Annotated in this window: 101 protein-coding genes and 1 riboswitch (1 of these 102 running past the window's edge); of the genes, 47 read left to right on the top strand and 54 right to left on the bottom strand. The window is 39.7% G+C overall.

Annotated features, from left to right (window positions below; translation table 11 throughout):
• The 3 genes in view from PSE83_RS12345 to mutM are tightly spaced (at most 21 nt apart) and all read left to right on the top strand, a layout consistent with a single transcriptional unit that may run on beyond the window.
• Nucleotides 1–625, top strand: partial view of a glycosyltransferase family 8 protein gene (locus PSE83_RS12345; protein ID WP_198634093.1) — the 3' portion only. Its footprint begins 392 nt before the window's first position; the window shows 625 of its 1017 coding nt (coding positions 393–1017); its start codon lies off the left edge, out of view; the stop codon is at nt 623–625.
• Between the two features lies 1 nt (nt 626).
• Complete coding sequence (locus PSE83_RS12340; RefSeq protein ID WP_239982630.1) at nt 627–1772, top strand: glycosyltransferase; 1146 nt, start codon at nt 627–629, stop codon at nt 1770–1772.
• A gap of 21 nt (nt 1773–1793) precedes the next feature.
• Entirely contained in the window at nt 1794–2603 is an 810-nt protein-coding gene (gene mutM / locus PSE83_RS12335; protein WP_004265140.1) for a bifunctional DNA-formamidopyrimidine glycosylase/DNA-(apurinic or apyrimidinic site) lyase, read from the top strand.
• Between the two features lie 10 nt (nt 2604–2613).
• Here mutM and coaD read toward each other — a convergent pair whose 3' ends face one another.
• Complete coding sequence (gene coaD / locus PSE83_RS12330; RefSeq protein WP_036959128.1) at nt 2614–3099, bottom strand: pantetheine-phosphate adenylyltransferase; 486 nt, start codon at nt 3097–3099, stop codon at nt 2614–2616.
• 191 nt (nt 3100–3290) lie between these two features.
• On the opposite strand from coaD, the gene waaA reads away from it, so the two are divergent.
• Together waaA and PSE83_RS12320 are read left to right on the top strand one after the other, a co-directional pair.
• Nucleotides 3291–4571, top strand: coding sequence for a lipid IV(A) 3-deoxy-D-manno-octulosonic acid transferase (waaA, locus tag PSE83_RS12325; protein WP_004265144.1), 1281 nt, complete (start codon nt 3291–3293; stop codon nt 4569–4571).
• Between the two features lie 199 nt (nt 4572–4770).
• The gene (locus PSE83_RS12320) at nt 4771–6237 is read left to right on the top strand and encodes a glycosyltransferase family 39 protein (protein ID WP_004265145.1); all 1467 of its coding nucleotides are present in this window, start codon (nt 4771–4773) and stop codon (nt 6235–6237) included.
• A gap of 54 nt (nt 6238–6291) precedes the next feature.
• Here the strand turns inward: PSE83_RS12320 and rfaC are convergent, their stop codons facing one another.
• Genes rfaC through rfaD form a run of 3 tightly spaced genes read right to left on the bottom strand, consistent with a single transcriptional unit; the run spans nt 6292 to nt 9265 of the window.
• Nucleotides 6292–7257, bottom strand: a complete 966-nt coding sequence (gene rfaC, locus PSE83_RS12315; protein ID WP_196724885.1) for a lipopolysaccharide heptosyltransferase RfaC — start codon at nt 7255–7257, stop codon at nt 6292–6294.
• Entirely contained in the window at nt 7257–8303 is a 1047-nt protein-coding gene (gene rfaF, locus PSE83_RS12310; RefSeq protein WP_272660890.1) for an ADP-heptose--LPS heptosyltransferase RfaF, read from the bottom strand. The genes rfaC and rfaF overlap by 1 nt, the downstream gene beginning before the upstream one ends.
• A gap of 23 nt (nt 8304–8326) precedes the next feature.
• The gene (gene rfaD, locus PSE83_RS12305; RefSeq protein WP_004265152.1) at nt 8327–9265 is read right to left on the bottom strand and encodes an ADP-glyceromanno-heptose 6-epimerase; all 939 of its coding nucleotides are present in this window, start codon (nt 9263–9265) and stop codon (nt 8327–8329) included.
• A gap of 229 nt (nt 9266–9494) precedes the next feature.
• Here rfaD and PSE83_RS12300 point away from each other — a divergent pair, with 229 nt between their 5' ends.
• A complete protein-coding gene (locus PSE83_RS12300) occupies nt 9495–10691 on the top strand; it encodes a glycine C-acetyltransferase (protein ID WP_110592790.1) in 1197 nt (398 codons plus the stop codon).
• A gap of 10 nt (nt 10692–10701) precedes the next feature.
• The gene (gene tdh / locus PSE83_RS12295; protein WP_004265155.1) at nt 10702–11727 is read left to right on the top strand and encodes an L-threonine 3-dehydrogenase; all 1026 of its coding nucleotides are present in this window, start codon (nt 10702–10704) and stop codon (nt 11725–11727) included.
• A gap of 61 nt (nt 11728–11788) precedes the next feature.
• Here the strand turns inward: tdh and PSE83_RS12290 are convergent, their stop codons facing one another.
• The gene (locus PSE83_RS12290) at nt 11789–12853 is read right to left on the bottom strand and encodes a divergent polysaccharide deacetylase family protein (protein WP_272660889.1); all 1065 of its coding nucleotides are present in this window, start codon (nt 12851–12853) and stop codon (nt 11789–11791) included.
• Nucleotides 12854–12901: 48 nt separating this feature from the next.
• A complete protein-coding gene (gene envC / locus PSE83_RS12285) occupies nt 12902–14191 on the bottom strand; it encodes a murein hydrolase activator EnvC (protein WP_196724852.1) in 1290 nt (429 codons plus the stop codon).
• A 433-nt stretch (nt 14192–14624) separates the two neighbouring features.
• Here envC and PSE83_RS12280 point away from each other — a divergent pair, with 433 nt between their 5' ends.
• The 6 genes from PSE83_RS12280 to PSE83_RS12255 all read left to right on the top strand — a co-directional run bounded on the left by PSE83_RS12280 (nt 14625) and on the right by PSE83_RS12255 (nt 18402).
• Complete coding sequence (locus PSE83_RS12280; protein WP_004265159.1) at nt 14625–15062, top strand: rhodanese-like domain-containing protein; 438 nt, start codon at nt 14625–14627, stop codon at nt 15060–15062.
• 240 nt (nt 15063–15302) lie between these two features.
• Entirely contained in the window at nt 15303–15779 is a 477-nt protein-coding gene (gene secB / locus PSE83_RS12275; protein WP_004906947.1) for a protein-export chaperone SecB, read from the top strand.
• Nucleotides 15779–16807 (top strand): NAD(P)H-dependent glycerol-3-phosphate dehydrogenase, encoded by a 1029-nt coding sequence (gpsA, locus tag PSE83_RS12270; RefSeq protein WP_004265161.1) that lies wholly within the window; start codon nt 15779–15781, stop codon nt 16805–16807. Before secB ends, gpsA begins: the two co-directional genes overlap by 1 nt.
• 23 nt (nt 16808–16830) lie before the next feature.
• A complete protein-coding gene (gene cysE / locus PSE83_RS12265; RefSeq protein WP_153674037.1) occupies nt 16831–17652 on the top strand; it encodes a serine O-acetyltransferase in 822 nt (273 codons plus the stop codon).
• 151 nt (nt 17653–17803) lie between these two features.
• Nucleotides 17804–18049, top strand: coding sequence for an AbrB/MazE/SpoVT family DNA-binding domain-containing protein (locus PSE83_RS12260; RefSeq protein ID WP_004906951.1), 246 nt, complete (start codon nt 17804–17806; stop codon nt 18047–18049).
• On the top strand, nt 18046–18402 hold the full coding sequence (locus PSE83_RS12255; RefSeq protein WP_047756788.1) for a type II toxin-antitoxin system PemK/MazF family toxin: 357 nt from the start codon (nt 18046–18048) through the stop codon (nt 18400–18402). The genes PSE83_RS12260 and PSE83_RS12255 overlap by 4 nt, the downstream gene beginning before the upstream one ends.
• 35 nt (nt 18403–18437) lie before the next feature.
• Here the strand turns inward: PSE83_RS12255 and trmL are convergent, their stop codons facing one another.
• The 17 genes from trmL to cpxR all read right to left on the bottom strand — a co-directional run bounded on the left by trmL (nt 18438) and on the right by cpxR (nt 38170).
• Nucleotides 18438–18941 (bottom strand): tRNA (uridine(34)/cytosine(34)/5-carboxymethylaminomethyluridine(34)-2'-O)-methyltransferase TrmL, encoded by a 504-nt coding sequence (gene trmL, locus PSE83_RS12250; protein ID WP_096863620.1) that lies wholly within the window; start codon nt 18939–18941, stop codon nt 18438–18440.
• Between the two features lie 159 nt (nt 18942–19100).
• Complete coding sequence (gene galE / locus PSE83_RS12245) at nt 19101–20126, bottom strand: UDP-glucose 4-epimerase GalE (protein ID WP_272660888.1); 1026 nt, start codon at nt 20124–20126, stop codon at nt 19101–19103.
• Nucleotides 20127–20143: 17 nt separating this feature from the next.
• Nucleotides 20144–22222: a polysaccharide biosynthesis tyrosine autokinase gene (locus tag PSE83_RS12240; protein WP_272660887.1), complete on the bottom strand. Its 2079-nt coding sequence runs from the start codon at nt 22220–22222 to the stop codon at nt 20144–20146.
• Between the two features lie 35 nt (nt 22223–22257).
• Nucleotides 22258–22686 (bottom strand): arsenate reductase/protein-tyrosine-phosphatase family protein, encoded by a 429-nt coding sequence (locus tag PSE83_RS12235; protein WP_187710694.1) that lies wholly within the window; start codon nt 22684–22686, stop codon nt 22258–22260.
• Between the two features lie 5 nt (nt 22687–22691).
• Nucleotides 22692–23837, bottom strand: a complete 1146-nt coding sequence (locus tag PSE83_RS12230; RefSeq protein WP_272660886.1) for a polysaccharide export protein — start codon at nt 23835–23837, stop codon at nt 22692–22694.
• Between the two features lie 48 nt (nt 23838–23885).
• The gene (locus tag PSE83_RS12225) at nt 23886–24833 is read right to left on the bottom strand and encodes an NAD-dependent epimerase/dehydratase family protein (RefSeq protein ID WP_109912514.1); all 948 of its coding nucleotides are present in this window, start codon (nt 24831–24833) and stop codon (nt 23886–23888) included.
• Nucleotide 24834: 1 nt separating this feature from the next.
• Nucleotides 24835–25866 carry a glycosyltransferase gene (locus PSE83_RS12220; RefSeq protein WP_272660885.1) on the bottom strand — a complete coding sequence of 344 codons (1032 nt, stop codon included), beginning with the start codon at nt 25864–25866 and terminating at the stop codon, nt 24835–24837.
• Between the two features lie 3 nt (nt 25867–25869).
• A complete protein-coding gene (locus tag PSE83_RS12215; RefSeq protein ID WP_272660884.1) occupies nt 25870–27003 on the bottom strand; it encodes a hypothetical protein in 1134 nt (377 codons plus the stop codon).
• The gene (locus tag PSE83_RS12210) at nt 26990–28093 is read right to left on the bottom strand and encodes a glycosyltransferase (RefSeq protein WP_272660883.1); all 1104 of its coding nucleotides are present in this window, start codon (nt 28091–28093) and stop codon (nt 26990–26992) included. The genes PSE83_RS12215 and PSE83_RS12210 overlap by 14 nt, the downstream gene beginning before the upstream one ends.
• Before the next feature lie 9 nt (nt 28094–28102).
• Entirely contained in the window at nt 28103–29185 is a 1083-nt protein-coding gene (locus PSE83_RS12205) for a glycosyltransferase family 4 protein (RefSeq protein ID WP_272660882.1), read from the bottom strand.
• 17 nt (nt 29186–29202) lie between these two features.
• Complete coding sequence (locus PSE83_RS12200; RefSeq protein ID WP_272660881.1) at nt 29203–30339, bottom strand: CDP-glycerol glycerophosphotransferase family protein; 1137 nt, start codon at nt 30337–30339, stop codon at nt 29203–29205.
• Complete coding sequence (locus PSE83_RS12195; RefSeq protein ID WP_272660880.1) at nt 30326–31573, bottom strand: oligosaccharide flippase family protein; 1248 nt, start codon at nt 31571–31573, stop codon at nt 30326–30328. The genes PSE83_RS12200 and PSE83_RS12195 overlap by 14 nt, the downstream gene beginning before the upstream one ends.
• A 35-nt stretch (nt 31574–31608) precedes the next feature.
• Nucleotides 31609–32034: an adenylyltransferase/cytidyltransferase family protein gene (locus tag PSE83_RS12190; RefSeq protein ID WP_272660879.1), complete on the bottom strand. Its 426-nt coding sequence runs from the start codon at nt 32032–32034 to the stop codon at nt 31609–31611.
• Nucleotides 32031–33554 carry an asparagine synthetase B family protein gene (locus PSE83_RS12185; RefSeq protein ID WP_272660878.1) on the bottom strand — a complete coding sequence of 508 codons (1524 nt, stop codon included), beginning with the start codon at nt 33552–33554 and terminating at the stop codon, nt 32031–32033. The genes PSE83_RS12190 and PSE83_RS12185 overlap by 4 nt, the downstream gene beginning before the upstream one ends.
• A 642-nt stretch (nt 33555–34196) precedes the next feature.
• Complete coding sequence (locus PSE83_RS12180; RefSeq protein WP_272659296.1) at nt 34197–35633, bottom strand: capsule assembly Wzi family protein; 1437 nt, start codon at nt 35631–35633, stop codon at nt 34197–34199.
• A 471-nt stretch (nt 35634–36104) separates the two neighbouring features.
• The gene (cpxA, locus tag PSE83_RS12175) at nt 36105–37475 is read right to left on the bottom strand and encodes an envelope stress sensor histidine kinase CpxA (RefSeq protein ID WP_004265222.1); all 1371 of its coding nucleotides are present in this window, start codon (nt 37473–37475) and stop codon (nt 36105–36107) included.
• Nucleotides 37472–38170: an envelope stress response regulator transcription factor CpxR gene (gene cpxR / locus PSE83_RS12170; protein ID WP_004265224.1), complete on the bottom strand. Its 699-nt coding sequence runs from the start codon at nt 38168–38170 to the stop codon at nt 37472–37474. Before cpxR ends, cpxA begins: the two co-directional genes overlap by 4 nt.
• Nucleotides 38171–38320: 150 nt before the next feature.
• Here cpxR and PSE83_RS12165 point away from each other — a divergent pair, with 150 nt between their 5' ends.
• The 8 genes from PSE83_RS12165 (at nt 38321) to pfkA (ending at nt 44573) form a co-directional block, all read left to right on the top strand.
• Nucleotides 38321–38893 (top strand): Spy/CpxP family protein refolding chaperone, encoded by a 573-nt coding sequence (locus tag PSE83_RS12165; protein WP_004265226.1) that lies wholly within the window; start codon nt 38321–38323, stop codon nt 38891–38893.
• Between the two features lie 256 nt (nt 38894–39149).
• The gene (locus PSE83_RS12160; protein WP_096863599.1) at nt 39150–39452 is read left to right on the top strand and encodes a type II toxin-antitoxin system RelE/ParE family toxin; all 303 of its coding nucleotides are present in this window, start codon (nt 39150–39152) and stop codon (nt 39450–39452) included.
• The gene (locus PSE83_RS12155; RefSeq protein ID WP_004265229.1) at nt 39449–39733 is read left to right on the top strand and encodes an addiction module antidote protein; all 285 of its coding nucleotides are present in this window, start codon (nt 39449–39451) and stop codon (nt 39731–39733) included. The genes PSE83_RS12160 and PSE83_RS12155 overlap by 4 nt, the downstream gene beginning before the upstream one ends.
• An 82-nt stretch (nt 39734–39815) precedes the next feature.
• Nucleotides 39816–40397, top strand: a complete 582-nt coding sequence (locus PSE83_RS12150) for a HutD/Ves family protein (RefSeq protein ID WP_272660877.1) — start codon at nt 39816–39818, stop codon at nt 40395–40397.
• 219 nt (nt 40398–40616) lie between these two features.
• Nucleotides 40617–41369 (top strand): M48 family metallopeptidase, encoded by a 753-nt coding sequence (locus PSE83_RS12145; protein ID WP_004265231.1) that lies wholly within the window; start codon nt 40617–40619, stop codon nt 41367–41369.
• A 237-nt stretch (nt 41370–41606) separates the two neighbouring features.
• Nucleotides 41607–42248, top strand: a complete 642-nt coding sequence (locus PSE83_RS12140; RefSeq protein WP_094961883.1) for a lysophospholipid acyltransferase family protein — start codon at nt 41607–41609, stop codon at nt 42246–42248.
• On the top strand, nt 42245–43189 hold the full coding sequence (locus tag PSE83_RS12135; RefSeq protein ID WP_004265235.1) for a phosphatidate cytidylyltransferase: 945 nt from the start codon (nt 42245–42247) through the stop codon (nt 43187–43189). The genes PSE83_RS12140 and PSE83_RS12135 overlap by 4 nt, the downstream gene beginning before the upstream one ends.
• A 406-nt stretch (nt 43190–43595) precedes the next feature.
• Nucleotides 43596–44573 carry a 6-phosphofructokinase gene (gene pfkA / locus PSE83_RS12130; protein ID WP_004265237.1) on the top strand — a complete coding sequence of 326 codons (978 nt, stop codon included), beginning with the start codon at nt 43596–43598 and terminating at the stop codon, nt 44571–44573.
• 530 nt (nt 44574–45103) lie between these two features.
• Here the strand turns inward: pfkA and PSE83_RS12125 are convergent.
• Entirely contained in the window at nt 45104–46003 is a 900-nt protein-coding gene (locus PSE83_RS12125; protein ID WP_004265240.1) for an AraC family transcriptional regulator, read from the bottom strand.
• A gap of 404 nt (nt 46004–46407) precedes the next feature.
• On the opposite strand from PSE83_RS12125, the gene PSE83_RS12120 reads away from it, so the two are divergent.
• Nucleotides 46408–46911, top strand: coding sequence for a DUF4334 domain-containing protein (locus PSE83_RS12120; RefSeq protein WP_004265242.1), 504 nt, complete (start codon nt 46408–46410; stop codon nt 46909–46911).
• 172 nt (nt 46912–47083) lie between these two features.
• Nucleotides 47084–48127, top strand: a complete 1044-nt coding sequence (locus PSE83_RS12115; protein ID WP_110592813.1) for an NAD(P)-dependent alcohol dehydrogenase — start codon at nt 47084–47086, stop codon at nt 48125–48127.
• A 355-nt stretch (nt 48128–48482) separates the two neighbouring features.
• On the opposite strand, the gene PSE83_RS12110 is transcribed toward PSE83_RS12115, so the two are convergent.
• The 5 genes from PSE83_RS12110 to PSE83_RS12090 form a co-directional block, all read right to left on the bottom strand.
• Nucleotides 48483–49427, bottom strand: a complete 945-nt coding sequence (locus PSE83_RS12110; RefSeq protein WP_110592814.1) for a nucleoside hydrolase — start codon at nt 49425–49427, stop codon at nt 48483–48485.
• A 36-nt stretch (nt 49428–49463) separates the two neighbouring features.
• Nucleotides 49464–50456, bottom strand: a complete 993-nt coding sequence (locus PSE83_RS12105; RefSeq protein WP_004265248.1) for an ABC transporter permease — start codon at nt 50454–50456, stop codon at nt 49464–49466.
• A gap of 13 nt (nt 50457–50469) precedes the next feature.
• Entirely contained in the window at nt 50470–51996 is a 1527-nt protein-coding gene (locus PSE83_RS12100; protein WP_110592816.1) for a sugar ABC transporter ATP-binding protein, read from the bottom strand.
• Between the two features lie 72 nt (nt 51997–52068).
• Entirely contained in the window at nt 52069–53031 is a 963-nt protein-coding gene (locus tag PSE83_RS12095) for a sugar ABC transporter substrate-binding protein (protein ID WP_004265250.1), read from the bottom strand.
• A 10-nt stretch (nt 53032–53041) separates the two neighbouring features.
• Nucleotides 53042–54286, bottom strand: a complete 1245-nt coding sequence (locus PSE83_RS12090) for a PfkB family carbohydrate kinase (protein ID WP_004265251.1) — start codon at nt 54284–54286, stop codon at nt 53042–53044.
• 691 nt (nt 54287–54977) lie between these two features.
• On the opposite strand from PSE83_RS12090, the gene ssuE reads away from it, so the two are divergent.
• The 7 genes from ssuE (at nt 54978) to PSE83_RS12055 (ending at nt 61372) form a co-directional block, all read left to right on the top strand.
• Nucleotides 54978–55499, top strand: a complete 522-nt coding sequence (gene ssuE / locus PSE83_RS12085; RefSeq protein ID WP_004265252.1) for an NADPH-dependent FMN reductase — start codon at nt 54978–54980, stop codon at nt 55497–55499.
• Between the two features lie 64 nt (nt 55500–55563).
• Nucleotides 55564–56343 carry an aliphatic sulfonate ABC transporter permease SsuC gene (ssuC, locus tag PSE83_RS12080; RefSeq protein ID WP_272660876.1) on the top strand — a complete coding sequence of 260 codons (780 nt, stop codon included), beginning with the start codon at nt 55564–55566 and terminating at the stop codon, nt 56341–56343.
• 2 nt (nt 56344–56345) lie between these two features.
• Nucleotides 56346–57080, top strand: a complete 735-nt coding sequence (locus tag PSE83_RS12075) for an ATP-binding cassette domain-containing protein (RefSeq protein WP_442960079.1) — start codon at nt 56346–56348, stop codon at nt 57078–57080.
• A 49-nt stretch (nt 57081–57129) separates the two neighbouring features.
• Nucleotides 57130–58281, top strand: a complete 1152-nt coding sequence (ssuD, locus tag PSE83_RS12070; RefSeq protein ID WP_004265268.1) for an FMNH2-dependent alkanesulfonate monooxygenase — start codon at nt 57130–57132, stop codon at nt 58279–58281.
• Between the two features lie 47 nt (nt 58282–58328).
• Entirely contained in the window at nt 58329–59267 is a 939-nt protein-coding gene (locus PSE83_RS12065; protein WP_110592819.1) for a sulfonate ABC transporter substrate-binding protein, read from the top strand.
• Between the two features lie 248 nt (nt 59268–59515).
• Nucleotides 59516–59956, top strand: a complete 441-nt coding sequence (locus PSE83_RS12060; RefSeq protein ID WP_004265273.1) for a PACE efflux transporter — start codon at nt 59516–59518, stop codon at nt 59954–59956.
• A gap of 402 nt (nt 59957–60358) precedes the next feature.
• Entirely contained in the window at nt 60359–61372 is a 1014-nt protein-coding gene (locus PSE83_RS12055; protein ID WP_272660874.1) for a sulfate ABC transporter substrate-binding protein, read from the top strand.
• 150 nt (nt 61373–61522) lie between these two features.
• Here the strand turns inward: PSE83_RS12055 and PSE83_RS12050 are convergent, their stop codons facing one another.
• The 5 genes from PSE83_RS12050 to PSE83_RS12030 form a co-directional block, all read right to left on the bottom strand.
• A complete protein-coding gene (locus PSE83_RS12050) occupies nt 61523–62479 on the bottom strand; it encodes an OmpG family monomeric porin (protein ID WP_004265276.1) in 957 nt (318 codons plus the stop codon).
• A 123-nt stretch (nt 62480–62602) separates the two neighbouring features.
• Nucleotides 62603–64483, bottom strand: coding sequence for a glycoside hydrolase family 3 protein (locus PSE83_RS12045; protein ID WP_172767496.1), 1881 nt, complete (start codon nt 64481–64483; stop codon nt 62603–62605).
• Between the two features lie 425 nt (nt 64484–64908).
• Entirely contained in the window at nt 64909–65853 is a 945-nt protein-coding gene (locus PSE83_RS12040) for an OmpG family monomeric porin (RefSeq protein ID WP_004265280.1), read from the bottom strand.
• Nucleotides 65854–66279: 426 nt separating this feature from the next.
• Nucleotides 66280–67050 carry a triose-phosphate isomerase gene (tpiA, locus tag PSE83_RS12035; protein WP_094961895.1) on the bottom strand — a complete coding sequence of 257 codons (771 nt, stop codon included), beginning with the start codon at nt 67048–67050 and terminating at the stop codon, nt 66280–66282.
• A gap of 178 nt (nt 67051–67228) precedes the next feature.
• Nucleotides 67229–67858 carry a DUF1454 family protein gene (locus PSE83_RS12030; protein WP_172412255.1) on the bottom strand — a complete coding sequence of 210 codons (630 nt, stop codon included), beginning with the start codon at nt 67856–67858 and terminating at the stop codon, nt 67229–67231.
• A 35-nt stretch (nt 67859–67893) separates the two neighbouring features.
• Between PSE83_RS12030 and PSE83_RS12025 the strand changes: the two genes are divergently transcribed.
• Nucleotides 67894–68313, top strand: a complete 420-nt coding sequence (locus tag PSE83_RS12025) for a DUF805 domain-containing protein (RefSeq protein WP_094961896.1) — start codon at nt 67894–67896, stop codon at nt 68311–68313.
• Between the two features lie 73 nt (nt 68314–68386).
• Here PSE83_RS12025 and fpr read toward each other — a convergent pair whose 3' ends face one another.
• The gene (fpr, locus tag PSE83_RS12020) at nt 68387–69133 is read right to left on the bottom strand and encodes a ferredoxin--NADP(+) reductase (protein WP_196724876.1); all 747 of its coding nucleotides are present in this window, start codon (nt 69131–69133) and stop codon (nt 68387–68389) included.
• A gap of 183 nt (nt 69134–69316) precedes the next feature.
• Between fpr and PSE83_RS12015 the strand changes: the two genes are divergently transcribed.
• The gene (locus PSE83_RS12015; protein ID WP_256372551.1) at nt 69317–69445 is read left to right on the top strand and encodes a hypothetical protein; all 129 of its coding nucleotides are present in this window, start codon (nt 69317–69319) and stop codon (nt 69443–69445) included.
• Nucleotides 69446–69589: 144 nt separating this feature from the next.
• Nucleotides 69590–70774: a multidrug efflux MFS transporter EmrD gene (gene emrD, locus PSE83_RS12010; RefSeq protein WP_094961898.1), complete on the top strand. Its 1185-nt coding sequence runs from the start codon at nt 69590–69592 to the stop codon at nt 70772–70774.
• A 41-nt stretch (nt 70775–70815) separates the two neighbouring features.
• On the opposite strand, the gene PSE83_RS12005 is transcribed toward emrD, so the two are convergent.
• From PSE83_RS12005 to PSE83_RS11995, 3 genes are all read right to left on the bottom strand, one after another.
• Complete coding sequence (locus PSE83_RS12005) at nt 70816–74589, bottom strand: hypothetical protein (RefSeq protein WP_272660873.1); 3774 nt, start codon at nt 74587–74589, stop codon at nt 70816–70818.
• Between the two features lie 224 nt (nt 74590–74813).
• Complete coding sequence (glpK, locus tag PSE83_RS12000) at nt 74814–76340, bottom strand: glycerol kinase GlpK (RefSeq protein WP_004265295.1); 1527 nt, start codon at nt 76338–76340, stop codon at nt 74814–74816.
• Between the two features lie 3 nt (nt 76341–76343).
• The gene (locus PSE83_RS11995; RefSeq protein ID WP_004265297.1) at nt 76344–77204 is read right to left on the bottom strand and encodes an MIP/aquaporin family protein; all 861 of its coding nucleotides are present in this window, start codon (nt 77202–77204) and stop codon (nt 76344–76346) included.
• A gap of 305 nt (nt 77205–77509) precedes the next feature.
• Between PSE83_RS11995 and zapB the strand changes: the two genes are divergently transcribed.
• Nucleotides 77510–77749 (top strand): cell division protein ZapB, encoded by a 240-nt coding sequence (gene zapB / locus PSE83_RS11990; protein ID WP_004265299.1) that lies wholly within the window; start codon nt 77510–77512, stop codon nt 77747–77749.
• 368 nt (nt 77750–78117) lie between these two features.
• Here zapB and rraA read toward each other — a convergent pair whose 3' ends face one another.
• The 7 genes from rraA to priA form a co-directional block, all read right to left on the bottom strand.
• Nucleotides 78118–78642 (bottom strand): ribonuclease E activity regulator RraA, encoded by a 525-nt coding sequence (gene rraA, locus PSE83_RS11985; RefSeq protein WP_004265300.1) that lies wholly within the window; start codon nt 78640–78642, stop codon nt 78118–78120.
• Between the two features lie 119 nt (nt 78643–78761).
• The gene (locus PSE83_RS11980; RefSeq protein WP_272660872.1) at nt 78762–79685 is read right to left on the bottom strand and encodes a 1,4-dihydroxy-2-naphthoate polyprenyltransferase; all 924 of its coding nucleotides are present in this window, start codon (nt 79683–79685) and stop codon (nt 78762–78764) included.
• Nucleotides 79686–79872: 187 nt separating this feature from the next.
• A complete protein-coding gene (gene hslU / locus PSE83_RS11975) occupies nt 79873–81207 on the bottom strand; it encodes an HslU--HslV peptidase ATPase subunit (RefSeq protein ID WP_004265302.1) in 1335 nt (444 codons plus the stop codon).
• A gap of 11 nt (nt 81208–81218) precedes the next feature.
• Complete coding sequence (hslV, locus tag PSE83_RS11970) at nt 81219–81749, bottom strand: ATP-dependent protease subunit HslV (RefSeq protein ID WP_004265304.1); 531 nt, start codon at nt 81747–81749, stop codon at nt 81219–81221.
• 169 nt (nt 81750–81918) lie between these two features.
• On the bottom strand, nt 81919–82725 hold the full coding sequence (ftsN, locus tag PSE83_RS11965; protein WP_004265307.1) for a cell division protein FtsN: 807 nt from the start codon (nt 82723–82725) through the stop codon (nt 81919–81921).
• A gap of 73 nt (nt 82726–82798) precedes the next feature.
• The gene (gene cytR / locus PSE83_RS11960) at nt 82799–83827 is read right to left on the bottom strand and encodes a DNA-binding transcriptional regulator CytR (protein WP_004265308.1); all 1029 of its coding nucleotides are present in this window, start codon (nt 83825–83827) and stop codon (nt 82799–82801) included.
• A 341-nt stretch (nt 83828–84168) separates the two neighbouring features.
• The gene (priA, locus tag PSE83_RS11955) at nt 84169–86367 is read right to left on the bottom strand and encodes a primosomal protein N' (RefSeq protein ID WP_004265310.1); all 2199 of its coding nucleotides are present in this window, start codon (nt 86365–86367) and stop codon (nt 84169–84171) included.
• A 218-nt stretch (nt 86368–86585) separates the two neighbouring features.
• Here priA and rpmE point away from each other — a divergent pair, with 218 nt between their 5' ends.
• Nucleotides 86586–86801 carry a 50S ribosomal protein L31 gene (rpmE, locus tag PSE83_RS11950; RefSeq protein ID WP_004265313.1) on the top strand — a complete coding sequence of 72 codons (216 nt, stop codon included), beginning with the start codon at nt 86586–86588 and terminating at the stop codon, nt 86799–86801.
• 278 nt (nt 86802–87079) lie between these two features.
• Here the strand turns inward: rpmE and metJ are convergent, their stop codons facing one another.
• Complete coding sequence (gene metJ, locus PSE83_RS11945) at nt 87080–87397, bottom strand: met regulon transcriptional regulator MetJ (protein WP_004265315.1); 318 nt, start codon at nt 87395–87397, stop codon at nt 87080–87082.
• A gap of 315 nt (nt 87398–87712) precedes the next feature.
• Between metJ and metB the strand changes: the two genes are divergently transcribed.
• From metB to ppc, 3 genes are all read left to right on the top strand, one after another.
• Entirely contained in the window at nt 87713–88873 is a 1161-nt protein-coding gene (metB, locus tag PSE83_RS11940) for a cystathionine gamma-synthase (protein WP_004265317.1), read from the top strand.
• A gap of 12 nt (nt 88874–88885) precedes the next feature.
• A complete protein-coding gene (locus tag PSE83_RS11935) occupies nt 88886–91327 on the top strand; it encodes a bifunctional aspartate kinase/homoserine dehydrogenase II (RefSeq protein WP_004265319.1) in 2442 nt (813 codons plus the stop codon).
• A 403-nt stretch (nt 91328–91730) separates the two neighbouring features.
• Nucleotides 91731–94370, top strand: coding sequence for a phosphoenolpyruvate carboxylase (gene ppc, locus PSE83_RS11930; protein ID WP_094961902.1), 2640 nt, complete (start codon nt 91731–91733; stop codon nt 94368–94370).
• A gap of 72 nt (nt 94371–94442) precedes the next feature.
• On the opposite strand, the gene gadC is transcribed toward ppc, so the two are convergent.
• The 4 genes from gadC to argE form a co-directional block, all read right to left on the bottom strand.
• A complete protein-coding gene (gene gadC / locus PSE83_RS11925; RefSeq protein ID WP_180312205.1) occupies nt 94443–95993 on the bottom strand; it encodes a glutamate:gamma-aminobutyrate antiporter in 1551 nt (516 codons plus the stop codon).
• A gap of 112 nt (nt 95994–96105) precedes the next feature.
• Nucleotides 96106–97506: a glutamate decarboxylase gene (locus tag PSE83_RS11920; protein ID WP_004265325.1), complete on the bottom strand. Its 1401-nt coding sequence runs from the start codon at nt 97504–97506 to the stop codon at nt 96106–96108.
• Between the two features lie 705 nt (nt 97507–98211).
• A complete protein-coding gene (gene metF / locus PSE83_RS11915; protein WP_004265327.1) occupies nt 98212–99096 on the bottom strand; it encodes a methylenetetrahydrofolate reductase in 885 nt (294 codons plus the stop codon).
• Between the two features lie 228 nt (nt 99097–99324).
• The gene (gene argE / locus PSE83_RS11910; protein WP_004265329.1) at nt 99325–100479 is read right to left on the bottom strand and encodes an acetylornithine deacetylase; all 1155 of its coding nucleotides are present in this window, start codon (nt 100477–100479) and stop codon (nt 99325–99327) included.
• A 102-nt stretch (nt 100480–100581) separates the two neighbouring features.
• On the opposite strand from argE, the gene argC reads away from it, so the two are divergent.
• From argC to argH, 4 genes are all read left to right on the top strand, one after another.
• Nucleotides 100582–101586, top strand: a complete 1005-nt coding sequence (gene argC / locus PSE83_RS11905) for an N-acetyl-gamma-glutamyl-phosphate reductase (protein WP_272660871.1) — start codon at nt 100582–100584, stop codon at nt 101584–101586.
• A 14-nt stretch (nt 101587–101600) separates the two neighbouring features.
• Nucleotides 101601–102377 (top strand): acetylglutamate kinase, encoded by a 777-nt coding sequence (gene argB / locus PSE83_RS11900; protein ID WP_272660870.1) that lies wholly within the window; start codon nt 101601–101603, stop codon nt 102375–102377.
• Between the two features lie 44 nt (nt 102378–102421).
• The gene (locus tag PSE83_RS11895; protein WP_272657801.1) at nt 102422–103642 is read left to right on the top strand and encodes an argininosuccinate synthase; all 1221 of its coding nucleotides are present in this window, start codon (nt 102422–102424) and stop codon (nt 103640–103642) included.
• 78 nt (nt 103643–103720) lie between these two features.
• On the top strand, nt 103721–105097 hold the full coding sequence (gene argH, locus PSE83_RS11890) for an argininosuccinate lyase (RefSeq protein WP_004265335.1): 1377 nt from the start codon (nt 103721–103723) through the stop codon (nt 105095–105097).
• Nucleotides 105098–105161: 64 nt separating this feature from the next.
• On the opposite strand, the gene PSE83_RS11885 is transcribed toward argH, so the two are convergent.
• Nucleotides 105162–105506, bottom strand: a complete 345-nt coding sequence (locus PSE83_RS11885) for a hypothetical protein (RefSeq protein WP_004265336.1) — start codon at nt 105504–105506, stop codon at nt 105162–105164.
• A 76-nt stretch (nt 105507–105582) separates the two neighbouring features.
• Entirely contained in the window at nt 105583–105921 is a 339-nt protein-coding gene (locus PSE83_RS11880) for a pilus assembly protein (RefSeq protein ID WP_094961910.1), read from the bottom strand.
• A gap of 1441 nt (nt 105922–107362) precedes the next feature.
• Here PSE83_RS11880 and oxyR point away from each other — a divergent pair.
• Entirely contained in the window at nt 107363–108268 is a 906-nt protein-coding gene (oxyR, locus tag PSE83_RS11875) for a DNA-binding transcriptional regulator OxyR (protein WP_004265340.1), read from the top strand.
• A gap of 73 nt (nt 108269–108341) precedes the next feature.
• Here oxyR and sthA read toward each other — a convergent pair whose 3' ends face one another.
• Nucleotides 108342–109739 (bottom strand): Si-specific NAD(P)(+) transhydrogenase, encoded by a 1398-nt coding sequence (gene sthA / locus PSE83_RS11870; protein WP_004265342.1) that lies wholly within the window; start codon nt 109737–109739, stop codon nt 108342–108344.
• A 350-nt stretch (nt 109740–110089) separates the two neighbouring features.
• Between sthA and fabR the strand changes: the two genes are divergently transcribed.
• The gene (gene fabR / locus PSE83_RS11865) at nt 110090–110746 is read left to right on the top strand and encodes an HTH-type transcriptional repressor FabR (protein ID WP_004265350.1); all 657 of its coding nucleotides are present in this window, start codon (nt 110090–110092) and stop codon (nt 110744–110746) included.
• A 12-nt stretch (nt 110747–110758) separates the two neighbouring features.
• On the top strand, nt 110759–111148 hold the full coding sequence (locus tag PSE83_RS11860) for a YijD family membrane protein (RefSeq protein WP_004265352.1): 390 nt from the start codon (nt 110759–110761) through the stop codon (nt 111146–111148).
• A gap of 70 nt (nt 111149–111218) precedes the next feature.
• Here PSE83_RS11860 and trmA read toward each other — a convergent pair whose 3' ends face one another.
• Nucleotides 111219–112316 (bottom strand): tRNA (uridine(54)-C5)-methyltransferase TrmA, encoded by a 1098-nt coding sequence (gene trmA / locus PSE83_RS11855; RefSeq protein WP_036959114.1) that lies wholly within the window; start codon nt 112314–112316, stop codon nt 111219–111221.
• 112 nt (nt 112317–112428) lie between these two features.
• Nucleotides 112429–112523: riboswitch (cobalamin riboswitch) on the top strand.
• Between the two features lie 74 nt (nt 112524–112597).
• Between trmA and btuB the strand changes: the two genes are divergently transcribed.
• Both btuB and murI read left to right on the top strand, forming a co-directional pair.
• Nucleotides 112598–114484, top strand: coding sequence for a TonB-dependent vitamin B12 receptor BtuB (gene btuB, locus PSE83_RS11850; RefSeq protein WP_004265355.1), 1887 nt, complete (start codon nt 112598–112600; stop codon nt 114482–114484).
• Nucleotides 114429–115292 carry a glutamate racemase gene (gene murI, locus PSE83_RS11845; RefSeq protein ID WP_004265357.1) on the top strand — a complete coding sequence of 288 codons (864 nt, stop codon included), beginning with the start codon at nt 114429–114431 and terminating at the stop codon, nt 115290–115292. The genes btuB and murI overlap by 56 nt, the downstream gene beginning before the upstream one ends.
• The last annotated feature ends 51 nt before the right edge of the window (nt 115293–115343 follow it).

Raw genomic sequence — 115343 nt, 5'->3', positions numbered from 1 at the left:
CTGTGATGGTCAATTAGATTTGGCAGCCAATTTAATTGAAGACAAAGTTTGTGGTGTTATTGCTGATGACATCGGTGTAAGAACAAAAAGTGAAACGCGACTACACACACCACAGTTAGCTGAGACCTATTTTAACTCGGGTGTTATGTTTGTGAATTTAAAGAAGTGGCATGAAAAACGAGTTACTCAGCAATGTTTTGAGTTATTGTCTGCAGAAAATGCGAAACAACGGTTTAAATACCCTGATCAAGATGTATTAAACCTTATTTTAAGAAATGACCTGATACTGCTTAATAAAAAATTTAATACAGTTTACACCCTAAAAAATGAGCTGTATGACCGAACACATCAAAAATACCAAACCATTATTGCACCCGAAACGGTTTTAATTCATTACACTGGTGTGAGTAAACCTTGGCACACATGGGCGAATTATCCTTCTTCTCAGTCTTTTTATAAAGCATTAGCACAATCACCTTGGACAAAGGATGATTTAAAACATGCCACTAAATTTGTTGAAAGGAAAAAGGAATATAAACACCTATTAAAGCGGGGTGCGTATTTATCAGGTATTTTGTCGGGCATTTGCTATTTGTTTGAAAAATACGCAAAAAAAAGAAAATAATATGATGATTAATAAAATTATCTTAACGGTTTCTCCTATATTTTCTATACCGCCTAAAAGTGCGGCAGCAATTGAATCGTGGATGTACAATGTCGCCAAACGATTAGACATTGAAAACCGAATCGTTTGTATACGAAATGATGGGTATAGTGCTCATTCTGTTGTTAATAAGTATTGTGAAATTGAGCGTATTAAGTTTGGAAAAGTGTATACAAGGCTATTCAAGAAATGGACAAGATTAGATCCATATTCTTATGCAGATAGAATTGTCAAAATTAAACATCAATTTTCGCCAAATCCGAATGAAAGCGTTATTTTTGTTCACAATCATATTAAATCCTTCAAAAAAATAATTAAGAAAGAAGGGCATAATAACGTTGTGTTACACATGCATAATTTGTATGAGCCTAAAGATGTCCCTGAAGACATAAAAATCATTGTGCCAAGTCATTTTATGAAAAACTGGTACAGAGAACGTTTACCAAATGCGCTTATTGAAGTGGTCCGTAATGGGTTTGATGGTGAAATTTATGCTCAGCCTCCTGAGGTCAAACGTGAGGATTTTGGGCTAACAGCAGAAGATAAAATAGTTTTATTCGCTGGCCGAATCGCTAGGGATAAAGGATTACTTGAATTAATGCAGGCGTGCGAAACTTTCTTTAAAAAAGGCCCTCGTTATAAGCTCGTCATTGTGGGTGACCCAAATGCCGCGTTAAAAGGTGAATTAGCGCAATATCAAGATGAAGTAAAAGATTATGCAAAAAATTTGGATAAACAATGTATTTTCTTAGGTGGTGTTCATCCTGAAAAGATCCGACACTATTATTCTCTTGCGGATGTGGTTGCTGTACCTTCCATCGCCCCAGAGCCATTTTGTATGGTCGCATTAGAGGCGATGGCTTCCGGGCGCCCTGTGATAGCGAGCCAGCGAGGAGCAATGGTGGAATTTATTTCACATAATGAAACTGGGTTTATTTTCAGGGAGCCACTTTCGCCTTTAAGTATGGCTGAAGATATTACTAGTGCGTTAGAGCACCCAAATAGCCAAGATATAGCCTATCATGCCAAAAAACATGCTTATGATAATTTCACTTGGGAAATTGTTAAAGATGAGCTCATGAGGGTGATTGCAAAATGGTATCCCTAAGCAAGAAATGTGAGTTTATATATGCCAGAACTACCAGAAGTTGAAACCAGTCGCCGTGGAATAGAGCCACATTTAGTCGGTAATACAATCTCTTACGCAGTTGTACGCAACAGTCGATTACGTTGGCCGGTCAGTGAACAAATTAAAAGCTTATCAGATGAAGCGGTTCTGAGTGTCCAACGTCGGGCCAAATATCTACTGATTGAATTGCAAACAGGTTGGATTATTGTTCATTTGGGAATGTCTGGTAGTGTGCGTATTTTGACCGAAGAATTACCTGAAGAAAAACATGACCATGTAGATTTAGTTATGCGAGATGGCAAAGTGCTGCGCTATACGGACCCTCGTCGTTTTGGCGCATGGCTCTGGTGTGATGATTTAGAAAACAGTTCGGTACTTGCACACTTAGGACCTGAGCCATTATCAGATGCCTTTAATCCCCAATATCTTTATGAATTAGCGCAAAAGAAAAAAGTGGCCGTTAAGCCGTGGTTAATGGATAACAAAGTGGTTGTTGGTGTGGGTAATATTTATGCCAATGAAGCATTATTTGCGACGAAAATATCACCTGAAAAAATCACTAATACATTAACACTGGCTGAAATTACTGAACTCGTGCAACAGATCAAAAAGGTGTTACAACGCTCCATTGAGCAAGGCGGCACGACACTAAAAGATTTTTTACAGTCGGATGGTAAGCCGGGTTACTTTGCCCAAGAATTGTTTGTCTATGGGAAAAAGGGGGAACCCTGCTCAATGTGTGGTACGCCAATAGAAAGCATTAAACAGGGGCAACGCAGTACTTTCTTTTGTCCGCAGTGTCAAAAATAGTGCGCTTTTACTATTTTTTATTGAGTTTCTTTAACATTGCCTCAGCAACCACTGGGGGTAGGAAAGACGAAATATCACCATCGTGAAGGGCAACATCTTTGATTAAAGAAGAAGAAACAAAGGACAAACTTTGCGATGGTAATAAAAATACGGTTTCCAAGTCAGGAACAAAATGGCGGTTCATATTCGCTAATTGCCACTCATATTCGAAATCAGCCACAGAACGAACGCCACGAATAAGAATATTAGCGCCATTTTTTTGTGCAAAATTAGCCATCAATTCAGAAAACCCAACAACTTCAACATTATCAAGGTGAGAAGTTACTTCTTTAGCAAGGGCAACGCGCTCATCAAGGGAAAACATCGGGTTTTTTCGTTGGCTATTTGCAATAGCCAACAAGACATGGTCAAACATTGCTGCTGCTCGGGTAACAATATCAACATGTCCTGATGTCACAGGGTCAAACGTACCAGGGTAAATAGCCTTATGTTTCATGGCGATAGTATCTCGTTGTTTGTATTTTCTATTCGAAAAAATAGCATGAATAAGCGCTAACATTATCGGCTATCTAGCATGGTTGCAACTGTAGATAAGATTTTACTGCTATTTTTAGGTGCATATTCTGCACACTTTTATCTGAGCTTTATGGTAAGATAGCGCCAATTTTGGTAAGTGAATCAGATCGAATGTTATTGCTGCGTTTATATCAGGTACTTCTTTATCTTATCCAGCCATTTATATGGGTTCGCCTATTGCTGCGCAGCCGTAAAGCGCCTGCGTATCGTAAACGTTGGGGCGAACGTTACGGCTTTTGTGCAGGAAAAGTAAAACCTCAAGGCATTTTATTACATTCAGTTTCTGTCGGGGAAACTCTTGCAGCCGTTCCACTAGTCCGTGCACTTCGCCATCACTATCCGTCTCTGCCAATTACAGTAACAACAATGACGCCAACTGGCTCAGAGCGTGTTCTTTCTGCATTTGGCGACGATGTTGACCACGTCTATTTACCTTATGACCTCCCTGGTTCTATGCGTCGTTTCCTGAAACAAGTCGACCCAAAACTTGTGATCATTATGGAAACTGAATTATGGCCAAACATGATTAACCAATTGTATAAACGTAAAATTCCATTGGTTATTGCAAATGCGAGACTTTCTGAGCGCTCTGCTGCTGGGTATCAAAAGCTCGGTAGCTTTGTGAAACGTATGCTACGTAATGTCACTATGGTCGCAGCACAACATCAGGAAGATGGTGAACGTTTCGTTCAATTAGGGTTGCGGCGGATGCAATTGAGTGTAACAGGGAGCCTGAAGTTTGATATCTCTGTAACGCCTGAATTAGCTGTCAGGGCAATAACTTTACGCCGCCAATGGGCAGCACATCGCCCAGTTTGGATAGCGACCAGCACTCATGAGGGTGAGGAAGCCATTGTTTTAGAAACACATCAACAGTTATTAAAACGATTTCCTGATCTATTATTAATTTTAGTACCGCGTCACCCTGAACGCTTTGCAAAAGCGGAAGAACTAACTCAAAAAGCTGGTTTAACGTTTATTCGTCGTAGTGCCAACACGATCCCTACTGCAGATGTTCAAGTGGTGATTGGCGATACTATGGGCGAATTGATGTTGCTATATGGAATTGCGGATATTGCCTTTGTTGGGGGAAGCTTGGTAGAGACTGGGGGGCATAACCCACTCGAAGCAGCAGCCCATGCGCTACCCGTGTTAATGGGGCCTCACACATTTAATTTTAAAGATATTTGCGGAAAACTGACTCAAGCAGATGGATTAATTACGGTGACAGACAGTGAGTCGATGGCTCAAGCCGTGACGAGTTTGCTTTCTGATGAAGATTACCGGTTATATTATGGACGTCATGCCGCCGAAGTTCTTCATGAGAACCAAGGTGCCCTTCAAAGATTATTAAAACTATTGCAACCCTATTTGCCTCCGCGAGAGCAATAATCCCAAGTAATGTCTTTTTTTGAATATTAACTTGAACATTACAACAATAGATTGTGAATATTTTCTGGCACATCCTAGCATTGCATTTAAACTATAGTACACTGCCTCGTTTATTATAGAGTCATTCGATTTGGTTTATTACTATTAGAGTAGTATCCAAATGGAATGTTGGAACTTTTGCTTATCTTTCTAAGACTATATGCCAGCCATTAATCAATCAATTTCAAATAAATATGTTTATGTATGGGTCATAAGCTATGCCATCGTTTGGATCTTAGCGAGTTTTTATTTCGACCCTACCGTACCTTATGACACAGTAGAAGCAGTGAATTGGGGGATGAATGGGGAGTGGGGATCACCTAAAAACCCATGGTTTGTTGGTGTAATGATGTGGCCTGCAATTTACCTCGATATCCCCTATAGTTTTTATTGGTATTTTAGCCATTTTGTCGGTATTGCATTTGGTTTACTTGGGGTATGGAAGCTAGCCTTCCGTTTAACTGGGCGTCGCGATTTTGCTTGGTTTGCAATGCTAATGCTGAATTTATCAGGTGTCATTAATTTCGATATCATTCCTTATAATGATAACTATATTCTAGTGACATTATGGCCTTGGGTTATTTATTTCTTTTTACGTGCGGTTGATGATAATCCTGCATGGTGGTTACCGTTTGCCTTATTTGCAGGCCTTGCAACAATGGGGAAATATTCAACGTTGGCGCTAGTTGGGTCTGTTTTCTTGTTAACTATATTTGTGAAACAGGTTCGCCAAAGTTACCGTCATCCTGTTTTTTACCTTGCAATTGCATTGTGGTTTGCTTTGGTATTGCCTAATTTCTTTTGGTTGATGGCAACGGACTTTTCGGCTTTCAAATGGGTGGATTCACAAATCGACCCTGGGTTTAATCTTCACACCACACAAGCGGCACTAAGCGTGTTTTACCCATTAGTGATTGCGGCGATTGTCGTTTATAGCTGTGGTGGAAAGCTAGGGTGGCCTAAAGCATTGCCTAACCGCATGGCTAACTTCATTATTTTATTTCCATTAGTGGTGATATATGGCTGGTTCTCTTTCCACGATGGTGGTCGAATAACTGAATGGCTGCAGCCATTTATGGCTATCAGCGCACCGCTATTTGTTGGCTCAATAATAGAAATGCCAAGAAAACCGTTTAAGAAGTCATTAGTGGGTTTTGCAATTTTTGGTGTTTTAGTGGTAGTTGGTTATATTACCGTTCAGGCTGCGAATATTCGTGGAGCGGGGCAAAAATTTATTGGTGTTAAAACCTTAATTGCAGATGGGGAACAGCGTTGGTATGAACGTTATAACACACCTGTAAAATATGTCGGTGGCGAAGATAATCAGTATCAATGGTTTATTATTTATGGCAAGGACAGACCACATGTCATTCAGCCTTGGTCTATGGAAAAGCATATGCCACCGAATGTGTATAACCGTGAGATTACGGAAGCTGAAATTCGTCAACATGGTGCTTTATTACTGGGTAAAAAATACGATGATTGTGCCCATGAAAACTTCGCTAAGGTTCGTAAGTTCTGGCCACAGTTTACGATAGAAAAAGAAGATGTGATTTATCGTTCTGAGCCAGATGCAGAACCTGAAACTATGTGCTTTGGGTTTATTGCGCCAGAGAATATGAAATAGGGCATAGTAAGCTGATATAAATAAACGGTTACTTTATATTCAAACGCTAACCGTTTATTTTATCGTGTCAATTAGTTGCTGATAAACTTCGTCAGCACTAATACTTGCCATTGAATTATCAACTGACTTAATTTCATGCTGCCCTTGCCCATATCCTCCAATCAAGCCGGGGTCAGTGGGGCCAAACAGGGTAAAATTGGGTTTATCAAGCGCGGCTGTTAAATGGCTAAGCCCAGTATCGACAGAAACCACGGCTTTAGCATTAGCAATTTGCTGTGCAACTTCGGCTAAAGTAAGTTTAGGTAAAACCTCTACAAAATCAAAGTCTTTTGCTAATCGCTCTGCGCGCTGTTGCTCATGAGGTGCTCCCCACGGTAATTTGATTTTGATACCACTCCCAGCCATTAGCCCGATGAGTTCTCGCCAATTTTTTTCAGGCCAGTGCTTATCATCACGAGTAGTTGAGTGCAGGAAAATGACATAAGGGCTTTGATGCTCTTCTTCTGACTGTAAAAAGTGTCGAGCAATTGCGTAATCGCCTTGCTGTGTTGGGCAGGCGTAACCAAGACTTTTGGCAAATAACTGGCGAATACGTTCAACGGCATGTTGTTGCTTACTAATTGCGTAACGATGGTCATAAAAGAAGCTGGCTAATGGTTCGCGAATACTATGGCGGTCATAGCCATGTTTATCGCCATGAGCTAAGCGGGTGACAAGAAAGGCGCTCTTCAATAACCCTTGCGCATCAATGATTGCGTCATAATGAGTTGCTTGTAATTTCTTGCGAAATTCTGCACGTTCGGCTCTGATCGGTGCAGAAAACCAATTTTTACGCCAGCGACGAATGGCCACAGGGATCACTTGGTTAACGGCACTATGCCATGTGGGAATTTGTGCAAAGCCTTCTTCAACGACCCAATCGAACTGGATATCGGGTATGGCTTGTTGTGCATCGGTCAGCGCAGGTAATGAGTGTAAAACATCTCCCATTGAAGATGTTTTGACTAATAATACTCTCATCATTCAATACCTATATTTAACCGAGCTAACGCATCGATAACTAATTGGGGTTGGATATCAATCAAACTTTGGTGATAACCACTTTCACCGTCACCTTTACGCACTTTGTGGTACCCCGTAATTAGGCGGATCACTTCTGCTTTATCTGATAATGGCGGTGTAAAGTCAGGGCTACTTGGGCCATATAAGGCGACAAGAGGTTTACCTAGCGCTGCCGCGACATGCATCAAACCAGAGTCATTACTGACAACTGCAGTACAGGCATCGATTAGATTAACAGCTTGTTCTAAAGATGTTTTCCCTGAAAAATTATGGCAATGCAATTTAGCATCATCGGTCAGCTCTAAACGAATGGCTTCACCCGCTTCGTGGTCTTTTTGTGAACCAAATAGCAACACTTGATAGCCGTTTTGGCTAATGAGTGTTTGAGCAAGAGAAGCGTAGTGGTAGTGGGGCCAACGTTTGGCGGGCCCAAATTCTGCGCCTGGGCAAAAACCAATAACAGGGCGAGAACCTTCAACCCCAAAGGTTTGCAGAGTTTCAGTGACTTCTTGCGGTATAGTCACCAGTTTAGGCGGTAAAATAGGTGTCGGAATATCAGCAGCTGATCGAATAGTTTGCTTATCATAAGCAAGCGCAACATACCGCTGCACCATTAAAGGAAAAGCGTCTTTATTGAGTGGGCGAATATCATTGAGTAGACCATAGCGCATTTCACCACGCCATCCCGTTCTTTTGGGGATTTTTGCGAAGAAAGGCACAAGTGCAGACTTTAAGGAATTGGGTAACACAATCGCTTGGTCATAGCCATTTGCCTGCAAACTTTGGCCTAATCGACGACGTTCACCAATTTCCAGTGCACCATGCCCAAGCGGCATAGGAATGGCTTCGCTAACTTCAGGCATTTTGGCGAGTAAAGGACGGCACCATTGTGGCGCCATCACGTCAATCTGTGCATGGGGATGTAAAGCCTTGATCGTGCGATAAAGGCTTTGTGACATCATCATATCCCCTACCCATGAAGGGCCGATCACCAATATTTTCATAAATGATTTTTCAGAAATAAGCGTTACGCGTCTTTATTGAGCAAGTGCATATATTCGGTGACACCTTCTGCAACCGTTTTAAATGGTGCAGTATAGCCAGCGGCACGTAGCTTAGTGAGGTCAGCTTGTGTGAAGCTTTGGTAACGACCTTTTAATTTTTCAGGGAACTCAATGTATTCGATGGCCACATTTTTATCTTTGTGGAATTCAGTAACAGCATCAGCAACAGCTTGGAAAGATTCCGCACGTCCTGTACCACAGTTAAAAATACCGGAAACATTATTTTCCCAGAACCATAAATTGACCGCAGCCACATCACCTACATAAATAAAGTCACGACGGAAAGTATCGCTACCTTCGAACAGTTTTGGGTTTTGCCCTTCATTAATTTGTTTATTTAAGTGATAAGCAACGCTTGCCATGCTGCCTTTATGGTCTTCATTTGGCCCATAGACATTGAAATAGCGGAAACCACAGACTTGTGAGTCCGCTTCTGGCAGAATTTCACGTACATATTGGTCAAATTGGAATTTTGAGTAACCATAGACATTCAATGGTTTTTCGAATTGGCGTTCTTCAATAAAGTTATCACTGCGGCCGCCATAAGTTGCTGCGGAAGAAGCGTATAAGAACGGGATTTCACGGTCTAGACAATAGTGCAGTAACTCTTTGGAATACTGGTAGTTATTGTCCATCATATATTTTCCATCCCATTCAGTGGTTGACGAGCAAGCGCCTTCATGGAATACCGCATCGACATCACCGAAATCATCACCCGCAATGATGCTGCCAATAAAATCTTCTTTATCTGCATAATCCGCAATATCAAGGTCAACAAGGTTAGCGAATTTAGTGCCGTCTTTCAGATTATCAACGACTAAGATATCTGTACGGCCGATTGCGTTTAGGGCTTTAATAATATTGCTGCCAATAAAACCAGCTCCACCAGTGACTATGATCATTGGGTATACCTCAAATGGGTTAAGAAAATAGAATCGTAATTGGTGACTATAATAACATCTCTTGGCGCAGACGGTAGCATTGATAGAAGAGAATTGAGCTGACACTTAAATGAGAACAAGGTAAATATCGTGATCTTGGCTACAAACTTGACTTATTTATGCTGTGAATATCGCCACACATAGAGACTATTATTAAACTCTATTAATAGTCTCTATACAGGAAAAAATCATGTCAGAAAGATTTTATCAGCAGATTCAAGAACAATTGGTACAAATTGAAGCCGATGGGTTATTTAAAAATGAACGCATTATTACGACTTCACAAGATGCTGACATTGAAATTGTAGGTGGCCAGCGGGTTATTAATTTCTGTGCAAATAATTACCTTGGTCTTGCTAACCATCCCGCGCTCATCGAAGCCGCTAAACAGGGAATGGATAGCCATGGTTTTGGTATGGCGTCTGTACGCTTTATTTGTGGAACGCAAGACAGCCACAAAGTTTTAGAGCGCAAATTGGCAGATTTTCTGGGCATGGAAGATGCGATTCTCTATTCATCCTGTTTTGATGCAAATGGTGGGCTATTTGAAACCTTGTTAGGGCCGGAAGATGCGATTATTTCAGATGCATTAAATCATGCATCCATTATTGATGGGGTTAGGCTAAGCAAGGCAAAACGCTACCGCTACAGCAATAATAATATGGTGGAATTGAAAGCACGTTTAGAGGAAGCCAAAACAGCAGGAGCTCGCCATATTTTAATTGCCACAGATGGCGTGTTCTCAATGGATGGCGTTATCGCTGATTTAAAATCCATTTGTGACCTTGCGGATGAATACCAAGCGTTGGTGATGGTGGATGACTCTCATGCTGTTGGCTTTGTTGGGGAAAATGGTCGTGGTAGCCATGAGTACTGCGATGTGATGGGGCGTATCGATATTATCACGGGGACATTAGGTAAAGCCCTTGGCGGCGCATCCGGCGGTTATACGGCAGCGAAAAAAGAGGTCGTTGAATGGCTGCGTCAGCGTTCTCGCCCTTATTTGTTTTCGAATTCCCTCGCTCCTGCGATTGTTGCCGCATCTATCAAAGTGATTGATATGATGAAAGAAGGCCATTCATTACGTGAAAAATTATGGCGTAATGCCGTGTTATTTAGAGAAAAAATGACCACAGCGGGTTTTACCCTTGCTGGCGCTGACCACGCCATCATCCCTGTTATGTTAGGTGATGCCAAACTCGCCCAAATTTTTGCGAAAGAGCTACTCGATGAAGGTATTTATGTTACGGGCTTTTTCTACCCTGTTGTACCACAAGGTCAGGCACGTATTCGTACTCAGATGTCTGCAGCACATAGTGAGGAGGATATTTTACACGCTGTTGAAGCATTCACCCGCATTGGTAGAAAACTAAAAATAATCAAATAAAAGGTCTTTTATGAAAGCACTGTCCAAACTGAAAGCTGAACCAGGTATATGGATGACAGATGTTCCGAAACCGGAACTCGGGCACAATGATGTGATGATCAAAATTCGTAAAACTGCGATTTGCGGTACGGATGTACATATCTATAACTGGGACGAATGGTCTCAGAAAACCATTCCTGTCCCAATGGTTGTCGGTCATGAATATATAGGGGAAATTGTTGCGATTGGGCAGGAAGTCAAAGGCTTTAAAATTGGTGACCGAGTGTCAGGGGAAGGGCATATTACTTGCGGCCACTGCCGAAACTGCCGTGGTGGCCGTACTCATCTTTGCCGCAATACGATTGGGGTGGGGGTTAACCGAGAAGGGTGTTTTGCTGAATATCTGGTGATCCCTGCATTTAATGCTTTTAAAATTCCCGATAATATCCCCGATGAAATAGCGGCTATTTTTGACCCATTTGGCAACGCGGTTCATACGGCTCTTTCCTTTGATTTAGTGGGGGAAGATGTGCTGGTTTCGGGTGCTGGCCCTATAGGTATCATGGCGGCTGCAGTGTGCCGACATGTGGGGGCTCGCCATGTTGTTATCACGGATGTGAATGACTATCGACTTGAATTGGCGAAAAAAATGGGTGTTTCCCGTGCAGTGAACGTCAGTCGTGAAAATTTAAAAGACGTGATGAATGAGTTGGGGATGAAAGAAGGTTTTGATGTTGCACTGGAAGTTTCTGGTTCACCAGCAGCTTTTCAGACCATGTTAGACACCATGAACCACGGTGGCAGAATTGCACTATTAGGGATTCCCCCTGCTTCGATGGCAACAGATTGGAGCCAAGTAATATTCAAAGGACTGTTTATTAAGGGAATTTATGGCCGTGAGATGTTTGAAACATGGTATAAAATGGCGACACTCATTCAATCTGGTTTGGATTTATCACCGATAATTACCCATCAATTCTCGATTGATGAGTTCCAAAAAGGCTTTGATATCATGCGTTCAGGCCAATCTGGTAAAGTGATTTTAAACTGGGATTAAATTAATTATCTCGATTCCCCTTTTTGGCTTTTTTGAACCAAGAAGGGGAATCGAAAATGATCTACTGCTGTTGCTTGAAAAGCGGGCGCTTTTGGGCTCTATCGCCCTGTACCAACAAAGGTTGTAAAGCCTTATCGTTATAAATACTCTCAACCACAAACATAATAAAATCAATCCCCTGTGGCTTAGCAGGCGGTAATGTAAACTCACATATACCGAGTTCTTGCGGAATAATCACATTTTCTGGTTGGCTAGCCGCTTCGGGTTGCCCAACAGTAGCATCTTTGGTTGGTGGTGTTTTTATTTCATCTTGTACTGCTTGCTTGTTTTGAGGTTGTATCGGTGTTTTTTTCGCTTCTTCAGATAACATTCTTAATGATGTTGGTTGTTTAGTTGAAGATTGAGGACTAAGCAGAGCACTAACGGCCACTAATTCGACATCAGCAGGGAGTTGGGCAAGGTATTTTTGTAAGGCGCGTACGGTAGATGGGTGTGGATGGCCAATTGCTACCGCACTACCGTGTTTGCGCGCATAGGCAACGGCTTTATTCAATTGAGTGCGCGTTTCTTCTTCCGATTGGTGGTTATCAATAAAAATATGGCGACGTAACGTGGGAACGCCGTATTCTTTGGCGGCATTACCTACTTGGGTATTCCCAATGGTTACGCTATCGAGGAAAAACAAGTTTGACTTTGACAGGCTGCGCATCACGTTCTGCATACCGGGTAAGCTTGATGTCATCTCGCTCCCCATATGGTTATTCATGCCTTTTGCATAAGGAACTCGGGTTATCGCATTTTTAATAATACGGTCAATTTCCTCTGCACTCATTGATGGAGCTAATGTGTTTTTCTCTAGCGGTTGTTTGCTCAATGGTTTCATTGGCATATGGATGAGAATATCGCGCCCTTGGTGATGGGCTTTTTCTGCGACTTCACGGCCATGGGGAGAGCTCGGTAAAATTGCAATAGTTACCGCAGGGGATAACGCTAGAATTTGGTTGTCTTCTTTAACGCGATAACCAAAATCATCAATCACAATCGCCAATTTTGCCGCACTCACCGGTAGACACATCATTAATAATGACAAAACAATGAGTGGTCGAATGGGTAAGTGCTTCAGCATAACGTTATCCTAATTAATTGAATTTAAAATTTATCGCCCTAACTATATTTATCGGCCTAACCATGGACGTGGGTTTACGGTTTTACCTTGTCTGCGGATTTCAAAATAGAGTGCTGGTCGCTCTTGGCCGCCACTGCTACCCACTAAGGCGATCGGCTGCCCTGCTCTAACCTCTTGGCCGACATTCACTAAGGCGCTCTGGTTATAGCCATAGAGGCTCATATCCCCTTTACCGTGTTCAACGACGACAACTAGCCCATAGCCTTGTAACCAGTCAGCCAGTAGCACGCGCCCATCGGCGATAGCTTTGACTTGGGTTCCTTCATTAGCCGCGATAACCATGCCTTTCCAACGTAACTCGCTGGAAATGACATCCCCATAGTTATGGAGTAATGAGCCGCGAACAGGCCAAATAGCTTGCCCAGCAGGGCGTCCTAAACCACCTGTACGTGACATCAGTGAGCGTTCACTTTCAGATGGTTTATAGGTTGAGCCTTTCTGTTTGGCTTGCCGTTCTTTTTCAGCCACTTGCACGCGAATACGTGCCGCTTCTTTGGCTTCTCGCTCTGCTCGGGCTTTGGCTTCACGTTCAGCGCGGGCAATCTTATCGCGTAATCTCGCTTCGTTTTGTTTTAGAACAGCAAGATTTTTTTGGTCTTCTTTTAATGTACTTTCAAGGGCATTTAGGGTTTTTTGCCGCGAAGCGCGTGCGTTATCCAACTTACGCTTTTCTTGTTGTTGGCGAGCCAGCGTTGTTTTTTGTTCGGCTTGTTTTTTCTGTTCGAGTTCTTTTTGTTCTTGTAATTCTTTAGTGGTTTCTTCTAAAGCAACAATATTTTTTTCACGCGCCTGATTTAAATAGCTGTAATAGGCCAAAATACGTTCTTCTCGTTGGCCTTCTTCACCTTTGAACATTAGGGTTAACCCTTGGTGTTTACCTAACCGAAAGGCCGCGTCTAGTTGGTCAGCTAATAATTTCTCTTGTTGTTGTTTTTTGATTTGTAGCTGCTTGATATTGCTATTTAAGGAAACAATTTCTTTATCTAATTGTTTTAGCTGGTTTTGAGTCTCATGCAGGCTACGACCGGCCGCAGAAATACTTTGTTCTTGTTGTTTGAGTTGCTCAAGTAGTGCTGAGCGCTTGGCTTGTTGTTCTTTTACGCTTTTCTCTTTTTCAGCAATACTTTTGAGTAAATCATGTAGCTGGCCTTTATTTTCAGTGATCTGGTTGGCAAACACAGTTTGTGTTGGGGCGAGAACAAGCAGCCCTAACCCAAAGAGAGCGCTAATAGCCTGACGAATAAATGAAATTTTCATTCGATAATGTGTATTGGCCATCGTGATAAATCACCTCAATTAAATGCAATAGCTGATTATTTCATCTGCAAGTGATGGTTTCCAGCACTGTCTAACAAATAGTATTGAAAACATTTATAAATTCGGATTTTTGCCCTGAACTAGAACTATATTAAGTTAAATAATACAGTTTTATTATCACTGATTTATTTTGTATAGCCAGTATTCAATACTTTTTTCTTATTCACTGCCTATTTGAAGCACGACTTAGACCTGTTTCGCACGTTTATGTTAAAATATTTGCGTACCGCCTCGAAATAGAAACGCGGTTTTTCAGTGAACAGTGTTAATTTTGCGTGCCTTAGCGCAAAAAAAACAAGCGAGTTTGCGGGAATTGGCTGTAATTAGCTCAACACAAAGGTATACTCAGAACCCTTTGATATTTGTTTTTAACTAACGGGAGTGATTGCCCCCCATGATCCAAGAAATCATGCAATTTGTAAGCCGGAACATGTTATTGAGTCTGGTTTGGATAGCGCTATTAGTGGCTGTGGTTGTTATGACCTTTAAAGGCCTTTTCTCTAAAACGAAAGTGATTGCTCGTTCACAAGCGATTACACTGATTAATAAAGAAGAGGCGGTTGTTGTCGATTTACGTTCTCGTGACGATTTCCGTAAAGGGCACATTATTGATTCTATTAACTTAACACCGTCTGAAATTAAAGAGAATAATTTAGGTGAATTAGAAAAACATAAACAGAAACCAGTGATTATCGTTTCTGCAAGTGGTATGGAATCAGGTAAACCTGCTGAACAGCTGGCACAACACGGTTTTGAAAAAGTCTTTGTCCTGAAAGAAGGGATCTCTGGCTGGGCAGGTGAAAACCTTCCTTTAGCTCGTGGTAAGAAGTAAGTGAAGATATCCAAGGAGCATACATCAGTATGTGACTTGGGTAGCGTAATGCAGCGAACACCCCTGTAGCTCAGAATAACAGGGTTTCCCTTAAATTATTTGGGCTACAGGTAGGCAGCAAGTGAAGATATCCAAGGAGCATACATCAGTATGTGACTTGGGTAGCGCAATGCAGCGAACACCCCTGTAGCTCAAAGAATAACAGGGAAAATTCATATGGAAGTTAAAGGTACATACACTATGTCAGAACAAAACAACTCAGAAATGGTCTTTCAAATTCAACGCATTTATGCAAAAGACGTTTCATTTGAAGCACCTAACGCACCACACATCTTTCAACACGAGTGGCAACCAGAAATCAAATTAGATTTAGATACTTCTTCAACTCAGCTGTCTGAAGGTGTTTATGAGGTTGTTTTACGTGTCACGACTACGGCAACTTTAGGTGAAGAAACGGCTTTCTTGTGTGAAGTGCAGCAGGCGGGTGTTTTCTCTATCGAAGGCATTGAAGGTACTCAAATGGCACATTGCTTAGGTGCATACTGCCCGAACATCCTGTTCCCATATGCACGTGAAGCGATCACTAGCTTAGTGGGCCGTGGTACATTCCCACAATTGAACTTAGCGCCAGTTAACTTTGATGCACTGTTCATGAACTATTTACAGCAGCAACAAGGTGAACAAGCGCAGAACTCAGAAGCTCAACAGGACGCTTAATGAATACTGCTTCAATGACAGTGATCGGTGCCGGCTCGTACGGCACCGCTTTAGCCATTACGCTTGCACGTAATGCACATCAGGTTGTGCTATGGGGCCATGACCCAAAACACATTCATCAATTAGAACAAGACCGCAGTAATCAGGCGTTTTTGCCTGGCGTTTCTTTCCCTGATAGTTTATCTCTCGAAACGGACTTAAAACGCGCCGTTGAGGCGAGCCCCAATATCTTGATTGTCGTACCGAGCCATGTTTTTGGTGATGTACTAAAACAAATCCAGCCATACTTACGCGCAGACTCCCGTATTATTTGGGCGACTAAGGGCTTAGAAAGGGATACTGGCCGTTTGTTGCAAGAAGTGGCACGTGAGGTATTAGGCAATGAAATTCCGCTGGCAGTACTTTCTGGCCCGACATTTGCGAAAGAATTAGCCGCAGGTTTACCAACGGCAATTTCCGTGGCGGCAAGCGATAGCCAATTTGGTGATGATTTACAAAAATTATTCCATTGTGGCAAGAGTTTTCGCGTCTATAAGAACCCTGACATGGTTGGAGTGCAACTGGGTGGTGCTGTAAAAAATGTCATCGCAATTGGCGCAGGGATCTCCGATGGTATGGGGTTTGGTGCGAATGCACGTACCGCATTGATTACCCGTGGTTTAGCGGAAATGAGTCGTTTAGGTGCAGCTTTGGGAGCAGACCCTGCAACTTTTATGGGGATGGCAGGCTTAGGTGACCTTGTGTTAACCTGTACCGATAACCAATCCCGTAACCGCCGTTTTGGCATGATGCTAGGCGATGGCGTTAGCGTTGAAGATGCAGAAAAAGAGATTGGCCAAGTGGTTGAAGGCTATCGTAATACCAAGGAAGTTCGCGCACTGGCTGAGCGGGCAGGTGTTGAAATGCCAATTACTGAGCAAATTTATCAAATCCTTTATCGTCATAAAAATGTGTTAGAGGCAGCGCAAGCCCTATTAGGGCGTGCGACGAAAGATGAAATTGCCGATATGCCAAAGCTGCATGATTAATAAAAATAGATAGGTGAGTGATTATGTCGCGTGAAGAACTGGATAGAATTTGGGGTTTCATTAAAGATGAAGCGAAGTCTCTTGCGGACTGCGAACCACTCCTCGCCAGTTTTTTTAACGCGACATTATTAAAGCACGACAATTTAGGCAGTGCGCTCAGTTATATGCTAGCTAACAAACTGAGCTCACCGATTATGCCTGCTCTTGAAGTGCGCGAAATTGTGGAAGCCGCTTATCGCAATGACGAAAGTATGATTTTCTCTGCGGCAATGGACTTAGCGGCGGTTCGCTTACGTGACCCTGCCGTTGATAAATACTCCACGCCATTATTGTACTTAAAAGGTTTCCACGCCTTGCAAGCCTATCGCATCGGTAATTGGCTGTGGAAAGAAGGCCGCCAAGCGCTGGCGGTTTATTTGCAAAATCAAATCTCCGTTTCTTTTGGTGTCGATATCCACCCAGCGGCCCGTATTGGTTGTGGCATTATGCTTGACCACGCAACGGGTATTGTGATTGGGGAAACGGCCATTGTCGAAAATGATGTCTCAATTTTGCAATCCGTCACATTAGGCGGTACTGGGAAAACCTGTGGCGACCGCCATCCTAAAGTAAGAGAAGGGGTGATGATTGGTGCAGGGGCAAAAATCTTAGGGAATATTGAAATTGGCCGTGGCGCAAAAATTGGCGCAGGTTCTGTTGTACTTCACCCCGTTCCACCACACACCACGGTAGCAGGGGTTCCAGCACGCATTGTCGGTAAACCAACTAGCGATAAACCGTCCTTAGAAATGGATCAAAACTTTAATGGCATTATTTGGGGTTTTGAAGATGGGGATGGGATTTGAGTTGTGAGGGTTCTAGTTCGATCGTTTTCATTTTTGATTTCCCTCATCTGTATATAAATTGACCGAAAATTTGCTTTAACCTCAATGAAGTTATACAATGTTTATACATTTGGAAACTAATATACTCAAAAATAAGTATGGGGTAAGAGAAATGAGCGTTGCTATAAAAAAATGGGGAAATAGCCAAGGCATTGTTATCCCATCAGCTATCTTAAAACAATTAGGTATTGAGGTTGGTCAACGTCTTGATATTTCTGTTAATAACGGTAATTTGGTTCTTTCTCCCAAAAAGAAGATAAGGATGTTTTCTGAAGCTTATTTGCTTGACAATATGAATGAATATAATAGTCATTCAGATGAACTTGCTCAAATTAATGATATGGAAATTGGTGAATGAGTAAAAGTTACATACCAAGGCGAAATGATATTATTTGGTTAGATTTTGACCCAACGAAAGGAAAAGAAATAGGAAAATATCGGCCTGCACTCGTTTTATCCAGTGTGGAATATAATAAAAAATCAGGCTTGGTAATTTGTTGTCCTATTAGCACAAGCATTAGAGGGCACATAACAGAAGTAAGGATAAATAATCTTGATACTCCGTGTGTTGCTGCGGCAAACCTTATTCAAACACTATCTTGGAAAGATAGAAGTATGAAGTTTGGGGTAGTTGCTGATGAGGGGGTTCTTGATGGTGTGCTCGCAAGGTTGATCCCATTAATTGGTGGAGAGCATTTTTTTATTGATTAAAACTAAAGGAACTCAAACTGAGCTCCTTTTATAGTCTAGTCCTTTAGCAGCGCCCCTGCATACCCCAACTGCCTCCATGCCTCAAACACCACCACAGCCACTGAGTTGGATAAATTCATACTGCGGCTATCTGCCAACATCGGAATACGAATTTTTTGCTCCATTGGCATGTTATCTAGCACATAAGGCGGTAGCCCTCGGGTTTCAGGGCCAAACATCAAATAATCATTTTCTTGATAACTAACATTACTATGACTTGGCTTACCTTTAGTGGTTAAGGCAAACACGCGTGCACCGCTTTCAGATTGGTTATTATCCGGGTTTAGTCCTTCACTTTTTAAAAAAGCAAAATAATCATGATGGTGCTTGATATCGGCAAACTCGCTATAGTCCAACCCTGCACGGCGTAAGCGTTTATCATCCCATGTAAACCCAAGAGGGTGAATAAGATGCAAATCAAAGCCAGTATTGGCACAAAGGCGAATAATATTGCCGGTATTTGGCGGTATTTCTGGTTCGAATAAAACAATGTGTGGCATAACGTTAAGCTGATATTTGTGATAATAAATGATGGGAAGAGTTTACGCGCAAATGGGTTTGTTTTCATGTGGAACTTTTATAGCAGCCGTAAAAATTATTTGTACCCTGAAAACAAAAAACGAGCCATAAAGGCTCGTCTCTGAAATAACTCGTTGAGGTTAGCTGTTATAACCATTGGGGTTCATGGACTGCCAACGCCAGCTATCATTCACCATATCTTGAATAGAATACTGCGCCTTCCAGTTTAAATCTTTCAACGCTTTTTCTGGGCTAGACCAACATTCCGCAATATCACCAGGGCGCCTTGCTACAATCTCATATTTGATTGGCTTACCTGCCGCTTTTTCAAAAGCGGTAATAATTTCCAGTACACTTGTGCCAGTTCCTGTACCAAGATTGTAAACATGTAAACCTGCTTGCTGGCTAACTTTATTCAGCGCGGCAATATGGCCATCAGCCAAATCCATTACGTGAATATAGTCACGCACACCAGTACCATCCGGTGTTGGGTAATCATTACCAAATACCATCACTTGTGGGCGGCGGCCTACAGCGACTTGGGAAACAAACGGTGCCAAGTTATTCGGAATCCCTTGCGGGTCTTCACCCATGGTTCCGGATGGGTGTGCGCCAACAGGGTTAAAATAACGCAGTAAGGTCAGTGACCAATCATCTTCCGCAATATATAAATCCGAAAGGATACGCTCAACCATATACTTACTGGTTCCGTATGGATTGGTGGTTCCACCGACTTTGGAATTCTCTGTTAATGGCACTTCTTCAGGGTCACCATATACGGTAGCGGAGGAACTAAAAATCAGGCTCTTAACACCTGCTTTTTTCATACTTTCCACTAATACCAATGTGCCATTGACGTTAACATCATAGTATTCAATTGGTTTTTGTACCGACTCACCAACAGCTTTCAACCCAGCAAAGTGGATGACTGAATGAATTTGATGATTAGCAAAAATGGACGCTAAAATTTGCCCATCACGCACATCACCTTGGTAAAAGGTGGGCTTAACACCTGTGATAGCTTCAATACGGTTAAGTACTTCAAGATTGGCATTATGCAAGTTATCTAAAATAACCGGCTGCATCCCTTGCTGGATCATCTGTACACAGGTATGGCTACCAATGTAGCCAAGGCCACCCGTGACGAGAACTTGTTGATTCTTCATCTCAATATTCCTGAGTCTTAATATTCGTAATGGTAGTTATAGTCGTCAGACCTTGCATCAATACCATTGAGGATCACACCGGTAATGTCGATATCATTTTGCTTAAAGCGTTTCAGTGATAGATCAACATCTTTCACGGTATTCACCCCGTAGAAAGCAATCAGTAATGAAGTACCGACATATTTACCAATAATCGCAGAGTCCGTAATTGCTAAGATTGGTGCGGTATCGATCACCACAATATCGTATTGGTTTTTGACTTTATCTAATAATTGCTTAAAGCGCTCACCCATTAATAACTCAGAAGAGTGAGTAACATTTTTACCACGACAAATTACATCGAGATTTTCAATCACGTTAGCATGAATGGTCGGTGATTCTAAACTTTGCTGTGATAAGTAGTCAGATAAGCCTGCTTTATTGTTTAACCCAAAGGCTTTGTGCAAACGGCCTTTACGTAAGTCGGTATCGATTAATAATACTTTCTTACCTGCATTAGCCAGTACCACCGCCATATTGGAGGTAACAAAGCTTTTCCCAACCCCTGGTGACGCACTGGTGACCATAACTAGGTTGTTACCTTGGTTCATCACCGAGAAGTACACACTGGTACGTAATGAACGGATAGCTTCGACAGCAGTATCTGCTGGGTTTTCTATCGCTAGTGGGCTCTTATTACCAGCTTCAATGAGTTTTTTCTCATGAGCAGAGAATGGGATAGTGGCATAGACGTTGACACCCAATGCATCAATATCTTCTGTGCTCTTAATTTTATTATTAAAGAACTCGCGGGCAATCACATACGCACAGCCGATAATAAAACCAAGGATAGTGGCGAGAACGACAATCAGTGATTTTTTCGGTGCCACTGGTTTTGGTTGGGATTCAGCAGAGTCAATAATACGCACATCCGCTGTAATACCGGAGTTCAACACACTGAGTTCCTGCTGTTTCGCCACTAATTGAGTATAAATGGCTTGTTCCGCTTCGACATCGCGAGTTAAACGGACGATTTCTTGTTGGGTATTGGGTAACTTTTGAATATTTTTACTGATTTTTTCTTTTTCACGTAACAACTGTTGGCGCTTATCTAACAGAGACTGATAAGCCGGGTGGTTACGGGTATATAGCTGCTGGATCTCGACCTCTTTAAAGGTCAGTTCATTAAGTTTTTCTTCGACCTGTAATGCAGTATCTAGAGCGGCTTTAGCTTCTAAAGAGAGGTCAATGGATTCATTCTTTTTACGAAAGGCATTGAGCTGGTTTTCGTAGTTATCTAATTTCTTTTTAATCGTAGGTAAGTAGTCATCTAAAAATACAAGCGTATTGTTAGTGACTTCTTTTTTACGTTCGGTATTTTGGTCAACATAGTTTTGGATAACACTGTTGAGGATTTTAACATTCTCAGTTTTATCCGCCCCTTTAATGGCTAAGCTGATAATACCCGTGCCTTTCCCGACTTCAGCGATGGTTAGAGTGTTGCGTAAGTCTTCAATGGTGGAGTAACGGGCATTTTTGATTAATGAGAACTCTTCGCCAGCTTCAGCCGTGAAACTAGAAATCAATAAGTTAATTTCCCCTTGCTTGAGGACTTCACCGACTTTACCTTGTAAGACTTGGCCATCTACATTGAGGGAATAATTGTTATCCCCTAAATAAGTCAGGGTAAATGGCTGGCCAATTAAGTTTTCAGGTAACTGAAATAGGTCAACATGAACGGGAGCCACTTCACCCAGTAATTTACTGACAAAGCCTTCAGGAGCTGCTCGAGTGTCTAAGTTTAGGTCAGTAACGGTTTTACCTAACACCATGCGTGATTTGATGACTTCAATTTCAGAGTCGACTTGGTTATTGCTGTTACCAAATGGCATGACATCACTCATTTGGTCAAGTAATGATACCTGGCCTAATTTGTCATACTGTAAGGTCGCATTGGCTTGGTAAATAGGGGTTGCCAATAAACTGTATGCGATGGCGATAGCCGCAAAAAATACGGTAAAAAACCCAATTTTAATCGTGTTGGATTTCAAAACTTTAAACAGAGCGAGCAGATCGATTTCATCTGAGGCAGGGGAGCTATTTTTTGTTGTGTTCATAATAGGTTAAATGTTAAGTCATCCAATAAATAAAATTAAATTTTGCCTTGCCAAGCAATCGCGGCTTTTTCCATCAACTGGTAAACGTGCTCAAACATTTCATCGCTGCGTTTGTGCGGGTCAGGAATTTCGGTTTTATTAATCCATTGCCCAAATAACATCACTTTACCGCGGGTTTCAGGAAACTGTTGGTGGATTTTAGCAATATGATCGTTTTCCATCACTAGGATTAAGTCTGCTTTATGGCATATTTCGCTAGTTAACCGACGTGATTGATGGCTTTCAAGGGAAAGCTGATGTTGCTCGGCAATCCGGATGGCGCTGTCATAAGCGGGCATGTCATTTTTAGCAATAATGCCTGCTGAGTGAACAGTTTTTTTGGGAAAATAGTGCTGCAATAAACGCTCCCCCGTAGGAGAGCGACAGATATTTCCCATACAAACAACAAGAATATTATTAAACATATCGATTACCAGTCGTGAATACGCTTGGTACCTTCGGTTAACTGATTATATGAAGCGATAGTTGGTAATAACTGAGTGATTAGTCGGTTCCAACGTACTACAGGGGCTGCGGTAACATACACTAAGTCATAGGGCTGTAGTTTAAATTCAGTTCCCATCACGAGTGAGGTGGCATCCGATAAGTCTAGCTGATAAACCGCGGCCATTTTTTTCGGTAACAGAGCATCAAGCTCTTTGTCTTCCGCGGGCTGGTTTTTAATTGGGCGGATAACAAATACACCTGTTGCATTGGCAGTTGTTTGGTTAAGGCCGCTTGCTTTGCTCAGGGCTTCAGTAATACTCATTCCCGCGCGGTCAATGGTTAAGGTCGTTGGTTGACCCACTTCACCCATCACAAACACTTTCTGGCTATCATTACGTGGCACATATAGCACATCACCCGGTAGCATCAGGTAGTTTTGGGTTAAATCGCCGTACTGAACTAAATCTTGTAATGACACTTTGATTTCTTTGCCGTTACGGGTAAGAACGACATTATCCCAATCGGCTTTTTCGGTTAAGCCGCCTGCATTATTAAAGGCTTCTAAGATAGTGAGTGGAACGTTAGTGATAGGCAGTGTACCCGGTTTGGCCACTTCACCCGAAACATACATTTTTTGCGAACGGAATGCGGCAATACTGACATCCACTTGTGGGGATTCAATATAAGTGGCTAAGCGGTTGCTTATCAGGGTACGGATTTCAGTGACCGTTTTACCGATCACTTTGACTTTACCAATATACGGGTAGTAGATGGTGCCGTCAGAGTGAACCCAGTTACCGGAGTCTTGTGCACTACGGTAAGAACCTGCAGGGATGGTCAGTTCAGGGTGGTCCCAAACCGTAATGGTTAATACATCACCTGCACCTACACGGTATTCATAGTGAGTCAGTTGCTTTTCTAACTGCGCATTCGGTTTGGCAATGGTTGGGGCGATGTACATATCATCCAACAATTTTGGCGAAATTGGGTAGATATCAACTAATTTGGTAATGTCACGGTCACCCGTATCAACCACATTTTTGCCCGAGGTTGATACATAGGCGCCGGGGGTGACGGTGCAGCCCGTTAATGCAGTTAGCATAAGTACAGCAACAGAAAGACGCTTCATAAATACACTCTATCCCTATAGCAATATAGTTAAAGGCACTCGCCTATTTTATTTGAATTCGTATTGAACTGTATTAGCGATACCTTTTTCCAGTGTGACTGGTGGTGTAAATGAGGTATCAGCAATGTAGTTTGATTTAAATTGTGTTCTTGCACAGAATTTTTTTACTCGAATACTACTGACTGGAAACTCTTTACCTGTCACTTTAGAAAGAATGTCAAAACAATAACCACCTAATATCCCAATTGGGTAAGGAACTCGGATATTGGATTTTGGTTTATCTAACGCACCACAGATTACAGTGGTTAGTTCGTTCATGGTAAAGTCAGGTTTATCAATATAATTGAAAACATGTTTTCCAGTTGTAAACGTGGTTGCAAAATAAATAAAGGCGGCAACATTTTCAACATAAGCCATCGATTTTTGATTATTCCCTGCACCGATCATTAAGAAACGACCAGAAGCAATTTGGCGGAATAAATTATAAACATTACCACGGTTATTTTCACCAAAAACAACCGTTGGGCGTATGGTGACTAAAATATTATCCGCTGACTTGGCTTGCCATGCATCATAGACATATTCGGCTTCAAGTTTTGATTTGCCGTAGTCATTAAACGGATGGTATTCACCGTCTTCGCCAGTTTCTTTTTCAACAAAACCATAAACAGCGACAGAAGAGGTAAATACAATATGTTTAATGCCAAGTTGTTCAGCCACATCACAGACATTTTTAGCACCATCCACATTCACTTCATAGTAAAGGCTTATTGGGTGCACATTGTCTTTATGTTGAGCAGATAAATTAATAATAACATCACTGCCTTTTAATGGCTCAATAAGTGTTTCAGGTTTGGTCACATCACCAAATTCCCATTTTTCAGGATGAGCTTCGCTTTTTTGAATATCAACAATTTTGAAATCGATATTTTGGGACTTTAATTGATTAGAGAGACGGGTGCCGATAAAACCGGAACCACCGATGATAGTTAGCATACTATTCCTTGACTAAATTAAGATAGTGTTCAATTGAAGATGAAATATCAAATAGCTCTTTACTGTTTTGTGCTGCCTGATAATATTCATTATAATTATTTATTATTTTAGCTAGATTTTCTTTTAAGCTACTAAGGTTGTTATCAAATAATAATCCATTCGCATTAGTTCCTGTTTGGTAAATTAGTTCCCCACAACCGCCAACTGAGCTTAATAATAATGGTAGGCCTGCTGATCCTGCTTCTAGGGCAGACATAGGTAGCCCTTCACTTTCAGAACACAAAACAAATATATCAAAATCATTATAATCTCTAAAATTGCTAATTTCTCCTAACATAGTTATATTGGCAATGTTCTCTTGTTGTTTTATCAAACTCGTCTTAAGCGGGCCCGAACCAACCACATAGAAATCAATGTTAGGGAAATATTCAGCTGTATCAATAAATAAGTCAGCTCTTTTAGGAGGGGCTAACCTTCCAACAAAGAGAACTTTCAACTTTTGATTAATTAGCTTTTTTTCAGGCATCGGAGATATTTTATTTTGTATAGTTAGTAGTTTTCTTTTTGATATTTTTAACTTGTTAATTGCATTGTTATAATCCTTATTAGATACACATAGAATAGTATCAGTTATTAAAGAAAACAGCCTTTCTATGTTACAAAAAATAAAACTTAATTTTCCACCATTATAAATGCAAGACCATCCATGAGAAACATATATATGCTTATGATTATACATGAGTTTTGATAGTCTTGAATGAATCCCTGCATTGGCTGAACTGGAAATAACTATATCGGTGGAGTTAGCCTTTAGTCTTTTTGCTATTTTAAAACTAGCTTTAAAATTAATAAAACTATTAATTTCAGGAATTATAGCAATATCATTTGGCTCAAATTGATCTGTTAACCAACCGTAATCAGAAGTAATTAATGTACACTTGTAGTATGGGGTAAGAAGCTTTTTAAGCTCTAGTATCCATGCTTGTGCTCCACCAATCTCTGATTTAGTTATTATAAATGTGATTTTTTTCATATGTTAAATTTTTCTTTTATGTGAAATAATAAAAATCAATAGTATAAATAAATTGAAGAAAATAAAGGTAGGAGATGATATTTTTATCAAACAAAGAAATATTAGTGTTTTTTCTTTTATGTTAAAATTAAGGTTTAATATTATTGCTATTATAGTAAATGATAATAATAAACCTAAAGGTAATCCAAATAAAATAATTAATGAGCCGAAAAATGTTAAATCATAAAGTGCTTCATAAAATGTTGGAGCGGATATACTTTTACCTGTGAATCCATAACCTAAATATAGTAAGTGCTCATTGTTTATTAAGTTTTGAATAATAGTAAGCTTAATATTATTGCTTGAGTCATCTCCAGATTTGAATATTAAGTATCTGTCTAATAACTCAGGTAAAACAAATAAAACAAAAGGGATTATCAATAATAATATTAATAATGTATTTTGTCTTTTTAAGAAGGCTATAAATAAGAATACGGTTGCCAAAAATATACCTAGAGTAGAGAGTGTAAGGCAGCAACTAATAGAACCAATAAAAAAAACAGTATCAAATTTCTTTATAAAGAAAAAATATAATGTCATTAAAGCTACTATAACACCGGAAATTATAGATGGTTCGGCTGTTAAACCTGATGCCCTATATACACTATTTGAATATGATGTTCTGGATTCGATTCCACCAAGTAAAACTGAATAGTCTAGCTTGTAGTGAAAAAAATAATATAGAATAAATTGAATAATAACTGAAAAAGAAAGTATCAGTATGGCGAGCTTTAAACTTTTTATAAGCGTGATTTCATTAAATGAATTTATTTTTTTATATAATAAAAAAGTACAAAATATCCAAAAGCATACTCTAATTGTTTGAGGCCATAACAATTCTTGATAAAGAAGATAATTGGTTTGTATAAAACTCCAAAGTAATATTATAGCTATCACTAACAATGTTAAAAATAGATTACGTACAGATATATAACCATGACTAATAAATAAAACAGAAGAAAACAAGCCTAAAAATATTATTTGGAAGCCATAAACAATCACTGGAGAAGGTAGTATAATTGTAAATAATAATATAATAGTAATAAGTGTTATATTATTTCTAGTACTATGGATATTAGAATTATTATTTGATTTCATCAAAATTCTTTTTCGTGTAAATTTTTAACCAATTATCAACAATTATATTGAGAGAGAAATTATTGTTGATATGTTCTTTAGCATTTAGTGTAATTTTTTTTACTTCTTCAGGAGTCATTGAAATAGCTTGTAAAATAGAATTAGCTAGAATGTCACTGTTTTTAGGTGGAATCAGGAAACCATGATTCCCTAAAACCTCTTTAACACCTCCACAATCAGTTGCTATTACAAGCCGTTCACATGACATTGCTTCTGCTACTACTAGCCCAAAGCCCTCCCATGCAGAGGGTAAGATAAATAGGTCACAAGCCGACATCCATTCATGAACATTATTTTGTATACCTAAAAAAGAGACTGTATCATCAAGGTTAAGTCTAGTTGTCAAATTATATAATTCATTTTTTAATTCACCATCTCCAATAATTAATACTTTTATTTTAGTGTCTGATATTTTTGATAGAGAATATAATAGATTTGGGTAGTCTTTTGCTTCAGTTAATCTGCCAACAGATAATAATACTATGGTATCATTATCTAGTCCTAGCCTATTCCTAATTTCAATCCTATTCCTTTCAGAAAAGATATACTTTTGAGTGTCAATTCCATTGTATTGTTTAATAATTTTATTTTTGCTACTTGCTTTTTTTTCTAAGAAAATATCAACAGCTTCCTGGCTTACATTAGTTGATAAATCAGCTAGAAAATCTGTTAGCCTATACGACAACATTTTTAATTTTCCTCCCTCATATGTATTATGCATGGTGGAAATCAAATATTTCATAGGAGTAGTGACTCGCAACAAACGAAAAAAAATATTCGCGTGAATCATATGGCTATGAACGACATCAGGTTTTATTTTGTTGATTAATTTTCTTGCTGCTAGGTAAACTTTAAAAAGACTAAATATTTTTTTTTCTAGATTAAGATAATATATGGTAATTTCTTCACTACTTGGTTTTAATTTTGAATTGTTTGTCAATGAGATTATGCTTACTTTATGTCCTTTCAATGTATACTGATCTGCTAAGTCACAAATTTGCTTTTCAGCTCCTCCCATTCCTAGCCCTGTAGTTGTTAAAATAATATTCATAGTAAATCCCTATAAAATTTTAGTCCAAAGAGGTAATATATTTTCCACTGTAAATCGCTTTGAATTAATAATTGAGTTTTTTTCTAGTTCTTTATAAAACTCAGGGTTTTTATCGAAAATATTTATTGCATTTATAATTTTTAATGCTAATTCATTTATATTTTCGCATTCGCATAGCCAACCTGAAATATTATTCCTAATAATTTCACTTGGGCCTGCATCACAGTCAAATGAGATAACTGGTAACCCACATGACTGAGCTTCTAAAATAACTAAGCCAAAGCCTTCATATCTTGAACTTGAAACTAAATAGCTTGATAAATAATATTCTGCTTCGATTTGATATGTAGTTGGGGCTATTTCTACGGAATTGTCTAATTCTAATAAATTTATTAAATTAGTTAGATTATATTCATCCTCTCCTGAGCCTATAATTTTTAGACACCAGTCCGGGTATTGTTGATTTACAATTTTCCAAGAGTGAATTAGGATGTCAAAGCCTTTTTGGTGGGTTAATCTGCCAACGGCTAAAATACACTTTTTTTTATTAATATTTAATCTTGGGATATTACCTTGAAGTGTTATTGGGTTAGGAATAGCAATAATGTTTTTCCCTTTAGTATGTTTAATCCAAAGACTTTTATCTCGCTCAGTTAAAGTAATAATAATATCTGAGAATTTAGCGGCTATGTTTCGTATAGGAATACGAATTTTTTTTCCTAGTGTAACGTTATAGTTAAAGTGTTCCCAGCTAATATGTTTGATATTACTGATCATAAATAATGCAGGGATAGTATATATTGATAGCATTGTATCTACATCTATAATAATATCAATATCGTTTTTGCGTAAATAACGTCTTAATTTAAAAATAGTACTTGGTAATTGAAATAGTGTCTTATATTTTTTTTTGTTAATCTGGGATGTTTTTATTTCTTTACATAAGGGAAAAAAAGGCTTCTCACCAGAATGTAGGGTGAGTATACTAACATTATAATTAAGTTTGGAGAGCTCATTTGCAATTACAGACGTTATTCTCTCAGTTCCACCTGAGTTATTTAAATTTCCAATGAAAAAACAAACATTAAGCATTTCTATGTATTCCAAAATTATAGGTTTTCATTAATAACTTTCTCTACATTGGTACAAAAAGATTCAGATGATTCATATATGTATATTGATTTTTTATATAGGTTTTCGTTATTTATTTTTTTTAAGTATTGAATGAGGGTTTCTATATTATAGATAATGAAGGAGTTTAACTGGCTGTGATCTAATTCAAAATACATAGGCCTTGTATAATTTTTATAAGAGTATGTATCTATTCCGATAAGATTAGATGTATATATATAATCGAAAATTACGGATGAAAGATCACTAATTAATCCAGAAGATTCAGATAGCATGCAATATAATTTACTTCCCATAAAATCAGGGTTATCTGATTTTATTATTTTTATATTATTGTAATCATATGAGGAAAAATCTACTTCATTAAGTATATCGAAAGGATGTAATTTTATATAGAGAATTAAATTTAAAGAAGAAAGAGTTTCGTTTAATAAAAAAAAATCTGATAAGGATAAGAAGCTTATATGGCCATTTAAGATTTTTCCATCATCAAAAATTTTATTTGATGATGGTTGTTGTCTTGATTTAACAAATGTTGGCATCCATATTACTATTTTTTCTTTACACTTAAAATTATTTGATAGTGTAGAAGATGATCTTTTTGTAAGCCAATCATTTCGAGGTAATCCCGTAGATACAACTTTACAGTTTTTAGATGCGATACTTCTTATCATTATTGGAGTAAAGAAATCAGATCCAGAAATTAATATATCTTGTTTACAAGGGGTTTCATTTATATCTTTTCCAATTTTTTTTATTGGGCTGCCATGCCATAATGATACTATAAGTGGGTATTTGGAAAAATTAAATTTTTTATAGCCTGAACCGTGAGTGTTTATATGAATTTTTGAAATAAGAGAATAATATATTTCTTTAAGAGAATTTATTCTTATATACTCTATATTTTTTATCTTTTCTATTTGTATTATTTTTTTAGCAAACACCTCATCTTTTATAACCCAAATACATCTATATTTATCTCTAATATGATAGTAATATGCTAGTGCATTATCGGAAATGTCAGGTGTACTATAAAATAAAATTATATTTTTTTTCTTAATAAAAATGTTTATTACTTTAAAAGTAAATAATAAGATATTTTTAATTTTTAACATTAGGTTGTTTTTTTTCCTTTTTTACTATCATTAAATATAAACAAACTCTTATTATCATTACAATTGTTTCTGTCAGTAGAACAGAGCAAGCAACAGTATATGCAGATATATTATCGGTTCTAAATAAATATAATAAACTAAAAATTTGCACGAAAAATCCAACAATTGTTGTCTTATTTGGTATATCCAATCGGTTAAATACTGCAAAAGCAGGGTAACCAAAATTAACACCAATAAAATTAATTAGCGTGCATATTATAAATATGTTTAATACAGGATAAGCCTCGTAGAAGCTATCTCCATAAAAAATAGTAATAATTTCTTTTGATAACAATAAACAAGCAATACATAGCATAAGTAGTGGAATTGAAATTATAGCTATAAATTTATATAAAATGTTTTTTTCTCCCGTTTTTGCAATATATGGGAAAATAGCTTGGCTTACAGGGGAGGTTATGCTTTGTCCTGCTTGATATAGTTTTTCTGCACTAGAAAAGATTGCGGATTGATGTAAACCGGAAAGACTTCCAACTATAAAAGTACTAGCTGAGGTGTATACTGATACAGATGCTCTAGAAAAAAAATATGGAATACCTATTTTTAATATTTGAATAGTATAACTTAGTGGGGGGAGCTTTATAAAATATTTGTTTAGATAAATAGATACAAGGCTAAGCACTGATGCAATAATATTTGAAGTAAGTAAGCATATAAGTGTTGTGGTAATATCATTCTTATCTTTAACTAGAAGAAAAACAAGAATAATATAAAAAATTTTAGATGTAGCCATAAAAATAGTAATGTTAAACATCCTTTCAATTCCTTGAAAAAACCAAGTAGGCTGAAAGGATTGAAATATTACTATCAGTGACACTAGTATTATATAACTATTTTTATCTTTTATTGGCAACTCTGTTATATATTTTATATAGTAATATAAAATAAAAATCAAAAAAAAGATTAGTATAAGTTTTATAACTAGCACTGCACCGATATGATTAGCTACTTTATTCTTGTCATCTCTATTTATTGATATCCAGTGAGTAGACGAAATATTAAAGCCAAAATCGGTGATAACTAAACAAATCGAAATCATCGATATGGTTAGCATTAATAAACCGAACCCATCTATACTCAATGTCCTACTTAAATATGGTAGCACCAGTAATGGTGATAGATAGTTAAAAAATTGTATTAATGTTAATGAGAATATGTTTTTATAGATTCGGTTCATTGGCCTTTAATGAGATTTACCTAGATTATTTTAAATTAGAAATTATTTTTATTGCGGATATCATTTAATGTACTATTTATTAATGTACTTGAAGTCCCTTGCGTATATGGAAAATAAATGACTTTGCATCCGACTTCTGCTAATTCGTTCTCGTGCTGTTGCCATTTTTCAGTTGCATACCAGTCATCACCTACAAATAAGTATGATGCTTGACATTTTTTAGCAGCGGCAGCTTTGTCCATATTATTTTGTGGAATTGCAACATCTACATAGCGACAAGCACGAATGACCTCTATTCTTTCATGATATGGAATAACTGGTTGTTTTCCTTTGTATGAGACAAGTTCATCTACAGTGACGCCTACAATTAATTTATCACACATTGATTTTGCATTACGAAGTATATTTACGTGACCAATATGAAATAAATCATATACACCACTAGTATATCCAATAATCATTTGCTTAAGACCTTTAAATTTTCTTTAAACCATAGCTCATAAGAACTTAGTTTTTCTTCATTTGGGAATATTTGCTCTAAGTTAACAGGGAAACCGACTTTCTTTTCGTAAGCAAAGTCGTGCCCCATATAATCACTTAATAGTTCTCGTAAAGGAACTTTACCTAATTTTGTATCCATTAACGATTTAGCGCTATACTTAATTGCAACATTAAATACATGTTGATTAGCTATTGGCTCTCTACCTTCAACTCCAGCAGCCATTAGGGCAAAATCTAATCTTCTAAATAAGACAGGCATATGATAACGAATAAAGAACCATCTGACTTTCTCGAATGTATTTTCTATTTTTGTATTATTAAATAGTTCTTGAAATTTATTATATAGATAAGAATTTTTCTTCGGTGGAATATAACAGTACATTTCTAAGAATATATCTATATTGAATTCAATAGCTTCACTAGCCCACTTAAAAATTCGGTCATATCCAGCAAAAAACTCATCAGCACCTTCCCCGGATAATAAAACTTTTATACCATCTTTAGCTGCTTCTTTTGAAATTTGGTATAAGAGCACTTCATTGGGAACAGATAAAGGTTCCCCACGGAGGTTTAATAGATAATTGAAATCATTAAGGTATTCTGAAGGAGTACAGGTAATTAGCTTTAGATTGTCTATATTTTTTGACCGTAAATATTCAAGATCAGCATCGCCCTCGAATCCAATAGAGTAATAATGGTCAAATCCACCAATTGATTTCAATAAATTGCTATCGATTCCTTTACTAAGTAATAAACCTATAGGAGCATCAGAAATTTTTCTAGAATTAATGCCTTTGGTTATTGCTTCCTGTAACTCATCTTTTGATACGCTATGATACTCTCCAACTAGATAATTGGATGCATCGAAGTAATACCCTGTAATTAAACATTGCCCAGGGTTTACTTGAAATACATTTTCAAAATATGAGCCACAAAAAATCGGAGATCTTGTTGCTTTATATTCATCAATACTATTCTGGTTTACACCTAAGCAAAATAAATTTTTTAAAGTATTTGGTTCCGATGAGAATGCAAAATATTCTCTATCCTGATAGTAGAATAATGGTTTTACACCAAATCTATCTCTTGCAGCATATTCAATTTTATTTTGGTTATTTATATATACAAATGAAAAAAAACCATCTAACTCGGGAATTGATAATACCTTGTTTTTTATTAATTCGCTTAGTAGAGTAGTATCGCTTTCAAATTCTTTTTTAAAATATTTATGTCCGAGCTCTTTGTAATTTAGAATTTCTCCATTAAATACTAGCATCCCACCGTTAGAATCTCTGACAGGTTGATTAACTCCAGAATTTAAATCAATAATCGATAGTCTAGAGTGATAGGCCATCCAACTACCATTTTGTACTAGTCCTGATGCACCATCAGGTCCTCTGAACCTTAATGTGTTTTCTAGTATGCATTCATGCTCTTTTTTATTTATAGAGGGATGGTTAGTTATAAAAAATCCACACATTCTTGGTTTGCCTTTATCGTTATTTTAATTCTAGAATTATTATGTAACTATTATGAAAACAACCCATAGCTACCGCACTGGGTTGTCGGGTCCCAGAGCACCATTGAATTTGTAAATGTATACTTATTAATTGAAAACATTGCATTTTTTGCTAACTTGTTCAATTGATAAGCATAGCTTATTGTTTTTTGACTGCCAAAGGGTATGCCTCAGCATTTATTTGGTCAAGTAAAAAGCGCTTAATAATACCATTAAAGCTAGTTACTGACTATCACTGTGATAGTGTTAGGGAATAGTCCTAATGGGAATAGCAATGAAATAAATTATTTTAAATTATCAGGTTATAATCCTATTCTTACGCTTTGTATGTGATTATATATTTAAGTTAAGTTATTCTTTATATATCATTGCCTTTAGTGTGGGTTTAATAAAAACGAGATGCTTATATCTCCATATTTATCCTAATTTAGAGTAGTAATAGATTAATAAAATGCTTAATTGGTCATGTTAATTCACTTGGCAATCGGTAGAAATTATATGTGTAATATATTTTTGACTAGGATGACAATTTTTTTTGGATAAAAAAACGGATTATGCCAAAACATAACCCGTTTTCGATTAAATATACTCAATGTGTGCCAATTACCACTTAAACGGCACGTTTACTGTAACGGCTGCGCCTAAGTCATTGCGTGTTTCGTAATCAGTTTTAGATACCCAAACCTTCGCGTCAGTGCTGATGTCATAGTCAAAGTTATGCCACCAACCGAAATCAACACCTTTGATGGTTTCTGATTTAGGGAATAACTTGTTGCCATCAAAGTTAGATTTATTCACTTTCGCATACATGAGGCGGGTGCTGACACGGTTGTCATCATCGAGAGTGTATTCCACTTTGGTCGTGAGCATGCGCCCGTCACCGCCCATTGCGTGGCCTAGTGATGCACCTTGCTGATAGTAGCCCTCAGTATAGATAAAGTGGCGATACATGACGTTATCTTTATTCCACTCTGTGTGGGTGTTCGCGCCTTCAATATACCAATTTAGTGGCTGGCCCCATAAGGTGTGGTAGCCTTCGATACCACCCATAAAGGCGTTTTTCGATGGGAAGAGGTTAGCCTCGTCTTCACCCACCATTTGGCCATATAAGCTGACAGGTAAGTCGATTAATGGGTAAAGTTTTAGTTTGAAATCTAAACCGGCCAGTTGGTTACCTGGGTCATCGTGATAGTCACCGGTATTATCTCTACCGCCCATCGCATTCCAGAAAGAATTCCAGTTATTAGGGCGGCCATCGCCTCCCCACATGACCACGCGTGAACCACCGAGTTCGAAGAAATCAGTTGGGTTCATGGTCATGCGCAGGCCAATCAGTTTAGTATTTTTGGGATCATACTGTTTGAATTGTGCAGCTGTTAACTGATATTGCCATGAACCAATCCAAGAAAGCCATGGTGTTTCAAATGGGCTTTGGTCTGCACGCTGAATTAAGAAACCGGTCATAGGGCGTGCGGCATCAGTACGAATTAAGCTACCGTCGTGGCCAGGGCCCCACCATTGTGGGATCTCACCAAAAGTTACCCACTGGTTCCAAATTTTTACACCACCATATGAACCATTGAGGTTGTAATCAGAACCATTTTCAACGCGTAAAGCACGTTCGCCATTCGCGGTGAGGTTTAAGTCTATATCGTCAGTACTGTAATTGCCTGAAACTGTATAGCGAATATCACTATATTCACTTTGAGCAAAGCCTTGTGGCATTGAGTTGTGGCTAGATGCAAGGTGAGTTTCTAGTTGAACACTGTTTTTCTTACGGTCAAGGTTCTTTTTAATGCGCTGAATAATGGCTTCTTGTTCGCTATTAGTAATATTTGCATTATTTAAAGAACGCGTGATTTCTTCTTGGGACAGTGGCCAAGTGGATAAGCTAATTTGAATAACGTTACGTTCAGAAAGCCAAGCAAGGTCACTGCGTAAGTTGTTATCTGGTAGAACTAATCCCCCTGCAATGCTTTGTGCACTGATGGTTCCGAGCACAGCAAGTATTGCTAGCTTAGTGAGCTTGAAATTTTTCATTGATAAATCCATTTGAAGTTGAGTTCGCCTAATATTGAACAGGTTAATAAATGAAAACCTATAAATAGAGTTAAAATATGATTATTATCCGCCACATTATAAGTATCTTAATTTGCATTGAGTTGGGCTTCTGTGCTTTCTATTAACTCAGCTATCACACTTTAACTAAGTAATAACAGAATATCAGATTAATATGTTAGGTATAGGAATTAGTAACATCTTAAGATGTAAAGCGATATGCTTTTTACTAGGCTAGTACGTTGCTAATTTCAAAAATTCTTTTCTATTATTCTTTTTTTTGCGTGTGAAAAACAGCAAAATAGAGTTTTATATTGGTTAGGTATTTAGGGATTGTTGTTTCTAGATGCAATATAGGACTATTCCCTATTAATAGGTATAAGTTGACTGAAAAAATAAACCCCCATATTGAGAATGAAAATAAGGGGGTTTATTTGTATGAATAAAATTAATTTACCGGCCGTGTTCAGGTAGCCAGATTTGTAACCTTAAACCACCTAATGGGCTATCATCAGCCTTCACCCAACCTTTATGTTGTGTTATCGCGGTTTCAACAATTGCAAGGCCTAAACCAGTCCCACCCGTCTCCCTGTCTCGAGCTTCATCCGTGCGGTAGAATGGACGGAAAATGTGCTCACGGTCAGCAGGGCTAACACCAGGGCCATCATCATCGACAGTGATTAAAATACCGTTATTTTCTTCTTTGAAATCAACGGCAATGTGCGTGTGCGAATAGCGTAGCGCGTTGCGCACAATATTTTCAAAAGCACTCCCGACAGCAGAAGGGTTGCAATATAGCGGCCAAGGTCCGGGGTTAGAAGTGACCTCGAGGGTTTTGTTCATTTGTTCGGCTTCAAAGCTAGCGTCATCTAAGATATCGCCCCAAAGTTCATCGGCTTTGATATTTTCACGCAAGATCTCGTTTTTGTGCTGGCTACGAGATAGCACCAGCAAATCGTTAATCATGCTATCTAGGCGATGGGTCTCGGTTTCGATGCGTTCTAACTCTTTACTTTCCCCATGGCGACGGCGCAATAAGGCTGTTGCTAGTTGTAAGCGTGTCAATGGAGTTCGTAATTCATGAGAAATATCAGAAATTAAGCGTTGCTGTGCGCTAACCATACCATCAAGGGCGCTGATCATCTGGTTAAAGCTATTCCCAGCAGACAAGAACTCTTGTGGGCCGGCTTCTAGCTCTGGGTGTGGCCGTAAATTTCCTTTCGCCACATCGTCGGCCGCCATTTTTAACTTACGAGCAGGGCGGGCAAGACTCCAAGATAGCCATAATAATAACGGAGCACTGATCAGCATTGTGGCAATCAGTAATAAGAAAGGCCTATCAAACAATAAGTTAATAAAGTCAGATTGCGGGCTGCTTGCTGGGCGAACTAAATATAGCTGGTAGTGGTCTTCCCCATCGCGAATGGAGAATGGCCCGAGGATTTCAGCTCGTCCATATTTTTTCTTTTTCGGGTGATCTGCGTTATCGGACTGGCCAATAAAGTTACGTATCACCTGCATTTCACTTGGCATAGCACCAATCACACGGCCTTCACTGGTGACGATAATCAACCGTTGGCCGGGAGGTGCCCATTTTTTGATGGCGTTAGAAATACGCCGCCACCAAAGTAGGTCATTCATCGGAGCTTGTGCGAGTTCGGCTTCAATATGCTGCTCAAGCATCTCCCCTTGGCGTTGTTCACTTTCCATAAGGACGGTGATTTGCCGAGAGTCGAGCTTGGGCACCATCAGCACTAGCATTAATACTAGTGCGAGGGTAAACCAGAAGATCGCAAAGATCCTTGCGGTTAAGCTGTTGATCATGTGGCAGAAACCATTAAGTATCCACGGCCACGTAAGGTTTTAAACCACGGCTGGCCATCAGTGCGTTCCGGAAGTTTGCGGCGTAAGTTTGAAATATGCATATCAATAGCACGGTCAAACGGTGTTAAGCGCTTCCCAAGTACTTCTTGGCTAAGGTGTTCACGAGAAACAACTTGGCCTAGGTGCTGTGCGAGCAGATATAACAACGTAAATTCGGTACCTGTTAAGTCCAAAATTTCATCATCAAAGCTGGCTTCTTGGCGGCCTGGGTTAAGTTGCAGTTTATCAACTTGTAAAACAGGGGTATTGCTATTGTCGCCTTGGGTTTGCTCGCTCCAGTTAGAGCGGCGTAATAAAGCACGAATACGCGCTACCAGTTCACGGTCATTGAACGGTTTAGGTAGATAGTCGTCTGCACCTAATTCTAGGCCCAGAACTTTATCTAGCTCACTACCGCGAGCCGTTAACATGATTACGGGGGTCTGATGGATTTGGCGCAGTTCTTTTAATGTCTCAATACCATTTTTTTTCGGCATCATGACATCAAGTAGTAACAGGTCAATGGATGAGTCAATTTGCTGTAATGCCTGTTCACCATCATAGGCGATGACAACATTGAAACCTTCCATTTCCAGCAGTTCTTTTAATAGCGACGTGAGTTCACGGTCGTCATCAACTAATAGGATTTTATGCATTTTTTAAGTCCTCCAACTGCCAAAATACGATAACAATCTGTACGATTCCATGACTTTACGTTCTTTTACATGCTCTGACGCTAGTTTGCAGCCACAGGTGTATATTTGTTCACATTGAATCACGAGCACAGTTCGGAGACAAGGTGTCAAATGCTGAGAACAACACATAGCAAAGTACATAATACAGTACATAAAACCGCAATGTTAGTTTTAGCTTCTGCGTTTGTGTTCGGGCCAGCGGTTGCTTTTGCAGAAGAGCCACAAAGTGCTGCAAATGAAAGTTCAACACCTTTGATGTTACAGATGCAGTCCGAGCCAACTACTACGCCGTCAGGCAATGCGGTTGTGCCCTTTCAACATCATGAGTTATTTAGCAGTGAAGAACGTGCCAGTACCTTTATGTTTAATGGTATCACGTTAAATGAAAAACAGCGCCAGCAATTACGTGATTTAATGGCAACACAGCGCCATTATCATGTTGATAACACTGCTTTAGTTAAAGAACGTGAAGCGCTGCACAAATTAATTATAGCGGATAGCTTTGATGACAAAGCGGTTCGTGAAGAGCTTGAAAAGCGAATGCAAAAAGAACTGGAACAACGTGTTGAAATGGCTCGAATTCACCATGAATTGTACCAGTTGTTAACGCCAGAGCAGAAAACTGAGCTTGAAAATATTCACCAACACAAAATGGCGGAATTTCAAGCGATGCAGTTTCAGTAAATTTAGTTGTTAGTACCTGTAGTAATGCCTGTAGTAATGCAAGTTAGTTAGTTTCATATATTGAGTTCCATAGTAAGTAGTGAAGTAGCAGTAAGTGAAGTTTTTCCTTGCCATAGACACCATCCCTGTCTTTTATAGCCCCTGTTAGGGGCTTTTTTTTTGTTTCTAAACTAGTCCTTTATTCATGGTTGTTAACTATAGTTGACAACTAAACGAAGATTGCTAAGATAAAAACATAAAGACAAGGAGCAGTCTTATGATCACGGTTCTAACAACGGAATGTTTTGATAGTTGGATCAAAAATCTTAGAGATATTCGAGCTAAAACTAAAATTCTAATGAGAATTAGGCGGTTAAAAAATGGAAATTATGGTGATGTTCAACCCATTGGTGATGGCTTTTCGGAACTGAGGGTACATGAAGGACAAGGGTATCGTGTTTATCTAAAGCAGAAAAACAATGTTATTGTAATTTTACTTTGTGGTGGGACAAAGGCAACGCAGCAGAAGGATATCCATAAAGCTAAACTCCTTTTTGGTGAAGTTGAGGGGGAACTATGAATACTAAATTAAAAGAATTTGATATCGCTGAGTATTTAAACAGTGAAGAAGAAATACAAATGTATCTAAACGAAATTCTAGAAGAAGGTGACCCTAGTCTAGTTCTCGCTGCACTTGGTGATATTGCAAAGGCAAGAAATATGAGCCAATTAGCTAAAGAAGTTGGAATGAGTCGTGAAGGTTTATATAAGGCGCTATCAGGACAGGGAAATCCAACATTTATGACGATTATAAAAATCGTTAATTCTCTCGGATTAAAGCTACAGTTTAAGAGTATCTAAAAAATAGCTTATCTATGATTAGGCTAGCCATTAGCTAAGCTCACTATAAAAATAACGTATCCACCAAAGTAGGGTTCACTTTATGACTCAGATATTAACGACGCAAGATTATCGCAATATGCCTTGGAAAAATGGCCAAGGGTCGACACTTGAATTGGCACGCAGTCATGGTGAAGGTTTAGATGATTTTGATTGGCGAGTGTCTATTGCAGATGTTAAAGCGGCGGGAGCATTTTCGTTTTTCCAAAATCGACAACGTATTATTGGAGTATTGGAAGGGGAAGGACTTACTTTACATGTGGATAAGAACCCTGCGGTGACGTTAAAGCAAAAAGAGTTTTTTGCTTTTAATGGGGAAAGTGAGGTTTATGCGGAGCTTATCCAAGGTGCAATTCGTGATTTTAATGTCATCTATAATCCTGAAAAATATCAAGCCCGCTTACAATGGGTGAATACTGTGCTTATTAACTCTTGGGTCAGTGGAGCAAGTGAGATCTTAATTTTTAATATTACCCCTAATTTGGGGGTGACTATTAATTCAGATTGCTTTTATTTAAAGCCATTCGAGACTCTACTAATCAAAGAAAATCGAGAGAATCTACAATTTACTATTGAGCAAAATACAGAAAATGATTTTTGCATTATTGAGTTATTTATTAAATAGTTAGAATTTTTTTACTCTAAATTTAAGTACTATTTGTATGAAGCTTATATAGTACTTATTATTGGAATAATATTCTGCCCATTTTGCAATTTTAGTCAAAACGTTATCAAATTCATATATTAGATAATTATGGCTTTATTCCTATTGTTATTTTTCGCAAAATTCATAGTCTTTAGCGTTGTTAAAAAATAATACCTATATACTAAAGGAAAATGTTCTATGAAGATGAAAGCGCTTGTGGCAGTTGCTGTTTCTGCTGTCATTTTAACGGGTTGTAAAAATTTAGACCAAGGGATGTTGACTAACTCAGGTATGCAATTATTCCAAGCGGCAACACTGAGTGATGCAGACGTTAAAAAATTCAGTGATGAATCATGTAAAGAAATGGATGCGCAAAACAAAATTGCACCAGCCTCTAGCAAATATGCAAAACGTTTAGATAAAATCGCAAAAGCACTGGGCAACGAAGTTGATGGTACCCCAGTAAACTATAAAGTTTATATGACTAGCGATGTAAACGCATGGGCGATGGCGAATGGTTGTGTACGTGTATACAGCGGCCTGATGGATGTGATGAATGACAATGAAGTTGAAGGTGTTTTAGGTCATGAAATGGGCCACGTTGCATTAGGTCATACACGTAAAGCTATGCAAGTTGCTTATGCAACAGTTGCTGCACGTACTGCTGCATCATCAGCGGGTGGCGTAGCAGAACAACTGAGCGCATCACAAGTTGCTGCACTGGGTGAAAAACTGATTAACTCACAGTTCTCTCAGCACCAAGAAAGTGAAGCTGATAACTTTTCTTACGATTTACTGAAAAAACGCGGTGTTAAAACTGAAGGTTTAGTTACTGGTTTTGAAAAATTAGCGAAAATGGGTAGCAGTGAAACAAGTATGTTTGATTCTCACCCACCATCAAGCGAGCGCGCACAAAACATCCGTGACCGTATTGCTGCTGACAAAAAATAATATTTAATTATTGATGTTAGTTGGATGTCGTTCTGGTGTAGTAATGTGATGATATATTGCTACACCAATCACTTATTCCCTGCTGTTTATCTCAATATTACTTTTCTTATATTACAAATCAGAACTTATCCCGTTGTACTCCTGTAATTGACTCTCTATCTTGTTAATTAAACGATATTCAGGTTTTTTCGTAATTTTGCAAATTTTCGTTTGATAAAACGTTAGCAAGGAAAAAAGATGGAAAAAGTGCAGAGAATTTCTCTTTTAGCTAAGGGAATGGGCATGCTGTTATCGGGAACCTGCCGTTTATTAACTGGCGTTCGCACTCGTTGGGTCGGGTGCCAACCTTCAATGGCTTCACGTATTTATTATGCCAATCATTCCAGTCATCTTGATGGTTTGGTTATTTGGTCTGGGTTGCCGCCGTTAATGCGCCATTTTGTTCACCCTGTTGCCGCTAAAGATTATTGGGTTAAGACACCATTTCGGCGTTATTTAGTTAATAAGGTTTTTCGCGCTGTATTAGTCGATAGAAAAGGCGATAAGCCCGCACAAAATAATACATTAGCTCCTTTAGAATCAGTATTAGAGTCAAAGCATTCATTAATATTTTTTCCTGAGGGTACGCGTGGTGATGGGGAAACGCTAAGTCAATTTAAAAGTGGGCTCTACCATCTCGCGAAAAAATACCCTGATGTTGAAGTTGTTCCAGTCTATTTGGAAAATTTAAATCGTGTATTACCGAAGGGGTCAAAGCTTGTTGTGCCCGTGATTTGCTCAGCTATCGTTGGTAAGCCTCTGGAGCCTATTATGGAGAATGAAAATAAAATCGACTTTTTGCAGCGAGCCAAAGAAGCACTTGAGGAGCTAATGCCATGAGTATTGGGGACAGGGAATTAGTATTATTGTTGTCAGGTGTGTTTGGGATACTAGTATTTGCTAGTGTTATTGGTGGTATTCTTGCATATCGTTATTCAGGTGAAAAAAGTAATCCAACTATTGATAATTTGAATGCTCGTATCCGCGCATGGTGGGTCATGTGTATTATTTGTGTACTTGCTGTGGTGCTTGGCAATATAGGTGTCGTGATCTTATTCGCACTGATATCGTTCTTTGCACTAAGAGAGTTTATTACTTTAACTCCAACACGGCGAAGTGACCACGAGGCATTATTTTGGTGCTTCTTTGTTTTTATTCCATTGCAATATGTGTTGGTAGGTATTGAATGGTATGGGTTATTTTCAATTTTCGTACCTGTTTTTGTATTCCTTTTCTTGCCTACCCGTATTGCTTTAGCTGGAGATACCTTTCATTTTCTTGAACGCACTGCAAAAATTCAGTGGGGAATGTTGGTGGCTGTTTTTTGTTTAAGCCACGTCCCTGCGTTATTGATGTTGAATATTCAAGGCTATGAAGGCGAAAACGTAAAATTATTACTTTTCTTGATTATTGTGACGCAAATTTCAGATGTGTTGCAGTATGTTTTTGGCAAGTTAATGGGTAAGCGGCCTATTGTACCTAAGTTGAGCCCAAATAAGACAATTGAAGGTTTTATTGGCGGAGTATTATCTTCAGTACTCATTGGTGTTTGTCTTTACTGGGTAACCCCGTTTAGCTGGTGGGTTGCGGGGCTGATGTCATTCGCTATTACCATTATGGGGTTTGTGGGTGGGTTATGTATGTCAGCAATTAAGCGTGATAGTGGTATTAAAGATTTTGGGGCGATTATTGAAGGGCATGGTGGGATGCTGGATCGTATTGACTCATTGTGTTTTGCTGCGCCTATTTTTTTCCATTTAACGCGTTATTACTATACATAATCCCATTTTATTTTCGTTTTTGTTCGTTAATCAAAAGAGCACCAAAATGGTGCTTTTCTTTTGTTTTATAGGTACAGCATCGAAGGAATTTAAGTGTTATCATTAATACTTAATTTTTATTTCAAACTAAGGTATGACTAGGGTAATACGCTGTATTTTGTACTCTAGGGCTTTTTTTACCTTGAAAGATTTACCTATTGGGGTGATCGGCTAGAATTATGTAAACTGGATCACAATAAAACATAAAAGCTTGATGGAAAGCAGATGCATAATTCACTCTTTGCCGTATTATGCTGTTAGGTGAATCAATTCAGCACTAGTCAGTCAGTGTAATTAGCGTTAAAAAGATTAACAGCGTAACGGTTTTATCGATTTGCAATTTTATGTTCATTAATCAGAGGTCATCATGGTCAAGCAGATTAAAAGAATTGGGGTTTTAACGAGTGGTGGTGACGCGCCAGGCATGAATGCCGCTATCCGCGGTGTGGTTCGTGCGGCACTAGGTGAAGGTTTAGAAGTCATGGGTATTTTTGACGGTTACCTTGGCTTATATGAAAACCGCATGAAGCAATTAGACCGGTATAGCGTGTCGGATATGATTAACCGTGGTGGTACCTTTTTAGGTTCAGCTCGTTTTCCACAATTCCGTGATGAAAAAGTGCGTGCAGTCGCATTTGATAATCTGAAGAAAAACCATATTGACGCATTAGTTGTCATCGGTGGTGATGGCTCTTATTTGGGGGCTAAAGCTCTGACGGAAGCAGGGTTCCCATGTATTGGTCTACCGGGAACGATTGATAATGACGTTGCTGGTACAGACTATACCATCGGCTATTTTACTGCCCTCGAAACGGTTGTTGAGGCCATTGACCGCCTTCGTGATACTTCGACTTCCCATAAACGTATTTCGATTGTTGAAGTCATGGGGCGTTACTGTGGTGATTTAACATTATCTGCTGCGATTGCAGGGGGCTGTGAATTCTTAGTATTACCTGAGCAAGAAATGGCTTTTGACCGCGAAGAACTGTTATCTGAAATCAAGCGTGGTATTGAAAAAGGTAAACGCCATGCGATTGTCGCTATTACCGAACACGTTTGTGATGTGGGTGAGTTAGCGAAATATATAGAGCAAGAAACACATCATGAAACTCGCGCAACGGTTCTAGGCCATATCCAGCGTGGCGGATCTCCAGTTGCTTATGACCGCATTTTGGCATCACGCATGGGAGCCTATTCCATTCAACTTCTGTTAGAAGGCTATGGTGGGCGCTGTGTTGGTATCCAAAATGAAAAATTAGTTCATCATGACATTATTGATGCTGTTATGAATATGAAGCGCGTCTTTAAGAAAGATTGGTTTGATACGGCGAAGAAGCTGTACTAATTCTTCCTCTTCTTTTTCTTCGTCATATTTTGAGCTGTGACGTTGTTGGCAGCTCTCGGTTACTCGGGTCACATACTTATGTATGCACCCGAGCCGCCGCCTAGTCACAACTCAAACTATTTGGAGAAACTAGCGGGATATATAATGAAAATCAATCAAATGCAGTTCAATGCTTAATGGGATAGTTATTTGATTATTTGAAGTCCATTGCTTGTCAAAAGTATTTATAAAAATCACAAATAGATTTATTTTACATAAGTAGTAAATATAGTTTGTATATTTTCAATATTGGGTTATGGCAACAATCGGTCCACAATTGGAAGGGTAGGTAAAGCGACAATTATGATATAGATGCAAATTTTCAGTGTAGTACGCTATTCCGTGCATACGTGTCGATGAAGGATATGGTTGCACTTAATTGATGTTAATTTGATGCACTTGTATTATGAGTGTTTTGGGTTGGGTAACTTATTAATTGTATTGAGTAATTATGCTAACGATGAGCTTAAGCTTCATATAATAATTTTTAGTTAATGCTTACCTTTTTGAGAAAAGTTTGCTCTGAACAGTTTGTTATCTCGTCCTGGTGAAATATTAAACATTCGCGAATATTCACGGGTGAACTGCGATACACTGTTATAACCAACTGCAGAAGCTGCGTGAGTGATACTCACACCATTTGTTAACATCTGATTTCTAGCATGAATTAGGCGTAGTTGTTTCTGAAATTGTAGAGGGGTAAGTGTGGTGAGTAATCTGAAATATTTATGGAATACTGGTACGCTCATACCTACGCTACTGGCTAGTTCTTTGATTTTGATTGGGTACATAAAATCATTACGCAATTTTTCTATTGCACGACTCACTTTCACAGAATGACTGTCCATTGCACCAAGAGCCCTGATGGCTTCTCCATGCTCACTCCTGAGCAACCAGTAATGTAACTCACGTATTAACCCTTTACCAAGGATGTTAAGTGCTTCATGTTCTTCGAACAGCCTTACCAGACGACATGCAGTATCTGCCACATTAGTTCGAATGGGTTCAATATGGATATTACTTGCCGATCGATTTCTCTTAATTTTCATAGCGCTCAAGAGTTCACTAAGGAGCGAAATATCCAGTTCTAGAACAAGTGAATAATAGGGCTCTCCAGCACTAGCCTTTGTTATCAGGCCCTCTATAGGAATATCTGCGGATATAACCATCGCTTCTCCGGGACCATACTCAAAGCTGTTAGAGCCTGTTGTTACACGTTTTCGCCCCTGTAACATCATCGCGACAAGTGGCCTTGATACTGCTACCTGTAATTCTCCTTGATGGATAGAGCGTACGATAGTCAACCCCGAAACAGGTGTAGTAATAACACCGTTAAAAACGGCCCGAGCATCGGCATAGTGACGGCAGAGATTTAATAGTTCGTTGTTCATATAGTGTTTCCAAGCAAGATCATATGTGAATATTATGTTTTTTTCACACTTGCAACACCATATTTCCCCCCTTAAATGCCATAAAAATATTATCAGGCAAAAAAATATCCAATATCAGGCAATGCAGTACTCCTAAATTCCTTTACTGTATATGTATCGACAAGGCAATAAAAGTAAATACATATAATGAGCAAAATTTCTTTCGGAATAAGGGCCCACCTCTAATCCTATTATTTCTAATACTCAGCTTAGCGATAAAATCATTGATTCCTAAAAAGGTAATGAAGAGTAGTAAAGAAAGTTATAGCCGAAATTCTGTTTATAGATATTGAAACTTTAGATGAGTAGGTAATCTGAGACTGCTTATATCAGACTAAGACTTTTAACTTATAAGGTATATTTATATGAATAATATTCAAAAATTTTATGATCTACGTTCTAAAAATTCTATTATAGATGATTCAGTTTTACTGAGTCTTTTTGACTCCCTTCCTATAATTACATCAGATGAGATGTTAGGTAAGTGGAAAGGTGGTGATTTCAAAACAGGTCATTGGGGGAATAAAGCCTTAGCGGAAATGAAATGGTACGGTAAATGGTTTAAAAGCAAATTTGATGTGCTTCCAATCATTTGTTTCAATGATGAGGGTAAACTTTTTTCTAATAAGATAATGAAAGGAGAAGCATCTATTCTTGATGTGAGCTTTAGAGGAAAAACGTCTGCAACCATGATTTATGATGGAGTGCCAATCTTTGACCACTTTAGGAAAGTCGATAATAATATTGTTTTCGGGCTAATGGATGGTAAGCATATTGAAGGGTTTCCCGACATTGTTGATAACGGTAAATACTATTTCTTTTTTCTAGAAAGAATAGCCAAATATCCTGCTAAGTTTATTGAACAATAAAAAAACACAATTTTAATTGTGTATTAGGAGTGAGTGAATAAGCCACTTTATATTATATAAATTTTATATTTAAGATATAAAGAGTAAATGATATTTAATTTATTTAAAGTCTGGTTTATTCGCGCTGTCATTAAATCAATCATTAATTTATATAAAAAATAAAGAGAATACTATGTCGATAAAAATACTTGGGTATGCAGCTAAAAGTAATAAAAGTCCACTAGCTCCTTTTGTTTTCGAACGTCGAGATCTTCGCGAAGATGATGTTTTAATTGATATTGAATACTGTGGAGTCTGTCATACTGATATTCATCAAAGTAGAAATGATTGGGGTGTTTCTCAATATCCTATTGTTCCTGGACATGAAATTGTTGGACGTATTTCTAATATAGGAAATAAAGTTTCAAAGTTTAAAGTTGGTGATATTGTAGGAATTGGATTTATAGTAGATTCTTGTCAGGACTGTACATATTGTAAATCAGATTTGGAACAGTATTGTGAAGAGGGTCCAACTCAAACCTTTAATAGTTTAGATCGTTATGATGGACGAATGACTTATGGAGGATATTCTAAAAAAATTGTTTGCAGTGAAAATTTTGTTGTAAAAGTACCTAAAAATTTAGATTTAAAAGCAGTTCCACCAATATTATGTGCTGGTATTACAACTTGGTCTCCGTTAAGGCATTGGAAAGTAGGTAACGGAACTAAGCTTGCTATTGTGGGATTAGGTGGCTTGGGTCATATGGCTATTAAACTAGCTCATGCTTTAGGGGCAGAGATTACATTAATAACTAGTTCAAAATCCAAAATAGCTGATGCGATCCGTTTAGGTGCCCATCATGTTGTGTTATCAACAGATGAAGCTAAGATGGCAGAGATTAAAAATCAGTTTGATATCATCATTGATACTATCCCTTATGAGCATGATTTAAAACCATATGTTTCTACATTAACATTAGATGGAACATTGGTTCTTGTTGGTTACATCGGTGAATTTAACACGAGTTCAGTTCCGTTATATCTTGGAAGAAAATCTATTTCGGCTTCATTAATCGGTGGTATTAAAGAAACTCAGGAATTACTTGATTTCTGTGGGGAACACAATATTGTTGCAGAGATTGAGTTGATTAATATAGAAAATATTAATCAAGCATATGAACGTATGTTGAAACGTGATGTTAAATATCGCTTTGTAATCGACAATAGTTCGTTCTGATAATGTTTTAGTCGATTCTTGTAGCGCGGCAGAATTGATTGTATTTATGCCAATATGATATGAAAAGCACCATTACAAAGTTTAATTAAGGTATTAGGCTGAGCTAGAAATCTCATTTCAGAGACTCATTGCATGAATGCATTTGGTTCTGCCGCATTAAGAATAAGTAGGGTAATTTAGTTGCTTTCCAGGATGAGTTACTCATGACTTTAATTTGAAAAGCGTTCAAATGTCTTCACTATTTCACTAATATCATTGCTCTATGCATCCGCTGATATCTGGTTTATTTGTTAATACAGATTACCTCTATAGAAATTAATGAGTAAACCACCCGCTATGTGGGGTGGTTATCACTCTATTTTCCTAATTGCTCAAGGGAATCAATAAACATATCCCATAATTGCGGATTATCTAATTTAGTGGCAGCTTGGGTATGGCATTCTGCTTTAATGGGTAGACGAAAATCTGTGACTGTCATTCCCGTTGTTAGAGCACCTTGCAATTCAATATTAATTGGAGCTTTGATTGTTTCCATTATCGATGGGTCGATAACATAAGCAACAGCGCATAAATCATGAACTGGGGCATGGTCACTATGTCCTTTTTGCTGACGATAACTAGCAGTGTAGTTATTGAGGGACTCAACAACAAAATGGCTTAGTCGAGTATTTAACGCCTTAATCTTTTCTATGATTTGGTCATCTGGGCGTGCTTGATAGGCTAGGTCTAATCCAACCATTGTGATAGGCCAAGTTTCATTAAATACGATATGGGCGGCTTCAGGATCTATGAGGATATTAAATTCAGCAACAGCTGTGCTGTTGCCTGTATGGTAGCCACCCCCCATTAAAACTACCTCTTTCACTAATCCTACAATTTCTGGCGCCTTTCTTGCTGCTAATGCAATATTTGTAAGTCCCCCTATCGGAACGAGAGTTACTGTTTTTGGCGGATGAGATTTAATGGTATCAATAATTAAGTCAACGGCATGTCGTTTATCAATAGGTAGTTTAGGTTCTGGAAGTTGTGACCTATCAATACCTGTTACTTTATGAGTTTTTAAACCTTTTTGTATTGTCCTGACTAAAGGGCGAGAACAACCTGCTGCGATAGGAATATTATTTGCACCGATTAATTCCATAACAGCGCGTGTATTATAAGTGACTTCATCTAAAGTTTTGTTTCCAGCAGCCGTTGTTACGGCAAGTAAATCAATATTCGGATTACCTAATGCTAAAAAAATAGCCATTGCATCATCATGACCGGGGTCACAGTCGATAATAATTTTATTTTTAGACATTTTTTTTCCTTTTATTAACATTTAGTAGGTGGTTGTTTAGCTCTTGTTTAAATGACTACGGTATGTATCAAGTACCACTGCAACGATAATTACGGCTCCTGTTATAAAGCGTTTTGTGGGCTCGCTTGCACCAACTTGTGCCAACCCAGCAGCCAGAACGGAAATAATCAATGCTCCAAGAAAAGTACATATAATTGAACCTCTTCCTCCCATCAAGCTTGTACCGCCTATCACAACAGCAGCAATAACCTGTAGTTCCATTCCAACACCACTATTTGGGTCAGCGGCCTCAAGGCGCGCCACTTGGAACAGTGAGGCCAAACCAGATAATCCTCCCATAAGTGCAAATACAGCGATCTTATAAGGCCCGGGATTAATGCCTGATAATCGGACCGCTTCTTCATTCGTACCAATACCAATCAAATGACGGCCAAACACAGTTCGAGTTAAAACTAAATGCCCGACTATAATGACTACTATGGCAATAATAAAAGAAGGGGATACTCCGAAGAAAACCGGGTCGGCAATATAATCATAAATAGAACCAATATAGGCCGTTCTAGAGTCAGTCAACTGATAGGCTACTCCTCGAGCCATTTCCAACATTCCGAGAGAGACGATAAATGCGGGAATACGCCAAGCAACCGTAATGAAGCCCGTTAGTGATCCAACTAGTGTTGCGAGCATTACACCAGAAAGAGCTGCTAGCCATGGGGGCCATTGGAAATTTAAATACGTTACGCTTACCACAGCTGCTGCAAGAGCCAACAACGATCCAACGGAAAGATCTATACCTGCAATAATTAATATGAATGTCATCCCAACAGACATAACAATTAGGTCAGGGATTTGATTCGCAATAGTACTAAAGGTATTCATGCTTAAAAAGTGTGTGCTAAGGCATGAAAATAGCACTATCATCGCCAATAACGCGCCGATTAATCCGATGTAGCTATTTAACTCTTTCAATGATGTATAAGGGGTTTCTTTTGTTGTTGCCGCTTGTTTAGTCGATAATTTGTTATTCATTTTTTATCCTCGGCTATTCGCTAGAAGTATTTTCTACATGCTGATATGCAGAAAATGCTGCTGCTAAAATTTGCTCCTGACTCCAGTCACCACGTGAAAAGGTATTCACTAGTTTGCCATCTGAAATTACTGCAATACGGTCGCAAATGAGCATGAGTTCGCGTAAATCACTGGAAACGACAACAATGCCTTTTCCCTTAGCCGTCAACGCATTCAGTAACTGGTAAATATCTTGTTTTGCACCAATATCTATACCTCGAGTGGGCTCATCAAATAAAATAATCTGACAATCTCTTTCTAACCATCGGCTAATTAATACTTTTTGCTGATTACCTCCTGATAAACTCTTTACAGGCTGCGAAGGATTTGTCGCGCGGATGCCTAAGTTTTTAATATATTTATTTGCTAAATTGGTTTCATCAAGTGAGCTAACGATTGATAGAAAGCTTGTTTTATCGCTATTACCCAAGGAGATATTTGCTGCTATAGATTGTGGTAATAAAAGGCCTTCGCCTTTACGATCTTCTGTAACCAATGCGATACCGTGCTTAATTGCATCCTTAGGAGATCGTATTACTACGGTTTTTAACGGATCACCAACCTGTAATGTGCCGCTGTCGATTTTATCAGCACCGAAAATAGCGCGTAAAAGTTCTGTTCGTCCAGAACCTACTAGACCGCTAATACCTAATATTTCACCACTGTGTAGCGTGAACGATGTATCCTGAATAATTCTTCCACGCTTAAAGTTTTTCACTTTCAAGATCGGATGACCGACCTGGTGCTGATTTAAATTAAATGAACTTTTTAAATCACGTCCGACCATCAGTGAAACTAGCTGATCACTGTTATAGCGTTTAATATCATCCACACAGACTAGGTGGCCATTCCGTAGTACTGCAATATCATCAGCAATTACCGCTAATTCATCTAATCGATGGGAGATATAAATCAATGAAACACCTCGGGCTTTAAACAACATTATCTGTTTAAACAGTAATTCAACTTCACGGTTACTGAGCATTGCTGTAGGTTCATCAAGAATAAGAACTCGGCTTTCGCCAATTAAGTTTCTTGCGATTTCAATCATCTGTTGATGGCCAATGCCTAATTTACCAACAAGTGTATTAGGATCGATCGATTGCAATCCAACCATGGCCATCACGGGTTGAGCTACTTCGTTTAACTTTTTCCGATCAATCCAACCAAATCGGTGAGGAAGCTGTTCGAGAAACAGATTTTCTGCTACCGATAGCGTGGGCAGTAAATTGAGTTCCTGCATCACCATGCGGATACCCAATTTTTCAGCATCTTTCCTGCTGTTAGGCGTGTAAGGTTTTCCCTGATAAATAATTTGTCCAGAGGTTGCGCTGGTTAGTCCTCCAATTATTTTGGCTAAGGTACTTTTTCCGGCGCCATTTTCCCCAGTCAGAGCCAATACTTTTCCTGAATATAATGCTAGTGTCACATCCACTAAGACAGGTTCACTATAGGTTTTACTTATTCCGTGTATTGCGAGGATCTCTTGCCTATTTTTCATATCCTGACCTTATCGGGTAAGCTGCTCTGATATCCGAAAGGTGCAATACCAAAGCAATGAACCATGATTAACCTATTGTTTAATAATAAGTTTTATTGGGGTCTCAATATTGCTGGATAAATCACTTTGTTTTTTACCATTTTTGAGCGCATCAAGTGCGGCATCAATGCCAAATACAGCTTGCTGGGAAGCGAATTGATCTGCTGTTGCTAATACTCGGCCATCATTCAACATCGGCTTAATTGCTTCGATATTGTCATAACCTACCACCAGAACCTGTCCTTTTTTTCCAGCTGAACGAATTGCAGAAACTGCACCTAATGCCATGTTATCGTTATTTGCTAACAGTGCTTTGATATCGGGATATTCACTCAGCATTGCAGCGGCTACCACATTAGCGTTGTTTATTTCCCATTGACCGGATTGAATAGAAACCACTTTCATTCCGCCCTCAGCCATTGCTTGCTGGAATCCCTGAGTGCGTTGTTGAGAGTTACGGGAGGTTGGAATGCCTTCAATAATACCTACTTGATCACCTTGTTTAAGGTGCTTTACTAAATAATCACCAATATCTTTAGCTCCTTTTTGATTATCAGGACCAACAAAAGGAATATTTAGATTTTTATCTTTGAGTACACCTTCATCAAATTTATTATCAATATTAATAACGATTATTCCTGCATCAATTGCTTTCTTAACTACAGGTAGGATTGCTTTAGAATCAGATGGTGCAATGATGATAGCATCCACTTTAGATACAATCATTTGCTCTACAATCTGGATTTGATTTGCCGTATCCGTTTCGTTCTTTATTCCATTAGATATCAAATCAAACTTATCTATATTTTTTTTCTGATAATCTTTTGCTCCTGTCTCCATTGTCAGAAAAAACTCGTTTGCCAATGATTTCATGACTAGGGCAATTTTTGGTTTATGCGTCTGCGTATCGGCGGCAAATGCAGGTATGATGAAGAAGGAGGAAAGTGCTATTCCGACAGTTGCACCGATGATGCGATAAAACATTTTATTTTTCATTTGGTTATTCCTATAGGCTTAGGGGACTGAATAATTCTCTAAACAATTGCTGCTTACGGTGATAAACGAGCGAGTTACTGGGCATGTTTGATGCGCCTTTACGTTCAACTTTCAACGATGCAAACGCAGAAGCATACTGCGCTGCATTGACGAGCTCTTTACCGTTAGCAATGTATGCAGCTAGTGCTCCAGTAAAAGCATCGGCAGCTCCACTGGTATCGACAACAGCTGATTTATAGGCAGGAATATGGGTATAAACTTTGCCATCAAAGATTAGGCAACCTTGATTACCTAACGTGATAATGACGGATTTTGCACCTTGAATATGAATGCTTTTGGCTGCGTTTTTTGCCGAATTAATATCGTCAATAACTACTCCAGATAATGCTTCGGCTTCAATTTTATTTGGTGTAATAATATCTATTAAATGCAATATTTCTTTGATTTCTGGAACATAAGGGGCTGGGTTCAATACAACAATAGCTTTCCCAAGTTTTGCCTGCATTATTGCATAACGAGTTATAGGGAAATTGTTTTCTAGCTGAGTCAAAAATACTCTGCAATTACGAATGATATCAATATCTAATAAAATGTCCTCTTCGGTAAATGTTTCGTTGGCACCAAGAGTGACACTGATCATATTGTCACCAGTAGCATCAGAAACCCATACGATTGCTATTCCAGTTGGTGACATTTCATTTATAAGAAAAGAAAATGATGAAATCTCAGTCTTTGTTAAATACCTCTTGGCTTTTTTTGAAAACTCATCTGAGCCTAATTTAACCGTTAAGTGAACGTTATTATTAATTTTAGCCGCAGCGATAGCTTGGTTTGTCCCCTTTCCTCCGGCATAAAAATGTGTTGCAGAAGCCCGTATGGTTTGACCAATCTGGGGTAGTGCTGTTATTTCAGAGACAATATCAACATTAAACGAACCTAGGATGTAAACACTTTCATTAATATAGCTGTTTTGTGTAGTTCGATTTGAATTTGGTGCAATATCCTTGCCGCTTTTAAAGCCGTTTAATATCGTTTCTGTAAACGATTGTTCAAATAAGGATTCGTCATCTGGTGTGTTTTTTAATTGTACGCCACCATGAAACAATGAGAATAGTGTACTTTGGCATAGCTCATTTAAGTCATTACGAATAGTTCGAGTAGTTACCGATAATTCTTTAGCTAATTCGCTAACATAAGCTTTTTTATCAGTTATCAACTTAATTCGAATAGCTTTTTGTCGTTCTTGTTTTTTCATAAATACTCACCTCCAAGTTTTATAATATTAAATTAATGCTAATGTTTATTGAGTGACGTTCAAAAATAAACACATAAATTGGAATTTTTTTTTCCGATTTGGGTAATTAGTTAAATGTTCAGGAAGCTCGAATAAAAATCTAGTGTCAACGGATTACAATCTATAGTTATAATCCGTAATCTATACACTCTCCTTGCATTTGTTACAAATAACAAATAAGTCAGTTTTTCAGGGTGTTTCATACTAAAAGGTAATTACGATGCCGCCTATGAATTTATCAAGCGAGTATTAAAATTTTCCACTACTGAGTGACAGCTAAAATATTCAGCATTGATAAATGTGTCTATTACAGTAATGTGATTTTCCACTTAATTAAATCGTAATAACATAAAATGATTAAAAATCAAATGCATAAGTAACTATTCATTCAATCCTGTAACTCTGGCCAGTTACTTTTAATTACTAATTAGGCTAATATGAAATTCAATAATTCTGCGAATTCTAATTTTAAAGCAAGTAGTTTTGGTATTTTTTTTGATTTTTTGCATCCTGTTCAAAATTTTAAATCCGATAATAATTAAAAAGCAATTCTTTTATATCGATTATAGTATTACTAAGAACAAAAAATTATTTCTTTCTCATAGGCTAATTCGATAAATATTAATAGTCAGTTATCAATAGAGAGGTTAATATGAATATTCTTATTATTTCAGGAAGTCCAAATTCGAAATCACTTTCATCTGCCTTACTTGATTATATTCAGCAATGGCTTGGTGAATATAATGTATTGATTGAACGGGTTAGTGTGAATGAATTTGATTCAAGTGTGTTATTAAAAGCAGAATATCAACATTCTCAAATAGAATTGTTTATTAAAAAAGTTAATAGAGCAGATGGTGTTATTATAGCTTCCCCCGTTTACCAATCATCGTATAGCGGTGTGTTAAAGTCATTAATTGACTTATTACCACAAGGTTCATTTGCTAATAAAAGAGTATTGCCAATTATGTCTGGAGGCAGTGAATGTCATCAATTAGCCTTGGATTATGCTTTTAAACCCTTATTGATGGCATTAAAAGCTGAAGAAATTATGATTGGAATTTATATTAGTAATAAACATTCAAAGTATTCTGAGCAATCTCAGAAATATATTTTTAATGATGAGATTATTGGTAGAGTAAATAATACTTTACGTTTTTTTATCGCTCACTAAATAAAACTAGGAATTATATATTACAAGCTGAACTATACTCGATTGTTGGATTGGGGGAATAAAAATGAGCTATCAACGTAATTTATTTTTGAGTTGGCTAGTGCCTTTAGCTTTACTGATGATTTGGCAATTTTCCGTAAATTCAGGCTGGGTATCAAACCGTATATTACCAGAACCACTTCAAGTAATGAATGCGGGGTGGAGGTTAATAAAAAGTGGTGAGTTATGGGAAAATATGGTTGTCAGCACATTACGTGCCTCTATCGGTTTTATTATTGGCGGCTTGATAGGGCTTATTTTAGGACTAATTACAGGGCTATCCCGATTAGGTGAAACTTTATTAGATAGTTCGATACAAATGATCCGCAATATACCACATTTGGCACTTATCCCTTTAGTTATTTTATGGTTTGGTATTGATGAGAAAGCTAAAATATTTCTCGTCTCATTAGGTACTTTTTTCCCTATTTATTTAAATACATTACATGGCATTAGACATATTGACCGCGGTTTGATTGAGATGGCAAAAAGCTATGGACTAAATGGATATCAACTATTCCATCACGTTATTTTTCCAGGGGCACTGCCATCAATATTGGTTGGTATCCGTTTTTCTCTTGGGCTGATGTGGCTAACATTGATTGTTGCTGAAACCATTTCTGCAAATGCAGGGATCGGATATTTAGCAATGAATGCGCGCGAGTTCCTCAGAACTGACATTGTAGTATTTACCATCATTGTTTATGCCTTACTGGGTAAAATAGCAGATTGGTCGACCTATTTATTAGAAGTTGTACTTTTGCGTTGGCATCCTACTTGGCAGAAAAAAAAGGTTCCAGCATGATGATAAATCAACCTCTTAGAAATGAAGGCATTACAGTTAATGTTAACCAGATTACTCAACAGTTTGGTGCTCATGAAGTACTTAAATCCCTTAGCTTTACAATTCCTGCAGGGCAATTTGTCGCCATTGTTGGGCACAGTGGCTGTGGTAAGAGTTCCTTATTACGCCTAATAGCTAATTTAGATTTTCCCTCGTCAGGGGAAATCACGAGCGAAACACTATCACTAGCTCATTTTTATAATAATACACGCATGATGTTCCAAGAGCCGCGATTACTACCATGGAAAAAAGTTGTCGAGAATGTAGAGCTTGGACTTAAAGGAAAATGGCGTAATGAGGTACTTGAAGCGCTAGATGCCGTTGGACTGCTTGATAAAGCTAATGAATGGCCTGCAACATTATCTGGTGGACAGAAACAGCGTGTCGCATTAGCAAGAGCACTTATTCATCGTCCTCGTTTACTATTACTTGACGAGCCTTTAGGTGCACTTGATGCATTAACTCGAATAGAAATGCAGCAGTTGATCATTAAGCTATGGCAAGAATACAAATTTACCGTTGTGCTTGTAACACACGATGTGCATGAAGCTGTGTTTACCTCTGAACGAGTATTGATGTTAAAGGATGGCGGGCTGTATTTTGATTTACAAGTAAATGAAGATTATCCCAGAACACTGACTAACTCTAGGTTGATTGAACTTGAATCGAAGGTATTGAGTGCACTTACAGAGTTTTAGAGGTATTAAAAATAATTTCTGATTGTTATCAATTGAATAGGGATTAAACATGACAGCACAGCAAGAACTACAGATATTTTGGTTTTTACCGACGCATGGAGACGGGCGCTATTTAGGCACTCAGAAAGGTGCTCGTCCCGTGACATTACCTTATTTGCAGCAAATTGCTATCGCAGTGGATAGTTTAGGTTTCCATGGTGTGCTGATCCCAACAGGTAAAAGCTGCGAAGATTCGTGGTTAATTGCTGCAGCATTGGTTTCAGTGACCAAACAATTACGTTTTTTAGTGGCGGTTAGACCAGGTCTTCAACCTCCTTCACTAGCTGCTCGCATGTCCTCTACTTTGGATAGACTATCAGATGGACGATTATTGGTAAATGTGGTTACAGGAGGTGATCCGATAGAAAATAGAGGTGATGGGATTTTTTTAAATCATGAAGAGCGATATAAAGTGACAAAGGAATTCCTTGAAGTTTATAAACGGTTGATCCGTGGAGAGCAGCAAGTTAATTATCAAGGAGAACATATAAATGTTGAAAATGCAGGATTGCTATTTCCACCAGTACAACCATTAGGTCCTCCATTGTATTTTGGTGGCTCATCGCCAGCTGCGTTAGCGGTTGCAGCAGAACATATTAATACATATTTGTCATGGGGCGAACCAATTGCTGATGTAACTGAAAAAATTACAGCTGTGCGGAAACTAGCAGATGAAAAGGGTAACCAATTGGAATTTGGAATTCGCTTACATGTGATAGTGCGAGAAACAGAGCAAGAGGCTATTGATGCGGCGAATAAGCTGATTTCACATCTTGATGATGAAGTGATTGCTCAAGCTCAATCTATTTTTTCGCGTATGGATTCAATGGGGCAGAAGCGTATGCAAGCACTCCATAATGGCTCTAAAGATAGCTTATTTATTGCACCTAATTTATGGGCCGGTATTGGTTTAGTTCGAGGCGGAGCCGGAACGGCTTTAGTTGGTTCACCTGAGCAAGTTGCAGAACGAATTAGGGGATATCAAGCCGTGGGTATTAGTAAGTTTATTTTTTCAGGTTATCCGCATTTAGAGGAAGCACACCGGTTTGCAGAGTTAGTAATGCCGTTATTACAAGGACTAAAAGAGTTCTCTTTCTCTAGTTCATGTATTAATACTGGGCCATTTGGTGAAACAATTGCCAATGATTCAAGGCCAAAATAAGTGAGTGAAAACTATTTGAGGTAATTAATCCTATCAGGAGTCCTACTATGAAAAAGTTAATACTATTTGCTTCATTATTGCTGATTTTCATCTACCCCAACTTTATTTTCGCAGAAGTGAAAAAAATTAATATTGGGTATCAAAAAGCCAATATTTTTGCAATATTAAAATATCGAGGTTCGTTAGAAAGCGAATTTAAAAAATATGATGTTAATATTAATTGGATTGAATTTCCCGCAGGACCGCAAATGTTAGAAGGGTTAAATCTAGGAAGTATTGATTTAGCCGCGACGGGAGATGCACCACCTATTTTTGCTCAAGCAGCACAAGCTGATTTTGTCTATTTAGGTCATTCACCAGCTAATCCCAAATCAGAGGCAATTATTGTTCCTGAAAATTCATCAATTAAGTCTATCAATGATTTAAAGGGAAAACGGATCGCATTAAATAAAGGTTCTGATGTGAATTATTTACTTTTGGCCGCATTGCAACATGCGGGGCTTAATTACAGTGATATTATCCCAGTTTATTTACAACCATCAGATGCGAGAGCAGCCTTTGAGAAAGGGGCAACTGATGCATGGGCGATTTGGGATCCTTTTTTAGCTGAAGTTGAAACTAACTTGTCAGTCCGTCAAATCGTTAATGGTGAAAATTTAGTTCCTCATTACACCTTTTTCCTTGCTAGCCGTAACTTTGCTGAAAAAAAAATTAAATATGTTGAAGTAATTATTGAGCAACTAATACAACAAAGTGAATGGGTTAATACACATCCTCAAGAAACCTCAGAAGTCTTATCAGTATCAACAGGGCTAAGCAAAGATATATGGTTAAAAGCATTACAACGCGCAAATTATGGGTTTATTCATATGAGTGATGATTCGTTTGCGAAGCAACAAAAAATTGCAGATATTTTTGTAAAAGCACGTCTAATTCCTGAACCTGTTGATGTTAAAAAAGCACAATGGATAATTAAGGAAAATTAATTTTTTAATAAAAATATTTAAATCTAATAATTGATAAAGTTTTATATAAAGTCGCCAGCTTAATACGAGAATATTTAACACGGTTTTTCGTATAATCAGATGTTTTACTACTTAATGTTATATCATTTGCCGCTTTCTAGTAGATGAAATTGTCTCCTGCGATAAAAACTTAAGTGGCTGAGCTTTATTAATATTGACGAATATTTACTCTGTCATTTTATTGGTAATAATATATTGGAGGTGGAGAAATGCAGGGAATAAAACGTAGAATTGTATTTATAACGATTTATGAAGTTATTGGCTGGTTTATTTCCGCATTGGCACTGGCTTTTCTTTCTGGTAATTCAGCAGGAACTACAGGGCCATTAGCCTTAGTAATAACTACTATTGCCGTTAGTTGGAATTTTATTTTCAATACCGCATTTGAATATTGGGAATCGAAACAAAAATCACGTATTAGAACATTTAGACGCCGTTTTGTTCACGCTATACTTTTTCAAATAACACTAGTTGCTTTCTTAATTCCTTTAATTGCATGGTGGCTGTCAATTAGTCTTTTACAAGCATTAATATTCGATTTTGCCTTAATTATTTTTATCCCAATTTATACTTTCTTTTTTAATTTGGCTTTTGACAAAATCTTTGGTTTACCAAAATCAGCATTGCCGCAGGAAAATAAAATGACATGATAATGTCAAGGTTGTGTTTCCTTCTATTTGTTACCTAAGGAAACATTGATAATAGGGTACTCTTGTAAATAAGGAAATAGATTTAAACGTTTTTATCCTATTCTAGGTTGCAGATCAAATACTCTATTTACCAAATATACTTTTTCAGAAGGCTGGCCATAATAAAAATGGCCAGCTGACTTTTGCGAACGCTAATATCGCTTAAACCCTTTTGAGTGTTACATGGCTTTTTCCTAATGTGGAATAAACGATACGTTTTAAAAGAGGGCTATTTGTAAGTCTTTATCTTTTATTCTTTGTTCACATATTCCTCATTCTTATAAGTTTTTCTTTTTAATTATTTCCCGTAATTGATGCTATCTGTCAGCCTCTTCTTATCATAAATTTAATGAGGAAATGTGGATGACACGTTCATGGCAGGTAACAAAATCACAATTTACGACGGCATTGCTATTACTGTTAGCAACAGGGGCTTGGGCGAAAAATATTCAATTGTTGAATGTGTCTTATGATCCGACTCGTGAGTTTTATCAGCAATATAATCAGGAGTTCAGTAATTATTGGAAAAAGAAAACGGGCGATACCGTTACCGTTCGGCAATCTCATGGTGGCTCAGGTAAGCAAGCCATATCAGTGGTGAATGGATTAGAAGCTGATGTTGTTACCTTAGCTTTAGCCTATGATGTTGATGCTATAGCACAAAGTGGCCGTATAGATAAAAATTGGATAAAAAAGCTCCCCGATAATTCAGCTCCTTATACATCGACTATCGTCTTTCTCGTTCGTAAAGATAACCCGAAAAATATCAAAGATTGGGACGACTTAGTCCGCAAAGACGTTTCCGTGGTGACACCCAACCCGAAAACCTCCGGCGGAGCACGTTGGAATTACTTAGCAGCATGGGGCTATGCGTTAGATAAAAATCAGCAAAACCCTGAAAAAGCGAAACAATTCGTTAAACAGCTCTATAAAAATGTGGAAGTACTCGATTCGGGGGCTCGCGGCGCAACCAATAGTTTTGTTGAACGCGGTATAGGTGATGTATTAATTGCTTGGGAGAATGAGGCTTTACTCGCTATCAATGAGTTAGGGGAAAGTGGGCAGTTTGAGATAGTGACGCCAAGTATTTCGATTCTTGCTGAGCCAACTGTCGCTGTTGTTGATAAAACTGTCGATAAACGTGACCGCAGGGCAGTTGCCGAAGCTTACCTAGAGCACCTCTATTCTGCGGAAGGGCAGGAAATTGCAGCGAAAAACTACTATCGTCCACGAAATGTGGAAGTGGCTCAAAAATATCAGCAGCAGTTTCCTGAGCTTAAGTTACTGACGGTAGATGAAAGTTTCGGAGGGTGGCAAGCGGCACAAGCAACTCATTTTGCGAATGGGGGGGTGTTCGACGAAATCATCCAACGCTAATACTCTTCATATTTCGCACTGTAGCGTTGTTGGCTACGTTCGCTAACCCTAGTCACATACTGGTGTATGCTTCTAGGGATTAGCTTTTCTTGCCGCCTAGCTACAGCACGAACTATTTTGAGTATTATCTGAGATGTAAACTAGGGCTAATTATTGCCACTGGTATTTGACACCTAACTGGCCAAGATAAAATGTTTGACGGTTGTTGCCACCTGAGGTGATACCTGCATTTTTTGGGTTTTCCCAAGTACTAGGTTCAACCGCGAAGCCGCCCCATAGTGTTAGTTTTGGTGTTAAGTTATAAAAAACTTGTGTCCCGACACGGTAGCCGTCTTTAACTTTCTGGGTAGTGCGTTTGTTACTATCATAGTTATGTTCATTTAAATAATAACGAAAATAAGGCATTACGCTCCAGTCCTGGTTTAACGTGATAGGAAAATAACCGCGAATTTGGTTTTGTTCCCATGTCTTATTAAAGTCTTTATCCCATGTCCAATCGGTGTATAGATAGACTTTGGCGGTTGCAGAGTCGTTGACCTTATAAACAAGTCCGTGTTCGGATTCCCACTCATAACTATTGGGGGCATGGAAATTATCGTAATGGTAAACCGCATCCCAAAAGTTAAATGCCCACTTATCATTGAAATTGTATGTCCCGCTAGGCATTAACCAAAACATAGTATTCGATGGCCGTGCCTGTGTGCCCGGTGCAGAGTCATTTGATTCCTTACGATAGGTGACATTCAAATTGAACTGACCAATATCGCTCGCATACATTTTCCGAGTAGCGCCAATTTGCGTACGATTACGAATAAAAGAGTCTTTGGATGTTGAGAAATTGTGGTTGTAGCTTCTTAATGATTCCTTATGTTCCAGAAAAAAGCTCCATTTTGATTCAGGATTCGCTAAAAATAGCTGGCCAACCATCGTGGTTTTGTCGTAGACCTTACGACCGCTGGTATTATGGTGTCCTTCAAATTTTTCGAGTTCCATATAGACGTTGGAAGAAACGCGCCAGTAATCATTATTGACCTGATCAGCTGCGAAAACGGATGTTGTCAATCCTGTGAGAGTAACAAAAAGTAAACCATTCAGTGAAGTTTTCATTTTAACCCTTTAATTTTTATGTATATTTTATTTTTTATGCCTTAGTTCAAGGCGTTAGTGTCTGGCCTTTATACCGTGGGGTATAAAGGCTAAATCATTGTTAATAATTAATAGGTTGTGTAATTAATTGATTGTGGAGTAGGTTTCACCATGACCATAAGGGAACAGCACTTTGTTACCTTGTGGGTTTTTAATATTAACGGGTAGCAACCCTTGAGGTGGGTTTAGCGGCTGGCCGTGAGTGTTAGCAAATAATGTCCGTAAACCGCTGCGAATATTGGTTTCTAACGAATTGCGGTTATTATTGGTGATATCAAATCCGGTAATACCATAGATGGCAATATTTGCGTTTACATCGTTTAGGTATGCAATGTCATAGGGGTTACGTGAAGAGATAACAACAATAGGGGTTTTAAGTTGGTTTGCAGCATCAATGATAAGCTGAGCATTCGTTGGCGTATCCTTTAAATTATAGGTCGTCAGTAATACTAAATCTTGGTTTTGAACCAGTTTTTTTGCTTCATCTTGAGTTAGCGTACTTTCATTCAATTTAACGACACTTTCGCCTGTAATAATAGCAACCCCCGTTTCCTGTGCGATATCATTTAACTGTTTTTGAATTAAGGTATTGCGTGGCTTTTCATCAGAAATAATGAAAATTCGATTCAGCGGTTTTAATTGATAGGGCAGCACATTCTCATTTTTAATTAATGTGATAGCCTGTTCAGAAACCATATTTTCAATATCTTTATGGCCTTTTGATGCGACGACTTGTTCTGCTTTCACTAAGTCTATTGGTTGTGCTGTAATTTCTTGCTGAAGCTTTTTCAGCACTACACGTTTTGCGGATTCATCAATACGTTTTTTCAGTTCTGGGTTTTTCTCTGCTTGTGTTTCTAAATAGCGGTACATGTTATCTAAACGAGAAACCGCTTGGGAGTCCCACATTTTAATTGGCATAAGAATAATATCTGAGCCAGCGAGTAACGAGGTTTCTACCGCCCAATTAATATCGAAGTTGTCAGCAATAGCCCCCATGTCCATGGCATCTGTCACTATCAAGCCATCATAGTTGAGCTCATCGCGTAAAATACCATGCAAAATAGGTTTGGAAAGCGTCGCTGGGGTGCCAACTTGTTTACCTGCAAGTGTGGTGATCTTATCGTCATCCAGTGCTGGTACAATGATATGTGCGGTCATGACGGCATCAGCACCATGAGATAACGCGTATTTGAATGGGACGAGTTCAGTGTCTCGCCATGTTTTCGCGTCGGAATTAACAACGGGTAAATCAACATGGGAGTCAGCAGAGACATTTCCATGACCCGGGAAATGTTTAAGTGACGTCAATAAATTATATTTATGAATGCCTTGAATATAGCTGGTGGCCAGAGAGCCAACTAAATTTTTATCATCTGAGTATGAGCGTACCCCAATCACTGGGTTATTTTGGTTGTTATTAACATCAACAACTGGGCCAAAATTGATATTAAAACCAAGACTGGATAGCTCATATCCGTGGATCATCCCTGTTAGCTCTGCAAGGGCTGGGTTACGTGCTGCGCCTAATGCCATATTTCCGGGCATTTCGGTGCCTACGCGTAAGCGGGTGACATAACCCCCTTCTTGGTCGGTACCAATAAATAGTGGAAGGTTACTGCGGGAAGATTGAAGTTTATTAATTAACTCCACAGTTTGTGGTGTATCAATCAGATTTTCTCTAAATAGGATCACCGAACCGAGGTGGTACTGATTGATAACCTTAGAAACTTCATCATTCATAACGAGAAAAGGAGCGGGTTCTCCATGGCTGTCTTTATTCCAATATCTGAAATCTAACATGAAGAGCTGACCAATTTTCTCAGCCTCGGACATATTATTTACTATTTCTTGTGCAGACTTTTGTTTGTCTTGCCATAATTCATTCAATTGGGCTTGTGTTATTGGGTTAGCCATTGAAAATGCACTGAAAATACAAGCACTAAGTAAAGTGAATTTCTTCATTTTTCATTTTCCCTAAGTTATTTTTCAAAAAATAATAAGTGGCTGGATATATTTATGATGTGAGAGTGCTCACAGTTGATAGTATTCTCTCTTTCAGAGTAAGAGGAATAGAGTACAAATAGATAGAGAAGGGGGCTTTATTTATCTCATTGATATTAAATAGCAAATTATCAAGAATAATTAATTTTAACCTAGAATAATTTCAACTTGATATTATTTTGTTATGTGACGTAAGTATAAATTATAATTAAATGGTATTTAAATCGACGGTAGAGCGTAAAAAATTAATGTTTTCACTAATTATTTACTTTTTAATATATTTTATTCTTATATTTAAGTAGTTTTCTAATTTAAAATATATAAGCCATATGATATTTCACATGGCTTATTTTTTTAAGAGAAATAAGTTAGTTACAAACCAAAGGTTACCATTGGTATTTTACGCCAATTTTACTTAGGTATAGCGTTTGTTTATTATCATATCCTGACGTAATTCCATTCTTTTTAGGTGATTTCCATGTTGAAGGCTCATAGGCAAACTCACTCCATAAAGTCAGTGATGGGGTGACTTGGTATTCCACGAGAGAGCCAATGCGGAAGCCATTTTTAATTTCCTGTGTTAAATAATTATTTTTATCATAGGTATTTTCTTGTAAGAAATAACGTGCATAGGGGGTGATTTTCCAGTTGGGTTTAATGGTAATGGGTAAGTACGCACGAACTTGTGATTGTAAAAAGCGGGTACTGAAATGTTTATCCCATTGGTTATCAATATAAACAGTGAATTTTGCTTTTAATGCATCTGAATATTTATAGGTCACACCAAATTCGGTTTCTGCTTCATGACTGCTGTCATTGAAATAATTACTGTAATAAAAATAAGAGAGCCAAAAGTTAAAAGACCAATCATCATTGAAACGGTACTCGCCGGCAGGAGTTAAGCCATATAAACGATTCGAAGAACGTGCTTTGGTGTTGGGTTCGACATCGTTTGACTCTTTTCTGTAACGAAAACCAAGCTCTAAGTCTGATGTTGGGGTGTTAATCATTTTCTTGATAGCATCAATTTGCGTGCGATTTCTAATGTAAGAATCCCGTGAAGTCGTGAAGTTACGGCCATGATTCCTTAAAGATTCGCGGTGTTCAAGAGCAAAGCGCCAGGCAGATTGCGGGTTGAAAAGCTTTAGTTGCCCAACGGTGCTGATTTTATCGTAGACTTTATTATTAAATGAATCCCGTTGTCCTTGATATTCTTCTATTTCCAAATAGATATTGGTATTAACTCGCCAAGAGTCATTATTTAATTCAGAGAAACAAATTGTAGGGAATATAATTATGATGCTATAGATTAAACCAACTATATATTTCATATTTATCCTTCAGGGTGAGTTTTATTAGTGTTAATTATCTAGTTGAGCGATTAGAGAGATAAATGTGTATTAACTTTTATAGATTGTCTACCGTTATTATTTAATAGATGATGAATGGTATATATAAATTAAAAATCTAATAAGTTGCATCTTGTTGTTATTTTGGGGAGTTTTATTATTGTCGGTATAAAGGTGTATTTTTATTTATAACTTTATTTAAGGTTTTTAATCATATGTTTATTTGTTAGTTTTAAATTTAATTAATAAATGTTAATTAAATTTAAAACTAAGTGGTAATTGTATTATATGGTTGGTAATTATGAGAATAATAAAAATATTGATGTGATGCTTTTATTCATGTTGGAATTAATTAAAACAAAAAAACCGCCAATATTTGGCGGTTAATCTCAAGGTATTAAAATAACCTTATTTAGATTTTTTCGCTTCAGCAGCCGCTTTAACAATAACAGCAAAAGCGTCAGCTTTCAGAGAAGCGCCACCCACTAAGGCACCATCGATATCTGGCTGGGTAAATAGCTCAGCTGCGTTGCTGGCATTAACAGAGCCGCCGTATTGGATGATAACTTGTTCAGCAATGGCTGCATCTTTTTTCGCAATATGAGTACGAATAAATTTATGGATTGCTTGTGCTTGCGCTGGTGTTGCTGATTTACCTGTACCGATAGCCCAGATTGGCTCATAAGCGATAACGGCACCTTGGAAAGCTTCTGCACCTAAAGAATTCAATACGGCATCGATTTGACGAGCGCAGACTTCTTCGGTTTTACCCGCTTCATTTTCAGCTTCAGTTTCACCAATACACAGTACTGGGATCAGGCCCTGTTCTTTTAAGACAGCAAATTTCTTAGCGACAAATTCATCACTTTCGTTGTGATAAGTACGGCGCTCTGAGTGGCCGATAATGATGTATTTGGCGCCAACATCTTTTAACATTTCAGCAGAGGTTTCACCTGTAAATGCACCTGATAGGTTAACGTCAACGTTTTGTGCACCTAATGCAATGCGACTGCCTGCTAACGCATGTTTAGCTTGAGTCAAATAAATCGCAGGTGGTGCAATAGCCACATCACAGCCATCAACGCTGCTGAGTTCATTACGCAAGCCAGCGATGAGGTCATTGACCATCTGTGTGCTGCCGTTTAGTTTCCAGTTACCCATTACCAATGGATGTCGCATGTTATTTCCTCCAACCAGAGAGTTTGAATGATTAATCAATAAGTTATTCATCACACGCTTATGTTACACGCGTAACGTGACAATGTTGTCGCCATTCACCTTCTGCATTATAAGAACAATGGATAATAATAGCTTTGCTTTTCATCATGCTTGTTCTTAGAGCGTGATCACAGTCAGTTTAGGGTGTTTGTTGTTCTAGCTTAATCGGTTCAACAGCAAAAGTAAGCACATTATTGTCACTTTTTACTAAAATATATCTTAAAGCGCCTAATCGAGCTTCTTCCGCGTGAGTTGCACTATTATTGGCAATAAATTTATTTAAGGCTTCCGTAAGCTCAGGGGCTTTATCCAGTGAAACTTCAGGGGCAAATATACGGACCATTGCCATGGTATAACTTTCCATTAATTGTCGATTTTTTTGGTTTTCTTGTGGGTTATCAGACGGTAGTAATGTGATCTGTAAACTTTTAATTTTTTCACTTCCGCGTTCTAACACCGCAGAGGAATAAATTTGTTGGTTAATTCGAGAAGCTGCTCGAATATAGGGAGCTGCGATATCTTGGCTAGCAATTACTTTATATTCATGAAGATATAAGTCTTTGTATGCTTGATTGAATTGGTTACGTAATTCAGGAATAGTGAGGTTAAAAGAAGGCGCATCAGGGGCCAAATAGGAGACCTCAAAGTCAGTATCTGGCAGCGTTGGGACTTTTTGAGCAAAAGCCAGTTGTGGCACACTAAGTACAAAAATGGTTATGATGGCGTATACAGAACGAAATAAAGTTTGGGTCATTTTTGAGCCACTCATTTTTAGTTTTCCACATTGTATCAGGATTATAGGTAATGACATTACAACAATGGGCTTTTTCCTTCAAAGGCCGTATCGGTCGCCGGCCATTTTGGGTAGGTATTGCAGTCATTTTTATTTTAATGACGGTAATTGCCCTGTTACAAAATGCACTGCTATTCTCTGAAACACTTGCTATATCGTTATTTATTTTACTACTTTACCCTTTGGCCGCTATCTTTGTGAAGCGTTTACATGACCGTGGAAAATCGGGTGGGTGGTTTGCGCTGATTTTATTGGCATTTGCTCTTTTTTCAATCGACGTCAGCCAATTTGAACCTGTATGGCAATGGGGGATAGGGCGCTTTTTACCATTATTAATTACTATGATAATGGTACTTGATTGCGGAGCTTTTGTGGGAATGGATGGTGTTAATCACTACGGTGAAGAAACAGAAACTGTGGATTATTTATAGCGTCATACCATGTGGCCCGACTACCATATAACATGAATGCTACCCTGAAAATATTTCAGGGTAGCATGCTAAATTACCAGTATTGCTCACTCGAAATATGGCCAGGTTTGCGGCGTAAATGTTTAACCATGTTACGGTTATTTTTTAGTGTATCGCGAGTGTCCCTGACCATTTCAGGGTTACCGCATAGCATAACGTGGCAGGTGTCAGGCGAAAGGGCTAGGCTAACAGCGTCTTCGAGTGCATGATTTTCAATTAAGGCTGGAACACGGCCATATAATGAACCTGTACATTGTTCGCGGCTCACCACGGTGACAATTTTTAATTTCCCTTGATATTGTTGTTCCAACTTTTTCATTAAGGGCAAATAACTTAAATCTTTCTCATAACGGACCGCGTGGAGTAAAACAATGTTCTCGAAGCGCTCAAGGTCTTTGCCTTCCTGTAAAATAGACAAAAAAGGCCCAATGGCGGTACCTGTTGATAACATCCATAAATTTTTACATTCAGGGATTTCGTCTAGAACGAAGAAACCTGCTGCTTCATCTGTGATCTGTAACGTATCATCGGGTTTTAATTGTGCTAATTTTGGGCTAAGTTTCCCTTCGGGGACGATGACAAAATAAAATTCAAGTCGGTTATCACTAGGTGCGTTGACATAAGAATAAGCTCGCTGAATACGTTCGCCTTCGATTTCGAGTGCCAGTTTGGCGTATTGTCCGGCGGTAAAGGGTTTAATTGGCGCCTCAATGACTAAGCTGAATAATGAATCAGTCCAAAATTTGGCTTCAATCACTGTTCCTGTTACCCAATTTGCCATAGATCCCACCTCTTCATATTTTAAAATCGACCATCTGAAAAATAACTCATTTTTGATGTGAATGAGCCAAAGCATGGTTCACTAGGATTTAATACTAAAACAGTTCATTATTTATGCTTATCGATAATGTGTTCCAGTGTTTTATTCTTAATATTGGTCTATTTTAAAGTTCAATGTACAGTTATGTTGACAATGCTGGCGAATATTACTGCCATTGTTGAAAAATATAAAATGTCGCACTACTACGAAAAGATGGCTGCTTTTGTTATCTTAGTCACACTCAAGCAAAACGCATTATTTGCTATTTATTAAAAATGGCATAAAAGCGTAGAGCAGTATTTTTATATTGATAATTAAGTACCTAAATAATTTTGCGTTATTACAATGAAATAATGCGGCGTTATTTTGTGTCCGAAATAGCGTGCATTTGAATTATTGGATGTATTTGAGAGAAAAATGAGAAAACTGGAACATTTTAATTTGCTATTGATGCTAATTGCATTGGCAGCGGTCGGCCAAATGACACAAACTATTTATGTTCCTGTCATTGCTGAAATTGCCGCTTATTTTAATGAGCCCTCTGGTGCTGTTCAACAAGTGATGGCGGCTTATTTATTTTCTTATGGTTTTTCGCAGTTAGTTTATGGGCCGCTATCTGACCGAATTGGTCGCCGACCTGTTATTTTAACCGGTTTAACGATTTTCTTATTTTCAACGGTTGTGGCAATTTTCGCGCCAACGCTAAATATACTTACAGTGGCAAGTGGGTTACAAGGGCTAGGAACTGGTGTTGCCGGTGTAATGGCAAGAACAATGCCTCGAGACTTATATAAAGGCACAGCGCTGCGTTATGCAAATAGCCTATTAAATATGGGGGTGTTAGTCAGCCCATTATTGGCTCCCATGTTTGGTGGAATATTAGCGCACTTTTGGGGCTGGCATGCTTGCTATATTTTCCTATTTATCTTAGGTGCCTCAGTATTATTGAGTATGTATCGTTGGCTACCAGAAACGCGGCCGGTTTCCCCAGAAAAGCACAGAATGTTGGCCTCATATCGTGAATTACTTTCAAGTGGTTCATTTCTCTCTTACCTTGCCATGCTAGTTGGTGCGTTAGCTGGGATAGCGGTATTTGAAGCCAGCAGTGGTGTATTGATGGGTGGTGTATTAGGGCTAAGCAGTATCACCGTGAGTATTTTATTTATATTGCCGATTCCTGCCGCTTTCTTTGGCGCTTGGTATGCAGGGCGAGAGGGAAAAACGTTTTATAATTTGATGTGGCACTCAGTGCTTATTTGTTTATTGGCTGGCTTTATGATGTGGGTGCCAGGCTGGTTTGGGATTATGAATACATGGACATTGTTAGTCCCAGCAGCGGTATTTTTCTTTGGCGCTGGTATGTTATTTCCATTAGCAACGACAGGGGCTATGGAGCCTTTCCCTTATTTGGCAGGTGCCGCAGGTGCACTCGTTGGCGGCTTACAAAATGTCGGTTCAGGTGTTGCGACTTGGGTTTCCGCCTTGTTACCACAGAACGGGCAGTTTAGTTTAGGATTGTTGATGTTTTTAATGTCGATGCTTGTATTGTTGTGCTGGTTACCTTTAGCAAAACGTATGAATCACTCAGAACGCATGGTTTAATAGTATATGGTCAGGCTGCAAAAGACAGCCTGACCATCAAATTACGCGCTTAGCAGTATATCAGCTTGCTTTTGTGGCGGAATGGATAGCACCGATGAATACAAGGAGCTAGGTTCCTCTTCTGACATTGATGATATAAGTTCCGGCAACATGACTCCTGAATTAAATATCACTGGTTGGTTATAATCTAGAAATTTTGTATTTTCTGCTAATTGTCCTGTTGGATTTTGAGTATTTTGTTGGAGCCAAATCAACTTTGGTACAGTATGGTCCTGCAAGTGTTGGTCTATATGAATGATTATTCCATCCAGTTTTAACTCAGGGGTACTGTCTATCGTGCCTTTTATTGTTAATTGATTTTGTTGTACTGAAAAATACCATTCCTCTATTGGTATGCTTTCTTGAATTTGTTTTTGGTCATCACTTGTCCTTAGTGTGACCCAAAAAGAGTACTGGCCATCAGGCAAGTTTAGGTGAGTAATATCCACCGTTTGTTCGAAGTTTACATCCGCAACTAAAGGTTGCTCGACTGTGTAGTAGATCACATCGGGTATTGCTGAGTAATGCCTTGCGTGAGTATCAAGGTGATTGAGCGCAATAAAGTTCAAAGAGGTATCAACCTGCGAATCTTGGCCAAATGGGTCAGATAATGAAAAATATTGTTGATGTAACCGGCCTTTTTCAACCCACTTGGCGCAAAGTGCACTTTTTGAGGTGATTTTGTCGAGATTGACTTTACCTGTCGAAAAATCAATTAAGCCTTCTTCTGTTGCTGCCCAGTAAATAGGGGCACCTTGCCAATAATTATCGAGAATCAGCTGGTTGGGTAATAAATAGCCATCACTGTTTGTTAATACACGGCAAGCTAATGAATCCGGGTTGTTATAGTGGGAGATCAACTGCCCAAGCTCTTTTTTGTAGTTCAATTCATGTACAGTAAACTGAACCAATTCGCCTTTATCTGCAATATTGAAGCTCTCTGTACGTCGGATTTGCAATACTTCGGTCGATAACCCATTCGGAGTTGCATAAGTGACGGTTAATGCATAGTCACCATTAATATCAAATGGACGGCCAACCCCTGTTTTTAGGTTATGGTAATCGGCCGGCAAGCTTCCTATGGTACGGTCAACCGTGATGGTGCTATAAGGGTGTGGGGTATTATCTGCCATTTTAGTAAACTGATGCTGTATCCAATAAATCGCTACATCACGTTGATGAGGGAATTGCTCAATTTGCGTTAGGTGATAATATTTTGAGTAATTCTGTTGAGTTAGTGTGACCCATTGTTTGTTAATTTGATCCCAGCGTTGATAAAAACCGTCTCCTGCAAACCCGCCATCTTCAGTATCCTCCCCTTTAGTTTTATTGCTTTGCCAGCGTATTCTTTTGCTTAAAAATTGGTGAATTTTTTGGTTGTAGACATCAGGATGAGGCAAAAATGCATCATAAGCACCGCTCCTAAAAGGCACAAAACTAGAAAGCATGGTCGGCATAGCCTGTTTTAAGTGACTATGGAGATCGTGATAAGTGATATAATATTGCCTAGATTGGTTATAAGCTGGGTTTTTGCCATGGCTGTGAGGGTCGTAAGGGTATATTAACTGATCATTCTCACCTTTTATGTCGGTATGAGGCAAACCAAGACCGTGACCAAAAATCTCATGAAACATCACGTTAGGTTCATGAACCCCGCCACCGTGGTTGGGCGACCCAAGCCCTAATAGCGCAGTGCCAACATTTGAAGGTAGGGTTTCAATCGCAGTATATTGATAATCAGAATCAGCATTGTTAGCAGTTTGGTATTTATGACTATTATTATAAGCCCAAAAAATTTGTGCACTGGGGTGATAGTCAATCTCTTCAGAATTATCATAATGAGGATGAATAAACGGAATGGTGTTGCTATTGGTGTCAGTTCTAAGTGGCGTTAAGCTTGGGTGACTCACCGTAGCAGGAAGGCTATGCACTGTGAGCTGTCCAATCGGTAAAACTGTTACCGCTTCTTTTCCCCAACTTAGCGGGGAAGATGAATAAACGCCATGACCTTGTTGATATAAACTGTGATTATCAACCTGAACAATTAGATGGCTATCAAGGGTAACATTAGGTGAAAATAGACCATATTGGTTGGTTTCTTCGGTGATAATGGGTTTGCCATTAACAGTGATAACGAGGTTGATATCCGGTTGTATCCACTCGCCTTTTAGCGGAGCAGTAAAGCGTTGCTGATGCCAATTTTGTGCGGAAACATTCATCTTTTGGGGGAGCGCTGTTAATTTTTGGGGCAAATGATCCGGGCCAGTTAGTCTCACTCGACCTAATATTTTTCTTTCTTTATTGCTGACGATGGCTTCAATATTAGGGGATTTAGCCGCCGTTTCGCTAGTAATTTCTACATTCAATAACGCCCAGCGGTTAGCCGTTAAGCTCATATGCTTATCGGTCATATTCTGCAGGTGAGTTTGCGCAAGTTGAATATGATGGATTTGCATATCACTTGGTGTTGGGTTGTAACGCCGTTGAGGTTCATGATAAACAGGGTCTGGAGTGGAATATGTGCGTTTACCAGGAATGCGCAGTTGTGGTGCATTTGCGGTTTGTAACTGAATGGAAAGGGGTTGGGATTGCTGCCCATTAGGTTGCATAGCGATAAAATCAAATTGATCTGAGTGGGTTTTAAATTTGGCGTTATTGGCAATGTATTGCCATTCGTTGGTGGTGTTATTTAGCGTTAATTGACCAAATTTGGGCTGCTCAAGGATTTTGTAACCCTTAATATGGGGGCTATTTGGTAGTTTTCCTGTTATGGCACCTACAACTAACTGATTTGGGAGCTCATCTGGGTTTTCTGCTACTAAAATAGGTAGAATTTGAGGAACGCTTTCTTGCGCATCATGTCGAGAGATCGCCGGTTTTGTTTGTTTCAATTGGAACTGGCGAAAAATGATATTTTCACCAACAAGTTTTAAGGTATTCTTTTCATAGCGGATTTTAACCGCAGGAAGCTGATTTACTGCCATTATTTTATTTACATCGGTTTCGACAGAATGGGCAATCTGTTGCCAAGATGATGTTTTTGTAATTGGAACGTCATGTAAAGACAACACCTTGTTATACTTCATATTTTCTATAGATATTGAGAAATATTGGCTGTTTTTTCGTAACTCATCGGTTAGCTTCAATGAGTTTATTGCTTGGGTTGGTAGGGTGATAATTTGCTGGAAACTGTGATTTTCTAAGGTGCGGCTGGCTTGCTCAATAGGCTCTACTGGATTAAGTTCATCAATGAGTTGTTGGGTCGATGCTGATGGTTTTTTGTGTTTATTTTTGACTATCAATAAACTGCCGCCGGTGAGTTCCAACCAATGGCGAACTAGCTCGACTTGTTTGTCATTGGCTTTTTCAGGCAAGACTACGATGTTATAATGGCGATGCCATTGCCCGCTTGGTAATAATAAATCAGCGAGCTGAGCTTGTGCTCTGGTTTCTCCATTAATCCATTCATGGGGTGAATTAAAGCTTTCGACAAATAAATTTTGCTTGGGGTGGAAACTAAATCCAGAGAAATGTTCAGTACAGAGCGCACTCAATAAATAAGTTTTTTTATTTTCACCCGCTAGCCGGGGGTTATTATTTAACCAACTAAATAACTTAAATGCTTTTTCGCCGTCAGCTGATTGTTCAGGGTTATCCTTTAATGCATTTATTAAGGTGGTATCTTGTTGAATAATTGCCACTCTCCCTTTTTTATACCATCCTAGTTGTAAGTTGTCTTGCTGTATCTCATCAGCAAATATTTTAAGGTTATCCATTACCATAATCCATTTTTTGAGGGTTAATTTTGAATTTTATTGAAATATTATTCTAAATAAACTGCAAAAAACGGTCTAATTTATTATTGTTTTAATAACTGCATTTTCATTGATTAACTAATTAGTTATTAGAAGAAAGTCATACTTGTAGGGATAAAATAAAAAAGGCCATATGATTCATATGGCCTTTGGGATATTAGAAATAAAACAGATTAAAAGATGGATTAGCCACGATCTTCCCACTCTTGGGCACGAGCTACGGCTTTTTTCCATCCCTCGTATTTGAAATTACGTTCCGTCGTTTCAATACCTGGTTTGAATACACGCTCAATGGTCGCCTTGCTCTGTAACTCATCAAGATTACTCCAGAAACCAACGGCTAAGCCTGCAAGGTAAGCGGCTCCCAATGCAGTGCTTTCTCGCACTTCAGGGCGTTCAACAGGAGTACCTAAAATATCTGACTGGAATTGCATTAAGAAGTTATTGGCGACAGCGCCACCATCAACACGTAGTGCTTTTAAGCGCTCACCTGAATCTGCTTGCATTGCATCAAGTACATCACGGGTTTGATAAGCGATAGATTCTAATGTTGCACGGATAATATGGTTGCGGTTTGCACCACGTGTCAGGCCAAAAATAGCACCGCGCGCATATGGGTCCCAATATGGAGCTCCCAAACCAGTAAAGGCAGGAACAACATACACGCCATTGCTGTCTTTCACTTTAGTGGCAAAGTACTCTGAGTCTGTTGATTCATCAATTAATTTCAATTCATCACGCAGCCATTGGATAGAGGCACCTCCGACAAATACAGCGCCTTCAAGTGCATAATTGACTTCACCTTTTGGGCCACACGCGATAGTCGTCAGTAGGCCATGATTTGAACGTACAGCAGTCTCTCCCGTGTTCAGAAGTAGGAAACAGCCTGTTCCATAGGTATTTTTGGCCATTCCTGATTTGACACACAGTTGGCCATACAGAGCGGCTTGTTGGTCTCCCGCCATTCCTGAAATTGGAATACGAGTCCCACCTTTCCCCCCAATATTGGTTTGCCCGTAGACTTCGGAAGAAGGGCGCACTTCAGGAAGCATTGCTCGTGGAATATTGAGCGCTTTGAGAATTTTGTCATCCCACTCGAGGTTACGGATATTGAACAACATGGTTCGAGAGGCATTGGTATAGTCGGTGACATGAACACGCCCTTGTGTCATTTTCCAAACGAGCCAAGTATCGACAGTTCCAAACAGTAACTCCCCTTTTTCAGCTCGCTCACGTGCACCTTCAACATGATCTAAAATCCATTTGACTTTTGTACCGGAGAAATATGGGTCAACAACCAGACCGGTGTTTTGGCGAATATACTCTTCTAAATCGCGGTCATTTTGTTTCAGATGGGTACAAAAGTCAGCAGTACGGCGACATTGCCACACAATTGCATTATAAACAGGCTTACCTGTGGCTTTTTCCCAAACAATAGTGGTTTCACGTTGGTTAGTGATCCCAATCCCAGCGACTTCATCGGTACGGATATCCGCTTTAGCGAGTACTTCCACTAGTGTTGAGCTTTGTGATGCCCAAATTTCCATTGGGTCATGTTCCACCCAACCTGGCTTAGGATAAATTTGGGTGAATTCACGTTGTGAAATACTGACAATATTCGCATCATGGTCGAGTACGACAGCACGTGAGCTGGTTGTGCCTTGGTCGAGTGCAACAATATACTTTTTCGCAATAGTGGTTTCAGTAGTCATAATTTAAGCCTGTTCCGAGGATTTGGTGTTTTTAACGGATAATTTTTCTGTTTTGGTCTCTTCTTCACATACCATGCAAGGTAAGTGGCGACCAATCAGTTTGCGATAGGCGAATGCGCCTAGCAGACCACCAACAATAGGTGCTGTCAATGGGACAAGGAAATAAGGAATATCGCGGCCACCAGTCAGAGCGATATCACCCCAACCAGCGAGATAAGCGACAACCTTTGGACCAAAGTCACGAGCAGGGTTGAGTGCGAACCCAGTGAGCGCGCCAAATGACCCACCGATAACGGCAATCAAAATACCGATTAACAATGGTGCAAGTGGGCCACGTGGGACACCATTGCCATCATCGGTTAGCGCGAGTATTAAGCAAACAAGAATGGCCGCAATAATGACCTCAATAAAGAATGCATGAGGAACACTAATTTGTGGTGCTGGGTAGGTTGAGAAAACACCCGCAGTAAATAAGCTTTCTTGTGAGCCTCTAATGATGTGATGGACTTGGTCGTAATCGAAAAATACAGGGGAATACATTGAGTAAACTAATGCGGCAGCAAAGAAACCACCTAGCATCTGTGCGATGATATAAGGAACAACTTTGCGCTTATCAAAACACGCGAATAGCCATAGTGCGAGAGTAACGGCTGGGTTTAGGTGGGCACCCGAGGTGCCAGCGGTTAGGTAAACGGCTAAAGCAACGCCAAAGCCCCATATAATACTAATTTCCCACAAGCCTAGTTGTGCGCCCGCTATTCTAACGGCAGCAACACAACCTAGACCAAAAAAAACCAGTAGCGCAGTCCCTAAAAACTCTGAGATGCACTGACCCGTGAGTGATGTAGTCGTCATTTGGCTCATATGTTTCTATCCTACGAAAATGAAAAATATTGTAATGTTTTTTTAAGTTAAGATTTTCTAATCGAAAATCATTAACTGTAAATTTATCGTTAAAGAACATAAACGAGAAATATCGAAATTGAAAAGTGTGTGTTACATCACTAAAGCGAAACAAAACAATCAAAAATAGTGATGGATTCGACCTTTGTGATGTGATCTGACCAGTGTTTTTTAATGAAGGTTATTACGATTCAGAAGGAAGGAACTGGACACAGAGGATCATGCTACTTACAATCGTGTAAAAGCTGATAAGGGAGACCAGAATTATGTCATTTGAAGTATTTGAGAAACTAGAATCCAAAGTGCAACAAGCGATTGATACAATCACACTGTTACAAATGGAAATCGATGAATTAAAAGATAAAAATGGTGCGTTAAGCCAAGAGCTTGAAACAGCAAAATCAGGCACGGATTCACTGGTGCGTGAAAATGAACAGTTAAAACAAGAGCAGCAAGCTTGGCAAGAGCGTTTACGGACTTTACTCGGTAAGATGGAAGAAGTGTAATTTCTCGTCATACTTCGCGTTGTAGGGGTGTTGGCTTCGTCTCTTCGCCCTAGTCACATACTCATGTATGCTCCTAGGGTCTTATCGACTTTGCCGCCTACCTACAACACGAATTATTTAGAGAAATCTTTGTTATGCCTCACATTGTAGGGCGCTGGCTTCGTCTCTTCGCCCTAGTCACATACTCATGTATGCTCCTAGGGTCTTATCGACTTTGCCGCCTACCTACAACACGAATTATTTAGAGAAATTTTTGTTATATCTCACGCTGTAGGGTTTAGAGAAAATTTCGTCATACCTCGCGTAGTAGAGTATAAAAATAAGGGCCGCAAATCATTGCAGCCCTTATTTATAGAATTTTTAACGGATTATGCGTCGATATTGTCATCTTCGACAAAACCGTTGTTCTCATAAGGTGTTAATGGCTCTTCAGAAAGGATAATACCGGTGTTATCGGCATAAAGGTAATCACCTGAAAAGAAAGTCACACCGCCGAAATTAACACGAATATCACTTTCACCGATGCCTTCATCCGGACAGCCCGCCGGCATCGCAGCAATAGCTTGAATACCGAGGTCGAGTTCCATCAGGGTATCTACCTGACGAACCGCACCGTAAACCACAATTCCTTCCCAGTGGTTATCAACAGCTAGCCTTGCAATTTCAGCATCAATAAGTGCCTTACGGACAGAACCGCCCCCATCAACGAGTAGGATACGCCCTGTACCATCCTCTTCCAGCAAATCATACACTAGGCCGTTATCTTCAAAACACTTAACTGTAATGATTTGACCGCCAAATGAAGTACGTCCACCAAAATTGGAGAAAAGGGGTTCTACCACGTTGACGCTTTCTTGGTAAATATCGCAGAGTTCGGAAGTATCATATTTCATAGGAGTTAGGTCTTTTTTGCTGCAAGAGGCAACCAGTATATCCCTTTTGAACTGTACTTGGCAAAGTTACCCGCCTAAAAATAGGCGGAAAAAGTCAAAAAAACGACAAATAGTGAATATTATTTGCTCATTACGACGCCGATGGAAAATAAAACGTTGGTCACGAGTGCGGCTTTCACCATATTTTCCAATAGAGGGCGCATACCTTCGGGGGTTGGGTCGCTGAGAACACGACGTAAATGGTTCATTAGCATTGGTACGGCGAGTAAAAATAGCCAACCGCTCCAGCCGTGTAAATAAATTAGATTAAAAAAGGCCAAACATAAAATAGCCGCAACAATAATAATGGTGTGATAAATTCGAGCCCCGTGGGGACCTAAGCGCACCGCTAAGGTATTTTTACCTGCTTTAATATCATTTTCGATATCACGCATATTGTTGATATTCAATACCGCAACAGAGAGCAACCCACAAGCCGTTGCGGGTAGGACAGTGATGATATTAAAACTATTTGCTTGTAAATAATAAGTCCCAATAACACTTAGCCAGCCAAAGAAGATTAAAACAGAAATATCCCCTAACCCTAGGTAGCCATACGGTTTTTTGCCCACGGTATAGGTAATAGCAGCGACGATAGCAATAAGCCCTAATGCGACAAAACCAATGGCATCCTCGGGTTTTTCACATGCGACAATAATTAACAGTAATCCGGAAAGGCAGGCCGCTGTAATATTTAGCTTGAGCGCCTTTTTCATATCCGCTTGCGTGATAACGCCTTTTTGCATGCCACGTAATGGACCAATGCGTTCAGCCGTATCAGAGCCTTTGACCGCATCACCATAGTCATTCGCAAGGTTAGATAAAATCTGTAATAAACCCGCTGTGATAAGTGCTAATAAAGCGACAGGCCATTTAAAATTATTAGTTAAATAAGCGAGTGCAGAGCCTGTCACAATCGCAATCACCCCTAATGGTAGGGTTTTAGGGCGGAGACTTTCAATCCAAGCTTGTTTACGACTTATTGTTGAGGATGTCGACTGCATGCAGTTACCTATAATTCAAACTCTTTAGAGATGTGATCTTAATAATTTAATAACCCATCATATAGAGAGATACCTGAGTATTTTCAATGCAATGGGCAGAATATTTCATAGAAAAAAGTGCAGCGATAAAAGCTGCACTTTAGTCGATGTATATTAAGGATACATGAAAACCAGATAATTAATAAGATTATAAAATAAATCTACTCAAGTCTTCATCTGCCACCAGCTCATCTAAGTGCTGTCTGACATAGTCTGCATCGATTTGGATAGTTTGCCCGTTACGGTCACTGGCATCGAAAGAAATATCTTCCATTAAGCGTTCAAGCACTGTGTGTAAGCGACGAGCACCAATATTTTCGGTTGACTCATTCACTTGCCATGCTGATTCTGCAATTTTACGAATACCGTCAGTCGTGAATTCAATATTCACGCCTTCTGTTGCCATCAGCGCTTTATACTGTTCAGTTAATGAGGCATTTGGCTCAGTCAAAATACGCACAAAATCTTCAGTTGTCAGAGCTTGTAGCTCAACGCGAATTGGCAAGCGGCCTTGGAGTTCAGGGATTAAGTCTGATGGGCTCGAAACTTGGAATGCACCTGAAGCAATAAACAGAATATGGTCAGTTTTGACCATGCCGTGCTTAGTGGAAATGGTACAGCCTTCGATTAATGGCAGTAAATCACGTTGAACCCCTTCACGGGATACATCTGGCCCCGAACTTTGGCCACCGCGTTTACAAATTTTGTCGAACTCATCGATGAAGACGATACCATTCTGTTCAACCGCTTCAATCGCTTGTTCTTTTAGCTCTTCAGGGTTGACTAATTTAGCCGCTTCTTCTTCAACTAGCAGTTTGAATGCCTCTTTGATTTTCATCTTACGAGGTTTCTGTTTTTGGCCTGCTAGGTTTTGGAACATGGATTGTAACTGGTTAGTCATCTCTTCCATGCCTGGAGGTGCCATAATTTCAACACCCATAGGGGATGCAGCGACTTCGATTTCAATTTCTTTATCGTCTAATTGGCCTTCACGTAATTTCTTACGGAATGCTTGGCGGGCTGGAGAATGCTCATCCGTTGGTTCAGATTGCCCCCAGTTATTTTTTGCTGGTGGGATAAGAACGTCTAAAATACGTTCTTCAGCCATTTCTTCGGCGCGATAGCGATTTTTTTCGATAGACTGTAAACGCACCATTTTAACGGCAGAGTCAGTTAAATCGCGAATAATCGAGTCAACTTCTTTACCAACATAGCCGACTTCAGTAAATTTGGTCGCTTCAACTTTGATAAATGGCGCATTGGCTAATTTCGCAAGGCGGCGGGCAATTTCAGTTTTACCTACCCCTGTTGGCCCAATCATCAAAATATTTTTTGGTGTGACTTCGTGACGTAATACTTCGTTTAACTGCATACGGCGCCAGCGGTTACGCAGAGCAATTGCAACAGAACGTTTGGCTTTATTTTGGCCAATAATATGATTGTCGAGTTCGCTGACAATCTCGCGTGGAGTCATTTCGGACATACTAGCAATCCTTATGATTTTGAAGAAATTTCTTCAAAGTTGACATTATGGTTGGTGTAAATGCAGATATCCCCTGCAATAGCGAGCGCTTTCTCAGCGATTTCTTTGGCACTTAAGTCTGTATTTTCTAACAAAGCACGTGCGGCTGATTGCGCATATGGGCCACCGGAACCAATAGCAATTAAGTCGTTTTCCGGTTGAACCACATCACCATTACCCGTAATGATCAGTGAAGTGTGTTCATCAGCGACAGCTAACAAGGCTTCTAATTTACGAAGCATGCGGTCGGTACGCCAATCTTTAGCAAGTTCAACGGCCGCTTTCGTTAAATGGCCTTGATGAAGTTCGAGTTTGCGCTCAAACAGTTCAAATAATGTGAATGCGTCTGCGGTGCCACCGGCAAATCCGGCAATGACTTTGTCGTTGTATAAACGGCGAACTTTGCGGACATTGCCTTTCATGACGGTATTACCCATCGTCGCCTGTCCATCACCACCAATTACGACCTGGCCATTACGGCGAACACTTACGATTGTTGTCATGAGTTAGCCCCTGGTTTTATTACAAAAAAGAATGCGGTTGAATGTGATTTTCAAAAGATTAAATTCAAGTGATAGTTGTCTAATTAACTATCACTTGAACTAGGTTGAAGACACAAAGTACCGCTCATGAGTACATTAAAACAGTACATGGGGGGGAAGGAGGAATTTTTCAACCCCCAGAAGCACGAAGAATACAACCGGAAACACCTGCACCTGCTGCGCGGTCACGCATTTTTTCGGCAGTGGACTTGGAATAAGGTCCTAAAACGATACGGTGCCAACCTCCACCTGCGCTTACACGGCTTTCAATACCTGAGAATGCCAAAGTAGCTTGTACAGACTCGGCTTGTTCTGCTGTACGGAATGAACCACATTGAACAACCATATTTTGCAAGCTGTTTGTCGGTTTAGTGCTTGGTGCCGTTTGTGGTTGAGTTGCGGGCGCGGTTGGTTGAGCCTCAAGTTTTGGAGGGATATTGGCCGCCGGTTTACGTTGTACTGGCTCGATAGGTTGAGCAGGCTCATTGATGAGCACTTGTGAGCGCGGTACTGGTTTACCGTTTGCAGGTATTTCTTGCAAGTTAGTGACAGGCTGGCGTCTGTCAGAATCAATTTGTTCTAATAGCTGGCGCTGTTCAGGTGTTAAATCTGATGGGCGCACAATATTATTCCCCGTGCTCGGCTGTTGAATATTTGGCATATCCACACCACGACGTTCGAGTTCCTTAATATAACGCCAACGTTCTTCAGGCTTTGGTGGAAGCGTACTACCCGGTGTTGTGGGAGTGGCTACCTGAGGTTGTGGTGTGTCCTTTTTATTTTGAGTGATATAAAACAGGCCGCCAACAAATAGCACGACAATCGCGACAGCAACAACCAATGTTGTCATTGGTAGTCCTTGTGCTTTCTTTGATTTACCTTTGCTTTTTTTACGGGCGGATGAGCGCCCTCGAGCTACATAATCTTTTTGTGCCACGCTATTAATTCACTAGTTATCAATTGTTAGTCATCATTTGGGTTAACATGTTACTTAACCTGAGCAACTTTGACTAGCTTTTAGGCGCTTTTGTGCTCTCTCTAATGATTAAATCAGAATCTAGGAGACGTGAGCCTGGATTAACATTGTGCCCATGAATCTGCTCGAGCAGTAATTGCATCGCATGATGGCCAATTTCAGCACGAGGTTGGTTGATAGTCGTTAGGGCTGGCAAGGTGTATTTTGCTTGCTCTAAGTTATCGAAACCAACAAAAGAAAGGTCATCAGGGAGCTTTAAGCCCATTTTTTTCGCTTGCCACATCGCACCAATTGCCATGATATCACTATGGCAAAAGATAGCTGTCGGTGGTTCAGGAAGTGACATCAATGTTTTCACTGCTTCAGCGCCACCCTCATGGGTAAAATCACCACGAATAATATAATTTTCACGCAGTTTTTCACCTGTGCGTAACATGGCTTTTTTATAACCTTCTAAACGATATTGGCTTAAAGGCATATGGTCAGGGCCTGCAATACAAGCGATCAGTTTATGGCCTTGTTTTTGTAGGTAATGTGTTGCGTTAAATGCGGCGGTGAGGTTATCGATATGTACGGTAGGCAGTTTTAGCTCAGGTGCGAACTCATTGGCCATCACAATTGGAGGGAGGTTTTTTTGCTCTTCGGTTGAGATATCGAATGGAATATTGGAACCCAGTAAGACCATGCCATCAATTTGTTTGGTAATAATGAGATTAATAAAAGCATTTTCTTGTTTTTCTTGGTGTTTACAGTCCCCAATCAAAACAAAATAGCCTTCTTGAGCGGCAATTTCTTCAATGCCGCACACGACATCACTAAAGAAAGGGTCGCGAATATTAGGAACGAGTACAAGAATAGTCTTTGATTCATTGCGCTTATAGCTTCTAGCAAGGTTATGAGGATAATAGCCAACATCCATCACCGCTTGTTCGACTTTTTGGCGTGTTTGCAAAGAAACTTTTTCCGGGTTCATAAGTGTTCTAGACACCGTCGCTGTCGAAACGCCCGCGGCACTAGCAACATCTTTCATCGTTGCCGTGTTATTGTGTTTTTTACTTTCCACAACGCCTTCCTTAGATTGATTTAATCGTTTGCTTTTTTTGAATGGCGCAAGTACGTCATTATTAGTGGTTATTCTAATTGGTTTCTCAAGAATATCTGTTACCTAGTTTGCATAAAAAATGTGACTTGCGTCATTTTTTAGAGCTACTTCGCAAATTTTGAAAATAATTCTAAGGGTAAAAAGATAAATGAAACTCAATGTGTATGAAAAATACTCAATTTGGTCGTTTAGAATTATATGGCAAATAATTCAAATTTATCAACATGCTGCAAAGACAATACTGGTATGGTCTATAAAGTTAAATGGTTAGGTAAAATGAATCCTTTAGCATTGATAATGAGTTAACAATCGGTCGGGTCCACATCGATGTTCCATTTTACTTTGCGACTTTCTGGCTGTTGAAGAATTTCTGGCAACAGTTTCGCCATAAATTGTTGTAAATAAAGCCGCGAAGGGTGTTGCAATAGCAATTGCCAGCGGAATCGCCCGCCACGTTTGGCTTGAATCGACGGCGAGGGGCCTAAAATCCACATTTTGGCATCACTTTGTGGATGTTCACTAATATATTGCCGTACATTTTGCAAAAATTGGCGCGAATCTTGGTTATTGTGGTCTTCTGAACGGATCAATATATGACTGGTGTAAGGTGGTAACATTGCGATTTGCCGTTCTTCCATCGCTTCTTGGGTAAATGCGTGATAGCCCTTTTCAAGAAGCGTGAGCAACAATGGGTGTTCGGGATGGTGGGTTTGCAAGAACACTTCACCTTGTTTACCAGCTCGTCCTGCTCGACCAGAAACTTGCACGTATAATTGAGCAAACCGTTCGGCTGCACGAAAATCACTCGAGAATAAAGCCCCGTCGACATCTAACAAGGCGACTAAGGTGACATCAGGGAAGTGGTGGCCCTTGGCTAACATCTGTGTGCCAATAAGAATTCTAGCCCCCCCTTCATGTACTTGGTTTAAATGCTGTTCCAGTTCCCCTTTACGGCTCGTGGTATCACGGTCAATACGGGTAACGGGGGTATCAGGGAACAGTTCACAAATCCCTTCCTCAAGTTGCTCCGTTCCCATTCCTACAGGCACTAAATGAGTTGAACCACATTGTGGGCACTGACGAGGAACCGGGCGCTGGCTATCACAATGGTGGCAGCGTAATTGATGAAAATTTTGGTGCAAGGTGTAATAGTGGTCACAGCGCTGGCACTCTGCAATCCAGCCACATTCATGGCAAATTAATGCAGGGGAATAACCACGACGATTTAAAAATAGAATGACTTGGTTGTTTTGTGCAAGGTGTTCTTTAATGTGTTGAATTAATAAGTGAGAAAGACCAAATTTTAACGGCTGGCCTTTTAAATCAATAAGGTGCTGAGCCGCAGGGCGTGCATTACCTGCACGAATAGTGAGATTTAATTGCCGATACTTATGCTGCTGTACATTGAATAAGGTTTCTAGTGATGGCGTCGCAGTACCCATCACAATGGGAATATTGTTCTTTTTAGCGCGGAAAACAGCTAAGTCACGTGCATGATAACGCCAGCCATCTTGCTGTTTATATGAGCTGTCATGCTCTTCATCAATAATAATAATGCCAAGGCGGGCAAAAGGGGTGAACAGCGCTGAGCGAGTGCCAATAATAATGGCGTTTTGTCCTTGCTTAGTGCGTAACCAAACGGCTAAACGCTCGCTATCGTTCAACCCTGAGTGCAATACATCAACAGGCGCATTGAAGCGCTCGCGAAAACGGCTAATCGTTTGTGGGGTTAAGCCAATTTCAGGCACCAAAACTAAAGCTTGTTTACCTTGGGCAAGGACATTTTCCAATACACTCAGGTACACTTCCGTCTTACCGGACCCTGTGATCCCAGCGAGCAGCCATGGCGAAAATTGGTCATCTTCAGCACGTATAGCACCGACAGCGGTCGCTTGCTCACTATTAAGCCGCAACCTTTCCCCACAAACTGTAAAGCTTGGTTGCCACTTTTCGCTAGTCGGTTGAACGGGATGTAACTCAATATAAGCTTTCTTTTTCAGTGCTTGCAGAGCACTTTCACTGATTTCAAGCTCACTTACTTGATGGCGATAAACGGGTCTACGGCGTAAAAGCGCGAGGGCCTGCTGCTGCTTTGGGGAGCGTTTTAGCTCATTAAGATCAACGGCTAAGCCTTCATCCGTCACTTGCCATTGCCAAATAGGGGTAAATTCCGCAGGTTTACCTTGGCGCAATAGTGTGGGTAATGCGTGGAAGAGCACTTCACCTATTGGGTAATGATAGTATTGGGAAGACCACAGTAAGAGCTGCCAAATATCGTCAGGGAAAAGCGTTTGGTGGTCGAGAACCAGTTCGATGGCTTTTAATTTATCTTCAGCAAATTCGCTTTTATCGCTGTGCTTTACCACAATACCCAAGGCTTGGCGCTTGCCAAATGGCACCATAACACGGCTGCCAATCACTGGTAGTGGCATGTTATCAGGAAGGCGATAATCAAATGTGCGGTTTAAAGGGACAGGTAAAGCCACCTGAACGACGATCATATCTGGGTTTCCGTCTATTTTTTATGCGATAATGCGAGCGATTGTTGACTAGAGTACCACAAAATTTACTCGGTTTTCATTGCGTGATAAACAGAATTTCTGTATGATCCGCCGCCTTTGGTATCTATTTTTACCAATATATTAAATTCAATCAACACGACGTGTGGTGTCCGGCGTTAGGGCTGGAATGGCGACACGGCCTTAATAGAGGTTCTCCCATGAAAAAAGGTATTCACCCTAAATACGAAGAAGTTACTGCAACTTGTTCTTGCGGTAATGTAATGAAAATTAATTCAACTGCTGGTCACTCGCTGAACCTGGACGTTTGTGGTAACTGCCACCCGTTCTATACTGGTAAACAGCGTGATGTTGCGACTGGTGGTCGTGTTGATCGCTTCAACCAACGTTTCAGCATCCCAGGTTCTAAAAAATAATCGAACTTGTGAATGCGAAAAAAAAGGGAAACTGAGTTTCCCTTTTTTAATGCCTAAAATAAGTGTTTTTATGTCTAAATGAAGAAATTAGAAGCGGTAAAGCACGGCGAACATAATATCATTATTCGTACTTATCATTATTCGTACTTTCACTTTAGACTTGAGCGCTTCGCCATCATCGTTATAGCTATCTTGAATAAAACATAAGGAAAGGCACTACGTCGCAAGGCGTGCGACGTAGTTAAAGTTTTGAGATACGTAATGGTGACTAATTGGGGCTAATATTCCCACGTTTCAGGGTCGATACCTAATTCGCGCATAATTTCTTTTGCGGCTTCAGGGATCTCGTCATTACGTTCTTTACGTAAATCTTCATCATTTGGCAGTGGTTGGCCTGTGAATGCATGTAAAAAAGCTTCACACAGGAGCTCACTATTTGTCGCGTGTCGCAAGTTATTAATCTGACGACGAGTACGTTCGTCAGTTAAAATTTTTAGTACCTTCAAAGGGATAGATACTGTAATTTTTTTTACTTGCTCACTCTTTTTGCCATGTTCAGCATACGGACTGACATACTCACCATTCCATTCAGCCATGGGTTACCTTGGATATTTTCAATAATAATAAAAAATAATATGCATATTCTTTTTAATAGAAACTTAATCTAAGCCCTAAATCGAGAACGTCTGCATATATGTTAGACGTGACTTAACTTATTTTATCACAAGATATTATATAAAATTAACGAGTTAAGTTCACTTATGCGATTGACTATCAATTTACACATAATTATTAGGGCTGATTATTCCATTACTAGATATAAACGTAAAGAGGTTTAGACGTCTAGATATGTTGACGTCTAAACATCCGATGGGTATGATTTAGCCTATCACTGTTCAGGAGAAGCGTTTATGACTTACAAGCCGTCAACCATCGCAATTCATAATGGATTAAATGAAGACCAACAATTTGGTTGCGTCGTGCCTCCCATTTATTTATCCAGTACCTATAATTTTACTGACTTTAATGAACCGAGGGCTCATGATTATTCACGTCGTGGAAACCCGGGGCGTGATATTGTGCAAAAAACATTGGCACAACTTGAGGGTGGTAGTGGTTCGGTAATGACTAACAGTGGGATGTCTGCGCTTCACCTGTTATGTACAGTTTTTTTGCAACCGGGGGATTTACTCGTTGCGCCGCATGACTGTTACGGCGGAAGCTATCGGTTATTTAATAGCCAAAGCCAGCGTGGGGCTTATCAGGTGCAATTTGTCGACCAAAGTGATGAATCTGCATTGCAGGCTGCATTAGCGAAAAAGCCCAAATTAGTGTTAATCGAAACACCCAGCAACCCACTATTAAGAATTTTTGATATACAGCATATTGCACAGTTGGCTCATGATGTAGGTGCATTAGTCGTTGTAGATAATACTTTTTTAAGCCCAATTTTGCAGCAGCCTCTTTCGCTCGGTGCAGATTTTGTGGTGCATTCATGCACTAAATACTTGAATGGCCATTCTGATATTGTTGCAGGAGTGGTGGTTGCGAAAGAAGAAAAATGGGTAACAGAGCTTGCTTGGTGGGCAAATAATATTGGTGTTACTGGGGGCGCTTTTGATAGCTATCTACTATTGAGAGGTATTCGGACATTATCTCCACGTGTATTACAGCAACAGCAAAATGCACAAGAGATCGTAAAATATCTTAAATCACAGCCTTTAGTAAAAAAATTGTATTATCCTGCATTAGAAGATCACCCCGGGCACGAAATAGCAGTGAAACAGCAAAAAGGCTTTGGCGCGATGCTGAGTTTTGAATTTGCAGGTGATGAGCCACAACTTCGCCATTTTCTTCGTTCACTCAGCCTGTTTACACTAGCGGAGTCATTAGGTGGTGTGGAAACATTGATTTCCCATACGGCTACAATGACACATGCAGGTATGTCAGCAGAAGCCCGTGCGCAAGCGGGGATCACAGATAGCTTGCTAAGAATTTCAGTGGGGATTGAAGATCCTCAGGACTTAATCACAGACTTAGATCACGCATTTCAGGTTGCGGCACAACGTTAGCGGAGTTTTTTGATGAGTGTACTAACAGCGGTTGAGGTGGCTCCTTGCCACCGCCAGTTACATAAGTTTGGGGGCAGTAGTTTAGCCGATGCGAAGTGCTATCAACGCGTTGCAACAATTATGGCCAACTATAGCCAACCCGGTGATTTAATGGTGGTTTCTGCCGCGGGTAGTACAACAAATCAGTTGATTAACTGGTTAAAGTTAAGCCAAAGTGATCGTATTTCGGCTCATCAAGCTCAGCAATCATTACGCCGCTATCAACTTGATTTAATTGAATCTCTTTTACCTGAACAAAAGGCTGCAGAGCTAAGCCAGTTATTTATTCACGATTTAGAGCGTTTAAGTGCATTGCTGGATCAACCCATAAATGATGCGATTTATGCAGAAGTGGTCGGGCACGGTGAAATTTGGTCAGCTCGCTTGATGGCAGAAGTGCTTGTCCAAGCCGATATGGCAAGTGCATGGCTCGATGCACGTTTATTTCTACGTGCGGAACGTGCGGCACAGCCACAAGTTGATGAAATACAGTCACGGTATTTGTTACAGCAACAGCTAACGCAATTACCTAACCGTCGTATTGTGGTAACAGGGTTTATTTCACGGAATCAGCAAGGTGAAACCGTATTACTCGGGCGCAATGGCAGTGATTATTCTGCAACACAAGTTGGTGCGTTGGCGGATGCTGCTAAAGTGACGATTTGGAGTGATGTCGCTGGGGTATATAGCGCGGATCCTCGCAAAGTGAAAGATGCGTGTTTGCTGCCTTTGTTACGTCTTGATGAAGCGAGTGAATTAGCGCGTTTAGCGGCTCCCGTTTTACATACACGGACTTTACAGCCTGTTTCTGTGAGCAACATTGATTTGCAATTAAGGTGTAGCTATCAACCCGAACAGGGTTCAACAAAAATTGAACGGGTGCTTGCATCAGGGGCTGGTGCGAAAATCGTGACTAGTCATGATGATGTGTGTCTGATTGAATTGCGTATCGCCGCGGGGCGTGATTTTAAACAAATCTGCAAAGATGTGGATTTATTACTTAAACGTGCTCAATTGCGCCCTTTGGCTCGCGGTATTCATCATGACCGTTCTTTACTGCAATTGTGCTATACCTCCGAGATTGTCGAAAGTGCCTTAAATACCCTTGAAGAAGCCGGTTTACCGGGGTCATTATCATTACGTGAAGGTTTTTCTCTGGTTGCATTAGTCGGTGCGGGAGTGTGTAAAAAACCGTTACATAGCCACCGCTTTTATGAGGAATTAAAAGGGCAACCTGTTGAATTTATTTGGCATTCAGAGGACGATATCAGTTTAGTTGCTGTTTTGCGTTCTAACCAAACGGAACATCTAATTAAAGGGATGCACCAAAGCTTATTCCGCGCAGAAAAACGCATCGGTTTAGTGTTATTTGGTAAAGGGAATATTGGCGCGCGTTGGTTAGAACTTTTTGCCGCGGAGCAACACAAAATTTCTGCACGTAGTGACTTTGATTTCGTCCTAGCTGGCGTAGTAGACAGCCGCCGTAGCTTACTGAATTACCAAGGGATTGACCCAAGTCGTGCACTAGCTTTCTTTGATGATGAAGCCGTAGAGCATGAGGACGATAACCTATTTTTATGGATGCGTTCCCACCCTTATGATGATTTAGTGGTGTTAGACGTCACAGCCAGTGAAACGTTGGCAGATGACTATGTAGATTTTGCCAGTTATGGTTTTCATGTGATTAGTGCAAATAAAATTGCGGGGGCGGCGCAAACGGCACAATATCGTCAAATTCGCGATGCGTTCGCAAAAACAGGTCGTCACTGGTTATATAACGCGACGGTAGGGGCAGGGCTACCGATTAACTATACAGTACGTGATTTAAAAGAAAGCGGTGACTCTATCCTGACTATCAGTGGTATTTTTTCTGGAACGCTATCATGGCTATTTTTACAGTTTGACGGCTCCATCCCATTTAGTGAGCTAGTAGAGCAAGCTTGGCAGCAAGGGTTAACTGAACCAGACCCACGTATTGACCTGTCGGGGCAAGATGTTATGCGCAAATTAATTATTTTAGCCCGTGAAGCGGGTTATGACATCGAGCCGGATGATGTAAGAGTTGAGTCTTTAGTGCCAAAACAAGCACAGGCAGGTTCTTTGGACGCGTTTTTTGAAAACAGTGCGGTTATTAACGAGCAAATGCAGCAGCGCTTAGAAGCAGCGCAAGAACTTGGGTTAGTGCTACGTTATGTCGCACGGTTTGATGCGGTAAAAGGCAAAGCAAAAGTGGGGGTGGAAGCGGTGAAGCCGGAACATCCACTGGCCTCATTATTACCGGGTGACAATGTGTTTGCTATTGAAAGCCGTTGGTATCGAGACAACCCATTAGTGATCCGTGGGCCCGGAGCGGGGCGTGATGTGACTGCGGGTGCTATTCAATCGGATCTGAACCGACTCTCTCAACTTTTATAATCATTTATTCAGTGCATTGGTGTTCTCTTCGGTATTGAGGGCGCTAATGCATCATGAAGATTTTTAATTTATCCCTTCATTTTCTGTTTTTTATTCTGATGATTTAATTCTTAAACATTATTCATGTCTTAAAAGTGCTGAATCGACGATATATTGCGCTGAAACAATACTTAAATAAGAAAAATTAATAAAAATAAGGCTGTAATTAAATTTCAGAAAAATCCCCCAAAGTCATTTTTTTCTGATATGAATATACACTGAAGGGTAAATTTAGCGGCCTGCATCACAAAACGACAACTCTAACGCAGCCGACTGAAATTTTGTTACAGGAAACAGGTAGCAGTCTGTTAACCGTGAACCGTGCGGGAATGCATTCTGCCAGAAGCACAAGGTCAGGAGTCTCATGAATCAGCAATATTCCGCAATGCGCAGTAATGTCAGTATGCTGGGTAAGCTACTCGGCGATACCATCAAGGAAGCCTTAGGTGAGGACATACTCGACAAAGTTGAGTCCATTCGTAAGCTTTCCAAATCTTCTCGTGCAGGTAATGAAGTTCAGCGCCAAAAACTGCTGATGACATTACAAAATCTTTCTAATGATGAATTGCTACCCGTTGCAAGGGCATTTAACCAATTCTTAAACCTGACAAACGTCGCTGAGCAATACCACAGTATTTCGCCTCACGGCGAAGCGGCAAGTAACCCAGTAGCATTGAAAAATCTGTTTAGCCGATTAAAAGGCAAAAACTTCACTGATGGTGATATCCAAAAAGCAGTTGAACAGCTTTCAATTGAGCTGGTTTTAACGGCTCACCCAACGGAAATTGCTCGCCGTACGTTGATCCATAAATTAGTTGAGGTAAATAACTGTTTGTCACAACTCGACCATGATGACATTGCGGATTATGAACGCAATAATATCATGCGCCGCTTGCGTCAATTGGTGGCTCAATCATGGCATACCGATGAAATTCGTAAAATTCGTCCAACACCCATTGATGAAGCTAAATGGGGTTTTGCTGTTGTGGAAAATTCATTGTGGGAAGGGGTTCCTGCTTTCTTACGTGAATTTAACGAACAACTTGAGGACTCTATTGGGGCAGTATTACCGGTTGAAGCCAATCCTATTCGTTTTACCTCATGGATGGGTGGAGACCGTGATGGTAACCCGAACGTAACTGCGGATGTGACTCGCCAAGTTCTATTGCTGAGTCGCTGGAAAGCGGCAGACTTATTCCTCAAAGATATTCAAGTATTGGTTTCAGAACTTTCGATGACGGAAGCGACCCCAGAGCTGCGTGCGCTAGCTGGGGGGGATGACGTTGATGAGCCTTATCGCCAAATCGCGAAAAATTTACGTAGCCAACTATTTTCGACGCTAGAGTACTTAGAGCGCCGTGTAAAAGGCGAGCAAGTTTTACCACCGGCAGACTTATTGGTGGATAATGCTCAATTATGGGACCCGCTATACGCGTGCTACCAATCATTAATTGCCTGCAATATGAAAATTATTGCTAATGGTCAGTTGTTGGATACTCTGCGCCGTATTCGTAGCTTTGGTTTGCAACTGGTACGTATTGATGTGCGCCAAGAAAGTACTCGTCACACTGAAGCCATTGCAGAGCTCACTCAGTATTTAGGGTTGGGTGATTACTCGCAGTGGTCAGAAGAGGAAAAACAACAGTTCTTGCTGGAAGAACTACAATCTTTACGCCCACTTATCCCGCAAGATTGGCAGCCGAGTGCAGAAACACAGGAAGTGTTTGAAACTTGTCGAGTGATTGCGAAAGCCAAAAATGATTCTGTTGCGGCTTATGTTATTTCAATGGCGAAAGTCCCGTCAGACGTGTTAGCGGTTAAATTGCTGCTAAAAGAGAATGGGGCATCAGTCCGCTTACCCGTCGCGCCGCTATTCGAAACACTGGAAGATTTAAATAACGCAGAAAGTGTGATGACCAAGCTGTTAAGCATTGAGTGGTATCGCAACCTTATCGATGATCGCCAAATGGTGATGATTGGTTACTCGGATTCTGCTAAAGATGCAGGGGTAATGGCAGCTTCATGGGCGCAGTATCGCGCGCAAGATGCACTGATTAAATTGTGTGAGAAAGAAGGTGTCACACTGACATTATTCCATGGGCGTGGCGGCACAATTGGACGCGGTGGTGCGCCTGCACATTCTGCATTACTTTCTCAACCGCCGGGTAGTTTAAAAGGAGGGTTGCGGGTAACCGAGCAAGGCGAGATGATCCGTTTTAAATTCGGTTTGCCGCAAGTTACCATTAGCAGCCTTGCGTTATACGCCAGTGCTATATTAGAAGCGAACCTTTTACCGCCACCAGAGCCAAAAGATGAGTGGAAGTCCGTGATGGATTCGCTATCTGATGTGTCTTGTGCGATGTACCGTGATTATGTACGTGAACAACCGGATTTTGTGCCTTATTTCCGTGCCGCAACACCGGAGCTAGAGCTAGGTAAATTACCGCTTGGGTCGCGTCCTGCAAAACGCCGCCCAACTGGTGGTGTGGAAACTTTGCGTGCGATCCCATGGATTTTTGCATGGACGCAAAACCGCTTAATGTTACCCGCATGGTTAGGGGCAGGAGCGGCGCTAAAACATGTCATTGAGAAAGAAGGCAAACAAGCCATTCTTGATGAAATGTGGCAGCAGTGGCCATTCTTTAATACGCGTATTGCGATGTTAGAAATGGTTTATGCAAAAGCAGATTTATGGCTGGCGGAATATTACGACCACCGCTTGGTGGAAGAGCGCTTATGGCCATTAGGGCAAAAACTGCGTGACCAGTTATCTGAAGATATTAAAAGCGTGTTGGCGGTTTCAAAAGATGAAGCGCTAATGGCGGATTTACCTTGGATAGCGGAATCCATCGCATTACGTAATGTTTATACTGACCCATTAAATGTCTTACAAGCAGAGCTTTTACACCGCTCCCGCCAACAAGAGCAGCCCGACCCACGTGTCGAGCAAGCCTTGATGGTGACGATTGCTGGTGTGGCAGCAGGCATGCGTAATACGGGTTAGTTTGTTGATTTTTAAAGTACTTGAATAATATGAGGGCTACCAAATGGTAGCCCTCATTATTTTTACGAGTTATTACGAGTTGGATGAACCATCGTCTGGTTTATCATGATGAATCAAGTGATACGCAGAACGAGCTCGAGGGTGAATAAAGAAATGGTTAGCTGGCGCATTATGCGTTTTGATATGCACCATAGAGACATTAGTTTTCTTACCTTGTTTGTTATGGAAAGCATAAATTACAAAAGGCAGTAAGAAAATAATCACAAAGCTAACCGCAAGTAACGTCACATAGGTGGTATTGCTCGCACCATTCGGTAAAGAACTCGGTGGGAAGAATGAAATCACAAAGGCTAAGATAGAAACAATTAGGCCGACTAACGCAATGAGAAGTTTAATGCCTTTACCTCCCGGTATATTGAAGACACGTTTTTTCTCTGGTTGTTTGCAAACTAACTGCATATAACCTAAAAATAGCATGAAATAGCTACATAAATAGATAACTACCGTTAAGGCTAGAGCAATAAGGAATGACATATTACCACCGCCCCCAGTATTGGTGAGGACGATAATCGCTACTGTTGTGATCAACAACTGCGAAATCACCAGTGTTACCGGTACGCCATTTTTATTCACCTTGGCAAAGCCTTGCGGCAGAATACCTTTCTGTGCCGCGACATACATCCCGCGGGATGGCCCCACAATCCAAGAAGCAATCTCAGCCAGCACGCCAAGCAATAATAGTGCCGCAATAATTCTCACTGCCCATTCAAGGGATGAATTAAAGTGTGTGACAAGCACATTGAATGTTTGTACCACACCAGCAGATAAATTAATTTCACTGTTTGGGATCACCGCTGCTACCGATAACCCACCAATTGAGCTTAAACAAATTGCCGCTATCATGAGTAAAAACATCGCTGCGGGGTAATCTCGACCGGGGTTTTTCATTTCATTAACGTGAGTTGCTGAAGCTTCAACACCCATATAGCTCAAAATAAAGGCGACAAATACCACGAGTGTGCCAATTTTGGTGAAATCAGGAATAAAGGTTTCAGTACTAATTTCAATGGCCAATGGAGAGCCGCTGGCTAAATAGCTGATCGCTAGAAAGACCAAAATTAGCGCTGGAAGCAAGATGCCTGCGAAAAAACCGACTTTCGCAATCGTGGCAGTATATTTAGTTCCGCCAAATTGTGTGAAAGCCAATACCCAGAGAATAACAAGTGCCCCTATCGTTTTGGTGATTGGGTCTGTATTAAGTTCTGGCCAATTCAAAATATAAGACAGTGCCCCTAATACGAAATACAGCATAGGAATGAAGCCAATCGCAATTTGTAAATAACCAAATGAAATAGCGGCAAATCCCCAACGTTCGCCTAATGTATTAGAAACCCATGCAAATACACCACCTTCCTCCCAACCTTCTACGGTTGCCATTTCTGCGGCACACAATGCGACAGGAATAAACCACAATAATCCTCCTAATAGCAGGAAAAATACGAGGCTAAAGCCAGATGTTGCAAATGTTGGATATTCATAAACGGCCATCACCATTGATGCAGTGATGGCAAAAAAGCCAAGTAGTGTCAGTTGCTTTGCGGCTGGAGCTGTCGTTGTTGCCATACGAGTTCTCCTCAAATCGATAAACAATCTGCCTTTTCAGGGCGGATCTCAGTAGGAGCCAAAGAACCTAAGGCTCTTTGGCTCGTTAACAACACAATCATGAATAAAAGAATTAACTGTGATTAAAGCCGCCGCCTTCTTCTTCTGTTAGCGGTTTATTGACGGGGTGCTTATCGAAATACTCTAAGGTGCGTTTGAAGTCATCAATGAGTAATGCGGCTAAATCTAAACTAACCCCATGACGCACTAGAATACGTTGAATAACAAGGTCTTCACGGTTTGCTGGCATGGAGTAAGCAGGAACTTGCCAGCCACGGCTACGCAGTTTGTCTGCGATGTCATAGAGGGAATATTTGCTGGTGGCGGTGCCTTCTTTCAGTTTCCATGCTAATGCAGGGATACCAGTTTGGCTATCACCATCAAAAATCATTTCAAATGGCCCTAATTTTTCAATTTCACGGCTGAGGTATTGTGCAGTTGCATAGCAAGCGTTGTGGATTTTTGCATAGCCTTCGCGACCCAGTCTCAAGAAATTATAATATTGAGCAATGATTTGACCGCCAGGGCGAGAGAAATTCAGTGCGAATGTTGGCATATTACCGCCTAAATAATTCACATTAAAAATCAATTCTTCTGGAAGGTCTTTGGCTTCACGCCAAATAACCCAGCCAGCGCCTAATGGCGCCAAACCAAATTTATGGCCTGATGCATTAATGGATTTTACACGTGGTAAGCGGAAATCCCATTCTAAATCTGGTGCACAAAATGGAGCTAAGAAGCCGCCACTAGCACCATCCACATGGATAGGAATATCCAGTCCAGTTTCTTTTTGCAGTTTATCGAGCGCATCGTGTACAGCTTTTACGGGCTCATATTGGCAGGTAAATGTCACCCCAAGGGTTGGTACGACACCAATAGTATTTTCATCGACACGTTTGAGCACCTCTTCCGGTGTCATGATGAGGCGGTCACCTTCAAGAGGGATCTCTCGGAGTTCAACATCGAAATAACGAGCAAATTTGTGCCAACAGATTTGAACTGGGCCACAAATTAAATTAGGTTTATCGGTCGGTTTTCCTTTAGCGGCTTGTTTTTTGCGCCATTGCCATTTTAGCGCTAGCCCACCAAGCATTGCAGCCTCTGAGGACCCGATGGTTGAGCAACCAAGGGTATTTTCTGCATCCGGTGAATTCCATAAGTCCGCTAACATATGTACGCAGCGGTTTTCAATTTCTGCTGTTTGTGGATATTCGTCTTTATCTATCATGTTTTTGTCGATAGACAAATCCATCAAATCACGAATTTCATCATCCACCCATGTCTGGCAAAATGTTGCTAAGTTTTGGCGTGAATTCCCATCTAGCATTAATTCATCGCGTACTGCACTAAATACATTACGTGGTGCTTGTTCTTTCAATGGAAACTTGGTTTTTGGTAATGATTTGGATAATTCTAATGATGCGTAGACATCATCCATTCCACTGTGTTTTGAATTTAATGCATTATTACTCATGTTTTAATTCCTCAATGACCATGTGGTAATTAAATACTATTAATCTTGAGCTCAATATTAAATATACGCCGTCTTTTGAAAAATTCAAAAGTGTTCAAATAAAAAAGATAATTTAATGAAAACCGTCATAATTAGAAAGTAACAGTAGAGTGAATGATGGTTTATGGTTATTTTGGTTATAGATAATTTTTCCCAAGAGCTGATTGTGTTCATAAAATGATGCTAAAAACCACTCAATTTAACTAAATTATTACATTTTTATGGTTTTTATTTCTATGTATTTAGCTTTTTAGTTGTTTTTATTTGATTTTATATGGGCGAAAAATGTAGTGGAAATAAATGAATGTTCATAAAAAACTAATATTTCAATAATGTTAAGTTATGTAACTTTTATTTAAACCCTGATTTTCATAATGTCTAAAGTTAATTTATACCGTTAACCGTTAAATATAATTATTGTGGCAAAATGAATTTGAATATAAAGAAAATAATAGCATGAGTTATATTGTGGAAAAGTAGTTCGCGAATCTAATCAGTTTAGATATCACGTTAATATATTTACCTTAAAGACACTGGTTCTTTTTTAAACAAGAAATAACTAGTTCTAGCTATTTGATATTTTTTTCTGGGAAAATAGAAGATATTTATAAGAATAGAAGAAAATAGCAAAGGGATGAGACAAAATATTCGCCTCATCCGACTAAATTAAGGCCTAACTCCCAAAGTATGGCAGATAGCATAGGTGAGCTCAGAGCGGTTCAACGTGTAAAAATGAAAATCTTTCACGCCTTCACGGCTAAGAATTTTGACCATATCCATGGCGATTGATGCGCCGACAAGGTTACGGCTCTCAGGGTCGTCATCTAACCCTTCGTACATTTTACTCATCCATGCAGGAATGCGTACGTTAGTCAGTTTGGCAAAGCGCTCGAGTTGACGAAAGTTAGAGACGGGTAAAATCCCCGGCACGATTTCCACATCAATACCTGTCGCGACGCAGCGGTCACGAAAACGTAAATAGCTCTCAACATCAAAGAAAAACTGAGTGATTGCACGGTTAGCTCCCGCATCAATCTTCTTTTTTAAACTAATTAAATCGGCTTGAGCGCTTTTGGCTTCAGGGTGAACTTCAGGGTAGGCCGCAACAGAAATATCAAAATCCGCTTCACTTTTTAACAGCTCGACTAGATCAACAGCATACATATCTGGTTTACGGCTGTTGTCAGGTAAATCACCACGCAATGCAACAATATGGCGAATACCATTATTCCAATAGTCACGAGCAATGGCTTTCAGTTCTTCAGGGCTTGCATCAATACACGTTAGGTGAGGGGCTGCAATTAAGCCCGTTTTATCTTTAATATCTTTGATGATGCTGTGCGTTCTGTCGCGTTCGCCGGAATTCGCACCATAAGTCACAGAGACAAATTGAGGTTTCAGGTTTTTGAGCCTATCAATAGATTTCCATAGTGTCTGCTCCATCTCTTCACTGCGAGGTGGGAAAAACTCAAATGAAACATTAATTTGGCCATCTAACTCAGCTAAGTTTTGATTTAGCGCTTCGCGCTGATTTGCGTGAAAAAAACTCATACCCTGTAACCTCGCAATTTGCAAACTAACTATTTTTTGTACGTTATTATATCCATTTGTGCGTCTATACGTTTAGACGTCCAAATAGAAATTACCAGATCGGTACCAATAGTCAATACTTAAATTAAATTATGACGCTGAGGTTTTTTCAAAGGCAACAGGAAAATAATTCATGATAAAAAACGCGACCCTGTTCAGTGTCGCGCTTAAATCGATGGCTAGTCAGATTTACTCAGTGAAACAGAAGTGCTCAACCATTTGGCTAATTAATTGGCGAGTAGGTTCAATAAAGCGCATATCGATAAATTCATCAGGCTGATGTGCTTGCTCAATAGAACCAGGGCCAAGAACCAACGTCGGGCAGAGCTCTTGGATAAACGGCGCTTCAGTACAGTAATTCACGGTATCCGCTTTTTGCCCCAACAACTGTTCAATTACTGCCACCATCTTGTGGTCCGTTGGGCATTCATAGCCAGGGATCGGCGGATGCATGGGCTCAATCGCCAAGCGACCTGGCCAACGGGCACTAACAGGCTCAAGAGCTTCATTGAGTAGTTCATCTAAGTCCTGCAAAGTCAGGCCGGGGAGTGGGCGAATGTCCATGTGTAATTCACAACAACCACAAATTCGGTTGGCTGCATCACCGCCATGAATATGACCAAAGTTCATCGTCGGGTAGGGAATGACAAATGCAGGGTTGTTAAATCGTTCTTTTAACGTATTTCGTAAGTCCATTAAATGGGAAATAGACTCATGCATTAATTCAATGGCATTGACCCCACGTTCTGGGTCACTAGAATGCCCCGATTGCCCAGTAATGCGGATAGCATTTGATAAATGTCCTTTGTGCGCACGAATCGGTTGTAACGAAGTTGGTTCTCCAATAATCGCAAAATCCGGTCTTAGCGCTGTACTGGCTGCAAAATAACGTGCGCCAGCCATCGATGTTTCTTCATCCGCAGTGGCCAATATATGCAGTGGGCGTTTGAGCAGAGTTAAATCCATATCGCGTAACGCATCAACAATAAAAGCAAAAAAGCCTTTCATATCTGCGGTTCCGAGCCCATATAACTTGCCGTCATGCTCTGTTAGCTCAAACGGGTTTTTACTCCAACGTCCATCATCAAAGGGCACGGTATCGGTATGGCCGCATAGCATCAGCCCACCATTTCCTTCACCAATAGATGCAAGCAAATTATATTTATCTCGCGTTTCCGGCACAGGTTGAATGTTGACCGAAAAACCTAACGTCTCCAGCCACCCACCGAGAAGTTCCACCAGGGCTTTATTGCTCTGGTCCAAATGAGAATCAGTCGCACTAATCGACGGAGTCGCAATTAATTGACGATAAATCTCAATAAATGCAGGTAATTTAATATTCACTGTTGACAGCCTTTATCCATAATAGTATCAATATTCATGCACTTTATTTGAATAAAAATACACATTAAACTGTTTGGGTCACGAGTACAAGGTAGAAAGCATATGTTGAACACACTCATTATCGGGGCCAGTGGCTATACTGGAGCAGAATTAGCCGGTTATTTGCAACGCCATCCTGAAGTTAATCTTCAAGGATTGATGGTATCGAAGCAAAGTGCGGATGCAAATAAACGTTTTTCTGATTTACATCCTCAGTATAAAGGCATCATAGACCTTCCCGTTCTGCCATTAACCGATGTCGCAGAAGCAGCGGAAGGTATTGATGTTGTTTTTCTTGCCACTGCACATGAAGTAAGCCACGACATAGCCCCTCAGTTTCTTGAAGCGGGCTGCGTTGTGTTCGACTTATCGGGTGCTTATCGTGTTCAAGATCCTGCGTTCTATACGCAATACTATGGCTTTGAACATACAAATACTGAATGGCTAATGCAAGCAGTTTACGGTTTAGCAGAATGGCAGGCCGATAAAATTTGTCAAGCGCAACTGATCGCAGTACCAGGGTGTTACCCAACGGTTTCCCAATTAGCACTTAAACCATTGATTGAAGGCAATTTGCTAGATGAAGCTATGTGGCCAGTGATTAATGCCACCAGCGGAGTCTCTGGAGCAGGCCGTAAAGCCTCGATGACCAACAGCTTTTGTGAAGTGAGTTTGCAACCTTATGGCATCTTTACTCATCGCCATCAGCCAGAAATTGCGACTCACTTGGGAAGAGAGGTTATTTTTACACCACATTTAGGCAATTTCTCTCGAGGCATCCTTGCAACGATTACGTGCAAAGTAAAAGCGGGTGTTTCGGCAGAAAAAATCACACAAACGTTTAAAGATGCTTATCAAAATAAACCGTTAGTGCGGTTATATGAAAAAGGCGTTCCTGCATTGAAATCGGTAGTTGGTACGCCGTTTTGTGATATTGGCTATGTATTGAAAGGTGAACACCTGATTTTAGTGGGTACAGAAGATAACCTACTTAAAGGTGCGGCAGCACAAGCCGTTCAGTGCATGAATATTCGTTTTGGTTTTGCTGAAACTCAGTCTTTATTTTAAGAAGGATTAACCCCATGCAACCCTTAGTGATTAAATTGGGCGGAGTGTTACTTGATAGCGTCGAGGCACTTGAAAAATTATTTACAGCGATTCAAACCTATCGGCAAGCACATCAACGTGAGTTGGTGATTGTACATGGCGGTGGCTGTTTAGTTGATGAATTGATGCAAAAACTGCAATTACCTGTCGTTAAAAAGCAAGGGTTACGAGTCACGCCAGCAGACCAAATCGATATCATTACAGGGGCATTAGCGGGTACGGCGAATAAAACATTACTGGCATGGGCAACGAAGTATCAACTTCCAGCCGTAGGGCTTTCTCTCGGTGATGGGCAAAGTGCCACAGTGACTCAATTAAACGAAGAATTAGGTCATGTCGGTGATGCCAAACCTGGCGATGCGAAATTATTGAAATTATTGTTGGGTGCAGGCTATTTACCCATTATCAGCTCTATAGGTATCACACCAGAAGGTGAGTTGATGAATGTAAATGCGGACCAAGCTGCAACCGCTATCGCCCAAGTCTTAAACGCAGATTTGGTTTTACTGTCTGATGTGAGCGGTATTTTGGATGGTAAAGGCCAAAAAATTGATGAAATGACGACGCAAAAAGCGCAAAAGCTCATTGAACAGGGAATTATTACCGATGGAATGATTGTAAAGGTCAATGCGGCGTTAGACGCTGCGGCAGCTTTACAACGCTCTGTTGATATCGCAAGTTGGCGTCATGCAGAACAACTTCCCGAGCTGTTTAATGGAACAGCAATCGGAACACGGATCTTGGCATCATAAATGAGCCATGGAATAACTATATTAATTGAGCGGATAGGTACGTTATGAAAAAGGGCATTAAAAAGATTGTATTAGCATATTCAGGTGGCCTGGATACATCAGCAATTATTCCATGGCTAAAAGAAAACTATGACGATTGCGAAGTCGTGGCCTTCGTTGCGGATGTGGGGCAAGACCGTGAAGATTTAGTAGGCGTAGAGAAAAAAGCTCTACAATCAGGTGCATCCGAGTGCTATGTCGTCGATTTACGTGAAGAGTTCATCAAAGAATATATTTACCCTGTATTGAAAACGGGGGCGCTATATGAAGGTAGCTATTTATTAGGTACGTCAATGGCTCGTCCAATCATTGCTAAAGCGCAAGTTGAAATTGCCTTAAAAGTGGGTGCAGATGCTGTTGCCCATGGCGCAACAGGTAAAGGTAATGACCAAGTGCGTTTCGAAAGCACCTATACGGCATTAGCACCACAGTTACAAGTGGTTGCACCATGGCGTGAGTGGGACTTACGTTCCCGTGAAGCGCTGCTCGATTATCTGAAAGAGCGTAATATTCCAACAACAGCTAGCCTTGAAAAAATCTACAGCCGTGATGAAAACGCATGGCACATTTCTACGGAAGGTGGTGTTTTAGAAAGCACATGGAATGCTGCAAACCAAGATTGTTGGGTATGGACTGTCGATCCGCAAGATGCACCAGATGAAGCTGGATTAGTTACCGTTGGTGTCAAACACGGTGAAGTCGTTTCGGTAAATGGTCAAGCATTGTCTCCACTTGGCTGTTTAGAAGCATTAAATACTTTAGGTGCAAAACATGGAGTGGGCCGTATTGATATCGTTGAAAACCGTTTAGTGGGTATGAAATCTCGTGGTTGCTATGAAACCCCGGGAGGCACCATTATGATGGCGGCATTACGTGGTATTGAACAACTGGTTCTTGACCGTGACAGCTACAAATGGCGTGAGCAACTCGGCTTAGAAATGTCATATGTAGTTTATGATGGCCGTTGGTTCGCACCACTACGTCACTCGCTGCAAGCGGCTGCTGAATCATTAGCACAAGATGTGACAGGGGAAGTTGTTCTGAAATTATATAAAGGGCAAGTGACTGCGATTCAGAAAAAAGCGGATAAGAGCTTGTATTCTGAGGAATTTGCCACATTTGGTGAAGATGAAGTTTATGACCACAGTCATGCAGGTGGGTTTATTCGTCTTTACTCGCTGTCTTCACGTATCCGTGCGCTGAAAGAACAAAACAAAGCGAAGTAAATCAAATAGTAGTCCCCCGACAGCCAAGACTGCTGTTGGGGTTAAAAACTTATTTTATCAATCAGGTAGGGATTAGTTATGGCACTTTGGGGTGGACGTTTTAGTCAGCAAGCGGATCAACGGTTCAAACAGTTTAATGATTCATTGCGTTTCGATTATCGCCTGGCGCAACAAGATATTATCGGCTCAGTCGCATGGTCAAAATCACTAGTAACAGTTGGTGTATTGTCTGATAGCGAACAACAAACTTTAGAACAAGCGCTAAACTCCTTACTGAAAGAAGTGCAAGATAACCCTGAAATTATCCTGCAAAGTGACGCAGAAGATATTCATAGCTGGGTTGAAGGTAAGCTGATTGATAAAGTTGGTGATTTAGGTAAAAAATTACATACCGGTCGTAGCCGTAATGACCAAGTGGCAACAGATTTAAAACTGTGGTGTAAAGACCAAGTCGCATTGTTGCTTGAAGCGGTAACCGAATTACAAAAAGCGTTGGTCATCACCGCAGAAAATAACCAAGATGCAGTAATGCCAGGTTATACCCATTTACAACGTGCCCAACCGGTGACATTTGCCCACTGGTGTTTAGCCTATAGCGAAATGCTAGCGCGTGACGAAAGTCGTTTAAAAGATACCTTAAAACGTTTAGATGTTAGCCCATTAGGGTGTGGGGCATTAGCAGGAACGGCTTATGATATCGACCGTGAGCAGCTTGCCTCTTGGTTAGGTTTTGCTTCTGCAACGCGTAATAGCTTGGATACGGTATCAGACAGAGATCACGTTCTTGAATTATTATCGAACGCAAGTATCGGTATGGTTCATTTATCCCGCTTTGCTGAAGATTTAATTTTCTTTAATAGTGGAGAAGCTGGCTTTGTTGAGCTATCAGACAAAGTGACATCAGGTTCATCACTCATGCCGCAAAAGAAAAACCCTGATGCATTGGAATTGATCCGTGGAAAATGTGGGCGTGTCCAAGGTGCATTGACAGGTATGATGATGACTCTAAAAGGGCTCCCTCTTGCTTACAACAAAGATATGCAAGAAGACAAAGAAGGGCTATTTGATGCATTAGATACTTGGTTAGATTGCATGCACATGGCTGCGTTGGTTCTTGATGGTATTCAAATTCGCCGTAGTCGTTGTGAAGATGCTGCGAAGCAAGGTTATGCGAATGCAACTGAACTCGCTGATTATCTGGTTGCTAAAGGTGTTCCATTCCGTGAAGCGCATCATATTGTGGGTGAGGCCGTTGTTGCCGCAATTGGGCAAGGTAAAGCTTTAGAGGAAATGGCTTTAAGTGATTTGCAAAAATTCAGTAGCACTATTCAGTTGGATGTCTATGAAGTTTTATCACTACAATCTTGTTTAGATAAGCGGTTAGCAAAAGGCGGGGTATCTCAGAAACAAGTGGCAAATGCTATTGTAGAAGCAAAAAAACGATTAGAGCTGTGATCGGTTATAGAAGATAAAAATGGGGGGTAGCATGACTACCCCAATTCCCATAACGCGTTTGTTTTTAAATATATTTAATGGTTAACATTCTTAATTGCTTCTCCTCATTGATCCAATTGTATGAGTATTCATTTCGACCATCATTAATAACGTTCCAATCTTTTTCTTGAGTAATATTATTTAGCCCAATATTTGTCATTGTAGACTCAGTATTATTCAAGCAACTCAATTTAATATGTGTATCAGAGACAGCATTCGTACAAGTTGGGTGAACCACTGCGCCATTGAAGCTAATAGTGCCTGATTCTTGGCTTTGGTTCGCATAGGTATTGAATGTACTGAATACTAAAACTAATATTAAAGCTGTTGATGAACGATTAAATACTCTTTCTGTTATTGATTTTTGCATAATAGAGCCCTACAACTTAATTCGTTTTAAATCAGTTGTTTATGTAATTTGTTTTTAAAGTTGGGTTATTTTCTAATTAAGCGTGTTGCACGGATAATAATGCATATCCTTTTTCTTTATTAGTCCAATTGAATTGGTAAATACTCGTGCTTCCATTTAATTCTTTCCATTCTGGTGATTTTTTCTCTTTGGAAAAGTTAATTGGGCTAGATTCCATTTTGTTTTTTTCATTATTAAAACAATTCAAAGTTGTGTTGTTTTGATTAATGTCATAGGTACATGGTGGAGAAACAATCATAGCTTTAAAAGTAATGGTTGTTTGATTTCCTTCAGCTTGTACATTCGTAGTAAAGAATGATGTTGCAGCTAAAGCGAAAGTTAAAGTTAATACTGAAGTGATTTTTTTAATAGTCATAATGTTTGCTCCTAATTTCAAATTTCTGTAATTCGGTTTGTTTAAGTTTTCATATATCTTGCTATGGGAAGAATTATAAAATGAAAAACTCTAAAAAGGTGTAAATCTAAAAGCTAAAAATGTATTAAAATATAATTCTAAATGACCTGCTTTAATATATCTCTAGGGTCATTTTTTAATGATTTATATTTACAATATTCCGTTAAATTTGGTTTGTTAGTGTTTAATGTTCTGTGTTTGCATAAAAACCCCCCTTTCGGGTGGTTTAATCTATTGTGGCGTTTTTTAAAGCCGCCTTGAATATATTCATTTTTAGATATAAAAAATGGCTGTTATATTGAGATTTTTAATTTGTTTTTAAATACAAATTTACAAAGTTTAATTGAAAGTGAAAATGAATATGACAAAATGTTTCAGAAATAAGGCATTGTGATTTCTTTTTTAAACCTTTGGAGAGTGATGTTCTTTTTTTCCAAAATAATATTGGTTAATACCACCTTATTATTAATGAAAACGTTTCAGTATTGCTCTAAATTATGTTTTCGATACTTGAATTGGTATTTGATGCTTTTACTCTTCATTTTTATAACCTCATTCATATTGGTATTCATCAGTATTTTGAATTACCTATTTATGTTGTTATACCCCCTAGAGGATTTTTATTGGTATGTGCAGTTTTCAAACTTATGCTTGTATCACTGCTCATCATATACATGCATATCTTATATCGGCATGCTTGTGGTTTTCTGTAATAACTTTGTTTGCTATTTAGATCATTTATGGGGAAGGTAAAGCTGATAATAGTGTTCATAGTATTTAGCCCTCCGTATTATCATCATTGATGAGGATATTGCAGAAGTTAGGTGACTATATAAAACTATTAATTTGAATTGATGCTGTTCTATGCTTTTCTTTTCTTATAATAAATATAGGGTGTTATTTTGAGTTTATCCACAATAAAAATGTGTGTAATTATGTGTAAGATTTTAAAGGACTTTATACATGACGTTATTTTCACTCATGAAATTATAAAACTAAAATAATAAATTAATGCAAATTTAAAAAAATTACTTCTTCTTTTTTTTAAGCTCGTATCCATGTACTAGCTTGAAAGTTTTTGAGGTTGGTCAATTGGATTTTTACTTTAATATCGATCTTAAGCAGAGTTTACACTGATATTTAATACCGCTTTAAGTATGATAAGTAAAACTTAATGTTTTTCTGGTGTTGTGTTTTCTTTGTAAATAACAGGAGAGTAAATAATGACACATTTTGTTTCTAAATATTACATTTTGTTTCATTTTATTGCGGGTTTTGTACAGAAAATGAGGTTTTCTCCCTATTTTTCAATTTATCAATAGATAAAACAAAACAATATCGATATAGTGATTGGTATTATCTATCTTTGGTTTGACAGAGAATTCACGAAAGGAAAAGAAATATGAATATTCGAGATTTAGAGTACCTTGTCGCACTCGCCGAACATAAACACTTTAGACGTGCCGCGGATTCTTGTCATGTTAGCCAACCTACTCTTAGTGGCCAAATTCGTAAATTAGAAGAAGAACTTGGCGTTATGTTGTTAGAAAGAACCAGCCGCAAAGTTCTTTTCACTCAACAAGGTTTATTATTGGTTGAACAAGCCCGTACTATTTTGCGTGAAATTAAAGTATTACAAGAAATGGCCGCCCTCCAAGGGGAAAGCATGTCGGGCCCATTACATATTGGTTTAATCCCAACGGTTGCGCCATATCTATTACCTCATATTATTCCGCAATTGCACCAAGCTCATCCGAAATTAGAAATCTATTTGCATGAAGCGCAAACTCAGCAATTATTGGCTCAGTTAGACAGCGGTAAATTAGATTGCGCTATTTTAGCGGAAGTTAAAGAAACGGAACCTTTTATCGTTGTTCCGTTATTCGAAGAACCGATGAAACTGGCTATTTATGAGAGTCACCCATGGCATGATCGTGATACGATTGAAATGAGTGAGTTGTCAGGTGAAAAGCTATTAATGTTAGAAGATGGCCACTGTTTACGTGACCAAGCGATGGGCTTCTGCTTCCAAGCGGGCGCGAAAGAAGACACACACTTCAGGGCAACGAGCTTAGAAACGTTAAGAAATATGGTGGCTGCAGGGAGTGGAATTACACTTTTACCTGATTTATCGGTACCAAATGAAGTTTGTCGTGATGGGGTATGTTATTTAAATTGTATTGAGCCTGAGCCGAAACGTACAATTGTATTAGTTTATCGCCCGGGTTCACCGTTACGTGGGCGCTATGAACAATTAGCTGAGACCATCTATAACTCAATGGATAACTATTATAAAAATAGAGTTTAAGGTTAAGCCGCCAATATTATTTTTTAGTTGATGATGGTTGCCAGGTTATTGGCAACCATAAATCACAAAATAATTAAAATAGTCGATTTAAACCATTTAAAGCCGCAACACGGAAAGCTTCCGCCATTGTTGGGTAATTGAAGGTTGTATTCACGAAATATTCTATAGTATTACCTTCACCTTTTTGTTCCATGATAGCTTGGCCGATATGGATAATTTCAGCCGCTCTTTCACCAAAACAGTGAATGCCTAGTATCTGTAATGTTTCTCTATGGAATAATATTTTCAAACTACCGACATTCATACCTGCGATTTGTGCACGTGCTAAATGTTTAAATTGTGCCCGACCGACTTCATAAGGCACTTTCATTGCGGTCAATTCTTGCTCTGTTTTACCAACTGAACTAATTTCAGGAATGGTATAAATCCCTGTTGGAATATCTTCTACTAAATGAGCATCACCTAAACTACCACCAATGGCTCGGGCCGCAATTCGTCCTTGGTCGTAGGCCGCAGAGGCTAAGCTTGGGTAGCCGATGACATCACCAACAGCATAGATATGTTCATTAGTGGTGCGATATGCTTTATTGACTTTAACTAAACCGCGGCCATCAGCCTCAATCCCGACATTAGCGAGACCTAAGCTATCCGTGTTACCCGTTCTACCATTCGCATACAGTAAACAGTCTGCTTTGACTTTTTTACCCGACTTTAGGTGAACAATAACACCGTCTTCGACCCCTTCGATTTTTTCATATTCTTCATTATGGCGAATAACAACGCCACTATTCCAAAAATGATACGACAAGGCATCTGACATTTCTTGGTCAAGAAAGGCCAATAGATGATCGCGGGTATTGATTAAATCAACTTTAACCCCTAATCCACGGAAAATAGATGCATATTCACAGCCGATAACACCAGCACCATAAATAATGACATGGCGAGGTTCGTGAGTTAGGTTGAGGATCGTATCACTGTTATAAATTCGAGAATGATTGAAATCAACATCGGAAGGACAGTATGGACGAGAACCTGTGGCAATCACGATTTTATCCGCACTTAAAACGTCACAACTACCATCTGCGTAACGGACACTGATATGTTGCTCATCGATAAAGGTGGCTTCACCCGAAAACATTTGGCAACCATTACGCTCATAAAAACCTTGGCGCATGCGTGTTTGTTGGCTAATTACCGTTTCAGCATGACGAAGAATTTCAGAGAAAGAGGAGCTTAAGCTACGGGAGTTATCACTATAAAGAGGGTTTTGGTTGAATTCGATAATACGGCTAACAGCATGACGGAGGGCTTTTGAGGGAATGGTTCCCCAGTGGGTACAGCCTCCGCCGACATTATTATAACGTTCTATAACAGCAACGTTTTTTCCTTGTTTCACTAGCCCCATGGCGGCGCCTTCACCACCAGGACCGGAACCAATGACTATTGCATCAAAATGGGTAAGTTGCATGAGGTAAGACCTGCTCTAAAACAAAATGACAACAAGATGTTATCATTAGTTGGTTATTTCACCTAATTTCCTCGTCGTTTTTCAAATTGATACAGCATTGGCTACACTCGCTTACCCTAGTCACATATTTATGCATGCTCCCAAGGATTTGCTGACGTATTGTTTAATAAAAGGTTGGTAGTATATCAGTGTTAAAAAACTAATTGAAAAAGGCTAAGTTAAATTCTGAAAATGAGTAAATTGTAGTGATAGTCGCTTTTTCTCCAAAACAGTTTAACTATTTTCAGGTATGCTAGGCGAAGAGTAAGGCTTATTACATTTACCTTTCATGATAAGAAACTAGGATCACCGTGAGTAACACAATTGGCGTTAGAGCAAAACAAAAAGAAAAAACTCGGCGTTCACTCGTCGAAGCCGCATTTAGCCAATTAAGCGCTGAACGGAGTTTTACTAGCCTTAGTTTGCGAGAAGTTGCGCGTGAAGCTGGGATTGCACCGACTTCATTTTACCGTCATTTCAAGGATGTTGATGAACTCGGGCTGACGATGGTCGACGAAAGCGGCTTGATGTTACGCCAGCTAATGCGCCAAGCAAGGCAGCGTATTGCAAAAGGCGGGAGTGTGATCCGTACATCAGTCTCAACTTTTATGGAGTTTATTGGTAATAACCCTAACGCCTTTAGGTTATTATTGCGGGAGCGTTCAGGAACATCTGCTGAGTTTCGTGCGGCAGTCGCTCGGGAAATTCAGCATTTTATTGCGGAATTGGCCGATTATCTTGAACTTGAAAGCCGTATGCCTCGCCATTTTACTGAAATGCAAGCAGAGGCCATGGTAACGATTGTCTTTAGCGCAGGTGCAGAGGCGCTAGATATCGATGAAGAAAAACGCAGAAATCTCGAAGAACGGCTGGTATTACAGTTAAGAATGATAGCGAAAGGCGCCTATTACTGGTACCGCCGGGAACAGGAAAAACAAAATCAAACTGACCCAGACCTGACTAAATAATAAGGAGAATCAATGACGGATCAAAAAAGTTATGAAAGAAGCACATTATTGCTAGCCTTTGTGATTGGCCTTGCAACCCATGGAACCTTTTCAACGCTGTTTAACTCGCTGGTCGATTTTTCATTTTTCCCAATTTTAACCCTGATATTGGCAGTGTATTGTTTACATCAGCGCTATTTGCATCAAGCGATGCCTATGGGGCTGCCAAAATTTGTTGCCGGTAGTTTTTTTATTGGGCTTTTTGGCTATGCCGCGATTTTACGTGTGCAAAATCCTGAAATAGGCTCTAATTTTATTCCCGCAACCTTTATTGTCATTATCGCATTGTGGATGTATTCAAGCTGGAAAGCACGTAAGAAAGAAAAAGCGGAGCTAGCACTTGAACAAGAAGTTGAAAATTAAGTTTATACGACTTTTCTAATAGTAAGGCGCCGCAGTTCACATCACTGCGGCGTTTTTGTTTTTTAGTAAATTAATAGCGGCTCAGTAATACCCCACTTTCCATATGGTGGGTATAAGGGAACTGGTCGAATAAGGCTAATTTCTCTATTTTATGGGTTTTAGTCAGCTCAGCTAAGTTATCGCATAGCGTTTCTGGGTTACATGAAATATATAGGATATGCTCATAACCCTGAACTAGTTTCACTGTTTCTGCATCTAAACCACTGCGAGGCGGGTCAACGAATATAGTATTGCATTGGTAATCGGCTAAAGAAATACCTTCCAAGCGCCTAAATTCACGGGCACCTTGCATGGCTTGGGTAAAATCCTCTGCGGACATACGAATAATTTGTACATTTTCAATATTATTGGCTTCGATATTATATTGAGCAGCGGCCACTGAGGGCTTTGCAATTTCAGTCGCTAATACGCGTTCGAAGTTTTGCGCTAATGCTAAAGAGAAATTTCCATTTCCGCAGTACAGTTCCAATAAATCACCCGTCGAATTCTGCGTTGACTCAATTGCCCACTCCAACATTTTGATATTGACCTGTGCATTAGGTTGCGTGAAGCTATTTTCAACTTGGCGATAAACCATATTTTTACCCATAACAGGTAAGACTTCATCGACATAATCATTATCTAACATGATTTTTGTTTTTGACGCTCGGCCAATCAATTGCACATCAAAGCCTTGTTCAACTAAAGCGGCTTTTAACGCTTTTGCTTCTGCCATCCATTCTTCACCTAATTTTTTATGGTAAAGCAGCGAAACAATCAGCTTATTACTTAGTGTTGATAAATAGTCAATTTGAAATAATTTATGACGCAGTAATTCATTTTGCTTAATTAACGGCAATAACGCCGCCATCATGTCATTGATCAATTGGCTGGCAACAGGAAACTGGTCAATACGAATACGCTCTTTCGTTTCTTTATTGAACATAATATGAAACAGGTCATCACCTTCATGCCAAATACGAAATTCAGCACGCATCCGATAATGGGATGTTGGAGATGAAAATATTTCAGGTTCAGGGGCGTTAAAAGGAGCCATCATCGCCTTTAAACGATCCGTTTTTTCTACGAGTTGTTGTTCGTAGTCTTCAGTATGCAAGGTGTTTGGCATGTTTGGCTCCATAAAGCAGTAATAAATTCGTATCAGGAGCGAAATTGTAGGGAATGCGGCGAAGATGTCCAGTTTTCATTATCCATCCGTAGACACTCACTACTATTCAACTTACGATAATAGACTGTGGTTTAGGGAATTTGGTGTGAATCCAAGACTGACGCGCAACGGTAAAAGTCCGATACCTGCCACGCATCCAATCGCTTCGTTGAATATTCGCGCGGATCTTATATTCAACCTCGCGGAATGTTAATTAAATTGATTTTCCGAGTGTAACCATAATGAATAATAAAAAGTCGCTGCCGCTATCGGCCGCTGCGCTGGCAGTACTGTGCGCTACTTCTTCTTTGGCAAGTGCAAATGACAAAACTGACCAACTGGTTGTGTCAGCTAATCGTTTCGAACAACCTATTTCTTCTATATTAGCGCCAGTGACGGTGGTCACTCGTGAAGATATCGACCATTGGCAATCCAATACCGTAATCGATGTATTAAGACGCTTGCCGGGAGTAGATATTTCTCAAAGTGGCGGAATGGGGCAACAAAGCTCCTTATTTATACGTGGCACAGAGTCACGTCACGTTTTAGTGTTAATTGATGGTATCCGTTTGAATCAGGCGGGCATTTCAGGTTCATCTGATATGAGCCAAATCCCAATTTCTCTGGTACAGCGCATTGAGTATATTCGCGGAGCACGCTCAGCGGTTTATGGTTCTGATGCTGTTGGTGGTGTGGTGAATATTATTACTCGTCGTGATAACGATGGCACTACTTTAAATGCAGGTATTGGCTCACACAGTTATCAAAACTATAACGGTTCGACTCAGCAAAAAATTGGTGAGAATACAACGGTAACGGCAGCGGGTGCTTATACTTATACAAAAGGGTTTGATTTGGCGCCAAAAGAAGTTAGCCCGAGACAGTATGATAAAGATGGATTTTTGAGTAAGTCATTGTGGTTAGGTGTTGAACATCAATTTTCTTCAGAAATCTTAGCGTACGCAAGAGTATATGGTTATGACAATCGTACGAGTTATGACGTATCAGAATATGCGGGAGTTAGTGTTGATACACGTAAACTCTATAGCCGAACTTATGAAACAGGTTTGAAATATCATCAAGGGAAATATTCATCATCATTGATGGGAAGCTATGGTTATTCAAAAGATTACAATTTTGATCCTAGAAAAGGGCAATATAGTGAATCTGCAAATCTTGATGAGTCCAAGCAGTACAATATTCAATGGGGTAATAGTTACCTATTAGATAAAGGTAATATTAGTGCGGGGATTGATTATCAACGCCAAAGTATTGAGCCTAGCAGCTACGCGATGATCAATGAAAAACAGACGTTAAATAACACAGGGATATACCTCACAGGGCAATATGCAATTATTGATTCTGTAACAGCAGAAGCGGCTATACGTTCTGACCATCACTCTGAATTTAATTGGCACACAACATGGCAATCAGGCCTTAGTTGGGAGTTTTATGAAGGTTACAAACTTGTTGGTTCATATGCAACTGCTTATAAAGCACCTAATCTAACCCAATTATATGCATATTCTTCATCGGTATATGGAACAACGCTAGGTAATCCGAGCTTGAAACCTGAAGAAAGTAAACAGTGGGAGGTTGGTGTTGAAGGAACAACGGGACCACTATTTTGGCAGGTCAATGCATACCACAATGATATTGATAACCTGATTGCATATAAAGCAGGTAACCCAATTAGTTCTTATGAGAATATTGGTGAAGCTGAAATTAAGGGAATTGAATGGGTTGGTGAGTTCGAAACAGGTATCCTTCATCACCAAGTTACTTATCAATATGTTGACCCTCGTAACAAAAAGACGGATAAGGCTCTTGAGCGACGGGCTAAGCAGCAAGTTAAATATCAGCTAGATTGGGCTATTGATAAAGTAGACATGGGGCTAACCTACCAATATATAGGCTCCCGCTATGATAATGACTATAGCCAATGGCCTTCTAAGCGAATAAAACTCGGCGGCGTTAGCATCTGGGATCTCACCGCTGCATATCCAATCACTTCACATCTCACAATTCGTGGTAAAATAGCTAATATGTTCGATAAAGACTATGAGACCGCGTATGGTTATCGCACCGCTGGAAGAGAATATTTCCTTACAGGAAGCTACAACTTCTGATAACAACCTATCTGTTCGCCCGACCATTCTAGTGTTTGACTCTGGAGTGGGCGGGTTATCTGTCTATCGTGAAGTCAAAAAAATGATCCCGAATGCTCACTATATCTATGCATTCGACAATGAAGCCTTCCCTTATGGTGAAAAAAGTGAAGAGTTTATTATTGATAGGGTCTATCAAATCGTAAATGCAATTGCTGCAAAGCATCCTTTAACCATTGCGATTATTGCGTGCAATACCGCAAGTACGGTCAGCCTCCCTAATTTGAGAGCACATTTTACGTTCCCAGTTGTTGGGGTTGTTCCAGCCATTAAACCCGCAACCAAGTTAACGCGTAATGGCGTGGTTGGTTTATTGGCGACGAAAGGCACTGTAAACCGCGAATACACCAAAGAGCTGATCGAACGTTTTGCTACAGACTGCAAAGTGATTTCCCTCGGTTCTGCGGAACTAGTTCAACTTGCAGAAAGAAAGTTACATGGGGAAACCTTACCGTTAGATGAAGTCGCCCAAACGGTCAGGCCATGGATTCGAATGCCAGAGCCGCCCGATACTGTTATTTTGGGTTGCACGCATTTTCCTCTATTAATAGAAGAACTCGAAAAAGTGCTGCCAAATGGAACTCGATTCATTGATTCAGGTTCTGCAATCGCCAGAAGAACCGTTTGGCTCATTAATAATCAAGAAGAAATCGCCAATTCAGAGGAAGAAAACTTCGCATATTGCTTATTAATGGATGACAACGCAAAAGGATTACAGCCTGTTCTCGAAGCAGAAGGGTTCAAAACGCTGGAAAAACTAGCTATCTAAGTTAAATTTGATGGAAAACTGAGCGAACGAAAAAAAATATGAAAAAAGGGG

Origin of the sequence: Providencia sp. PROV150, assembly GCF_028481025.1 — a bacterium.
In the GTDB taxonomy this organism is placed as follows: Bacteria; Pseudomonadota; Gammaproteobacteria; order Enterobacterales; family Enterobacteriaceae; genus Providencia; species Providencia hangzhouensis.
Note: the sequence above shows the minus strand (reverse complement) of the source record. Positions and strands in the feature narration are given on the sequence as shown.

Bases quoted from the DNA above. Each gene is read 5' to 3' on its own strand.
- PSE83_RS12340 (WP_239982630.1), top strand. From the start codon at position 627: ATGATGATTAATAAAATTATCTTAACGGTTTCTCCTATATTTTCTATA.
- mutM (WP_004265140.1), top strand. From the start codon at position 1,794: ATGCCAGAACTACCAGAAGTTGAAACCAGTCGCCGTGGAATAGAGCCA.
- coaD (WP_036959128.1), bottom strand. From the start codon at position 3,099: ATGAAACATAAGGCTATTTACCCTGGTACGTTTGACCCTGTGACATCA.
- waaA (WP_004265144.1), top strand. From the start codon at position 3,291: ATGTTATTGCTGCGTTTATATCAGGTACTTCTTTATCTTATCCAGCCA.
- PSE83_RS12320 (WP_004265145.1), top strand. From the start codon at position 4,771: ATGCCAGCCATTAATCAATCAATTTCAAATAAATATGTTTATGTATGG.
- rfaC (WP_196724885.1), bottom strand. From the start codon at position 7,257: ATGAGAGTATTATTAGTCAAAACATCTTCAATGGGAGATGTTTTACAC.
- rfaF (WP_272660890.1), bottom strand. From the start codon at position 8,303: ATGAAAATATTGGTGATCGGCCCTTCATGGGTAGGGGATATGATGATG.
- rfaD (WP_004265152.1), bottom strand. From the start codon at position 9,265: ATGATCATAGTCACTGGTGGAGCTGGTTTTATTGGCAGCAATATTATT.
- PSE83_RS12300 (WP_110592790.1), top strand. From the start codon at position 9,495: ATGTCAGAAAGATTTTATCAGCAGATTCAAGAACAATTGGTACAAATT.
- tdh (WP_004265155.1), top strand. From the start codon at position 10,702: ATGAAAGCACTGTCCAAACTGAAAGCTGAACCAGGTATATGGATGACA.
- PSE83_RS12290 (WP_272660889.1), bottom strand. From the start codon at position 12,853: ATGCTGAAGCACTTACCCATTCGACCACTCATTGTTTTGTCATTATTA.
- envC (WP_196724852.1), bottom strand. From the start codon at position 14,191: ATGGCCAATACACATTATCGAATGAAAATTTCATTTATTCGTCAGGCT.
- PSE83_RS12280 (WP_004265159.1), top strand. From the start codon at position 14,625: ATGATCCAAGAAATCATGCAATTTGTAAGCCGGAACATGTTATTGAGT.
- secB (WP_004906947.1), top strand. From the start codon at position 15,303: ATGTCAGAACAAAACAACTCAGAAATGGTCTTTCAAATTCAACGCATT.
- gpsA (WP_004265161.1), top strand. From the start codon at position 15,779: ATGAATACTGCTTCAATGACAGTGATCGGTGCCGGCTCGTACGGCACC.
- cysE (WP_153674037.1), top strand. From the start codon at position 16,831: ATGTCGCGTGAAGAACTGGATAGAATTTGGGGTTTCATTAAAGATGAA.
- PSE83_RS12260 (WP_004906951.1), top strand. From the start codon at position 17,804: ATGAGCGTTGCTATAAAAAAATGGGGAAATAGCCAAGGCATTGTTATC.
- PSE83_RS12255 (WP_047756788.1), top strand. From the start codon at position 18,046: ATGAGTAAAAGTTACATACCAAGGCGAAATGATATTATTTGGTTAGAT.
- trmL (WP_096863620.1), bottom strand. From the start codon at position 18,941: ATGCCACACATTGTTTTATTCGAACCAGAAATACCGCCAAATACCGGC.
- galE (WP_272660888.1), bottom strand. From the start codon at position 20,126: ATGAAGAATCAACAAGTTCTCGTCACGGGTGGCCTTGGCTACATTGGT.
- PSE83_RS12240 (WP_272660887.1), bottom strand. From the start codon at position 22,222: ATGAACACAACAAAAAATAGCTCCCCTGCCTCAGATGAAATCGATCTG.
- PSE83_RS12235 (WP_187710694.1), bottom strand. From the start codon at position 22,686: ATGTTTAATAATATTCTTGTTGTTTGTATGGGAAATATCTGTCGCTCT.
- PSE83_RS12230 (WP_272660886.1), bottom strand. From the start codon at position 23,837: ATGAAGCGTCTTTCTGTTGCTGTACTTATGCTAACTGCATTAACGGGC.
- PSE83_RS12225 (WP_109912514.1), bottom strand. From the start codon at position 24,833: ATGCTAACTATCATCGGTGGTTCCGGTTTTATCGGCACCCGTCTCTCT.
- PSE83_RS12220 (WP_272660885.1), bottom strand. From the start codon at position 25,866: ATGAAAAAAATCACATTTATAATAACTAAATCAGAGATTGGTGGAGCA.
- PSE83_RS12215 (WP_272660884.1), bottom strand. From the start codon at position 27,003: ATGAAATCAAATAATAATTCTAATATCCATAGTACTAGAAATAATATA.
- PSE83_RS12210 (WP_272660883.1), bottom strand. From the start codon at position 28,093: ATGAATATTATTTTAACAACTACAGGGCTAGGAATGGGAGGAGCTGAA.
- PSE83_RS12205 (WP_272660882.1), bottom strand. From the start codon at position 29,185: ATGCTTAATGTTTGTTTTTTCATTGGAAATTTAAATAACTCAGGTGGA.
- PSE83_RS12200 (WP_272660881.1), bottom strand. From the start codon at position 30,339: ATGTTAAAAATTAAAAATATCTTATTATTTACTTTTAAAGTAATAAAC.
- PSE83_RS12195 (WP_272660880.1), bottom strand. From the start codon at position 31,573: ATGAACCGAATCTATAAAAACATATTCTCATTAACATTAATACAATTT.
- PSE83_RS12190 (WP_272660879.1), bottom strand. From the start codon at position 32,034: ATGATTATTGGATATACTAGTGGTGTATATGATTTATTTCATATTGGT.
- PSE83_RS12185 (WP_272660878.1), bottom strand. From the start codon at position 33,554: ATGTGTGGATTTTTTATAACTAACCATCCCTCTATAAATAAAAAAGAG.
- PSE83_RS12180 (WP_272659296.1), bottom strand. From the start codon at position 35,633: ATGAAAAATTTCAAGCTCACTAAGCTAGCAATACTTGCTGTGCTCGGA.
- cpxA (WP_004265222.1), bottom strand. From the start codon at position 37,475: ATGATCAACAGCTTAACCGCAAGGATCTTTGCGATCTTCTGGTTTACC.
- cpxR (WP_004265224.1), bottom strand. From the start codon at position 38,170: ATGCATAAAATCCTATTAGTTGATGACGACCGTGAACTCACGTCGCTA.
- PSE83_RS12165 (WP_004265226.1), top strand. From the start codon at position 38,321: ATGCTGAGAACAACACATAGCAAAGTACATAATACAGTACATAAAACC.
- PSE83_RS12160 (WP_096863599.1), top strand. From the start codon at position 39,150: ATGATCACGGTTCTAACAACGGAATGTTTTGATAGTTGGATCAAAAAT.
- PSE83_RS12155 (WP_004265229.1), top strand. From the start codon at position 39,449: ATGAATACTAAATTAAAAGAATTTGATATCGCTGAGTATTTAAACAGT.
- PSE83_RS12150 (WP_272660877.1), top strand. From the start codon at position 39,816: ATGACTCAGATATTAACGACGCAAGATTATCGCAATATGCCTTGGAAA.
- PSE83_RS12145 (WP_004265231.1), top strand. From the start codon at position 40,617: ATGAAGATGAAAGCGCTTGTGGCAGTTGCTGTTTCTGCTGTCATTTTA.
- PSE83_RS12140 (WP_094961883.1), top strand. From the start codon at position 41,607: ATGGAAAAAGTGCAGAGAATTTCTCTTTTAGCTAAGGGAATGGGCATG.
- PSE83_RS12135 (WP_004265235.1), top strand. From the start codon at position 42,245: ATGAGTATTGGGGACAGGGAATTAGTATTATTGTTGTCAGGTGTGTTT.
- pfkA (WP_004265237.1), top strand. From the start codon at position 43,596: ATGGTCAAGCAGATTAAAAGAATTGGGGTTTTAACGAGTGGTGGTGAC.
- PSE83_RS12125 (WP_004265240.1), bottom strand. From the start codon at position 46,003: ATGAACAACGAACTATTAAATCTCTGCCGTCACTATGCCGATGCTCGG.
- PSE83_RS12120 (WP_004265242.1), top strand. From the start codon at position 46,408: ATGAATAATATTCAAAAATTTTATGATCTACGTTCTAAAAATTCTATT.
- PSE83_RS12115 (WP_110592813.1), top strand. From the start codon at position 47,084: ATGTCGATAAAAATACTTGGGTATGCAGCTAAAAGTAATAAAAGTCCA.
- PSE83_RS12110 (WP_110592814.1), bottom strand. From the start codon at position 49,427: ATGTCTAAAAATAAAATTATTATCGACTGTGACCCCGGTCATGATGAT.
- PSE83_RS12105 (WP_004265248.1), bottom strand. From the start codon at position 50,456: ATGAATAACAAATTATCGACTAAACAAGCGGCAACAACAAAAGAAACC.
- PSE83_RS12100 (WP_110592816.1), bottom strand. From the start codon at position 51,996: ATGAAAAATAGGCAAGAGATCCTCGCAATACACGGAATAAGTAAAACC.
- PSE83_RS12095 (WP_004265250.1), bottom strand. From the start codon at position 53,031: ATGAAAAATAAAATGTTTTATCGCATCATCGGTGCAACTGTCGGAATA.
- PSE83_RS12090 (WP_004265251.1), bottom strand. From the start codon at position 54,286: ATGAAAAAACAAGAACGACAAAAAGCTATTCGAATTAAGTTGATAACT.
- ssuE (WP_004265252.1), top strand. From the start codon at position 54,978: ATGAATATTCTTATTATTTCAGGAAGTCCAAATTCGAAATCACTTTCA.
- ssuC (WP_272660876.1), top strand. From the start codon at position 55,564: ATGAGCTATCAACGTAATTTATTTTTGAGTTGGCTAGTGCCTTTAGCT.
- ssuD (WP_004265268.1), top strand. From the start codon at position 57,130: ATGACAGCACAGCAAGAACTACAGATATTTTGGTTTTTACCGACGCAT.
- PSE83_RS12065 (WP_110592819.1), top strand. From the start codon at position 58,329: ATGAAAAAGTTAATACTATTTGCTTCATTATTGCTGATTTTCATCTAC.
- PSE83_RS12060 (WP_004265273.1), top strand. From the start codon at position 59,516: ATGCAGGGAATAAAACGTAGAATTGTATTTATAACGATTTATGAAGTT.
- PSE83_RS12055 (WP_272660874.1), top strand. From the start codon at position 60,359: ATGACACGTTCATGGCAGGTAACAAAATCACAATTTACGACGGCATTG.
- PSE83_RS12050 (WP_004265276.1), bottom strand. From the start codon at position 62,479: ATGAAAACTTCACTGAATGGTTTACTTTTTGTTACTCTCACAGGATTG.
- PSE83_RS12045 (WP_172767496.1), bottom strand. From the start codon at position 64,483: ATGAAGAAATTCACTTTACTTAGTGCTTGTATTTTCAGTGCATTTTCA.
- PSE83_RS12040 (WP_004265280.1), bottom strand. From the start codon at position 65,853: ATGAAATATATAGTTGGTTTAATCTATAGCATCATAATTATATTCCCT.
- tpiA (WP_094961895.1), bottom strand. From the start codon at position 67,050: ATGCGACATCCATTGGTAATGGGTAACTGGAAACTAAACGGCAGCACA.
- PSE83_RS12030 (WP_172412255.1), bottom strand. From the start codon at position 67,858: ATGAGTGGCTCAAAAATGACCCAAACTTTATTTCGTTCTGTATACGCC.
- PSE83_RS12025 (WP_094961896.1), top strand. From the start codon at position 67,894: ATGACATTACAACAATGGGCTTTTTCCTTCAAAGGCCGTATCGGTCGC.
- fpr (WP_196724876.1), bottom strand. From the start codon at position 69,133: ATGGCAAATTGGGTAACAGGAACAGTGATTGAAGCCAAATTTTGGACT.
- PSE83_RS12015 (WP_256372551.1), top strand. From the start codon at position 69,317: ATGTTGACAATGCTGGCGAATATTACTGCCATTGTTGAAAAATATAAA.
- emrD (WP_094961898.1), top strand. From the start codon at position 69,590: ATGAGAAAACTGGAACATTTTAATTTGCTATTGATGCTAATTGCATTG.
- PSE83_RS12005 (WP_272660873.1), bottom strand. From the start codon at position 74,589: ATGGATAACCTTAAAATATTTGCTGATGAGATACAGCAAGACAACTTA.
- glpK (WP_004265295.1), bottom strand. From the start codon at position 76,340: ATGACTACTGAAACCACTATTGCGAAAAAGTATATTGTTGCACTCGAC.
- PSE83_RS11995 (WP_004265297.1), bottom strand. From the start codon at position 77,204: ATGAGCCAAATGACGACTACATCACTCACGGGTCAGTGCATCTCAGAG.
- zapB (WP_004265299.1), top strand. From the start codon at position 77,510: ATGTCATTTGAAGTATTTGAGAAACTAGAATCCAAAGTGCAACAAGCG.
- rraA (WP_004265300.1), bottom strand. From the start codon at position 78,642: ATGAAATATGATACTTCCGAACTCTGCGATATTTACCAAGAAAGCGTC.
- PSE83_RS11980 (WP_272660872.1), bottom strand. From the start codon at position 79,685: ATGCAGTCGACATCCTCAACAATAAGTCGTAAACAAGCTTGGATTGAA.
- hslU (WP_004265302.1), bottom strand. From the start codon at position 81,207: ATGTCCGAAATGACTCCACGCGAGATTGTCAGCGAACTCGACAATCAT.
- hslV (WP_004265304.1), bottom strand. From the start codon at position 81,749: ATGACAACAATCGTAAGTGTTCGCCGTAATGGCCAGGTCGTAATTGGT.
- priA (WP_004265310.1), bottom strand. From the start codon at position 86,367: ATGATCGTCGTTCAGGTGGCTTTACCTGTCCCTTTAAACCGCACATTT.
- rpmE (WP_004265313.1), top strand. From the start codon at position 86,586: ATGAAAAAAGGTATTCACCCTAAATACGAAGAAGTTACTGCAACTTGT.
- metJ (WP_004265315.1), bottom strand. From the start codon at position 87,397: ATGGCTGAATGGAATGGTGAGTATGTCAGTCCGTATGCTGAACATGGC.
- metB (WP_004265317.1), top strand. From the start codon at position 87,713: ATGACTTACAAGCCGTCAACCATCGCAATTCATAATGGATTAAATGAA.
- PSE83_RS11935 (WP_004265319.1), top strand. From the start codon at position 88,886: ATGAGTGTACTAACAGCGGTTGAGGTGGCTCCTTGCCACCGCCAGTTA.
- ppc (WP_094961902.1), top strand. From the start codon at position 91,731: ATGAATCAGCAATATTCCGCAATGCGCAGTAATGTCAGTATGCTGGGT.
- gadC (WP_180312205.1), bottom strand. From the start codon at position 95,993: ATGGCAACAACGACAGCTCCAGCCGCAAAGCAACTGACACTACTTGGC.
- PSE83_RS11920 (WP_004265325.1), bottom strand. From the start codon at position 97,506: ATGAGTAATAATGCATTAAATTCAAAACACAGTGGAATGGATGATGTC.
- metF (WP_004265327.1), bottom strand. From the start codon at position 99,096: ATGAGTTTTTTTCACGCAAATCAGCGCGAAGCGCTAAATCAAAACTTA.
- argC (WP_272660871.1), top strand. From the start codon at position 100,582: ATGTTGAACACACTCATTATCGGGGCCAGTGGCTATACTGGAGCAGAA.
- argB (WP_272660870.1), top strand. From the start codon at position 101,601: ATGCAACCCTTAGTGATTAAATTGGGCGGAGTGTTACTTGATAGCGTC.
- PSE83_RS11895 (WP_272657801.1), top strand. From the start codon at position 102,422: ATGAAAAAGGGCATTAAAAAGATTGTATTAGCATATTCAGGTGGCCTG.
- argH (WP_004265335.1), top strand. From the start codon at position 103,721: ATGGCACTTTGGGGTGGACGTTTTAGTCAGCAAGCGGATCAACGGTTC.
- PSE83_RS11885 (WP_004265336.1), bottom strand. From the start codon at position 105,506: ATGCAAAAATCAATAACAGAAAGAGTATTTAATCGTTCATCAACAGCT.
- PSE83_RS11880 (WP_094961910.1), bottom strand. From the start codon at position 105,921: ATGACTATTAAAAAAATCACTTCAGTATTAACTTTAACTTTCGCTTTA.
- oxyR (WP_004265340.1), top strand. From the start codon at position 107,363: ATGAATATTCGAGATTTAGAGTACCTTGTCGCACTCGCCGAACATAAA.
- sthA (WP_004265342.1), bottom strand. From the start codon at position 109,739: ATGCAACTTACCCATTTTGATGCAATAGTCATTGGTTCCGGTCCTGGT.
- PSE83_RS11860 (WP_004265352.1), top strand. From the start codon at position 110,759: ATGACGGATCAAAAAAGTTATGAAAGAAGCACATTATTGCTAGCCTTT.
- trmA (WP_036959114.1), bottom strand. From the start codon at position 112,316: ATGCCAAACACCTTGCATACTGAAGACTACGAACAACAACTCGTAGAA.
- btuB (WP_004265355.1), top strand. From the start codon at position 112,598: ATGAATAATAAAAAGTCGCTGCCGCTATCGGCCGCTGCGCTGGCAGTA.
- murI (WP_004265357.1), top strand. From the start codon at position 114,429: ATGGTTATCGCACCGCTGGAAGAGAATATTTCCTTACAGGAAGCTACA.